Genomic DNA, 115,343 nt, shown 5'->3' with positions numbered 1-115,343 from the left:
AGACGAAGAAACTGCTCTTGATTCTTTAAAAGCAAATATTCTAAATGCATTGACTGAAGTTAATTATTCACTAATACAAGCAGGAAAAACACCAGAAAATACAGTAATAATAGGGTTGCCTCATAGCGGAAAAGCACATTTTTAAATGCTCTTGAAAACAACATTGAGATTATCGAAAACGGTAAAGAATTTACATTTGATAAATTATTTGATTTTGAAACAACGCCGGAAATTAAGCATACATATAAATCGGCTGTATTACCCAAAAAAATTTGAAATTGCAGGAAAAGTATTTTGGGAATACTCTAACAGGGTACCTGATACAGTTCAAGAGTTAATCAATGTATTTTTCATTAAAAAGCTAGTTCAAATGACCGATAAATTAAAATTTATCATAGTAGCAAAAGAAGAGCCCATAAAATCCCCTAGTATCTTTAACAGGATTATAGAAGACTTTAAAAAGTTTTTCCCTTTAGAAGAATACAAAAAATTAAAAGGAAATGTTATATGCGTAATAACCCAACATAATGAAAATAATCATGAAAACATTATACCGATGTTACAAAATAGCATTGCTAGTAACAAGGATATATTAGAATCCTCTGATATAAAATTTTTCTGTAAACCTACTTCTCAAAATGAGGAAATAAAGCTCACTCTAGAGCTAAAAAACTTAGAAGAAAGAGCCGGTGTACAAAATCTAGGGATAAAGAAGCTAAGTTCATTGCTAAAAGAACAAGACAGTCTTATAGAAAATTTATATATACAGATGCATGTAGAATGTATAATTAATACTATCCAATCAATTTTCAGAGATTTTAATATATCTACATCTCTTAACTGTGTAAAATTTTCAGATAATAATAACTATGATGATTATGTTAAACCATATTTACCAAGTTCTTCAATACAATATCCGGCTCTAAAAAAAATTCCTTCTTGTTTTGAAGGATTAGCACAATTATCGGAATTGCAAGCTATCATATCAAATAAACAAGCTAATAACCTTATAGAGGCAATATTTCAAATTTTAGACTCTATTGAGAAATTTACAGATAATAAGCCGGTTATTCAAGCTTACCGATATGTATTAAATCTACAAATTAAAGAATTATCATTATTTGAAGAAATGTTACCTACAACATGGTCTCAATCCAATGATTGCTATAGTTCCTTAATTGAAATATGTGATTTATTCATAAAAAATAACTATCTATCTTCTATAAAAAATATAGAACCTAAAAACGATCAACCGGTGCAATATTATAAAGAAGCCATAGAGTGGTTAAATAAGTACCCTGACAAGGCGGAAGTAATTAAAACTATAGCTAGCTGCTACTCCAAAATAGGCGATACGAAGAAGAAGATTATAAGGGAGCTTTAGCTAATTATAATGCAACTCTAACATGTAATGAAGAACTTAAAGAAATGTACAATAAAATCGGTGATATGCTATTTAACTTAGGACGTCTATCATATTTTATAGAAAGAATAATAAATTAGACTCTATATTAAAATGTTATGACAGCCTCATAAATAAGGCTGAAAAGCCTATAAAATATGATTTATATTAGACCAAGGAAACGAACTTCGCTTTCAAAAACAACAGGAAGCAGATGCTGCGGAATCCTATTTTAAAGCAGCTGGTGTTGTACGTGATCCTCAAAAACAACAAAATGTAATGCTTATGGCATATAATACTTTCTTAGGAAACCCAAATAATAACGCAATTTAACAAACAGATATTTCAGCACAACAAAGAAAGGAGTATTTTAAGGATATAATCGGCGATATTATTGATCTACATTCTTAATAGATCATTTATGCTTACTTTAGCTCTAGTAGTTTTATCGACTTGTTTTACGATAACTACGCAATAAAGTCCAGGCTTGCCGGCTTCCTTAGCAGGTAATACTCCTGGAACTACAACGGAATAAGCCGGAATTCTGCCGTAAATAATTTCACCTGTATCTCTATATACTATTTTTGTAGAGCTACCGATAAACACCCCCATACTAATTACTGCTCCTTCCTCTACTATTACACCTTCTGCTATTTCCGATCTTGCACCGATAAAACAATTATCTTCAATAATAACGGGCTTTGCTTGCAGCGGTTCAAGTACCCCGCCTATTCCCGTGCCGCCTGAAATATGGCAATTCTTACCGATTTGAGCACATGAGCCAATAGTAGCCCATGTATCAATCATTGTTCCCTCATCTATATAAGCACCTATATTAATGAAAGAAGGCATAATTACTACATTTTTAGCTATACAAGTACCGGTTCTAACAACAGCTCCGGGAACTTTGCGTATAGCAGCTTCTTTGAATGTATTTTTATCGATATCTGCAGAAAATTTAGGGGCAACCTTATCATACCAACTATTATAATTGTTATTATAAAGCTGCGATTCCGTAGTGATAAAATATAGCAATATAGCTTTCTTTACCCATTCATTAACTTGCCAATTATTTTCTTGCTTTTCACAAACACGAATTGTACCTTGATTTAAGACTTCTATAATATCATTAAGAGTTTTCTTTAATGTTATAAGCTTTGAAGAATCTTGAAGAAGTTTGTCCTTAATTTGCCAAGCTTCTTCAATTTCTTTAATAAGAGAGGACATATCTTTTAACTGTTTTATTGCCAAAAATAATAAATGAGATTATCATGAAGTCAAACATAATAATTATAATTAACTATGTATATTACTTGCCCAAATTGCCAAACAAGATTTATTGTTACAAGCAATCAAATAGGTATTAACGGACGACGAGTAAAATGTTCCAAATGTAGCCATTTGTGGTATCAAAAATTAGACTATAACACTAGTAAATTAAATGACTTTAAAGATAAAGTAAACACGGAAACTATTAAAACTCCTATTAAAAATCATTATAATGCTAATGTGCCGGTTATTTTACCGTATATTCCTCCTAAGAAAAAATATAATATATTTCCAATATTATGGACTAGCTTTATAATTTTTTGTTTAGTGATATTACTAATAGATAGTTTTAAATTCTTAGGTAAATATGATCAATTAAAGATAGAGGAAATTAATTTAGGAAAATCTCGTCATATAGGCGGTATGAAGATATTTTATAAATTATCTAATCAGTCTGATTATTTAATTTCTGATCCTATAATCAAAGTTAGAGTAATGGATACTAATAATCAAGCTTTAGATGAATATGTATCAATTACAAAACTACAAACAAAAATCCCTGCAAAACAAGCAATATATCTAGAAATGAATATTGAAGGGATCCCTGTTACGGCAAAATATATTGATATTGTTATAGGTAATAGATTAGGGCTTTTATTTAAGTGAAGACGGTTCGTGGATCGATTTATCCGTCATTGCGAGGAAATTACGTAAGTAATTGTACGTACGCAATCTCAGGAATGTGTTATTATTTCATGAGATTACCACGCAGCCTACGGTTGCTCGCAATGACGACTCGGTATCCACGCCGCCCCCGTCTTTTCTCATGAATGATATACAAAAAAATAAAAATACCCATAAGCCGAAACTTATGGGTATTACTAAAGATATAATAATTTTTATTATCGTGTATTAGGAAACACCACAACTTGAGCTATTAGTATCACTTGATACCATATTAACAATATCTGGAGCTTTAAATAATATAATGATTGCAGTAACTACCACTAAAGCTATTTCCCACTGCAATTTTCCTCTTAATGTTTGAATTCCCAGAACAATTATACCGACAACAGCTATACCTTTTGCAGTATTGCCTCTGAATACTTTAATTAACTTACATAATGCATCACCCACAGGATCGTCGACATTATTACCTAAACTATCAAAAGCTACCATAATAATAGCCACACTTAGAATAGTAAATAATATGCGTAATGATAGATTATAATCGATTAATTCTTCGTTTAATTTACGAATAGGAAAGTTCATATATTTTACCTCAATAAAATAATTAGCATTTAAAAAATAATGTATAATTTATTTATATATAAATCAACTCCTAAATATATGCAATTTTAATTAATATGCAAAAATATTTTAAAAACACTTATTTTAAGTAACATTATAATCACATATAGTATAATTCAACTTCCAAATATATAAACAAACGTAAATAAAAATAACCAAACCACGTCCACAAAATGCCAGTACCATGCAGCAAATTCAAACCCTAAATGTCCATTACCTTCTGTAGTAAAATCTCCTCTTTTTGCTCTAAAGTAGCAAACTATTAGAAATATAGTACCTATAATTACATGAGCTCCATGAAAACCCGTTGCTAAATAAAAATTAGAAGCATATATACCATCTGTAAATTTAAACGCCGCATGATAATATTCATATGCTTGCATAGTTGTAAAAAATATTCCAAGCAATATGGTAAGAGCAAGTGCAGTTACGCAATCTTTTTGATTTTTTTCTTCTAAGGCGTAGTGAGCCCAAGTAACGGTAGTGCCTGATAAGAGTAATATTAAAGTATTGATAAACGGAATATCAAACGGATCAAAAGTTTTAATTGTAGGTGGAGGCCAAATTCCCTGCTTTACAACCCATACACCGTCTAAAAGACCTACGGGGGATAGACTTGATTTAAAAAAAGAAGCAAAAAATACACCAAAAAATACTATTTCCGTTAAGATAAATAACGCCATACCTATTTGTAAACCTTTTCTAACAGGACTAGTATGCTGATGTTCGACTATTCCTTCTTTCACTACATCTTTCCACCAAGAATATAAACAGTAACCTACTGAAATAACTCCTGCAGATAAAATATATATATTAAATTTATAGCCATGCATGAACGAGACGCCGCCTATAACCAAAAGAAGTAAAGCAAAAGATGTTAGGACGGGCCAAGGGCTTGGATCTACTATATGGAATAAGTGCGATTTAGTAATAGGATGTGAATTTGAATTCATATTTTATTTTATCATTTTCTAATTATACTTCGAGTAGATATACGAAGATCAACTTGGAAAAGAGCAAGGAGTCTGTAAGCCAAGGAGCAGAACAGTAATATGTGAGCGTCCAAGGTCTTACAAAGACGAGATAGTCAATTTTTCAAGTTCTATCTTAGTATATAAATAAATATAAATTATTATTGATGTAAAAGCAAATTCTAGAAGCAGATTATATAGAAAATATACCTCGTAACTCAGAATTACATTATTTATTATTAATGACAACTAAAATCTCTTGACTCTTTATATTATTCAACTAATATATAGACCGCTAATAATGTTTAAGCTCCATTGTTGCAAGACCAATCTGTCAAAACTTAATATTAAGTTATGCCAGGGGTCTATTATTATAATCATACGCATCAAGTTAAGAAAAGCAAGTAGGTTATACTGGTATTACGGTAGTAAATTATGAATTAAAAAGAAGCTAATATATGGTATAAATTTTTGCAAGATTAACAACTAAATTGTGAGAATTTATCCTATGGGGAAAATAGTAAACTTAGCAAAACTATGCCAAGAGTTTTTTGGAGAGACAGCCAATAATTTATCCATTACAACAGGATTTATTAAGAGACAACGAAAAATAACTGGTTCAGCTTTTCTAAAAGCTATAGTGTTTGGTAATATGAGCGATAGTAATTGTAGTCTTGATGGAATGCGTAACTTTTTAAGTGAAGAAACTATAGATATTTCTGCCCAAGGCTTAGACTTTAGGTTTACTGAGGTAGCAGTAAAATTTATGCAGTCAATGTATGAACAATGCTTGAAATTATTTAGAAATACTATGCCGCTTGATTGCAACATTTTGCAGCATGCAACATTTTGCAGCAATTTAATAGCGTTAAATTATTGGATAGTAGCCATATTATTCTACCTGCCAATATGGCGGATAAGGTATAAGGGCTGATCAAGGATATAGAGAACATTTATCAAACATATCTACTAAGGACTTATTAATATCTGATTTAGGTTATTTTGTCCCAGCTTCATTTATTCAAATTATCGAACTTGGTGCATATTTTATTAGTCGTTATAAAGCAGATACTAATATATATGACCCTATCACTGAGGAAAAAATTGATTTATTAAACCTATTAGATAATAAATTCTTTTTATCAAAAGATGTACTTTTAGGTAAACAAGCAAAAGTTAAGCTACGGATTATATGTCATAAATTGACTGATGAACAGGCTATTGGTAGAAGAAGGAAGGCTAATTTATTAGCTAAGTCTCATAAATATAAATCTTCTTCAAGAAACCAGAGATTACTAGATTGGTCAATATTTATCACTAATATATCAGAGGATATGGTTAATGCTGAGCATATAATGATAATTTATCGAGCAAGATGGCAAATTGAATTATTATTTAAATTATATAAAAGTCATGCAAAAATTGAAAATCTTAAAGGGAGAAGTAAACCTGCAAGAGTTTTGTGTGAATTATATGGTAAATTATGTAGTGTGCTTATTTTTCATGGATTATCGAATTGTGTAGAATTAGCAAATGATAGAGAAATTAGTTTAACCAAAGCATTTATTGAACTACAGAAAAGGTCAAGAGAATTATTCCTGTCTATTACTGGACGTCTTAATGATTTAAAGCAGTTCCTTAAGAAATTAATTATAGATTGGGGGAGATTTTCTTTGAAAGATAAATATCGTAAAACCAGATTATCTTCCTTAAATACACTAAAATTATTAACAATTATGGCTTAACTTGATGCGTATGGTAGATTTTACCAACCCACACAACAATACCTGTTCACATTTAATAGTTTATTTAGTTACTATATTAACAAGTTCATATCTCATTATAAGCATTCCGACAATTACGCATATAATAATTTGTAAACCTTCAGATTTGATCTGACATATTAAGATTGAAATTAGACGAGTTTGTGGGTATGTAGATAACTAAGGAGTTATCTATCATATCCACGAACTAAATATAAAACTCAATTAATAGGAACAATATGTCAAATTATGATCAAAAAATAATCAAACCTAAATTAGGATTATTAGAACTTGCAAAACAACTAGGTAGTGTTAGTACTGCGTGTAAAGTAATGGGCTATTCAAGAGATAGCTTTTACCGTTTCAAGGAACTATATGAGATGGGCGGAGAAGCGGCTCTTGTGGATATGAGTCGTAAGAAACCTATAGTAAAGAATCGTGTATCAGAACATATAGAACAAGCAGTAATAAATCTTGCTATAGAGAATCCTGCTCTTGGTCAGCTTCGTGCGAGCCAAGCACTAATAAAGCAAGGTATTATAGTGTCATCCAGTGGTGTACGTTCTATCTGGCTACGCAACGATCTTGAAACTCTAAAGAAACGACTCAAAGCTTTAGAAGCTAAATCTGCACAGGACGGTATCTTACTGACAGAAGAGCAGATATCTGCTTTAAAAAAAGCAAAACAAATTAAAGAGGCTCATGGAGAAATTGATACTCAGCATCCCGGTTATCTTGGTGCACAAGACACCTATTATGTCGGTAATATGAAAGGAGTAGGTAGAATATACCAACAAACCTTTATTGACACTTATTCTAGAGTGGCTATTTGCAAACTCTATACTGATAAATCTGCAATAACATCCGCTGATATTTTAAATGATAAGGTAATACCTTTCTTTAATAATCATGATGTACCACTACTGAGAATCCTTACAGATAGAGGAACGGAATATTGTGGTAAGGTAGAACATCATGCTTTTGAGTTATATTTGGCTATAGAAAATATTGATCATACTAAAACTAAGGCACGTTCTCCTCAAACTAATGGAATATGCGAAAGATTACATAGAACTTTAAAAGATGAATTTTATGATATAGCTTTCCGTAAAAAGATTTATAGCTCATTAGAGGATTTACAGATTGACTTAGATCAATATTTAAACAAATATAACAATACTAGACCGCATTCTGGAAAGTTCTGTTATGGAAAAACTCCTATGCAAACTTTCAAGGATAGCATTAAAATTGCTCAAGATAAGTCTATTAATTCTTACTTATCTGACAGCACTTTTGCTGCTTAATCAATCTCTACCTGTCAGATCAAGTGTACGGGCTGTTGAAAAAATCAACAAGGTTGCAAATACTTTAATATTTTTTTATCTTTAATAGTAGTAGATAAAAAAACCAAAAAATAATTTTAAGTATCCGTTTAAAATTTTGTACTATCGCAATCATCAGTATTTGAATCTGTGTTTTCTGTACACTTCTAAATTTTGCTCCTCGTAAACCATGATTCTCCTTAGCTTCACCAAATAGACCTTCTATTTTCCACTTTCTCTCAATTAGTTTTTTCTTAAAATCAATTCTATTCTGTCTGACCTTTACCTCATCTATTTCATCCTGATAAGGATTACGATAAATAAATCGTCCTCTATTACTATAATTATCAGAAATACAACCTGATTTTAGAGAGCAATTTTTACAATGCCCTCCTGTAATACGATAACGTTTTATTTGTTTTTTATCTAATTTATCATACGGATAAAGATAATGTCCCTGTGGACACTTATATCTATCCTGTTCTCTATCATATTGAAATTCCCCCCTACTTATTTTTCCTTCACCAAGATTATCTACATGTAAAGGTATATAAGTTGTAATTCCAAGTAATTTAAAATATCCATAGGTTGGACCTCTACCATAACCTTTGTCTGCTATCCATTCTTTTACTCTAAAAGAAAAATTATTTAATATATTCCAAACTCTACTTGGAAGTACAATACACTCATGTTGTGATCCTGTACTTACATAACAATCTATTATAATACGTGAATCTGAATCAATTGAGTAGTGGGTCTTATAACATAGCTTTTTATAACCATTAGTTCTTGATACAAGACTACAATCAGGATCTGTCCTACTGACATGAGTTTGATTAGATATTTTCCTTACTTTTTTCCCTTCTCGGAAATCATGATAACGACGTTCATATTTTTTTAATTCTCTCTTTTGTGAATCACCTTGATCTTTTCTTAATATTAGGCTATTCATAGAGGCATTAGATTCAACTAAAGAGGCATCTGAAATAATTGTTTCTCCTTTTATAATATCTAGTTCATACCATTGCTTAATCAAGCTTATAAATATTTCTTGAAATAGTTCTACCCCAAATCTATCTCTTATCCTACTTAATGATGAATGATCCGGTACTTTATCCTCTAAACTTAAACCACAAAACCACCTATATGCTATATTTAACTGAATTTCTTTACATAATCGTCTATTTGACTTTATACCATATAAGTAACTTATTATTTGCATCCTAAAAAATAATACAGGATCAATTGATGGACGTCCGTAATTAGCACAATAACGATTCTTAGTTATTTCATAGATAAAAGAAAACTCTAATTCTTTAGCTTCATGAATCCTCACTAATAAATGATCATTAGGTATCATGTGCCTTAAGCTAAGGCTATTACATCTCACACTTTGATCAAGCTTATAACCCTGCATCTTTACACCTTCATTTAAGCATAAAAATACAGCTTATTCCTTAGATTAACTCTTTTCTACTTCTTTTTATAACTTTTTCAACAGCCCGTGTAGAGTTTTACACTTAAATGTTTATCTGCTATATATTGCTGTTGTACCGCTTCTTCAATTTCATCTTCCAAATCTATTAGCTGACCTTTAGTAATTTTATTTTTGCTTATAATATTTTTTATACTTTTAGCTATCTCTTGCAGTATAACGTTGTTGTATTCTAACTTTTGTATTTTAATAAGTATCTTCTCTATTATTCTCTCTTTATCTTCTAAGTTAATATTATCTGTATTATTTAATTTATCGATCATTTTTAATAGTAAGTCACAAGTACTTCTTGCTATAATTCTAAGACCATTTTTTGTAGCTATGCTTAATGCTGTTTCGCCGTCATTATTAACATGATTAATAGCTTCATCGGACATTCTAGGTATTAGCGTTTCACAAACTTTTTCTAAACCTTGTGAAACAGCTAAAGTTAATACTGTTTCGCCATTATTATTGATAATACTAATAGCCTAATTATTCGTTTTAGATATAAGTAATTCACAGACTTTTTCTAAACCTTTATAAGCGGCTAAAGTTAAAGCCGTATTGCCGTTAGCATCAATTTTGCTAAGCATATCACAATTTAGCTCTTTAACTAAACTTTCTGCTTCTTCTGCTTTATTATCTTTTATTGCTAAAATTAGTTGATTATATTTTAGCTCATCAAGTTTTAGGCTCTGCTGTTGTTCTTCCTCTGCCTGTTTCTTCGCTTCTTCTTCTGCTAATAGTTTTCTTTTTTCTTCTTCCGATCGTTTCTTTTCTTCTTCTATTCGTTGTTTTTCTAGTTCTTGCTGCTGTTGTTCTTCATATTTCTTTTCTGCTTTTGCTTTATTTTCTTCATATAAATTTTCTTTTTTTATAGCTATAGCCATCCTTTTCTTGACTGCATAAATTATTACCCTCTGCATTTAAGCTTTCTGCTTTTTTTCTCGGCTATAGTTTTATTTCTTTGCAGATATCCGTTAATTGTCTTTAATGTTGTATCGCCTATGTTGTTACTAGAAAGATTAAGTTCCGTTAAAGAGTTATTATCTTTTAAGCTTGCCGCTAAGTCCCTTGCTCCAGTCTCGCCTATTTTATTATCAGAAAGATCAAGCGATGTGAGAGTAGAATTATCTTTTAGCATTAAGGCTAATTCCTTTACTTCACTATCGCCTATTTGGTTACTCCCAAGATATTGTATCACCTTTTCTTAAACTATCTGCTTGCCGGCCCCCTCTTTTTTCTAGAAATTCTATTAGTTCTTTCATATTTATATCCTTGTTAAATCCTATAAATTTTAATATTTTGTTAAAAATGAGCTATAGACAGAATCATAATAAGGAGTTTTAAGAATACAATAGAAATTTAACTAAAAGTGTGAATAAATGAGTTGAAGTTGCTTTAATGAATATATATAAGTTAGTTTTTTATAATATTTAAACGGTATTTAAAAGAGTTTAATATAAAAAATTAGACATTTTGGAACATAAAAGGAGCATATGGATTTTTTAGAAAACGAAGGGAAGCCCCGAAACCCTGAAAGGGCTTGGCGAGAATGACGGGACTCGAACCCGCGACCTTCTGCGTGACAGGCAGACGCTCTAACCAACTGAGCTACATCCCCTTATACATAAGAGATAACAATATATATAACAATTCTTCTATTTCTGCAAGAGTAAAATATCTTATTTTATCAAATTATCAAAAAATATACAGAACCTAACGTTTAGATTTTATAGCTTATTCCTAATATTATAATCAATAGATATTTCTATTAATCTAAATTAGTCACTATTAGTTGAAGCCTTGAAAATTATTATACTTTTTAAGGACTTTGTTAAAAAAGAAAAACCTATTGGTTACATTATTAATAATTATTAGAGGTTTTATATGACTAAACCATATGTCATTAAATTAACTACTTCTTTTGAGCATATTAAACTTTATAATCCTATACCCGATATTGCTCTTAGAAGTGCTATTATTATGCAGGCAATAATAGATGCAACTAATACTTCTACCAAGAAAGAGGCAACAAAAGCAGAATATAATGCTAAAAAGTGGCTTTTTGAAAATAATGAAAATTTTAATGCTACCTGCTTAGAAATCGGTATTGAGCCTAATTATGTAAGAAAGACTGCTAAAAAACTAATTAAATCACAACAAAATAAAGATAAGCGTCCCAAACTCTACGGCTAAAGTTTAAATAAATTAATTTGTAATAAAACTTGAAATTACTCTAAATATAAATTAATTGTATAGGTGTTAATTAGTAACGCCTATATATTAATTATTTCAGATTATAAAGGTTATTTATGATTATTTCAGTTTCAGCTCAACATATTTCGATCGGTAATAGCTTACAAGAATATTCAAAAGAGAGGGCTACGCAAGTCGTTAAAAAATATTTTACCGATATAATAAATATAGATATACATTTTTCAAAAGAGGGAATTAACTTTAAATGTGATATTATAGTAAAATATGGTCCAGGTAAACATAATATAGTCAAAAGTAATGATAGTTGTAGCGATATATATGTAGCTTTTGATAAAGCTATGTCAAAACTAGAAAAACAGCTTAGAAAATATAAATCAAAATTCAAAAATCATCATGCGGGTAAAGTAAAAATATCAGAAATTGCTTACGAAGGTACCAAATATATTATTAATCCGCAATCTGATAGTGAAACCTCTAACTCCGAAGATAATGATAATCCGGCAATTATCGCTGAAAAGCCTGTAGAAATATTAAAATTATCAGTAAAAGAAGCGGTAATGAAAATGGATTTAGAAGATTTACCTGCGGTAGTATTTAAAAATATCAATAATGATCGTATCAATATAGTTTATTATCGTAAAGACGGTAATATTTCTTGGGTAGATTATAATTAATGCTTATTATCCCTTATAAAGGAGTTACGCCAAGAATCGATAAAAGTGCATATATTGCCGAAAGCAGCTCTTTAATAGGAGATGTTGAAATAGGTAGTAATTCAAGCATTTGGTTTAATACGGTTCTTAGAGGCGACGTTGAATCGATAAAAATAGGAAATAATACTAACGTGCAAGACGGTAGTGTAATTCATACTTCAAGATTTAACGGACCGGTAGAAATAGGCGATAATATAACTATCGGTCATCTCTCTCTTATTCATGCCTGCACAATACATAATAATGCTATGAGTACTACGATAATGGATTATGCAGTAATAGAAGAATATGCTTTTATTGCTGCAGGAAGTCTTATCCCGCCAAAGAAGATAATTAAATCTAAAGAATTATGGATGGGATCCCCTGCAAAATTTGTTAGATATTTAACCGATCAAGATTTAGAATATATGCAAGATAACGTAAGAAATTATGTAGAACTTGCGAGTATTTATAATAGGGAATTAGAATAATCTTAATGTTATTTTAGGGGCTTTGTTGCATGGATCGGTTTATCCGTCATTGCGAGGAAATTGCATAGCAATTGACGAAGCAATCTCAGGAGTTTGTTATTATTTCATGAGATTGCCACGCCCAGCCTACGGCTGCTCGCAATGACAACTCGGTATCCATGCAACAAGGCCTATTCTACACGGGAATGACATTATGTATTATAAGAATCCTTAAATGCCTTAACCGTATTTTTAAGTAAAAACGCAATAGTCATCGGTCCGATGCCGCCTGGGACGGGAGTAATATATTTTACTTTAGATTTAACATTTTCAAAATCAACATCACCGATAATTTTATTGCCGCTAATTCTATTAATGCCTACATCAATTACTATAGATTCAGGATTAAAATATTCTGCAGTTAATTTTAAAGGCAAACCTATTGCGGCAACGGCAATATCGGCTTTAGAAGTAATAGAGCTTAAGTTTCGTGATTTGGAATGGCAAATAGTAACACTGCAATTTTCTTTTAACAGTAAAGCACTTAAAGGTTTTCCTACTATATTTGAGCGTCCGATAATTACAGCATTTTTACCGGTTAAATTAGGTTCGTATTTTTTTATAACTGCAAGACAACCAAGGGCAGTGCAGGGGATAAAGCCTTGACTAATCCCGCTATGTAAGTAACCGACATTTAAAGGGTGGAAACCATCGATATCTTTAGAAGGTGATACTGCCGATAAAATTTTATTTTTATCTATGGAGCTTGGCAAAGGAAGCTGAACTATAATTCCCGAAATCTCGTTATCAAGGTTTAACTCGTTGATTTTCGATATTAAATCACCTGTATAAATAGTAGTAGATAGATTTACTAATAAAGTATCGATTCCTATTTTATGTGCATTTTTTATTTTATTTTTTACATAAATAATGCTTGCCGGATTATCGCCTACTAATACTATAGCAAGCTTCGGTGAAGCGTTGGTTTGGCTTTTAAGTTCTTGAATTTCTAGTTTTAAGTCTGCTAGTATCTCATTTGCTAACGCTTTACCGTCAATTATATTATTCACTATATACCCTTGATAAATGAAGTATTGATATACGAAGATCAACTTTAAAAAGAGCAAGGAGTTCACAAGGCGAGGAGCGGAGCGTAATAATACGTGAGCACCGCAGAACTTGTAGAACGACGTAGCCAATTTTTAAAGTTCATCGAGTATATTTTGTGGTAGAATACTCAAAATGTAGAGCCTTGCCGTCAAATACTCTACTATAAGCATGATGAAGGCTACTTGCTGCTTCGGCAAAACCGGTAAAAATCAGTTTAAGTTTACCGGCATAATGAGCAATATCACCAATAGCGTAAATACCTTCTATATTAGTTTGATAATAGGAATTATCTACTTCAATATGGTGAAGCTTAACATTTAAACCCCAATTTGCTAAGCTACCCAGATCTTGTTTTAAACCAAAAAAAGGTAGTAATATATTGGCATCCAATTTGCGAGTATTATTTTGTAGATCTTTAACTATAACCGATTGAAGTTCATTATTATTACCATCTAAAGCATTTAATTGATAACCGGTTACTAACTCGATTTTACCGGTTTCTGCAATATGCCTTAATTGCCTTACGCTTTCAGGGGCAGCCGTAAATTTATCCCGCCTATGTACTAAATATATTTTATTTGCAATCTCCGAAAGAGAAATAGCCCAGTCAACAGCCGAATCCCCGCCGCCTGCTATAACTATATTTTTACCCGCAAATTTGCTTTTATCATTGATGAAATAAAAAACCGACTTGCTTTCAAAATCTTCAATATTTGCAAGAGGCGGTTTATTCGGTCCGAATGAACCTGCTCCTGCTGCAATAATAATAACTTTGCTTTTAATAAGAGTGTTTTTTGAGGTTTTAATTTCAAAAAAATCATCTTGTTTATTTAGCTCTATAGCTTGCTGATTTAAGTGATATACAGGCTTAAAAGGAGCTGCTTGAAGCTCTAATTGTTTTATTAGCTCTTCTGCTGCAATTTTAGGATATGCCGGTATATCGTAAATAGGCTTTTCAGGATATAGGGTAATACACTGACCGCCAATAACTTCTTGTGCATCAATAACATGACATTTCATGCCAAGCATTCCTGCTTGAAAAACTGCAAATAATCCAACCGGACCGGCACCTATTATTACAACATCAGTATTATACATTACTTTTTATATTTAAATTTTAAAAAGAATTTTATTGGATATTGAGGAAATAATCAATTGTTATTGTGTTGAGGTTCTGTACACTTTTGATTAATGATTATAATTATGAGATATTTTTAAGCGAAAATTAATAAGATTTTTGCAGTAATAGTTGTTCCTATTTCAAAAAAATCTTATAATTTGCAGTTAAAAAGATTCATAATTATAATCATTAATCAAAAGTGTACAGAACCTAGATAGATATTGATTTAATATGTCCTAACTTAGCTCAGTTAAGAATTTTTTGATCTCTAGTAAGTAGGGTAGCTCCAAGACATTTTACTGTTGCTACAATAATTCTATCAGCTGGGGCACCATGAAAATCATCCATAAGAAAAATGCTTTCAGTAGCAATCTCCGGAGAAATATCTTTAATAGATAATCCGTTGATATTTGTTATAGAGTTTAGAAAGTCCTTTATAGGTTCGTAAATATTAATACGCTTTTTAAAGTTAAGTATAGCTATTTCCCATAATGAGATAGAACTTAGGAATAATTGCGAATTTTCTTGAGCTAAATTGATTTTGTGTTTTATTTGTTCTGATAATTCTTCAGGTTGTAATAGTGACCACAATAAAACATGGGTATCTAGTACTAAACCATTATTAATGTTCTGCATTCCATTTTTCTTCTATTGGTTCTAATATATCCGCTTTTATCTCGGCTTTGTTTTTTAGCATACCAAATATTGAGATCTTTTTAGTATTTATAGGTAATATTTGTGCTACTTCCCTATCTCTTTTGGTAATTATAATAGATTCCTTATCTGTTTGTAATTTTTCTATTATTTCAAGACAATGAGACTTAAATTAACTATATTATGTTGTAGAAGTTGATTGGATAGTAGTCGCCACACCACGTAAATTTGTTTCATCGTTTATTGTTGAATATAAGGATGAGGTTACACCGATAGGTCTTAATACGAATGATGGAGAATGCCTTTAACGTTATTCCCGCATAGATAAGGTCTTGTTGCATGGATCGGTTTTCTTTCTGTTACGCTGTGACTTGATCACGGGATGACAGAGATGGAATCGATCCTTAAACTTATGCCTACGCAGAAATATAACTTGGAACCACGCAACGATGCCTTACTTTCACAGGATTAAGACTGTTTGTGCCTTAAGAAAGCATAACATTTGTAAAAACTATTCTATAATAGTAATCAAGGGTGATTTGTGTCAAGTCAAAAATCTAAAAAAAAAATAAATATTTATATTGAATAAATTATTATTCTCGTGTCTACTTAGGTGAAGATTCTATACACTGAATATGGTGTCATTTTTTTAAAATAAGCATTATAAATAACGCCTACAACCCCATTAGTACCTATAATGAACACGCTTAAAAAAAACAAATTTCAAATAACTATAAACAACAACCATAACAATTTACTTACTCCTTTCGGTAAAGCTATTCTGCGAGATCGATATCTTATGAAAGGTGAGGATTTTCAAGATTTATTTGCAAGAGTTTCTAGTTATTATGCCGAAAATAAACAGCATGCTCAGAAGTTATATGAATATATGAGTAAAATGTGGTTTATGCCGGCAACACCAATCTTAAGTAACGGCGGAACGGATAGGGGGCTTCCTATTTCATGCTTTTTGAATGAGACCGATGATAGCTTAGACGATATAGTAAATTTATGGACGGAAAATGTTTGGCTTGCTGCACGTGGCGGCGGGATTGGAAGTTATTGGGGTAATGTTCGTTCTATTAATGAAGGGATTCGTGATAAAGGTCATTCATCCGGTATTATACCGTTTATTAAAGTAATGGATTCTATGACTCTTGCTATTTCGCAAGGTTCTATTAGACGAGGTTCATCGGCTGTATATTTGCCTATTAATCACCCTGAAATTGAAGAATTTATCGATATAAGACGTCCGACAGGTGGGGATGTTAACCGTAAAGCTCTTAATATTCATCACGGTATAGCTATAACCGATGAATTTATGAAAGCAGTTGAAAACAATACGGATTTTGACCTTATTAGTCCTGCTACCAAAAAAGTCGTAAATAAAGTTAGAGCAAGAGATTTATGGGTTAAATTATTAACTACTAGAATAGAAACAGGTGAGCCTTACTTGTTATTTATCGATAGTGTTAATAAATCCATACCTGAGCATCATAAAAAATTAGGGCTTCAAGTTAAAATGTCCAATCTTTGTAGCGAAATTACATTGCCGACGGGAATTGATCATTTAGGAAAGTCAAGAACTGCTGTTTGCTGCCTTTCCTCTTTAAATTTAGAGTATTATGAAGAGTGGAAAGATGATAAAGAATTTATCCATTCTATTATGTTATTCCTTGATAATGTTTTAGAAGACTTTATTAATAAAGCACCGGATACTATGGCAAGAGCTAAATATTCGGCTTTGCGTGAGCGAAGCGTTGGGCTTGGCATAATGGGCTTCCACTCATTTTTGCAAATGAAAAAAGTACCGATAGAATCGGTTATGGCCAAAGTTTGGAATAAAAAAATATTTGAATATATATCTGCTGAAGCCGATAAAGCCTCAATAGAAATCGGTAAAGAAAAAGGAGTATGTCCTGATGCTCTAGATGCAGGAAGTAATGAACGATTTAGCAATAAAACCGCAATAGCACCTACCGCCTCAATTTCGGTAATAGCAGGTAATGCCTCACCCGGGATAGAGCCGTTTGCCGCTAATAGCTTTGTACAAAAGACTTTAACCGGTTCTTTTAACGTGCGTAACAAACATTTAGAAAAATTATTAGAAGAGAAAGGATTTAATAATGATCAAGTCTGGTCTTCGATTGCAACACATGAAGGATCAGTGCAACATTTAACATTTTTATCCGAAGAAGAAAAACAGGTTTTCAAAACCGCTTACGAAATTGATCAGAATTGGCTAATTGAACTGGCAAGCGATCGTACTCCTTACATTACGCAAGCACAATCTTTAAACATCTTTTTACCGGGTAACATTAGTAAGAAATATTTAAATAATATTCATTTTAAAGCCTGGAAAAAAGGAGTAAAAAGTTTATATTACTGTAGATCCACGTCAATACAACGAGCCGATAAAGTGTCGCATGATGTACCAAAAGCAGATTTTAAAGACTTAGAGAAACAAAACGATAAGTTAGCAGAAGCCGGTAACTACGAAGAATGCTTAGCTTGTCAGTAAGTATAATATAACTATGCAAAGATATTTAGACCCAACAAATGATGTAGCATTTAAAAAATTATTTACGGATAAAACAAGGTTACTAAGCTTTCTCAATAATATTATGAGGTTACCTGAAGAGTTAAGGATTATCGACCTTGAATATATTTCAAACGAACAAGTACCGGATTTAGGGCAGAATAAAAGGAGTATAGTAGACGTAAAAGTTAGAGATAACTCCGGCAATATTTATATTGTTGAGATGTAAAACGGCTATGCCGATGCCTTTTTAGCAAGAGTACAATTTTACGGTTGTATAGCATTTTCTTCGCAATTAAAAAGAGGAAAAAAGAATATGCTGATCTAGCTCCTGTAGTAATGGCAGTAATTACTTCTGGATTTCAGGCATTACCCGAGGAAAAAGAATGTATTAGCTATCATCAAACTATTAATGTCGGCAACGGTAAGCATCAACTTAAATGCTTGTCTTACGTATTTGTTGAATTAGACAAATTTACCAAAGAAGCAGATGAGTTAGAAAGCTTAGAAGATGATTGGTTATATATGATGGCTAAATTCGATAGAGCCAAAGAACCCCCGAAACATACAAAAGATGAAATAGTATTATCAGCCTATAAAACTATTGAACAATTTAACTGGAGCGAAGCAGAATATGATAATTATATTAAAGCGATGCTTGCTGCTCAAACGGAAGAAGTTAAATCAAAAAAGTAAATATAATGAGGGGAAAGCTGATGGGAAAATTGAAATAGCAAAAAAATGCTAATTAGGAATGTTGCTAGAAGATATTATTGAGCTTACAGAATTATCTCCGGAAGAAATAGAAAAGTTAAAAGAATAGAATATGAAACAATACATAGATGTGACACCAAATCAAAAAAGTAAGTATACGAAGGTAGAGCTGAAAGCGAAATTGAAGCAGCAAAAAACGCATTACTTGAGGGAATTGATATAAATACTATATCAAGAATAACGGGGTTATCAGTTACGGAAATAGAAAAATTAAAAGAATAAAAATAAAAGAAAAATTATGTCATTACTTGATGCAAGTCCAATTTATAAACCGTTTTCATATCCATGGGCATATGAAGCTTGGCACACTCAACAAAAAATTCATTGGTTACCGGAAGAAGTACCGCTTGCCGACGATGTTAAAGATTGGAAATATAACTTAACTCCAGGGGAAAAACATCTATTAACGCAAATATTTCGTTTTTTTACACAGGCAGATATTGAAGTGAATAATTGCTATATGAAGCATTATTCACGAGTATTTAAACCGACTGAAATATTAATGATGTTATCGGCATTTTCTAATATGGAAACGGTACATATTGCAGCATATTCACATTTACTTGATACGGTAGGTATGCCAGAAGTAGAATATTCAGCATTTCTTAAATATAAGGAAATGAAAGACAAGTATGATTATATGCAGCAATTCGGAGTGGATACCAAAGAAGATATAGCAACTACACTCGCAGTATTTGGAGCTTTTACTGAAGGATTACAGCTATTTGCTTCTTTTGCGATCATGCTTAATTTCCCTCGTTTTAATAAAATGAAAGGTATGGGTCAGATTATTGCTTGGTCAGTGCGTGATGAAACGCTTCATACTAATTCAATTATTACTCTGTTTAAGACTTTTGTAAGAGAAAACCCTGAAGTTTGGACGGAAACGCTGCGTAAACGTATTTATGAAGCTTGTACGACTATTGTGCATTTTGAGGATGCCTTTATTGAACTTGCTTTTGAAGTTGGCGGTATTGAGGGGTTAACGGCATATGAAGTAAGACAATATATTCGTTATATTGCCGACCGTCGTTTAATGCAGCTAGGACTCAAAGATGTATATTTGGTAAATCATAACCCGCTTTCTTGGCTTGATGAAATGCTAAACGGAGTCGAACATACGAACTTTTTTGAAAATAGAGCAACTGAATATTCAAAAGCAGCGACTACCGGTTCATGGGAAGAAGTATTCACTGACATGGACGCCAAAAGCGGAGGCTAAATAATATACTCAGATAGAACTTGAAAAATTGGCAGCAATGTCTTTGTAAGTCCTCGGATGCTGAACGTGTTGTGTCGAAGTATACATATTAACAACAAGAATAAAAAAAATTAAAAATACCTAATCTTTATTTTTAAAAATTTTTTAAAATAGATTTAGAATATTTAAAAATTTCGAGTAATTTTATGGCTGTTATAAATAATAAAAACTATCAAAAAGTTGTAGAAAAAGTTTTATCTTCTTCTAAAGCTAATAAAGTACTAAAGAGTGCAATTAAGGACTTATCGTCTTCAAAAAGTATAAGCTTAAGAACGATGTTACTCGGAGCAAGATTTGTTTTAACTAATCCTGTAAATACTTATAATCTTGTTAAGCTTGCTAACTCTTCTAAGATATATCTTGATCTGGAATTTCAAAAATCACTTCTTGAAAAATCTCCAATATGGGAATTTTTAAAAAAACATTCAGATGATTTGCCTAAAATAGGTCAAATCTTAGCAAATGCGGGCTTTAGAGAATTTCAAGATAAGAGTGCTTTAGATCAAAAGGGACTCGAAATACTAAAAGAATGTTTTAAAAATGAAAAAGTGCTGAAAAAACTTCAAGAAATTGCAGTTGAAGTAAAGCAAGAGCTACCGGACTGGAATAAAGTGACTTCTAGAAGTTTGGATATGCTGGTTACCGATAAAAACTTCAAAAAATTCTTTAATGAGAAGAGCGAAGATATTACGAATTATATACGTACCGGAGCAACTGAAATACTTCCAAGCGATTATATAAAAACTTTTGATGATATATTACAAAAACCTGAAAAGAAAAATTTATATTCATTAGTTATAAAAATATTTAATGAACATCCTGATTTTAAGCAAGAACTAGCTGAAAATATAAATAATACTCATTCTCTAAAAAGATTTAACAAACTATCTCCTGAAAAACAAATAATTATTGAAAATTTCTTAGCAGAAGCAAAAGAACAAGCTAAACCTTTCTTAAAAGAACATTTTGAAAGCTACAAAATCGATCTTAAAATTTTAGATATTATTCCTACTTTATTAAATAAAATTCCTGAGACAAAAGAGATTTTTGATGCTCTTAATGCTCCAAATCAAGGTGTAATGATATCTCTTGAGAAATCCTTAGAAATGGTAGCGGGTGATGATAAATTAAAAAGTTTTTTTGCTAATAATAAAACAATCTTACCAAATATTGCTTTAGGTATTATTGAAAATACTCCTAGTGTACAAAGCATAACAAAAGAATATAATTTTGATAAACAAATGCTTAGTATAGTAGGCGAAGTTATGTCAAAGCCGGAAATTGCTCATGAGATTATTGCAGACTTAAATAAAGGCGATTATATGAGTTTAACCGGTAATATAATCTCTGCCCTTAATGATCCTTCATTTAAATTAAAAGATATATTAGTAGACCAAAGTAAAGAAGGTCTATTTGATAATTTAATTACAGGAGTTTTAGAACAAGATGAAAAAAATAGCCAAACTATAAAACAACAACTTATAAATTATGGTCTAGAAGCGAGTGATGTTACAAAGCTAACTAGCATAATGCCTATATTACTTGATAAACCTGAATCATTAAAAAAGGTTTTTCGAGATTTTATTAAAGGCGATTATACGGGAATGGCAAAAGAATTAATAGCTTTAACTAAAGACAATCCTGAAATTAAAAAATATTTAAATAATAATAGAGAAATATTTGCAAGTATTTTAGATAAAACTTTAGTGGACATACCAGGTATAAATAACCTTGATAAGAAAGAATTATATAATGTACTTCCATCAATGTTAAACCATCCTGATGAATTAGTTAAAGTTATAGAAGAGGTTGAAAAAAGTAATTATCGTGGGGCTGCTAGTGCTATATATAATCTAGCTCAAAAAACAAATTATTTTGAAGGGCAATTGCCGAATATTATAAAAGCAGGTTTTAGCTATGCTACTGAGAAAGTAAAAGACGTATTTAGTCCATCACAAGATTTTAAAGATAAAACTATAGATGAAATTACTCTTAGAAATAATTTAAATAAAATACAAAATGGAAAATTCAGCTTAAAGGGAGCTATATTAGTAGGTAATTTATCTAATATCGACTTCTCAGGCGTATCATTAAAAAATGCAGATTTAACTAAAGTAACTTCTTTAAAAGATTGTAATTTTAAAAATACTAATTTAACAGGTGCTAAATTACCTGATAATTTAATGCTACTTACTGATACTTACAATCTTGATAAGGCTATCCCTCCTTTAGTACCTAAACTAATTAAAGAACAACAAGCAAAATTAATTGATAAGGCAATTGATAAAGTATTTTTACAAATACAAGCTGAAGGAAAAAGAAATTTACTTAGTAAAAAAGAATTTGTTCAACAGGTAAAAATATTATATGAAGAAAATCAAACGATTAAAGACTATATTATAGAAAAACTAAATTCACTACCTATGAATATGGTTACTAACCTAGCTACTCCTAAAACAAATCAATATAAACATATTACAAATCATGTAAATTCTCCATTACAAATATTAAACTCTTTATATGAAAATATTGCAAATAAACAAGATATTAAGAGTAATTTATTAGCAAATATTTTAAGCGAGAAAATATCACAAAAACTTTTTGATAAAGGTGATAATAGAGGTGAAGATTTTTACATGATTAATCAGATGCTAAAACCTATCGTTTCTGAATATTCTAAAGAGAATCCCGATAATATAAATAATTTTTTAGAGCCGAAAAATCTAGAAAAGTTAGCAAGTAATATTGCCTCTACTTTAAATTCTAAATCTAAATATACTTGGGCAGGTACTATTACCGGTGGAATTTATTTACCAAAAGAAATCTTCAATGAACAGTTAAAAGATAACTTTAAAAATGAGTTTGAAAATATTAATAAATTAAATGTTTTAAAAGAAGCACAAAGTATCGTCTCAAATTTAAATAGTAAGATTAATATTGTAGGATCTAAGACAAATGCACTTTCCATTACTCCTATTTCTAATAATAAAAAGAAAGAAGAAATACATAGATATAGCTAGACCATAGTAAATAGGTACATACTATGCTAATATATATGTTATAAATGATAATAAATAAATTATGGCAAGCAGTTACAGTTACGATTTAAGAATGAAACTATTCAAAGCTCTAGATGATGGGCTCTCAATTGTTAAAGCATGTAAAATATTCAATATAGGTCGTAACACTATATATAGATGGAAAACTCTTAAATGGGAAACAGGAGATATAAAAGCAAAACCTTATGGTCCAGCAAAGGGTTATAATGCAAAAATAAATCTCAAAGAATTTGAAGAATTAATTATCAATAATCATGATAAAACAGCTAAAGAATTAAGTATTATACTAGGTAATAGATTACAAAGAACTAGAATAAATTACTATAGAAAACTACTAGGGTACACTTATAAAAAAAAGTCATCTTCATCCCAGAAGGGATATTGGTTTAAGGAATGAATTTATAGAAAAGATACAGCAAATTTCTAAAGAAACTCTAGTATTCATTGATGAGTCAGGAATAGAAGATAATGCTTGTAGAGAATATGGATGGAGTATAAAAGGTACTAGATGTTATGGAAACAAAGTGTATCAACATAAATCCAGGATCAGTATGATAGCGGGGCTTCGTAATAATCAAATTATAGCGCCAGTAATATTTGAAGGAAATTGTAATAAAGAAATATTTACAACCTATGTAGAGACTATATTAACTAAAGAATTACATCCTGGACAAACAGTAATTATGGATAATATCAACTTCCATAAGAATAATATAATAAGAGAATTAATCGAGTCGGTTGGGTGCAGAATTTTATTCTTACCTACATATAGCCCAGACTTAAATCCTATAGAACATTATTGGTTTAAGATTAAGAACGAAATAAGAAAAGTTACGGGGCAATTCAAAGATATCAGTATGGCTGTAGAACACGTACTAAAGTTTATTTAACTGTACCTATTTACTATGGTCTAGCTATATATTAGTAATAATCGTAGCTTCCGTATTATCTATATTAAATTTAATAGAAAACGGTAATTTTTCTTTGGTTGAAGATTTTATAAATTCTATTCTTTCCTCTAAAGTTATCGATATTATCCTGTAGATAATTCATTTCTTTAATAACAGGAAGTAGAGGTAAAGTTGTAAAACTTATATTATTACTTTTTAGACCGATAAAATGAGGAAATATATAATCTTCAATAGTAATCTTATAAGTTTGATGAGCTGCAAAATTGCTTTCTGGAGTAAAATTTATGTTATACCACCAGCCAAATCGCCATTCTCCCTTAATATCAGGCGAAATAGATATGTAATCATTCATTTTTTTCCCGTTAAGCCCTAGCTCTCTTTGCGGCTTTGTACACCATTCTTTAATTCTAGAATCACAAAGATCAATATTTAACGAATTTTGCCCTGCTAACAGATTTTCGTTAGTTAATTTAAAATATACAGGTATTTTTTCGTTAAAGCTTGCAGCAATTAGTTGTAAATTTATTAAACATAAGAAAATAGTAAATACAAATTTGCGGAAAATATTTTTTATATCTATAGCTTATTATTTATGATAACTTCAATTATATATAAATAATAAGTAAAGCAATGAATAAGGATATTTTTTTCAATATTTAACAAAATTTTTTTTGTTATTTGGACAAGAATATTGTTATGAGATTATTATAATGCTCGGATTTACTATATTTAGGAGGCAACTATTTGCACAAGCTATTTGTGTATTACTTTTCACTACAATTTTAAATATATTGTTAAAATATACATTTGAAATACCTTTAAATCCTGCTCTAAATATTAAAGGTTTTGCTTTCCCTAGAGGTCATATGAGCAGTGGCGTAGTATTTTACGGTTGGTTTTTTGCGAATATTAGATATTCCTTATTAAGAATAATAATAGTAGTGATTTTAACCGGTATGGGATTTTCGCTGATTTATAAGGGCTATCATTATCCGGTTGATATTATTGCATCTATAACAATTGGAATAATGGTTATTGCTGTTATATATAGTTTAACCAAAGAAGAGATTATTCAAAAATATCCTTATATGTTTGGAGTGTTTTTATGGCTATTAACCGTGCCTATGGTAGCTTATCTTAAAATTATTGACGTGAATTGTCTTGCTTGGGTATGGACGGTATTTTGGGGATTACTCGGTTTTACTATTTCTTGGGGGCTGTTTTATAAATATTTTGATCTTCCTCAATCAAAATTAAATCGTTTTATTAATTTAGCTATAATTGTCGCTTCAGTAGCTTTAATTGAATATATTAATTATTTATTCAAACAATATTTGGGATATAAATTTTATTTAACTTGGTTCTTAGTAGGTCTTAGTTTTCCACTATCGCTGAGGTTATGCCATATTCACATAAGATCAACGCATTAGTATATGAAGTGCATTAAGTTGCACTTCGTTTCCTTATTTATCGTATAAAATGAAATTTCCTATTGACTTTTATATAAAACAGTATAAGTTTCTTTACAATTTAATTTTTTATAAAGAATTTATGCTCGGTCATGTAAAAGAACAAAGAAATTTAACAAGATAACAAAAACAGGCCGTTGGATTACTTTCTATAGGAACATTTTTAGAATATTTTGATTCTTATGCTTTATGTGCATATGGCAGTACTCCTAAATGAGTTATTTTTTCCTAAATACGATTCTTTTGTTAATTCTCTTCTTACTGCTTTTGCATTTTGTTCTACTTTTGTTTTTAGACCTGTTGGAGCTATGGTATTTGGATGGTTGGGCGATAATATAGGTAGAAAAGCTACTATAATTACAACTACTTTTATGGCTCTAACCTGTGGTGTAATGGCAATACTTCCTACATATGCTCAAATTGGAATCATAGCATCCATTATTGTAACGTTATGTCGTATGATTCAAGGTATGGCTTCTATGGGTGAAATTATAGGGGCAGAACTTTATATAACAGAAATAACACAACCTCCTATTCAATATTCAAGTGTAGCATTAATTGGTTGTCTGTCTGCGGCTGGAGGGATTTAGCCGTTGCCTCTTTTGTTACTTCTAACGGGTTAAGTTGGAGATATGCTTTTCTAGCTGGAGCATTTATTGCGGTTATAGGAACTGTAGCAAGGAAAGCCTTAAGAGAAACCGCAGATTTTGCTAATGCTAAAAAACAATTAAAGAAATTGTTGGAGCAGGCTAATATAGATAGAAATAAATTAAAAAATAACCCGATATGGCAACAGAAAGTCAACTTAAAGACATTTTTTGCCTTGTTCTTAATTGACTGTACATGGCCAGTATGTTTTTATTTTTTGTATTTCTATTGTAGTTATTGTAGTAATATATTAAAAACTTCTTTTGGTTACAGTACTGAGGAAGTAATACATCACAATTTTTGGGTTTCTATAGTTCATTTTTCCAGTACAGTAATATTTGTGCTATAAAATTTATCCCTTAAAAATAGCTAAAGTTCGTTTAATAATATTTCTAGGGTTTGCTATTATTTGTCCTTATCTAATTTTAAAAGTAGGTTCTCCGATTGAATTATTTTGCATACAATCGTTTTTTATTTTTTTTAGACCTGATAGTTCTAATGGTTTGCCAATTTTCTTTAAGTATTTTCCTATATTTAAACGTTTTACCTCGGTTGCTTTATCCTTTGCTATTTCGCGTGCTTTCATGCACGTAGTTACATCTTTTGGATTTGTTTATATAGTAGAATATTTTAACAATTGGGGGTTATTAATTATTATGTTACCTACCGGTTTAGCTTTTCTATTCGGGATAACTCATTTTGAAACATTAGAAAAAACAAATGAAAATTATTAAAAAGATCATCTTCCTGAGCTAGAAATTGCTTAATAGATAAATGTTGAAAGCATAAATCAACTATTTTTTGTTTTATCGCTGGTATTTTTAAATATTCAGCTAGAATTACAAAATTTATTAAAGTTTCTTCAATAATCTTTTTTGCTTTCTCAGGTGATTTAGCACCTAAAGTTTGGATATTATGGATTCTATCAAATAATTTTATGAGAGCTGTATCATATCTTTTTTGCTGAATTAATAAATTGAGGCTTTCTTCTGCACTAATTTTCCCGTAAGGTTTGATTCTAGTTAAACCCTCTACGTGGTTTGCAACTTCTAGCCCAAAAATTGTAGTTATTACTTCTTCGGTAAGTTCTGTATCCTCAATGGTATCGTGAAGCAAAGCAGCATTTATCATGTTAGAAGTAAAAAGCTTAGGGGCTTCTTCAGCTACAAATACCGCAAGCATAATCGCCACCTCAATCGGGTGAGAATAATACGGATCGCCTGATTGACGCATTTGTGAGCCGTGATATTTACGAGCATAGAAAATGCCTTTTTTAACTTCCTCTATATCGACGGGGTTTTTTACTTTAGTGTTTAAATATTCAAGTTTATCAAGTAGTTTCTTAGTATAAACGCAAACTTCAAACTTTTCTTTCCAAGAGCTTATATCTTCCATAAAAAGTTATTTTTTATTAGACTTCTTGCATAACTTGTTTCTAAAGGTAATTTGTACGTCAATCCGATGCTCGAATCCTCACGTACTAAAGTGTACGCTGTGGTTCTGTGCTTCGTGTTTCTTTCAAATTCCTCTTTATTAACTACGTTATGCAAGAAGTCTATTGTTATTAATAATAGTTGATTATAATTAAAGCAAAAATTAAAAAATTGCAATAACAAATAATTTTTTAACTTTAAATATATTAGTAACTTGTTGGTTACTTTATATTTAAGCAACTTCATTCTGTTTTGTTATTTGCTTTTTTTCTATTAAGCTTTTTCTCTGCATTCCCCGCTTTTGCAGGGATGACATCGAGGGCTTTTTAAAAATTGTACGGTACTATACTATACATGGTGGTACCGCTACCCAATTAAAGGCATTTCATCATTGGAAGTGGAACCACCAACTGCAACTAAAAAAGTTACAGTTTATTAAATTATATTACTTTTTATTTAGATTGCATTTGAGAATATTTAATTTATGTGTTAACTTATATAAATATCTTATGATTTATTTTAAAAATAAATACTCATCTAGCTTAGCTTCCTAGTAAAGTATAAAGTCAAAATAAATTATTATTTTTGTTGTCAGATTATGATTTAATTATAATTGTAATGGCAATAACATTTATAGTTATGTTTGGCTTATTAGTGCTTAATATGGAGTCTTATTATGAAAGATCAATTTACGTTGCTAATTAGAACATATTTTCCATTCACTGCAAAATTAAAAATTTCCTACAATTCTCAAACCATATCTAACTTAATTACTTAAATATAATTAGAAGAGATTATCAGTATAATCTCATAAAAATAAAATATAAGTTGAAAAAATGTTAAAAATTTAGTAATTTATTAATGATTCTAAAATTGTTATACCTAAGATTAAGCTCTGTAATAGTAGAATTATCTTTTAGCATTAAGGCTAATTCCTTTGCTCCTTGCTCGCCTATTTTGTTCCATCTAAGATCAAGCGACGTTAAAGAGTTATTAGCTTTTAAGCTTGCCGCTAAGTCTCTCGCTCTAGCCTCGCCTATGTCGTTATAAGAAAGATTAAGCGTTGTATCACCCTTTCTTAAACTATTTGCTTGTCTAGTAAATCCTCTTTTTTCTAGAAATTCTATTAATTCTTTCATATCTCTACCCTTATTAAATTCTATAAATTTTAATATTTTGTTAAAAATGAGCTTATAGACAGAATCATAATAAGGAGCTTTAAGAAAGCAATAGAAATTTAACTAAAAGTATGAATAAATAAATTAGGATTAATTTAAGGGATTTATGAGTATATAGAGGATTAGAGGAAATAATAAGAGGTGTTAATAAATGATAATAATTATAATCTATAATGTTGCTGATGTGTCGCTAAACCTTGCAGCTTAACACCGCCTTTAGTACGCATCCATCTTAATAGCTCATCGACACAGTTGCTAAATATTCAACTCGGTTAAGCTTCTGCCACAAGGTTGATGCTTGGAATTTTCCCCCGCCACAGTTAAAGATAAATGAGATTAAGGAGGCTTGTTGGTTAATTAAATTATTAATATTTCTTTTTATAAGGTGATAAATTTACTATTTAGAAGAAAGAGAAAAGCTACTTAGTTTAGAGATTTGGTGAAAGACACTTAATATTTCAGTTAAACGGCAAAAAGCTTGATTTTATACTGTGTCCGCCGTTTGATACGTTTGTAGAAATACTGAAAAATGAAGAATGGCGCACCCGAGAGGAGTCGAACCCCTAACCTTATGATCCGTAGTCATATACTCTATCCAATTGAGCTACGGGTGCTAAGCTTGAAGTACTTATTTCTAAGCCTTATTTCTTGTTGCTAACATACGAAGGAGCATATATAAAAGCATAGCATTTGTCAAGAAACATAGAGTGTTCTTATATTTTTCTAAATAATAAAATATAAGAAATTACAATTAATAGTTGAATTATCGTATTATTGTATTATGACTGCACAAGCAGACAATATATCGGAAAGTGCTAAAAAAAATTAGAGGTAATTAACTCTTTAAATGTTGAGGAAAAGTGGCAAAAAGGTAATGTAATAAATTGTAAGTCGGGAGAAACTTTATTAGAAGAAACGGAAAAATATAACTCTCCTAAGTTAAAGCGTTTGACTCATTGTAGTTGTTTTGCGTATGCTGCTAGTGCAGCCTTGGGGCTTCCAAATAAGTCTCTACTTCCCCATCCTGAAAGCGATAAAGAATTTATACCTACTTTATCAAATAAGCAAGCTGAGTGGCTTGAAACAGACGGAATAAAGAACGGATGGAATTTTGTTAAAGCAGGAAATCGTGATGATAGTTTTATTCAAGCACAAAAATTTGCTAATCAAGGATATTTTGTTGTATCCGTATATAAAAATGCTAACCCAAAAAGAGCAGGGCATATTGCCGTTGGTAGTACCAAGTAGTAAGGATATAGAGAAAATAAAAAATGAAGGACCGGACACGGCTCAAGCCGGTATTAATTATTTCTTAAAAAATTAATAAATTTTTTACTACAGTACCTAACAACCATATTCTATCATTGACAGTCTATCTCATATGTGGTTATGTCTATACTATTCTAAAAAATATTATATGTAATGATGTTATTTAAAATAAATCCTGAATGGATATTAAATTTTAGAAGTGAAATGTTAACTAGCTGGTTTAAAATATTTCCTTTTTTGCTAGTGATTATTTTTACATTACAATTATTGCGATTGCCTACTGGTTAAATCCAAGAAATAGATTATTTTTGGATTTAGGCTGGCTTATATCATTTGCAACATTATTGAATGTTATTATTAAAAAGGCTTTCTATTCCTCGCCCGCCTAGTACATTACATATGTTACCTATTAATGATGGATCATTTGGTTTCCCTAGTGGGGATGTACAGGTGGCTACTGTTTTCTTTATGATAATATTTTTATCATTTAATTCAAAAACGTTAAAAATAATATCTATCGCAATGATTATTAATATTATGCTTTCACGCCTATATCTTGGAGTACATAGTATATATGATGTTATAGGCGGTATGATTTTTGGAGTGTTAATTGTTTTAGTTTATAGAAGTAATTTTATACAAGCACAAATAAGTAGATGGGAAAATAGGGCTAAATCTTATTATTGTATATTGGCTTTTGTGATAGGTATATGTTTCTTTTTATGGAAAGACAGTCCTTTTCCCTTACTGCTTTTATTACCAATAGGAACTTTAGTGGGTCATGGTATCGTATATATTTGCTTTAAATATAATTCTGATTTGATCTTAAATAATGCTCAAAAAACTATAGGTATAATTATTAGTTTCATTCTGTTATTCTTTTTTTATAAAACTTTTCCTATAATAAAAAATTCAACAATATTATTTAATTTTACACTTTTGCTTAAATTTGCTTTATTACCTGTTTTGATTTATATTTTACTTCCTATGATGCAAAGAGAACTAAAAAATAGATTAAATTAAATTTCTTTCACAAAATCCAATGTACAGATTTATAACTATCCGCAGGATAGTCTAATATATCAAGTATTGACAAAGTACTTACATTATTTATAATAAATATAACATTGAAAATGGTTGTATTATGAGTATCAAACTAGATCCTTACGAACAAGATATTGAAGATAATTTTGAAAAGCAGCAAAAAATTGATGATCCAGCTCTCATTGCATTATTTCAAAAGTCTGCAAAAGCACATCTTAATAAAAAGCGGTCTGTTACTATTAGAATTGCAGAACATGACATAGAAGCAATAAAAATTAAAGCTTCTAAGCATGGTTTGCCTTATCAAACCTATCTTAATATGCTAATTCATTCAGATGCTACTAAATTGTAAATACCAATGATCAAATTTAGATATAATCATGAAAAGAACGCTAAGTTATTGCATGAGCGTAATATAGGCTTTGAAGAAATAATACAGTCGATTGCTGACGGTAATTCATTATATATTAAATTACATCATAATCAAGAGAAATATAAAGGTCAAAAAATTTTATATGTTAGAATGATTGAGCAAGTATATGCAGTACTTTATATAAAAGGTGATAAAGATGCTATTTTCCTTAACACTTTATTTCCTAGCAGAAAAGCAAAAAAGGAATTTTAAAAAAAATAAGAAATAATATATGAGTTTTATAGAAGAATTTATAAACAAAGGATATTTCCATCAATGTACCGATTTGGATCGGTTAACTGCTATAACGAAAGAAACAAAAATAGCTGCGTATATAGGCTTTGACTGTACTGCTACATCACTCCACATCGGTAGTTTAATGCAGATAATGATTCTGCGATTGCTTCAGCAGTATGGACATAAGCCTATTGTAATTATCGGCGGCGGTACGAGTAAAATCGGTGATCCTTCAGGTAAAGATGAAGCACGTAAAGCTTTGACTAAAGATGATATAAAAAGAAATGCCGAAGGTATTAAAAAGTCACTGTCAAAGTTTATCAAATTCGGTGACGGTAAAAGTGATGCTATTATGCTGGATAATGCAGAGTGGTTAGATTCGCTCAATTATCTAGATTTCCTACGGGATTTCGGTAGCTATTTCTCGGTAAACCGCATGCTGACTATGGATTCAGTAAGGCTAAGGCTTGAGCGTGAGCAGCATTTAAGCTTCTTAGAATTTAACTATATGTTGCTGCAAGCCTATGATTTTTACTATTTAAGCAAGCATTATAATTGCAGTTTGCAGCTTGGCGGTAGCGATCAATGGGGCAATATCGTAATGGGAGCGGATTTAATTCGTAAAATAAGCGGTAAAGAAGTATTCGGTATGACGACGCCGCTACTTACGACTAGCTCAGGTGCTAAAATGGGTAAAACTGCAGTAGGGGCGGTATGGCTTAATGAAGATTTGTTAAGTCCGTATGATTATTACCAATATTGGCGTAACTGTGAAGATGCCGACGTAATTAGATTTGCTAAATTATATAGTGAGCTAACTTCTGAAGAGCTTAATAAATTTGAGAGTTTAGCGGCTGAAGATATTAATGCAGCTAAAAAACAGCTTGCTTATGAGCTAACTAAGCTTTGTCATTCGGAACAAGCGGCAAAATCAGCTCTAGAAACTGCAGTAAAGATATTTGAAGAAGGACAAATCGATGAGAATTTACCTACCGTTGTTTTAGAGCAGGAAGTATTACAAGCAGGTATTAGTGCATATGAATTATTTCATGAAGCAGGGCTTGCTACTTCTAAATCGGAAGCACGCAAGCTTATAAGAGGGAAGGGAGCTAAAATAAATGATGAATTAGTTGCAGATGAGAATATGATAATTAATACTAATTTCTTACTCGATAAAAATGTTATAAAGCTCTCTGCCGGTAAGAAAAGACATATATTGGTTAGGATTTGAATATTTTTCTAGATTACCATGCTCCCTTCAGTTGCAGCATTATTGTATGGCTCAAATATATTACGTCTAATTGAAACTGCAACTTTCAATTAGACAAATTGTATATTTTCTATCTCATGAACCCTTATAACATAAGTTAAATTCAAATTTAAAAAGTAATGACTAAAATAAGGCTTGATGAATATTTGCTGCAAAAAGGTTTTGTAACAGATATTACCATAGCACGAAGCTTGATTATCCAAGGTAAAGTACATAATAAGCATGAGCAGTTAATTAAGCCTGGGATACAGGTTAATATAAATGACACCGACATTAAGGTAAAGTTACCGAAGCATAATTATGTTTCAAGAGGGGCATTAAAATTAATTGCCGCTTTGGATTATTTTAAAATTGATCCTGAAAATTTAGTTTGTATTGATATAGGTAGTAGCACCGGCGGTTTTACAGAAGTATTACTTGAGCGTAAAGCAAAATTAATTTTTGCCGTAGATGTCGGTTATGGCGAACTTCATCCTAAATTACGCGACAATCCACAAATTAAAGTGCTTGAGAAGACTAACGCACGATATTTAACCGATAAGCAAATAACTACCCCTCCTGATTTAATTGTCTGTGATGCCAGCTTTATTAGTTTAACTACTATATTACCGACTGCACTAAATTTAGTTAAAGAAGATTGCATGCTTATTGCTTTAATAAAACCGCAGTTTGAGGTCGAAAAGCATGAAGTAGAGCAGGGAGGAATTATTAAAAATTCTCTCTTACATCAAAAAGTATGTGATAAAATCAAAGATTGGCTTGAGAAAGAGCATAATTTTAAAATATTTGGTATAATAGAAAGTCCTATACTAGGTGCTAAGGGGAATAAGGAGTTTTTAATATGCGGAAAAAGAAAAACGGTTATTTTTCTATAGCTTATCCTTAATTTGAATTGTTTTAGTAATCATTGCATCTTCTAATGTATAATTATTCAATGTTTTTATAAATGCTTCACTTGCTTCTTTAATAAAATGTTTAAATTGGCATGAATTTGTAATTCTGCAGCTATTAGTATTTTTATTGAAACATTCTACTATATCCATATTAGGTTCTAATTTTTCTATTATATCTCCCAACTTCATAGAAGAAGGGCTAAATGCTAGCTTAATTCCCCCTCCTTTTCCTTTACTACTATTAATATATCCTAATTGTGCTAATCTATGAATCACTTTTACCAAATGATTAAGGGAAATATTATAGTACTCTGATATCTCTTTTACACTACAAATTCTTTCCGGTTTTGAAGCAAGATATATAAGGCTACGTAATCCGTAGTCGGTAAAACTTGTTAACTGCATAAAAATTTTATTTATTTTTACCTTGAATATACAAAAAAACGTCTATATAAGTCTAGTTACTATAATATGTATTTTAAATGCATATTATAGTAAAAGTTATATTATTAAAAAAGGAGTAATCATGTCTAGAACAACTATAGTGAGAGAAATAAGAAAAGCTGCTGAGCTATTTAAGAATTTTGATATTACTAAATCTTTAAATTTTTATGGAAATTTAGCAACTAAATATGAAGCAGTGGTAAATGAATTTTTTAATAGTAATAGTTTTAATACTGAAAAACCTGAGAAAGGAATACAGCCAAATGCAATGAAAAATTTTTTAAATCTTACCGGCAAGTAGTATTCTAAAGGTTTTAAGTTCATATAGCGAAACAGATGAAGTAGATCTTTTAGAAGTGATCCAACCAGCATTAGAGAATGATCATAAATTTAAAAAGGCAGTATCAAAAATTGTTGGTATACATGTAGGGCGTAATATTCCTTCAGAGTTATATCAACCTGTTGCTGAAGAGCTTATATCAAATGTAGATGAGGGTAACACGCTGGTAACGGAAATATTAAATATAGTAGGAAAGCATTTTGTAAGTGCTGAAAAGAAGCAATATGATGAATTAAAAGAAAAGTATAATATAGAGAGTTTTGAAAGTCATAAAATAAAAATCGAATTTTGTAGACAAAATGAACAAAAAGTAATACCGCACAAACATGGGCAGGTCATTACTGTTAAAGTAGGAGAAAAATACAGTGAATTTACAGTTATAAAAACCGGTCATGATGAAGAAGGTTATTATTATGAATGCCTAATAAAGAAAAATCCTAATGGAACTATAACAAACTATCTATTTGATTCTGAAAATCAGCTAGTAAAAGTACACCCTTCGTATATTGAATCGGATATAGAAAACAATAAAGATCTCGTTCTTATCAGCGGCGGGTCAGGAGAAAGCCATTCTATTTCTAGAATTAATAGTATAACAAATGAAGAAAATGTTAAGCTTCCCGCCGTTATTCAAATTATTCACTCTACTAAAAATAAAAACAGTGACACATTTCAATTAGATGCAGCTGTAAAAAAATTAACTGATATTGCAGCAATATGCGATACTGAAATTCACTATGATAAATTTTATACTCAAGATAGTTATGATAATATTAATGAGAACGATAATATACATTATCATACCGGTAGAATAGCTGAAGAATTTTTATTAGGCATTTAAAAGGTGAAACCTATGAAATTTGCGGTCCTCATTCTTTTAACGATCATGTGCAGCATATATTAGAAGAGAAAATGGGGGTTATGTATACTCAGATTCATGTAGAAGAATTTTGTTCATCAGGAGGAGACTATGATCCATCTCTAAGCGGACAAGAGGGATTATCGAGTATTTGCCCATTTATGAATATGTAGTTTTACAAAAATATAAAGTTAAATATTGCTTATATATTCTAATTAGTGTATTTTCGTTACGGATAAGCATTATAAAAATTATAGATAGGTGGGTTTATCCCACCTTTTTTGTTATAAATATCAAATATGCAAACTATTGAACAACAAATAACAAACGTAATAGAGAATCCTTGACGGATATGGGGTTTGAGTTAGTTCTTGTTAAGTTTAAAGGTGTTAACCCTAAAGTAGTCGAGATATTGATTGATAGCTTAAACGGCGAAAAAATATCTGTGGAAGATTGTACTAAAGCAAGTAGGACTATCTCCGCTATTCTAGATGTTGAAGATTTAATAGAAGATGCATATTCTTTAGAGGTAGCATCAAGCGGTCTTGAACGTCCGTTAGTAAAGTTTGAAAATTATAATAGATTTTTAGGAAGAGAAGTTAAAATCAAACTTAAGGAATTATTGAACGGCAAAACTCGTTATCAGGGTAAAATAATTAAAGCCGAAAATAATAAAATATATTTAAAATGTGAAGAACAAGAAGTACTAATTGATTATGATTTAATTAAAAATGCTAATCTAGTTTTAACTGAAGAAGTATTTAAAAAATTACTAGGTTCTGTGAAAGTTTCTAATTGATTGGCTATTTTGAGGTATTTTTAAAAAATAACCAAAATTAAATCTTTTTAGAAATTGTACGCAAGAACCTAAAGCAATAAGAATAATGTATGTCTAATATAGGTAATGTAGAAATTTTACAAATTATAGATTCTGTAGCCCGTGAGAAAGGAATATCAAAAGAAATTTTGATTTCAACGGTTGAACAAGCGGTACAAGTAGCAGGACGAAAAAAATACGGTAATGAATATAATATTAAAGCTCAGATAAATAGGAAAACCGGCGAGATAAATCTTTTAAGGATCTTAAAAATAGTAGAAAATGTAGAAGATTACTTAACGCAAATCTCACTTGAAGAAGCTTTAATAAAGAATCCGGAAGCTAAAATCGGTGATGAAATATATGAATATTTACCGCCGATTGATCATGCTAGAGTATCGGCTCAAGCTGCAAAACAAGTTATAACTCAACGTGTTATAGAAGCTGAACGTGAAAAACAATATCATGACTTTAAAGATAGAAAAGGCGAAATTATAAACGGGATAGTTAAGAGAATAGAATACGGTGATATAATAGTTGACTTGAGTCGTGCTGAAGCAATAATAAAAAAAGATCAATTAATTAAGGGTGAGAATTTTAAACCTAATGATCGTATAAAAGCATATGTACAGGATGTAAGGCAAGAAACAAAAGGACCGCAGATTTTCTTGTCTAGAGTAGATAACCAGATGCTGGTTAAGCTATTTAAGTTAGAAGTACCTGAAATTCTTGAAGATATTATTCAAATAAAATCAGTAGCACGTGATCCCGGTTCAAAAGCAAAAATAGCGGTATTTGCTTCGGATAGTAGTATAGATCCTGTAGGCTCATGCGTAGGTATTAGAGGTAATAGAGTAAAAGCCGTAATAAATGAATTAAACGGAGAGAAAATTGATATAGTATTATGGAGTAATGATCTTGCACAGTTTATAGTTAATGCTCTTGCACCGCTTGCACCTGGGGAAATCACAAAAATTTTGATTGATGAGGATAGGCATAAGGTAGAAGTAGTAGTTTCGCAAGAAAATCAAAGTATTGCAATAGGTAGAAGAGGGCAGAATGTTCGTTTAGCTTCTAAGCTTACAGGTTGGAATATCGATATAATGACCGAAGAGCAAGAATCAAAAAGAAGAAATGAAGAATTCTTAACTTCTACGGAATTATTTATGGAAGCTTTAGATGTTGAAGAAGTTATAGGTCAGCTTTTATCGGTAACGGGATTTAATTCAGTAGAACAAATTGCTAGTAGTGAGATTAGTACTTTAACAAGAATCGAAGGCTTTGAGGAAGAACTTGCCGTAGAGATCAAAAATCGAGCTATTAATTACGTCGACCTTAAGAATGAAAAGATTATCAAAAAGCTAGAGGATCTAGGAGTTGAGCAAGAATTAATAGATATATTAGAATTACCGCTTGAATTAATATTAAAATTTGCCGAATATGGTATAAAGACCATAGAAGATTTAGGAGAGATGAGCGTAGATGAATTTAAAAATTTAGCTCCAAATTCTAATATAACGGACGAAAATATTAAATTGCTGATTAAAACTGCTAGACAGCACGGTGAATTAAAGGATAGTTAGTGGGTTGGGTGTATGTTATTCCTAGCTAAAAGCAATATTGTTGCATGGCTCGGGTTTATCCGTCATTGCGAGCTGGCATTGTTGCATGGATCAATTCCATCGCTGTCATCCCACGACTTGACCACACGGTATGACACCGAACGCATTTTTAGAGCCACGCAGCCTACGGCTGCTCGCAATGATGAAAAAAAAACTGATCCACGTAACAACATTTCTACGGGAATGACATAATGAAGTAGTAGACGGAAAAAACAGAAACACAAAGGTTTTAAATATGACGGATAACCAGGAAATCAAACCCAAAAAGTTGACACTTGGCAATTCAAAATTATCGCTTAATAAGTCTTTTGACTCTCTTACAGGAGCTCAAAGCTTTGTTAATGCTAAATCTAAAACGCTAGTAGAAGTTAGAAAAAGCTCTACCGGTAGTACTATCCTTTCATTAAATAAAGAAAGAAATAGCTTAGATCAAATTGTTATTGATGCTAATAAGGAAGAATTTAACAGACGTTTATCTATTCTTAAAAAAGCTGCTGAGCAATCTAAATTAAATGACCCTTCACAAATAAGCACTTTAAGTAAACTTGCAAGTATTAACCAGTCTGCTAACTCAAAAATAGAACCGCTAGAAACTGATAAAGAAGTTGAACAAAAACAGCAAAATACCGAAGAAAATAAAGTAGAAGTTAGTGCTAAAATCGTTCAAGATGATGAAGATACACCGTCACAAATACCTAAAAAGAAAGAAGAAACTTTTGTAAAGTCTCCTTTAGTAGGAATGCGAACACGTTACGGTATAGAATCAGAGAAAGAATTAGATAAAACAGCAGATAGTAAAGTAGTCGCACCAAAAATTAAGCTAGAAGAGCCAAAAAAATTCAAAAAAGCCGATCTTTTCAATATGCTTAGCGACGACGAAAGCGGCAGCGGTAGAACTAGAAGTCTTGCTTCTATAAAAAGAGCTAGAGAAAAAGAAAAGCGCAAATTAGTATCACAAGCACCTGAGAAAGTATATAGAGAAGTGACGATACCGGAAGTTATCGGAGTCGGCGATCTTGCAAATGCTATGTCTGAAAGAGTGGCTGATGTAATTAAAGAATTAATGAAACTCGGTATTCTTGCAAATGCTAGCCAAACAATAGATGCCGATACGGCAGAACTAGTTGCAACAAATTTAGGGCATACGGTAAAAAGAGTCCAAGAATCAGATGTTGAAAATGTTTTAATTAGTGATGATAAGGTTGAAGATTTAAGAACGCGTGCTCCGGTTGTGACGGTAATGGGGCATGTCGATCATGGTAAAACCTCATTGCTTGACGCTCTTAAATCTACGGATATTGCTGCAGGTGAGCTAGGCGGCATTACCCAACATATCGGGGCTTATAGAGTAACTCTTGCAGATGGTAGAGCGATTACTTTTATTGATACTCCGGGGCATGAAGCTTTTTCGGAAATGCGGTCAAGAGGTGCTAAAGTAACGGATATAGTTATTATAGTGGTCGCAGCAGATGATGGAATAAAAACGCAAACGGTTGAGGCAATTAATCATGCGAAAGCAGCGGGCGTTCCTATAATTGTAGCTATTAATAAGATTGATAAGCCTGATATTGATATTGAGCGTGTAAAGAACGAATTATATGTCCACGAAATTATCGGCGAAGAGGCAGGTGGCGACGTTATGGTTATTCCTATCTCGGCACTAAAGAAAATTAACTTAGATAAACTTGAAGAAGCAATTTTATTAATTGCAGAAATGCAGGATTTAAAGGCAAGCCCTTTCGGTTCAGCTGCCGGTGTTGTAATCGAGTCAAAAATTGAAAAAGGAAGAGGAACGCTAACTACTATATTAGTTCAGCGAGGTACTTTAAGAAACGGTGATATTATAATAGCCGGTTCTTCTTACGGCAAAGTTAAAAAGATGACCAATGATAAGGGACTAGAAATAGCGGAAGCAACTCCGTCTGTTCCTGTAGAAATTCAGGGTTTAAACGAAGTACCTTTTGCCGGCGATAAATTTAACGTAGTACAAAATGAGAAACAAGCAAAAGATATAGCTGAATATAGAATGCGTCTTGCTAAAGAAAAGAAAATATCTATTGCACCGCGTTCAAGTTTAGAAGATTTATTTTTAAAAGCTTCCGGTAATAGTAAAATTAAGGAATTACTTTTAATTATTAAAGGTGATGTTCAAGGGTCGGTTGAAGCTATTTCAGGTAGCTTATTAAAATTACCGAGTGATGAAATAAAGCTTCGTATACTTCATAGCGGCGTAGGTCCGATAACGGAATCCGATGTATCTCTTGCCCATGCTTCTTCGGCTATTATTGTCGGCTTTAACGTTAGAGCAGGGGCAAATGCTTTAACTGCTGCAGAAAAAGAAAAAGTCGATATTAGATATTATAGTATAATATATAATTTAATTGATGACGTAAAAGCCATTATGAGCGGTATGCTTGATCCGATCGTTAGAGAGCAGTATATCGGAAGCGTAGAAATTAGACAAATATTCAATATTACCAAAGTCGGTAAAATCGCCGGTAGCTATGTAACTAAAGGGATTATTAAGAAAGGGGCGGGCGTACGCTTATTACGTGATAATGTAGTCATTCATGAAGGAAAACTCAAAACTTTAAAACGCTTTAAAGATGAAGTTAAAGAGGTTAGAGAAGGATATAAGTGTGGTATAGCATTTGAAAATTACGAAGATATTAGAGAAGGAGACACAGTTGAAGTTTTTGAGCTAATTCAAGAACAAAGACAATTATAATATACTCGTTGAACTTCAAAAATTGGCTACATTATCATACAAGTACTCCGGCGTTGTTGCATGGATACTACTAAATCGTCATTGCGAGCAGCCGTAGGCTGCGTGGCAATCTCATGAAATAATAACAAACTCCTGAGATTACTTCGTAATTTCCTCGCAATGACGAAAAGTTAGAACCACGCAACAACGCCCTGCTTTCGCGGGAATGACATTTAGTATAATATCCCTCTTTGATAAATTAATCAATTTTAAGTACAATATAATAAAAAGTTAATAATTATTAGCCTTTGTCTTGATCTCCTCATAATTTCTATTATAATGCAACGCTGATTATTATAATAAGAAATGAGGAAGAATTATGGCAATAACATCAATTTTTAATAAGTTACAAAATTTAATCACATATAATATTTCTCCAAAGCCTGCCTCCTATCTTGCTAACGATGAATTTGAGTTTATAACTTATCCAAAGCAAACTACTAATCAAGAAGAAAATACTGATTTTTTAAATTCTAAAACAACCTCACAAGAAGTAGTAAAAGATCAGCCAGATACTCTAGGCATCTCTCAAATCGAATATACTGATATTATGAATGAAGCTGATAATATAATTAGTACACCTGCAAGCATAACTAACACACCTGAAAGTAAAGGTTTTTTCAGTACATTTAGTTCATCATTAAAAACAGTTTATGATTTTGGAGTAAAGAGTTTTAATATTATAAAAAATACATCTAGTATTCTTTCTTCTAAAGTTGCTGAAACTTTTAATTTTATGAGTAATAAAGTTTTTTCTTATTTAAATAATAACGCTGAAGAAACATTTAATCTCTTAGATCAACTTGAAACTCTTTCTGATAATGAGTTAGTAGAAGAAATTTTAAACACGCCTGAAAATGAATTAGATGAAGTTTTTGAAAAGATGACATATAAAAAATTGGCAAAATTAATTAATAATATTTCTGATGAGCAAGCACAAAAATTAGTTAATTATATTATGCCTTGGCATCTTGAAAAAGTAATAGATTTAATTACACGAGATAAGTTGGATAAATTATTTAATGAAAACCCTAATAATCTTTCTTTAGAAGAATTTACAGAGCAGGAACTAAAAAAATTATCAAATGAGAATATTTCTGATGAATGGCTTAAAAATATAATTATTTTAGCAGGAGAAGAAAAACTTGCAGAAAATTTTGATATTATTCCAAATAAAAATTTAGTAAGAATCGTTAGTAGTATTCCAAATAATAAATTAGCAAAGATAATTAATAACGCCTCAGATGAAAGTCTAGTAAGAATCATTGATATTATTGACTCGGATAATTATGATTTATCGAAATCATTAGTTGGGCAAATAATAACCTTAATACATGACAAGAAGTGTGCAAAGCAAGAATCAGGTGAAGTATCTGATAGTGATTCCGGATTCTCTGATTGTGAAGATGAAATAGAAGTATCAGACAATCAAGTAGAACACTCTAATAGTGATTTTACTATGAAGTTATCAGGTGAATTATCTTATAATTATTTTGGAGTCTTTATGAAGGATGATGTAGTATACGTATAATAAAGCTCTTATGTCATTTCGTTGATCACAGGAATCCAGTAAATGGATTCCTACTTTTAACTAGGAATGACATAATTGATTGCTATTTTAGCATCAGGAGGGCGTATGTATAGCGGTTCGATAGAGCTGTTTAACTTTATATCGCTCGACAATTTATTAACAATATATCTACAAATAACCCAGGCTTTAACTCGTGCAAAACGTGGCAAGGTTATTATACTCGGTAAATGCATAATTTGGTTATATATAAATTCAAGCCCGCTACCGCAACAAACTATATTCCCTTTCTCATTTGTAAGCAGTTTTATAGCATACTCGAAATCTATCAATAACGGCTCTTCTATTTTCCCTGATTTATGAAAAACTTGCATATAAAGCTGTGAGCGATAAGCGTTTAAAAAGACATATATTTTATCATAATCTTTAACTTGAGTTATGGCTCTAAAGTAGGCATATTCAAAATTGCTAACCGCTAATGCTTTAATATTTTCCTTGGCAAATAATATACCTTTAGCACTAGCAAGTCCTATTCTAATGCCGGTAAAGCTACCGGGTCCGTTAGTTACCGCTAAATAATCTAAATCATCATATGAACATTTAGCTGCTTTCATCACGTCTTCTATCATCGGCATTAGATTTTCTGCTTGCATAGAAGGGCGTAATTCTTCTATATATGCAAGGATATTCTCATTTTCGGATATTGCTACCGATGCAGTATTATTGGCTGTGTCAAATGCTAGTATTTTCATAGATTATTATTTGAATAAGTCACTATGTGTACCGGTACGTTCTAATCTTAAAACTTCATCATCCAAATAATAAAGTAACAGCCAATCAGGCTCTATATGACAATCCCAAATATTTTCCATATTAATAATTTTTATGTAGCAATATTTGGTAGGGAGTAATAAATGATGTGCGATACCGGCTTTAATATTTTCTACTAATAAATCTGTAACTTTAATTAGCTTTTTAATGTCTTTACCACGTTTATACATAAGTAGTAATTCTTTCTCAAAACGTTTAGTAGAAGTTTGCAGAATTATATTAAATTAAGTTTTTTATACATTTCTTTATATGAAGAATATTTATTAATATTTAAACCTTTTGCTGATTCTTCTAATATTTTTATTGATTCTGTATTTAATTCTTTTTCCTGTTCTATTTTACGGTATATCGCTTCTCTTACAAAATTCATAATAGTATCATTTTTATGTGCAGTATGAACTTTAAGAAAATGATGTAATTCGTTTGGTATATCTATGCTTAGTCTAGTCATATTACATACTTATTTAAGTAATTACTTAAATAAGTATATCATTAAATAAGAAAAATAAAAGTAAAAATATAGAATCTCTAAGAATTATTTATAGTAAATTAAGTAGTATTAGGTGCAATTTATAGGAAATATTTTATTTTTTTAAAGATATAACGAATACCGCTAATGCTAACCCATTTACGGTATGAGATATGTTTTTAAAAAATTAAAAGATGCTGTAGAAATTGCACCTAATACTACTTAATTTACTATAAAATGTACTCCATAAAAGCTTGGCGTGCTTCAGCCTGTCTATTATTATGAAATAAATATCTATTAAAAAAATAGTTTGTTAGAGTTATAGCTTGTTTTTTTTCTTCTAATGTAATCTCGCTATTTTCTGATAGTAAAAATCTTGGTAAAATCAATAATTTATCTTTATAAGGTTTCCCTACTTTATATGATAATGCTCTACCTGATTTAGGTGATACATAGGTTAAATCAGTTGTAACATGACTCACGCCGCACTTGGTAAGATCAAGCTTATAACCCGTCTCGGCAAGTAAAGCTAGCTCAAAATTAATATAATCACGAAAACAAAAATTCTTTGATAAATTATCTAAATAGTTAATTAGAAATGAAAAAAAATTAGAATGTTCTTCTCTTTCATGAAATAACTCTTTGATTAAAGATATAACGGAATTAAAGGCATATAATTTAGCTTTATTTATTATAAAATAACCGGTGTAAGATTTGATGAGTTCACATTTAGCCATGCCGATATGTTCGTGTAGTCTTGCCTGCCAAAGAAAATCTACAATATTCCCTTCCTGATATATAAATTTGCTTTTTTTAGAAGATTCTTTTACAACCCCCGAATATAAACCATGATTTTTAGTAAAAACCGTAATAATAAATGTATTTTCTTTTACAGGTTTTTTAGCAATTATTACCCCTATATCTTTGATATTCATGGTTTTTATTATTAAATTTTCGTCATTGCGAGGAAAATTACGGAGTAATTGACGAAGCAATCCAGTTAAAAATGCTAATTTTTAGCATTTTTTTAATTATTTTCTGGATTGCTGCGCTCCTTTCAGTCGCTCGCAATGACGACTCGGTATCCGTGCAACAAAGCCGGAAATTTACAATAGTAATTGTACGTACGCAATCTCGGGAAAATTCCTGAGATTGCCACGCTCACTAGTGTTCGCTCGCAATGATGGTTTGATATCCGCACAACAACCCCCTAGCTTCCTCAGAATCCCCTGTATATGCTATATTCTTATACCCTAGTTTGATTGCAGTAAATAAAGCGGCGTGATCCTCTCCTACATTTACGGTAAGATCTAAAACTTTTTCCGGAAATTCTTTACTTAAAGTTTTAAACATGTAATCAATTGCTAGCATACCGTAATATTTTACGCTAGAGGCATGATTTGTTAATATCAGCTGCTCTTCTACACTAGATAAAAAATTACGTGCTTCTTCCAAATTTCTTATTTCATAAACTATACTCATTTAATTATCTCTTTTAGGTCCTTTAAATGTGAGACGGAAGATATAAAGTCATACGTTAAATTTTCAAGTTTAGAGCAGATAATCTTATTAAATCCAAGTTTTACGGCTTCTTTTATTCTTGTTTCTGCTTTTGCGGTTTTTCTTATTTCACCCGATAAGCTTATTTCGCCGAAAAAGACGCTATGTTCGGGTACAGGTTTGCCGGTTGCAGCAGATATTAAGCTCGCTACTACTGCTAAATCAGAAGCAGGATCGGCAATTTTAAGTCCCCCCGCAATACTTAAATATACCTCATAATTAGCAAGGTTAAGTCCTATCCTACTACTAATAAGCACGGCAAGTATCATTGATAACCTATTAGCATCCCAGCCTACCGCAGAGCGTCTGGGAGTTACCATATTTGAGGGTACTATAAGGGCTTGTACTTCCATAAGTAACGGTCTTGAACCTTCGATTCCTGCAAAAATAGACGTACCTATAACGTTCTGCTCTCGCTTCATTAAAAATAGTTCAGACGGATTTGTTACTTCAATAAGCCCGCTGCCGCTCATCTCAAATACTCCTATTTCGCCTACACCGCCAAAGCGATTTTTATATGAGCGTAAAATACGGAAATGATTATTATGATCTCCCTCAAAATATAGCACGGTATCAACTAAATGTTCAAGTATCTTAGGACCTGCTAGTTGTCCGTCTTTAGTTACATGACAGCTTAATAAAATAATTATATTATTTTGTTTGGCATAATTAACGAGTTCATTTGCACATGTACGAATTTGCGAAACAGTACCTGGAGGTGAGGATAATTCTTTTGTGGTAATTGTTTGAATAGAATCAATCACTACTAAATCAATATTATTCTTATTTGCTTCTATACTTGCAATAATATCTTCCAAATTAGTAGCTGCTAAAATATCGGTATTATAGTTAGTTAGGTTTAGCCTTATGGCTCTTAATTTTATTTGGTCTAACGATTCTTCGCCCGTTATATATAAGCAATTCATCTTTGATGCAAAGTTACTTGCTGCTAGTTGTAGTAACAAAGTAGATTTGCCTATGCCAGGGTCTCCTCCTATTAATATAGCAGAACCAAGCACTAAACCGCCGCCTAGTACTCTATTTAATTCACCTATAGGGGTAGGGATGCGTAACTGCTCGGCTACGTGACCTGAAAGCTTATCGAAATCTTGTTTGCTACCTGTTTTAACAATTGCTTTATTTGAACTTACTATCTCTTCAACAATACTACCCCATACACCGCAATCAAAGCACTGCCCCGACCATTTAGGACTAGTATTTCCACAGTTAGAACATGTATAATGCTTTTTGTCTTTGGTCATGTTTTTATTCGATGATGAGTATATATGAACGTCATTGCAAGCGACTACAAGGAGCGTGGCAATCTCATAAAGTAGGATTCCTGAGATTGCTTCGTCGAAACTTACAGTTTCTCCTCGCAAGGCATTGTTGCGTGGACCGGTAAAACCCACTGTGTCAAGCCACGGGGTGACAGAGGTGAAATTGATCCACGCAACAATGCCTCCTTGCAATGACGTTTCTTTAAAACCAATAGCTTACTCTTACCATATAGTTTTTCACGTAAAATTTCAATATTTTCATCTAAAACATAGTCATCTAGTTTAGCCATCTCAATAACTATGATAGTACCGTCTTTAAACCAGTTATTGTTTATAAGCGACTTCATTACTTTAGGCACTATATCTTTATAATAAGGGGGGTCGATAAATACAAGATCAAAAGCTTTATTGGCTTTCGGTAGATTTAAAGCATTAATATTAACGAAATTAACATTATTTTTAATGTTTAGAGATTTAGCAAATCCTTCTGCTATTTTTAATGAGGATGTATCAATATCAATTAAGGTAGCAAAACCTGCTCCTCTTGATAGGCTCTCAAAAGCAAGGCTACCACTACCGGCAAATAAATCAAGTATGTGGGTATTTTCGTTAAATAATTTATTACCGGTAAACTCACCGGAGGTTAATATACTAAATATTGCCTCTTTGAGCTTACCGGTGGAAGGTCGATATTTGATATTTTTAGCGGTAGGTATAATTTGGTTTCTATATTTACCGGATATTATTTTTAACACTTATTTAGTTATATGCTCTTTTGTTGCCCTTGATTTTTTGTTCGACTTTTATTTTTTCAGCAAATCCTTTGCCTTTAGTGTTAGGTTTAAATTTTGCTGCGAATGTATTAGATTTTGTTTGTTGTTTTTCTACAGTTTTATCTTTCTTTTCTTTTATTTCTACTTTTGGCGTTTCTTGGTTTAAATTATTTTGTGCTTGTTTTAAAATATCTTGTTCTTTAGCTTTATCAATATTATTATTTACATTATTTAAATTTTCTTCCCTTTCTTTAGATTTTTCTGTCTCAGCTTTTTGTCTTGCTTGTTGTTTTTCTGTTACTAATTCATCAATATTTTCAGGAGGTGGTGAGATATATTTATCTATACTGCTAGTCAAATTTTCAAATGATTTCTGAAGATTGCGTAAAAGTTTTTGAGTAAGTTTATAAGTTCCGGTAGCGACTAGCCCTCCAGCTAAAATACCTGCTCCTAGAATGATAGTTTTAGTAGCAAGGGCTGTGCCGGTGACTAATAACACAGGCATTGCTATGAAAGGTGCAGCTGCTACTGCAAGCCCCGCTACTACGGCAAGCCCTACTAAAAATTTTTTACTTGCTAAGAAATTTGTTACGCTGCTAATTCCTGACGTAGTACTTTTAGCAATTTTTGTACAAAATTGTCCTACTCCGGTTTTCAGAAACCAACCGCTTTTCTCTCTTGCATGAATTTTATCTTGTAATTTAGCATGTTCGTTAACATTGACAGATGTTTTTTTACCGTCTTTATCTTGATGATCTAAATTCCCTTTAGCCTCACCTTTAGTATCATGCATCTTTGTAGCATCGTCGATTTTTGCTTTATCAAAATCTGCTCCTTCTTTATTAATTCCAGCTAGATTTGCTGCTTTTAGATTCGCTTGTTTTAGATTTGCTTCTTTAAATATAGCCTCGGCTGCTTCCATTGCTTGCATATCAGCATTTTCCAATACTGCTTTAGTGAAATCGGCTTTAGTAAGATCGGCACGCTGCATAATTGCATTTTTAAAGTTAGCTTCCTTAGCATTAATATTTTTAGCAATAGCATCTGAAATATTTAATCCTTCGGCTTCTGCTTTTTCTAAAGTAGCATTACTTAACTTAGCAAATTGTGCAGTTGCATTAGTAAGCGTAGCGTTTGTAAGATCGGCATATTCAAGCTTTGCTTTATCAAGCTTTGCTTTTGTTAAATCAGCGTTCTTAAGTTTAACACGCTGCATTATAGCTTCTCTTAAGTCAGCTTCTTTTAAAGATAATATATTCTCAAATTCAGCATCGCTAAAATAGGCATTCCTTGCAGTTATGCCTTGCATGTTACATTGCTCTTTAAATTTTGCTTCTAATGCATGTGTTTTATTCATAAAAGCATTTTCAAGATCAGTAGAAACGATATTTGCTTGATCTAGAAGTGCATTATTTAAAACTACTCCCTGCATTTGAACTCTTTGCATATCTGCATAAGCAAGCGATATACCGGTAAGATTAGAATTTTTCCATTCTGAATCTTTAATAATTAACTTTTCGGCATCGGCATTAACCATCATAACTGCATTAAATTTGCTATTTGTTACCTCTGCTTCAGATAAATCTACTTTAGGCATGTAAGCTCTCGACATATCACTATTTTCAATTTTGCTATTTTTAAGATCAGCAAAAAGAAATCCTGTGTTACGAGCTGTAACATTTTGAAAAACGGCATTTTGTAAATTAGCTCCTTCAAAATTAGTAAAATCTAAATTACAATTTGAGATTTTAATATTTTCTAAATTAGCTGAAGCAAATAATGTATTCTTCAGGTTAAGATTAGTAAGGGTTTTACCTGATAAATCGATTTCTGAAAGATCAGGGATTATATGTGTATCTTTTGAAAGATTTTTTTGTTTTCTAACAAAATCGGTAAGAGATAATTTTGTGTTAGATTGTTTCGCTGCTTCAGCTAAATATAGATCAAATTCTTGAGAAGTTAATTTTATATATTCTTTCGGTATATCTCGTTCTTTGGCAGTCGAACCTATAACATATGAAGAATCTAGTTTTATTTGTATTTTTTCGTCTTTTAACTGCTCAAAAATATCTGCAAGACCGTTACCGCAGAACATTCTAAGATTATCTAAAGCATATACTTCAGTTTCTAATTTATTTACTTCATGCTGTAACTTATTGATTTTTTCTAGTTCGTTTTGTCGGTTTTGAGCAATAGTTTCTGCGCTATTCCAAAAAGCATTTAAAAGATTAGTAGCAATCCCAGGATTATCTAAGTTTTGCTTTAGAGTTTCTAACTCTTCTTGCTTAGTTTTTAACTCTCTTGATTTAACTGTATGTAAAGTTTCTTCGTCTTCCGTAGCTAGAATATATTTCTTTTTCTTCGTAACTTCATCTACAACTATTTCTTTAATACGTTCTTTTTCTAAATCTTTATCTATATATTTATTTAATCTTTCAAGATTTGAAAAAGATAGTTTTATATCGCGTATTTTATCTTTTAGATTAGGAATTTTGCCCTCATCATTATCTTCATAATTAAAATCTGTATAATGAAGATTTGCTCCCCTAAAGTCGGTACCGATAAATATACAATCATTAAATTTTACATTTGTTAAATCTGAATCACATAATATGGTATTTGTTAAGTCACAATTATTAAATACGGCATCTGTTAGTATTGTACCTTGGAAATTAGCATTTGCTAAATCTGCGTTAATTTCCATATTTTCTAAACTGGTAATGATAATTTTATCATTATCTTCAGCGAAATAATATTTATTTTTGATAAAATCATTTAGTGAGACATTAGGGTTATCTTTTATATAACCAAGATAATCGTTTAAGTCTTTTTCTTCACATTTATATACATTAAGATTTGTCATATGTTTTCTTATATGATTAGTTAAAATGCGTTAATAATAACACATTACTAATTATTTTTCCAGTATTTTATTATTTATTTCTTTATAATCTCCGGGTTTTAGATTACCTATTGTAAAACTACCATATTGAATCCTAATTAACTTGTTAACTTTTAGTCCAAAATACTCGAATATTCTTCTAATTTCACGACTTTTCCCTTCAAATAAAACTACTTCAAACCAAGAATTACTCTTATTTTGCTTAAGTAATTTTATTGAATGAGGATTATAAAATATCCCGTCAATTTCTAAATTTTTATAATTGCTTTTTAGTAGAATATCAGACTTCCCATATGCCCTAACATGATATACTCGCTTTAACCTACTTGAGGGTAGCTCAAACTGACGAGCTAAATCGCCGCTATTAGTTAGTAATAACAAACCTTCGCTATTTAAATCCAGCCTACCTATTGAAATAACACGAGGTAAACCGGTTAGCTGTTCAAACACCGTTTTACGAGATAAGGGATCTTTGTGAGTGGTAATTAAACCGACAGGCTTGTAATAAATCCAAAGTCTTGGTGTTTGCGATTGATTGATTAATATGCCTGATACTTCAATTTGATTACTAATATTAACATTTGTAGCCGGTGATAAAATTGTAATGCCGTCTACTTTTACCTGCCCTTCAGCTATCAGCTTTTCAGCATCACGCCTAGAACAGATTCCTGCATTACTAATTATTTTGGCTAATCTATGCATTTTTAAATATAGTAAATTTCAATAAGAATATATAAAAATACCCTTAAAAAGCAATATTAATAATTTGACATAAATTATTAATATAATTATACTAATATCGTTACATATATTTTAACAAAATTATACGAATGTTAATTTTACTTATCAAAACTTTTTATTCTTTAAAATTCTTATCTTCTTTTTTTAGCTGATTTTCTTTTTAGCAAAAATTGAGTCCTTTTCTTTAATCTAAAATTCATTATTATGTAAAAACTTATTGGTTCAATCCTGTTAATTTCAGGTACTTGTATAGGTAGCGGTATGATAGCACTACCCATGGTATTAGCAAAATTAGGTATAATACCTAGTTATTGATGTTTATAATTTGGTTTATAATGTATTATACTTCTTTAATTAACCTAGAGTTTAATCTTCAAGCGGGTAAAGGCTTAACACTTGGGGCATTGGGAAAATATTTTTCAGGACATACTGCTCAAATCATCGGTATGGTAAGCCTTAAGCTCCTTTCATATGCTTTACTTGCAGTATTTATATAGGAGCATGGTATGTTATTATTAGCATTCTAATATTATTATTACCTCTAAAGTTAGTAGATTATATAAATCGAGTGCTATTTATCGGATTGCTTATAATAATTGCAATTTTAGTTATTGGACTTGTTTCTATGATTCAGTGGGATAATTTACCTTTATTCTCACCAAATTATAAAGAAATATCTATATGGGGTGTAGTGACTCCGGTAGTTTTTACTTCATTTGGTTTCCAAGTAATCTTCCATACCTTAACTAATTATTGTAACAAAAATGCTAAAGACGGCGTTTTTATTTGGAAGCTTAATTCCTGCAATAGTATATATAATTTGGACTTGTAGTTTCTTATTGTAGTACATCATAATAATCCAACATTTTATCAACAAATGATTACAAGTAATGTAGAAGTCGGAGATTTAATTAAGTAATATAGCAAAATGGCAGTCCGTACAATTATTAGTTTGGATAATTTCAACTCTTGCTATCGCTACATCGATACTCGGAGTAGGGCTATGTGATTCCCTTAAAACTATGTTTATGAATTCGATACCGAATGTAGTAATTCGTAATATGACCGCTTCTATTGTTACTATATTACCGGCTTATATTGTAGCAGTAGTAGTACCTAATGCTTTTATTACAATTTTAGGATTTGCCGGTATGATTCTTGTAATTATTGCAATTTTATTACCGGTTTATCTGTTATATAAAGCAAAGATAAATAAGTTTTATTATCCTGAATTGCAAAAACAATATCTAATTATTTGTAAAACTCTACACGGGCTGTTGAAAAAGTTATAAAAAGAAGTAGAAAAGAGTTAATCTAAGGAATAAGCTGTATTTTTATGCTTAAATGAAGGTGTAAAGATGCAGGGTTATAAGCTTGATCAAAGTGTGAGATGTAATAGCCTTAGCTTAAGGCACATGATACCTAATGATCATTTATTAGTGAGGATTCATGAAGCTAAAGAATTAGAGTTTTCTTTTATCTATGAAATAACTAAGAATCGTTATTGTGCTAATTACGGACGTCCATCAATTGATCCTGTATTATTTTTTAGGATGCAAATAATAAGTTACTTATATGGTATAAAGTCAAATAGACGATTATGTAAAGAAATTCAGTTAAATATAGCATATAGGTGGTTTTGTGGTTTAAGTTTAGAGGATAAAGTACCGGATCATTCATCATTAAGTAGGATAAGAGATAGATTTGGGGTAGAACTATTTCAAGAAATATTTATAAGCTTGATTAAGCAATGGTATGAACTAGATATTATAAAAGGAGAAACAATTATTTCAGATGCCTCTTTAGTTGAATCTAATGCCTCTATGAATAGCCTAATATTAAGAAAAGATCAAGGTGATTCACAAAAGAGAGAATTAAAAAAATATGAACGTCGTTATCATGATTTCCGAGAAGGGAAAAAAGTAAGGAAAATATCTAATCAAACTCATGTCAGTAGGACAGATCCTGATTGTAGTCTTGTATCAAGAACTAATGGTTATAAAAAGCTATGTTATAAGACCCACTACTCAATTGATTCAGATTCACGTATTATAATAGATTGTTATGTAAGTACAGGATCACAACATGAGTGTATTGTACTTCCAAGTAGAGTTTGGAATATATTAAATAATTTTTCTTTTAGAGTAAAAGAATGGATAGCAGACAAAGGTTATGGTAGAGGTCCAACCTATGGATATTTTAAATTACTTGGAATTACAACTTATATACCTTTACATGTAGATAATCTTGGTGAAGGAAAAATAAGTAGGGGGGAATTTCAATATGATAGAGAACAGGATAGATATAAGTGTCCACAGGGACATTATCTTTATCCGTATGATAAATTAGATAAAAAACAAATAAAACGTTATCGTATTACAGGAGGGCATTGTAAAAATTGCTCTCTAAAATCAGGTTGTATTTCTGATAATTATAGTAATAGAGGACGATTTATTTATCGTAATCCTTATCAGGATGAAATAGATGAGGTAAAGGTCAGACAGAATAGAATTGATTTTAAGAAAAAACTAATTGAGAGAAAGTGGAAAATAGAAGGTCTATTTGGTGAAGCTAAGGAGAATCATGGTTTACGAGGAGCAAAATTTAGAAGTGTACAGAAAACACAGATTCAAATACTGATGATTGCGATAGTACAAAATTTTAAACGGATACTTAAAATTATTTTTTGGTTTTTTTATCTACTACTATTAAAGATAAAAAAATATTAAAGTATTTGCAACCTTGTTGATTTTTTCAACAGCCCGTACACTTGATCTGACAGGTAGAGATTGATTAAGCAGCAAAAGTGCTGTCAGATAAGTAAGAATTAATAGACTTATCTTGAGCAATTTTAATGCTATCCTTGAAAGTTTGCATAGGAGTTTTTCCATAACAGAACTTTCCAGAATGCGGTCTAGTATTGTTATATTTGTTTAAATATTGATCTAAGTCAATCTGTAAATCCTCTAATGAGCTATAAATCTTTTTACGGAAAGCTATATCATAAAATTCATCTTTTAAAGTTCTATGTAATCTTTCGCATATTCCATTAGTTTGAGGAGAACGTGCCTTAGTTTTAGTATGATCAATATTTTCTATAGCCAAATATAACTCAAAAGCATGATGTTCTACCTTACCACAATATTCCGTTCCTCTATCTGTAAGGATTCTCAGTAGTGGTACATCATGATTATTAAAGAAAGGTATTACCTTATCATTTAAAATATCAGCGGATGTTATTGCAGATTTATCAGTATAGAGTTTGCAAATAGCCACTCTAGAATAAGTGTCAATAAAGGTTTGTTGGTATATTCTACCTACTCCTTTCATATTACCGACATAATAGGTGTCTTGTGCACCAAGATAACCGGGATGCTGAGTATCAATTTCTCCATGAGCCTCTTTAATTTGTTTTGCTTTTTTTAAAGCAGATATCTGCTCTTCTGTCAGTAAGATACCGTCCTGTGCAGATTTAGCTTCTAAAGCTTTGAGTCGTTTCTTTAGAGTTTCAAGATCGTTGCGTAGCCAGATAGAACGTACACCACTGGATGACACTATAATACCTTGCTTTATTAGTGCTTGGCTCGCACGAAGCTGACCAAGAGCAGGATTCTCTATAGCAAGATTTATTACTGCTTGTTCTATATGTTCTGATACACGATTCTTTACTATAGGTTTCTTACGACTCATATCCACAAGAGCCGCTTCTCCGCCCATCTCATATAGTTCCTTGAAACGGTAAAAGCTATCTCTTGAATAGCCCATTACTTTACACGCAGTACTAACACTACCTAGTTGTTTTGCAAGTTCTAATAATCCTAATTTAGGTTTGATTATTTTTTGATCATAATTTGACATATTGTTCCTATTAATTGAGTTTTATATTTAGTTCGTGGATATGATAGATAACTCCTTAGTTATCTACATACCCACAAACTCGTCTAATTTCAATCTTAATATGTCAGATCAAATCTGAAGGTTTACAAATTATTATATGCGTAATTGTCGGAATGCTTATAATGAGATATGAACTTGTTAATATAGTAACTAAATAAACTATTAAATGTGAACAGGTATTGTTGTGTGGGTTGGTAAAATCTACCATACGCATCAAGTTAAGCCATAATTGTTAATAATTTTAGTGTATTTAAGGAAGATAATCTGGTTTTACGATATTTATCTTTCAAAGAAAATCTCCCCCAATCTATAATTAATTTCTTAAGGAACTGCTTTAAATCATTAAGACGTCCAGTAATAGACAGGAATAATTCTCTTGACCTTTTCTGTAGTTCAATAAATGCTTTGGTTAAACTAATTTCTCTATCATTTGCTAATTCTACACAATTCGATAATCCATGAAAAATAAGCACACTACATAATTTACCATATAATTCACACAAAACTCTTGCAGGTTTACTTCTCCCTTTAAGATTTTCAATTTTTGCATGACTTTTATATAATTTAAATAATAATTCAATTTGCCATCTTGCTCGATAAATTATCATTATATGCTCAGCATTAACCATATCCTCTGATATATTAGTGATAAATATTGACCAATCTAGTAATCTCTGGTTTCTTGAAGAAGATTTATATTTATGAGACTTAGCTAATAAATTAGCCTTCCTTCTTCTACCAATAGCCTGTTCATCAGTCAATTTATGACATATAATCCGTAGCTTAACTTTTGCTTGTTTACCTAAAAGTACATCTTTTGATAAAAAGAATTTATTATCTAATAGGTTTAATAAATCAATTTTTTCCTCAGTGATAGGGTCATATATATTAGTATCTGCTTTATAACGACTAATAAAATATGCACCAAGTTCGATAATTTGAATAAATGAAGCTGGGACAAAATAACCTAAATCAGATATTAATAAGTCCTTAGTAGATATGTTTGATAAATGTTCTCTATATCCTTGATCAGCCCTTATACCTTATCCGCCATATTGGCAGGTAGAATAATATGGCTACTATCCAATAATTTAACGCTATTAAATTGCTGCAAAATGTTGCATGCTGCAAAATGTTGCAATCAAGCGGCATAGTATTTCTAAATAATTTCAAGCATTGTTCATACATTGACTGCATAAATTTTACTGCTACCTCAGTAAACCTAAAGTCTAAGCCTTGGGCAGAAATATCTATAGTTTCTTCACTTAAAAAGTTACGCATTCCATCAAGACTACAATTACTATCGCTCATATTACCAAACACTATAGCTTTTAGAAAAGCTGAACCAGTTATTTTTCGTTGTCTCTTAATAAATCCTGTTGTAATGGATAAATTATTGGCTGTCTCTCCAAAAAACTCTTGGCATAGTTTTGCTAAGTTTACTATTTTCCCCATAGGATAAATTCTCACAATTTAGTTGTTAATCTTGCAAAAATTTATACCATATATTAGCTTCTTTTTAATTCATAATTTACTACCGTAATACCAGTATAACCTACTTGCTTTTCTTAACTTGATGCGTATGATAACGCCGACTGACCACGGTGATATTTTTAACTACTTTTTATTAAAAAATAGCACCAAATTATTATAGATAAAAGGATTATAGCAAAAAGCTGATGTATAGAGGCAATTATTATAGGTACAGAGTATAAAAGAGTAATTATTCCGGTAGATATCTGCATCAATAATGCAATCATTAGAAAATACACTATCTTATTTAATTTTGGATGTTCTATTTTTAACAAGCAAATTACCAAAACCACAACAACCAAAAATACGTTATAGCCGCCTAAACGATGTATGAATTGTATAAAAACCGGATCATACCAATTTTTAAGATCAAAAAAATTATCTTTTACCTCCATCGAAACAAAACTATCACCCATTAGCGGAAAACTATTATATATCAGCCCTGCATCAAGCCCTGCAACTAAAGCACCTAAAAAAATTTGCACATATATTACAGTAATAGCAATACCGGAAAATATTAATGGTAATTTTAAATCTGTTTGTGACGGTATTAACAAAATATCACAACGATTTTTTATTAATTGATAAAAAAGTATGTGATAAATAATTACGGCGATAATTAAATGAAAAGCAAGTCGAAAATGACTAACAGACGGGCTATTCAACAAGCCGCTTTTAACCATATACCATCCCATAAAGCCTTGTACGCAAAACAACAACAAAGCAATTATATAAGGTAGCATGTCACGATTTTTTATAACATCTTTAAAATAAAAATATATTAAAGGTACAATATATATTAAAGCTGTAATTCTACCGAGTAATCGATGTATAAACTCTAACAGATAAATAAACTTAAACTGCGATAAAGTCATTCCGTAATTAAAAGAGTTATATTCAGGAAAAGCTTTATATTTAGCAAATTCCGCTTGCCAGCTTTCAAAACTAAAAGGCGGCAAAATACCGGTTACCGGACGCCACTCAACTATAGATAAACCAGAACCAGTAAGCCTTGTTATCCCCCCTATAACAATCATCGCTATGACCATTATACAACTTATACACAACCATTTTGTAATAGACATCTTCCCAAATTCTACTTCTAGAGGTAACTTGTACGTCAATCCGGTACTCGCATCCTCACGTACTTTTTCGTACGCTGCGGTGCTGCGTTCCGTGTTTCCTTCAAATTCCTCTCTATAAGCGAATTTGGGAAGATGTCTAATTAAACTTTTCTGCACTTTTATTTTAAGTTTATGTTTTTTTGCTTTGTCATTGCGAAAAGAATTACAACGTAATTCGACGAAGTAATCTTATGAGTTTCTTATTATTTCATGAGATTGCCACGCAGCTTATGGCTGCTCGCAATGACGATTGAGGAGTCATACAACAATAACCTACCCACCCCTCAAATCAAGACTCTACATTCTTTTCCGTATCTTCGGCGGTATTAACAGGACATTTCTTATTTGATTTTTTATTACGATACCTACGTTTTGTCTTTTTTGGAGCAGCTTGTGCTTCTTCTAAGCCGGCATTACTTTCTACAACTTTCACCTCTTCCACAACGCTTACGGTTTGCTCTACCGGTTCTTTTGCCTCTAAACTCTTATCTTTTACTTCATTAGCAATATTATTACTATTATTAGCTGTTTTCCATTTATGTTTATTTTTGCGTAACTGTTCTTTTTTCGGCTCTTCTTCAGTATAATCGGCATTATGATTCTGAATTACCGGCTTAACAGGATTAACATTATTGTTATTTTTCTTCAACAGCTTCACTTTTTCAATCGAATAACTATCTGATGTAGCATTAGGATCGGAATAAAAATTAAGCTTTATATTATATTTTTCTTCAATAAATTTTATTTCAGCACGTTTATTATTAAGTAGATAAATAACTGAAACGATATTGGTAAAAACATTTATTACATCAATTCTTTCTTCAAAAATTTCATTCTCTATAGTACGTAAAATTAACATAGCATTAGCGTCACTCGCTCTAATGACTCCTTTACCGTTACAATGAGAACAAATTGCCGAATTAGTTTCTAAGAAAGAAGAACGTAATCTCTGCCTTGAGAATTCAAGTAGTCCAAACTGACTAATATTACCGGTTTGTATACGAGCACGATCACAACTTAAAAACTCTTTAAAGGATCGTTCAATAACTTTACGATTCTTAGCTTCGCTCATGTCTATAAAATCAACAACTATCAAACCTGATAGATCTCTAAGCTTTACTTGCTTTGCTACTTCTTTGGCTGCTTCTAAATTAGTTTTTAGTGCCGTTTCTTCGATATTTTTTTCAGAAGTTGATTTACCGGAATTTACATCAATTGAAATAAGAGCTTCCGTAGGATTAATAACGATATATCCCCCTGAAGGTAGTGTCACGACAGGCTGATATAATTTAACTAATTGCTCTTCTACTTGAAACTTAGTAAATATAGGAGTTTTATTTTTATGTTCTTTAAGTTTTGAAAGCTCTGAAGGTAATAAATCCTGCATAAATTTTGAAGCATCTTCATAGGCTTCCTGTCCTTGAATCACTACTTCTTTAACATTGTGATCACACATATCACGTATGGTTTTACGTATTATACTATCTTCCTCATGAATAAAACACGGAGCTGGAAATTTAATAGTACTTTTACGAATTTTATTCCATAACCTTGCTAAATAATTATAGTCTTTCTTTAAATCTAAGGTGCTACTTCCTCTACCTGCGGTTCTAACAATGATGCTATAAGCATCTTTGTCACCACTTACTATTTTATTTAAAATATCTTTCAGTCTTTTTCTTTCTTCCCCGTTTGATATTTTACGCGATATGCCGTTTTGTGAACCTTTATTAGGCATTAAAACACAATATTTACCAGCCAAGGATATATAAGTAGTAAAAGCGGCACACTTATTTCCTCGTTCTTCCTTAGTAACCTGCACCAATAATATTTGGTTTTTTCTTATTACTTCTTGAACTTTATATTGTTTATATTGCGGAATATTTGACTCAGAGGTGTCGCTTTGAATAATTTCAATATCATCAGCTGCTTCTAAATTAAGTTCTGAATGGAATTTACTCTCTACTAAATCTTCTATGGTTTTTAGGTCAATTTCTTCACTATCAACCAAAGAATCATATATAGCTGCCGGTTTCTCTTTATCATCCTCAACCGTAATATTTGAAAGAGCTATTTCAGGAAAAGCATTAACCGGGAAATTTCTCTCCGAGGCAGGCAAATTGTAGTAGTTAGGATGGATTTCACTAAACGGTAAAAATCCACTTTTATCCATTCCATACTCTATAAAAACAGCTTGTAGCGACGGCTCTATTCTTGTGACTTTTGCTAAATAAATATTACCTTTATTTTGTTGTCTTACGGTTGTTTGAAATTCAATATCTTCTATATTGTTGCTTTGTCCTAATAAAACTACTCTTGTTTCGCTTGGAAAATTAGCATCAATTATAATCTTTTTATTCATTTATCTTGCTCACTAACTTGAAGAACAAATAATTAATATAATGCTTGTATCTTAAGAAAAATCGTTGCTTATCTTGTATTAATTTATTTAAATAGATAATTTATCTATGATTAAAGAGCAAAAATGAAATTCTAGATAAACTTCAAATAACACCTCCTTAAAATACTAAAAAATATATTATTATTTTTCTTACATTAAAATATTTTCATATTATTTAATTCATTAATTTTTTTAAAATTAAACAATAATTATATACAAATTATAAATAAGACTACCATATTTGATTAAAAGCTGATAATCTAATAACTATCCATATATACTTAAATAATGGAATTACGAATCTCTTTAATTTTTAAGATAATAATCTTAATCATTATAATTAATGAGTTATATACCATGTATTTATTGTTTAGCAAACACTTAATTTATGACTTTAAAAAACGATTACAAAACTATTTTTTTCTCACTTTTGGGAATATTTATTTTTTCCTGTATCAATGCCATAAATTTTTATAATTTTAAAATCTTTTTACTGATAAATAAAAATCTATGCGGAGAACAAATAAATCATATAAATCAAACTAAATTTATAGGTTCGATAATCGCAGGCTTTGCATTAACACAGTTAATTAATAAGTTAAGTAATAAAAAAATTATTTTAATTAGCTTATCTTTATTAATTATTTGTACAATAAACCTAATTTTATTAAATAATTATACTTTAATTAAAATTAATTTTATTTTAATTAATTTTGGAACATTTTCATATTTCACTTCTATAACATTAGACATTATTGAGAGTAGCAAAGAAAAGAAATATTTTTTTTTAGCTTGTATAATGTTGTTATGGGCGGGTGGAAACTTAATGGTAGATTTATTAAATCCATTTATAAAACCGACAAATAATACTATAGTAATTTGTGCATTGTTATACTGTATCAATATACTAACCGAATTTCTGCATTATAATCCTACATCTCATAAATTAAATTTAAATTCAAAATTTTCATCCTTAATAAAAAATGTCGAATTACAATTATTGACAGGCTTAGTAGTTGCTTATATCACCTTGGATATATTATGGTATTATGAAGCTTTTGCATTAAAGAAAGAATTAGCATTAATTAATTTAAGACTTATACTAAAATATATTTTCCTAGCAATATGTTTTTCTATAATTCCTATATGCTATATATTAAGCAAAGTAAATAAATATTTGGCTAATTTATCACTAACTATAATTCTACTAGTCTGCTTTATTTTACTACCGCTTCATGGAACTAATAAAAACCTTAATATATTATATATAATACTAATCGGTAGTTGTTTAGGATCCATTTATATTTGCAATATTTTAATACTAATTGATAAATTTAGGGATTACGAACTTAGAACAGCTTTATTTTCGTATTTTTCAATGTGCAGCATCGGTATATATGCCGGAGCTTTATCATCTCATGTACCACCTTACGGCACTATTAACGGCAGTGATTTCTTATTTTCCGTTTTTGCCGTAGTCGGTAGTTTTGTAGCTTATCATTTTTGGTATTTTATTAAGTATAAATTATATAGATTTTAATGTCATACCGTGGACAAGCCACGGTATGACACCGAGCGGGCTTCTCGAGCCATGCAACAATGCTTTCAGTCGCTCGCAATGACGATTATGTAATATTTTGTAACATAATATAACTTGTATAATTCGGCATTAAATATTAATATTTAAATATATTTTTACAATGCCTAAAATGCAGCAAAGTACATTATTAAAACCGGTTAGTTGTTACGGGATCGGGGTTCACTCAGGAAAACGCACCCAGTTAACTATAGAACCCGCTAAAGAAAATACCGGAATTATATTCATTAGAACCGATATATCTTCTGAAAATAATTATATTGAAGCTAGCTATTTCAATGTTTCCGATACCTTGTTATCTACCACTATAAGTAATGATCATAAAGTTCAAATTTCAACAATTGAACATTTAATGGCAGCACTTTGGGGGTGCGGCATTGATAATGCAATTATTAAAATTGACGGTCCTGAAGTACCAATTATGGACGGCAGTAGTAAACCTTTTGTGTTTATGATTGAATGTGCAGGTAAAAAATTACAAAATGCTCCTAAAAAATATCTAAAAATTTTAAAAGATATAAAAGTAGTTCATAAAGATTGTGAATTATATTGCACTCCTTCCGATCACATGACTGTAGATTTAACCATTGATTTTAGCAGTAAAGCTATAGGCAGACAAAATCTAAGTTTTAGGGATCAAGAATCTTTTACTAAAAATATTGCGGATGCTAGAACTTTTGGCTTTATAAGAGATGTTGATTATTTGAAAAGCAAAGGGCTTGCCCAAGGTGCCTCATTTGAGAATGCTATAGGAATAGATGAGCAGGATAAAATCTTAAACCCAAACGGCTTACGTTATGAAGATGAATTCGTTCGCCATAAACTATTAGATTTATTCGGTGATTTATATACCAGCGGCACTAACGTTGTAAGTGCAATTAAAGGCTACAAAACCAGCCATGCTCTTAATAATGAATTATTGCATAAAATATTTAGCGATACTACCTCTTACAAATTTGTAACTAGCAGTGAGTTATAATAATCATTTCATATTGTTAAATTTCGCTTTCTTTTTTGCATCCTTTTTAAATTTTCACTTTTCGTCCTTTTTATTTCAGCATTATTAACTTTATCTTTATCCATAGCTTTAGTTAAAGGACTATATCCTTCGGCTTTACTAGGATTTTCATAAAATGGATTCATTACATTTTTAATATCTTTAACATAACTCTCTTTTCTATTATCCATTGTTATTTTATTTTCTCTAAAAAATTCTTCTAAACCGTTTCTTTTTATTTCAAAATTAAAACTGCCTCTTATTTCTCGAAATTTTTGTATTTTTTGGTCTTTATTCATACTCCAATAATTCTTATCCTTTATTAATTTTTTTAAAGCTAATGTTTGCAATACTTGATTCTTAGTATAATCCTCTAATTGTTCTAAATTTTCATATATAGGAGTGTATTGTTTTTTATATTCTTCATTTATATTTAATTTAAATATTGCTTTTATTTCTATTTTTTCCTTTTCAGTAAGACCGTCGATAATTAATGATGCGGTCGTAACTACACCGTAACCCGTAGCTTTTAATATATCAAGCACATTACCGCTAGCACCTTTAATAATAGAGGAAGCCAAATTTGCGGCTCCACCTAGATTATTTCCAAATATTCGTCCTGTACTTTTCAATTTATTTACATTTAACTCATACTTATCTTGAGTAGCATCCTTACCTGCCGTTTGCGGCGTATATAATTCATTTTTTAAAATATCTTTTAAGCTCGGTTCTAATGATAATATATAATCTTGCTGACTTTTAGCATTTCTGTTATGTACTAATAAATTATTCTCTTTATGAAGTTTACACAAACTATGCACTTTTAAAGTCTCATTTATAGCCTGAATTCCTACGCTAACTCCTGAAACAACAGCTACAGCTATAATTATCGGTGATATAGGAGTAAAAAGTCCGAAAACCGCAATTACTATAGAAGCTACGGAAACTGCATAACTTAAACTATTGCTAAATAATATTTTACCGATTTTACTTTGTCTAAAACTAGTCCAATAAGATTTTAACTTATTAAATATTTTTCTAACCCTTGATTTTTTTGAATCAGACATTTATTTTTCTCTCCAAAGAACAATATTTTTATAAATTTTTCTTTTATTTATTTAATTAACTTCTCTTACAACTTAAATTATAGTATAAATTCTAATAAAAAAACAAAATAAATGTCTGGAAAAGAATTAAATAAAATTGTTGCAGCCATCTTATTTGCTAGTTTAATTGCTATGATGGTTGGATTTGTTGCAAATATATTATACAAACCAAACTTACAAGTTTTACATCGCGGTTATAGCATTGCAGTTCAGGAATCCACAGAAAATCAAGATACTACGGCAATAGAGCAAGCACCGGTAAATATACCGGAATTGATGAAAACCGCTAATGCCGATAATGGTCCACAGATAGCCAAGAAATGTTTAATGTGTCATTCCCTTGATAAAGACGGTCCAAATAAACTAGGACCTCATTTGTGGGATGTAGCAGGCAGACCAAAAGCAAGCATAACAGACTATAAATATTCCCCTGCTCTATCAAAACTTGGCGGCGTATGGGATGATGATAGTTTATTTGCTTTCTTACATAAACCAAGTAGCTATGCACCAGGAACTAAAATGTCCTTTGCCGGTATCTCAAAACCACAAGACATAGCTGACGTAATATTATTTTTAAAAACTTATGTTCATGATAAATAATTATCTCACCGAAATATGGTTAATAATCGGTATAATTTGCGTAGTTGTTGAATTCTTTGCAGTTCCAAGTATTGGATTCTTATTCTTTGGGCTTGGAGCATTATCAAATACTCTTGTGGTATATAACTACCCCCTAGTTAGCTTAACAAATCAAATAACATTTTTTAGTATATTATCGCTTATTTGGTTTTGTATATTATATTATCCTCTTAAAAAATATGTTTATAATAAAACTGATAAAACAGAAAATTACTCGGATATGATAGGCAAAACGGTAGAGGTTTATAGTTCTACCGTCTCTTCTGATACTGTAGGACAAGTAAGATGGTCCGGTGCTATTATGAATTCTTATCTTGCACCAAACGAAATCGATGCAAAAACAGGCGACCGACTTTTTATTATCGAAGTTAAAGGGAATGTACTAATTTGTTCTAAGCATAGACCTAAAACATAGAATCAAACCCTATATAATTTATGCCAAGATTAATAACGCATCATGGATTAACTAAATCTACTTTTGATGCTTCGCGACTCAAAAAAGAGTTAGAAAACAAGCATACTACTTCTTTGCCGTTAGATGAACAGCTTGCCTTACTTGATCAATTACGTGAATTTGAGTTAGGTCGTTTTTTGTTGGCAAATAAAGGACTTAATGGTTATTGGACATCTTATATAATAATTCATGGTCTTAAAAAAGAAAAGCTCTACCCTTTAGAAAGATGGATTTTGTATCATGCTCCTTCTGTTAAAGCTACCCAAGAACGCTTTAAAATATTTCAAAAAATTTTACAGGATAAGTTAGAAGACGGAATGAAATTTATTTCTGTTCCTTGCGGTATTATGGACGATTTGCTTACATTAGATTACAGCAAAATAAAAGAAATTCATCTGACGGGGATTGATTTAGATGCTATTTCTTTAGAACTAGCACAAGAAAACGCTAAAAAGCATCATCTTACGCATGTTAACTTTTTGCAACAAGATTGCTTGGAACCTTGATATTCACGAGGAATATGATATCCTTACGAGTAATGGTCTTAATATTTATGAATTTGATGATTATAAAGTTACTGATCTATATAAACAATTTAGTAAAGTGCTTAAACCTAGCGGCATACTAATTGCAAGCTTTTTAACGCCTCCTCCAACATTATCAAAGGAATCTACATGGAAAAATGTTAATATTGAGGATGCTTTAAAACAAAAGTCTATTTTTAGTGATATTATTAACGCTGCATGGCAAGTTTTCGTACAGAAGCCGAAACACGTAAACAGCTAGAAAAAGCAGGATTTCAAATCCTCGAAATTATATATGATTCTCAAGGTATTTTTCCGACAGTAGTAGCAAGAAAAAAATAATAATCAAATTCAAACATTTTCCTTAAACCAATCAAAAGCTTTTTTAAAGAAGCTGCTATTTTCATCAAGTCTAATATGAGCGAATTCTTTTTGCTGTTTTAGAGCATGAATTTTTAGCATTCCTATAGTTGCTGAATACATAGCCGGATTATAGTCTTCTGTAAAACCGGCAATAATCTCCGGTTTACCGATTCTACTCTGTTTTTCAAAAATTTTATTTGAAAGTTCTTTAAGTCCTCTAAGCTGAGACCCACCGCCGGTAATTACAACTCTAAAAACTTCAACCTGCCCTTTTGTTGCTTTATCATATTCGGCTTTTACCATTGATAATATTTCTTCGGCTCTTGCTCTTATTACCTCAGCCAATTTATAAATTGTTACGGAAGTATTTAAATTATGATGAGTATCAACCTGAAAATCATCCATATTTATAATACTATCTTTCTCAAATAAAGGTATAATTGCATTACCGTATAAAATTTTTAATTTCTCTGCCGTAACAAGATCAATACCAAAGACTTTAGCAATATCCGAGCTAATATGAAAACTACCTATATTTACATGCCTCGTATATATTAATTTACCGGCAAAAAAAATGCCGAAAGAGGTAGTTTTATCCCCCATATCTATAATAAGCGAGCCTAGATTTTTTTCATCATTCGTAAGACAGCTAATAGCAGAAGCATAAATTGCTAGAGTAATATTTGTGACTTCAACATGACATTTAGCGAAACATTGTACAATATTTGATAGCATATTTGAACTAGCTGCAATAATATGTAATTCACAACTAAGCTCTCTACCGTACATACCGATAGGATTCTCGACTGAATTATTATCAAGGGTAAATTCAAGAGGAAAATAATGAATAATTTCTTGGTTTTTAACTTTAAATTCAAGTAATGCTTTTTGTAGTAACTTTTTAATATCTTGCTGCGTTACAGTTTGCCCGTTAACTTTAATTGTATAATTTATGTAATAAGATTTAGTGTCGGCACCCGATAATGATAATATAACTTTTTTTATATTTTTACCGCAATCTTTTTCAAGTGCGTAAATTGCCGAAACAATGCTAGTTTCAGCATTTTTTAAATCTGATATAACTCCTGATTTAATACCTTTAGAATGGTGCAAATTTTGGCTAGCTACTTTAATTTCACCTTTTTTACTAACATAGGCAGCAATTACGGCAATCTTACTACTGCCGAAATCAAGTGTTACAAAATTTGATATTTTCTCTTTCATTTTTTTATGCTTGTTATTCCAAAAACGTCATTGCGAGAAGAATTACAAAGTAATTCGACGAAGCAATCTCAGGATGCTTGACAAGATTGCCACGTCGAAACTACGTTTCTCCTCGCAATGACGATTCTCAGTACTTCTCTATATAGTACTTATTCTTATCCCTTAAATCCAAAGCCTTATAATTTTGGTTAAATAGCTTGTTAGCTTTATTTAGCGCATCGACATATTTTAATGCTTCTTCAAACTCTTTTTCAGGTAACTTAATACTTATATTACCTTTAAGATTTAAATCCCACCTTCTATCTCCGAGTCTTACGGCAGCTGAAGTTTTATTCATTAATGCCGGATATTTCTGTAGCTCTAGTACTAATTTACCTGCATAGATATTTGCCCCTTCCCCTACAACATGTAATAAATGAGGAAAAGACTGAATATTTTTACTAATTTCGTAACCTTCTTCATCGACTAAGAAAAGCTGATTATTAATTTGCCAAATAGCAATAGCTTCTCTTTCAAATAATTTTATATATACCGTATTTGGTAATCTTCTACTGACATATACTTCCTTGATCCATTTATTTTTCTTTAAATTATTTCTAATTTCGTCTAATTTAAGAGCAAAAATAGGACTACCCTTACTTGCATTTAAAACCTTTAATATTGTAGGCTCATCGACATTTTGCTGTCCTTCAATGATAACATTCTCAAGTTTAAACCCAAGCTTTGTTGTTGTTTGGTATATATTTGTTGTTAAGTAGGTTTTTATGCCGGCAAAATGTTTTGTAAAAACAAATAGACATACAAAGATAATTAAAGCAATCTTAAGCCCTAATATTGCTTTTTTGTAAATTAATCCTAATTTTCGGCGTAATGAGATATTATTAGTTCTTTTTGTTTGTTTTTTTTTATTGGAGCTTGTTTTTTTTCTCATGATTCAAAGCTTGCCGTCTTTATAATTTCTTCAATTAAGTTAGTAAAATTTATCCCTGCATAAGCTGCAATTTCCGGCACTATTGATAAAGGCGTCATACCTGGGTGAGTATTCATCTCCAAAGCATATAATTTGTTTGTCTGCTCTTCTAAAATAAACTCTGCTCTAGCAGGACCTTTACAATTCATTGTTTTATAAATTTTTTCTGATTCTATAAGTAATTTTTCATATAAATTAGCAGGTAGCGGAGCAGGACAAAGATGCTCAGCAAATCCTTCAGTACATTTAGTCTCATAATCATAAAAACGATTTTTCAGTAATTTAATCTCTAAAGCTCCAAGAGCTTTACCGTTTAATACCGCTACTTGCAATTCTCGCCCTTTTATATATTGCTCTATTATTACCTGATCACCGTAAGGAAAATCATAATCGGCAAAGTTAAAATTATCTTCCTCAAATATCACCTCAACACCAATACTTGAGCCTTGCTTAAGAGGTTTAATAACGTATGGTCGTTTCATAGGATCGTTTCTTACATCATTGCTTTTATTTACAACAATACTTTCTACCATATTAATATTATTCGTTAAAAACCAGCTCCTAGAATGTATTTTATCGAATGCTAAAGCTGAAGATAACACGCCGCTATGAGTATAAGGAATCCGCATTATATTAAGTAATCCTGGTAAACAACCGTCTTCACCGTATGTACCGTGCAGGCAATTAAAAACAATATCAGGTTTTATTTCCTGTAATCTAACTGCAATATCTGCTCCCATATCAATAAAGGTAACTCTATATCCTAATTCAACTAAGGCTTTACGAACCCCTTCACTTGACACTAACGATACTTCACACTCGGCAGACATACCGCCTGCTACTAACGCTATATGTTTTTTACTGGTAGTACTTAATATTTTGACTTCAGAATGTTCCACCCAACGTGTTTGATATTTATGCATATACTCCTTATATTAATTTCATACCATGATTGCTACGTTCCGTGTCATCCCGTGGCTTGTCCACGGGATCCAGTAAAAAAATTATAAAATAATTTTTTCATATAAATCATGCCATTCTGGATTTTGAGACTCAATTAAATTTAATTTCCACTGTCTTTTATATTCTTTTAATAATTTTTCACGATTAATTGCAGCTATAATATTGTCATATTGCTCAAAATAAACTAATTTATTTATGTTATACTTAGAAGAAAATCCTTTGATTATTTTATGCTTATGCTCATAAATACGTTTTATAATATTTGAAGTTACTCCAATATATATATGTACCATTACGCCCGCTAGCTAATATATATACATAATATTGTTCATTATATTATTAAATTTCTGGATACCGGGGACAAGCCCCGATGACATCCGATTCTCTTAATCTCCCACTCTAACTTAACACCGCTATTTTCAAATACTTTTTGCTGGACAAAATCACCTAAATCTTCTAAATCCTTAGCGGTAGCATCACCGTTATTTATCATAAAATTACAATGAAGCTCCGACATTGAAGCACCGCCTATTCTATAACCTCTAAGCCCCGCTTTGTCAATAAGTTCCCAAGATTTAAGCCCTTCAGGATTTGCAAAAGTACTACCGCCCGTACGCTCTTTAATAGGCTGCGTAGATGATCTTGCGTTATTTATTTCATTCATCCGTAATAATATATTTTCACTATCGCCTTTATTTATTTTAAAAACAGCTTTGAGAATAATTAAATCCTTCGGTAAATTATTACTGCGATATTTAAAACCGATTTCTTCATTTGTGAATGCTCGAAAATTTCCTGCAAAGTCAATCGCTTCAATCTTCACTATAATATCTTTAAATTCAGAGTCGTAAGCACCGGCATTCATAGCAACACCGCCGCCGATAGTCCCTGGAATACCTACTAAAAACTCAAAACCGGAAATAGCATTTACTTGACAGAATTTTGCTAAATTATAATTAAGGCAGCTGCTGCCTACTACTAAATGATTATCATCTATAAACTCAATATTGCTAAAATTCTGACCAAGTTTTATAACGACCCCTTCTATGCTGCCGTCTCTTATAATAATATTTGAGCCTGCTCCAAAAGTAGTTATAGGTAATTTTTGCTTATTTTGTATTAAGAAACTTGCTAAATCTTCGCTATCTAAAGGTTTAAAGAAAATTTCGGCATTACCGCCTACTTTAAACCATGTTAAGTGTTTTAAATTATAATCTTTTTTATACTCGCCTTTTACTATCGGTAAAATTAACATATTTAGTCCTGCTATTCGCTTTACTGTTATCTTCACTCTTTTGTCACCCCGTGGCTTGACCCTATGTTGTACGAACGGATGTCATTCCTAGCTAAAAGTGCATGAGTGTCAACTTAAGACTCGATGTCATTACCGCGAAAGCGGGAATCCAGTACTTTAAAGCTTTTTAAAAGCTTTATTTAGAAAGTAAAATCTTGATCTAAAAGATTTTTTTAAAGCTCGATTTATCTCGCTTTACCCTGGATTCCCGCTTTCTCGGGAATGACATAAGTGTCATGCAACAAGACCGGTCAAGCCACGGTATGACAGCTTAAGGCACCCGGGATGACAATCTCCCATCTAATTCATTAGCAAAACTTGAAATATTACCTGCTCCCATCATAATTATCATATCACCAGAAGCTGCATTATCTATAATAACCCCAACCGCATCATCTAGCTGTGCTAGAAAATTTGCTTTATCGTGATACTTATTCTTAGTAATCTTATCAACTAAACTTTGTCCTGTAATTCCTTCTATAGGGTTTTCACCTACAGCATATATATCGGTAATATAGAGTATATCGGCATCAACAAAGCAAAGCATAAAATCATCAAATAAATGCTGCATTCTTGAATATCTGTGAGGCTGAAAAATAGCAATAACTTTACCGTTTTGTTTATTTGCTATATTTTTAGCCGTCGCAAGTGTTGCTTTGATTTCCTCAGGATGATGAGCGTAATCATCGATAATTGAAGCCTTATTATATTCAGCTACTTTAGTAAATCTCCTCTTTACTCCTTTAAAATTATTAAAGCCATTTTTAATAGCTTTAATACCAAAATCTAATTCTATGCCAACGGCAATTGCAGCAAGACTATTTAAAATATTATGTCTTCCGGGCGTTGGAATAGTAATTTTTTCAATAATCGTTGTACCTAGTACATTTGGTAGACTAATTTTTACGTCAAAAGTAGAGGAGGCAATATCAGTGTTAATATTAAACGCTATAATATGAGCATCTTCCGAATCGATTCCATAAGTAACAATCTTTCTTTCAGTAATATCGTCTACTAACTTACGAACTATTTTATGATCGATACAACAAACGGCAAAACCGTAAAACGGCAAATTAGTAATAAAGCTTCTAAAAGCACCAATTAATGTTTCAAAATCTTTATAATAATCTAAATGTTCGGGATCAATGTTAGTTATTATCGCAATAGTTGATGGAATATGAATAAACGTCGCATCCGATTCATCGGCCTCCGCAATTAAATAATTACTTGAACCAAGATATGCATTAGTCGATTTATTATTTATGATCCCACCGTTAATAACCGTAGGACATAAACCGGCTGCCTCAAATAAACAAGCAACTAAAGAAGTAGTAGTGGTTTTACCGTGCGATCCCGAAACTGCTACTGAACATTTTAATCTCATAAGTTCAGCAAGCATTTCCGCACGTCTAATAATTGGGATTTTACGCTCTAATGCCTCTTTTATTTCAGGATTATTTGGATTAATTGCCGACGAAATAACAACATACGAAACATTGGTAATGTTCTGCTCGGCGTGTCCTAAAAATATTTTAATGCCGTATGACTCAAGCCTTTTAGTATTATAATTTTCTACTAAATCGGAACCTTGTACTTTATAACCTAGATTATGTAATATCTCGGCAATACCGCTCATTCCAACGCCGCCGATACCTATAAAATGTATAGTTTCTAAGATTTGATTAGTTTTTTTTAATTCAAGTAACAGCATCTAAGTTTAATCATTTAAAGTTGAGTTTTATGTAGGTTGTCAAGCACTATAATTTATGTCATTGCGAACGGGCATTGGCCTTGTTGCATGGCTCGGTTTATGTCATTCCCGCGAAAGCGGGAATCCAGTAAAACATATAAAAAACAAGTTTTTTATATGTTTATTTTATCAAATGATGTAACCTCTGTATCAATATTGAAGTTATTTTTCTGGATTCCCGCTTTCGCGGGAATGACATCGAGCAGATTTCTCGAACCATGCAACAAGACCCTTCACTCCTCACAATGACGATTTTGGTATCCATGCAATAAAGTCAGCGAGGTCGCAGTATGACAATAATTAAACCTCATCCACCCTATCAAACTTTGCTTCGGAATAAAAGTTCCCTTGTAGCCCACCAACTTTTAGATCAATTAAAAATTTAGCTATTTCTCCGTTTTCTACGAATTCAGCTACCGTTTCAATACCTAAATCTTCTGAAATTTTAATTAATCTTTCTACGAAATACCTACTTTGTACGTCACTTGTAATACTACGCACATATTTACCGTCAATTTTAATAATATCAATTGGTAAGCTTTGAAGTTGTTTAAAAGAAGTAAAACCCGAACCAAAATCGTCTAATGCAAATTTACATCCGTACTTACGTAGTTTATTAATAAATAAAGTTATTTTATCGTAATTCTCATTGAAAGAAGTTTCCGTAATTTCAATAATTAAATGATCCCGAACATTATGAGCTTTTAATAAGTTTTCTGCTATTTCCCATAAAGCTTCATCGCTTGTTCCTATATTTGAAATGTTAACGGCTAACATTAAGTTTGGGTTGCGGGCAAGTTCGTTAACAGTCATTTCCAAAACAATTTGATCAATTATAAAAATTAATCCTTTATTTTCAGCAATAGGGATTATAGGACCTACGGAAATATAAACGCCGTTCTCGTCAGGTATACGAAGCAGACATTCATAATAATGAATCTTCATAGTATTGCGATCTATTATAGGCTGATAAGCAAATCGCATAGTCTTTTTTGCTAAGGCTTGTCGTAGTAAGTTAAGCTGAAGATTAGATTTTCTTATATTTTCCAAATCATGTTCTGTACTGCTATATTCACGGTAATAATAATTATTATTTTGTGAAAGTAACATATTTAATGTTTTTTCAATTTCTTTAGCATTATTACTTACTTTTGGAAATTTAATACTAGCAATATAACAATTCATATAAATTGCCGGCTTCTGTTCATTAATATAAAGCTGCGAAAATAAATATAATTTTCTAGCAAAATTTTTAATTAAGTCAGAATCAGTAGTATTTAGGATAAATAATATTCTATCTTTCTTTATTTTCTTAAACTTTGAAAAAATATTAAGTTCTTTGCTTACATCTTCAATGATTTGATCTAAATCTTCAATTATAAAATGCTTATCCTGCTCTATAAATTCTATTTCATCATAATTAACTAATCTACAAGCAAAACATACGCCTTTTTCCAATTTATCTATCTCATCTTGTAAATCTTTATAATCCGTTATTAATTCCGACATTGCCATTTTTATCATAAAATTATATACTTAAGAATATTAGGACATTTTTACTGTAAATGAAATAAAAATATGAGCCGCATGGAAAGGATACAAGAAAAATTAAGTGTGTTAAAACCACATTTTCAAGAAATAATAGATGAAAGCTATAAACATGCTAGTCATTATGACGGAATTCACAGCCATATAAAAATAAGAATTGCTGCAGAAACATTACAGGGAAAAAGCCTAATTACCAATCATCGCACTATTAATAACTTACTTGCCGATGAATTTAATAGCGGTCTGCATGCTTTATCTATAGAGGTACTATGAAAACAAATAATATTTTAAAAGTTGCGGTAGGAGCTAGCAGCGTAGCACAAAAAGCCTTAAACAGTATAGCGGATAAAAGCTGTGGTATAATTGAGGATAAAATACTTAAAGGTAATTACGTCACTCGCGAAGAATTTGAAAAATTACAAACTTTAGTAATAAAACTAAAAAAAGAATTAGCAGAGTTAAGGGGTAAATAATTAATCAACTAGTTTCAGGAATTCTCTATTTCTGCTTTTAGCTTTTCTATTTCTTCTGTAGATAATTCAGTAATCTCGTGAATTTCTGCTATAGGTCTTTGTTTGATTAGCATTTTTTTTGCTATTTTTATACTTTTTACTACTTCTCTCTCAACTTTCCCTTTTTCAAAATTTTCAGACAAAGCTATTTCTTCAGCATCTTCCATTAATTTTGCTCTTATATAGGCGTCATATTCTTCGGGAGTTAGGTTATGCATTTCTATTACATTATACGCATCTAATACTTTCTCGCTCTTTATATTTGCAGGCGGACTAGTTTCGTTTTCTGCACACTTAAATAAATGTAGCCACTCATCTATAGTATTATCAAACTTATCTTTATCAAACTTCTTAAGCTCTATAAATACATAGGAAAAATCAAATAAATGTTACTTATTTGTTTTAGTTTCAAGCATTTTATGAAGACTTATACAAGGTACTTCATCATCAAACATTTTAGTCTTAATAAGTGAAATAACTATTACCGGTAATAAATCTTTATGCTTTATTCCTTGTGTAAGTTGCTGTACGTAAGAATGAGCAGAATAATATTGCACTCTTTTTAAGTAATCGCTTTCATTTCTTTTTTGCATCTCGATTATATACCAGCTACCGGCTTCATCTTTAACCTTTAAATCAAATATGCTTTTTTTCCCTTTATCGATAATAGGTGTTTGCTCTACAGGTATAAATTCTATTTCTTTGATTCTAAGCCCCTCAGGTAGTTCAAGAACCGCATTAATAAATTCCTTTAACCTTCCTAAATCACGAAAGATTTTTTTAAATAAACTATCATTAGTGGGATCTAAATATCTTTGCATATTAATTATTACTTTTGGTATTACTCATATTATATAGCTTTTTAAGTAATAAGTAAATAATACTAGAATATGTACTTTTAATAGAATAATTATTGCTATTTTTTAATAAAAATTACGTACTTTGATCTGTTCTAATGGATACGATTGCTGACATGCCAGGGACTAGATTAGCATTTGGGGATTCAAAATCTATTAAAACAGGTACACGTTGTACGATTTTAGTAAAATTACCGGTAGCATTATCGGACGGGATTAAACTAAATTTAGAGCCGGTAGCAGGAGCGATATTACGAATCTTCCCGTAAATTACCTTTTTAGGCAAAGCATCAAATTCAATTTTGACTTTCATGCCGGACTTAAATTTCTTAATTTGTGTTTCTTTAAAATTAGCCTGAATATACATAGTATTATCTTGAACTATAGAAAACAATGCCCTACCCGGTACTATGTAATTTCCGACTTCTAAACTACTATTACCGAATATACCGGGTACCATAGCAATAAGTTTAGTATTTTGTAAGCTCCTTAAGGTTACTTTTTTATTTTCTGTTAGCTCTTTAAGTTTTTCCTGTTCTGCTGCTTTTTCAAGCTCAAGAAGCTGTAAATTTTGCTTAGATATATCTAAATCTAACTGTGCTTGTTTATAATCCGTTTTGGCTTTTTGATATGCGTTTTTAGAATCATCTAGCGTTTTAGAGCTAGCAAATTTTGCCTTATTTAATTCCTGCACTCTACTAAAATCTGTTGAAACAATATCAAAGCTTATTTTAGTAAGCTTTAATTTTTCAGCTGCTTGCTCTAGGCTAATCTGCCCTATTGAGATTTTTTGCTCTATAATTTCTATATTTTTTATGCAAGCTTCAATAGATGCTTCAAGTGCTGCAAGCTTTGCCTTATAATCTCTATCGTCAATTTCACCTATCAGATCGCCTTTATTAACTTTAGTATTATCGGTAACAAATAACTTTGTTAAAACACCGCTAACTTCAGCACTAACATTTGAAATATCTGCATCTATGTAAGCATTATCCGTGGATTGTGTATTTGCCCAAACATAAATTCTATATCCCAAATAAATAAATATTATTAAGGCTATAATAATTACATATTTAGTAAATGGATGATGTTTATATTTATCGATAGCTTGTTGTAATACACTCGGCATAATTAACTTTACCAATATCCTCTATGTTTAAAAAAATAACAAATTGGTATAGAAAGAATATATATAACTGCAATTAACGGCAGTGAATACCATGGATATATGATAAGATTTATAATAACAATAGCAACTAAAATCATTGCAAGCGATAAATATTCAGGTTTAATACTTAAATTTTTTGTTGAGATTGTAGGAAGCCTACTAGCAAGTAGAAAAGCTATAATAGCTAAATATATATTAATTGTTATAGTGTGAGTACGTGTATTGATATTTAATAACGTACCGATTTCAAAATCTATCATTACAGGCGTTAAAGCAAGTAAAGCACCACATGGAGCAGGTACACCGGTAAAAAAATATTCAGTTTTTTTATCTTGTTTCGGTTGATAAATACCAACATTAAAGCGAGCTAAACGTAGTGCCATACACACTATAAATAATAGCATTACTGCTGATGAAAATACCTTATATTCATATTGTTGAAAAGACCATAAATATATTAAATAAGCAGGAGCTATACCAAAATTAGCAAAATCGCATAATGAATCAAGCTCTGCCCCAAATGGGCTAGCTGCATTTAGCATCCTTGCTATTCTACCGTCGATACCGTCAATAATTGCCGCTACTATAATGCAATATACCGCAAGTTCCCATCTGCTATCCAAAGCAAATTTTATAGAACTCATACCAGTTACTAAACCAAGCAACGTAATAAAGTTGGGAATTAATTTTATTAGAGGTACAGGCTTAGTTATTATAGATTTACGAATTTTTAACAATTTTTATACTCAAAATGTATTTATAACGTCATTGCAAGGAAAAACTGTAAGTTTTGACGAAGCAACCTCAGGAGTTTGTTATTATTTCATGAGATTGCCACGCAGCCTAACGGCTGCTCGCAATGATGGGGTTTTAAAGTTATGAGACTACTTCCTCTCAAACTTAAATTCTGCTGTCTTTTTACGTCCAAAATCAGCAATGATAGTTTCACCGCCTATAGCAGTCTGCCCTTTACTCACTAATAAAGCTGTTTTCAACGGTAGATAAACATCTACTCTGCTACCGAAACGAATTATACCGTATCGCTCGCCCGTTTTAACTTCATTACCCTCTTCTAAATCACAAACTATACGCCTTGCTATAAGTCCGGCTATTTGAACAAAAACAATTTTCTGCCCTTGATCAGTTTCCATTAATACTGATTGACGCTCATTATAAATACTAGCTTTATCGAGTGAAGCATTAAAAAATTTTCCTGGATTATAATGAAGTGCTAAAATTTTTCCGTTTGCTGGGATTCTATTAACATGGACATTAAAAATATTTAGAAAAATACTAACTCTAATCATTTCCACATCACCAAGCCCTAATTCCGGAGGCGGCAATGCTTCCTTAATTTCTTGAATTATTCCATCTGCAGGACTTATTATCAGATCATCACTTATAGGTACAAAGCGATCAGGATTACGGAAAAAATAAATACACCAAGCAGTAGCAATAAATCCAATACAGCCAAGTTTTTCATTAAATGATGCTAATAAAAAACTTACTAATGCAAAGCTAGCAATAAATATATATCCTTCGCGGTGAATAATTTTAAATAAATCATTATATTGTTTCATTTTAATCTCTATGAATCTCCTTATTATTTTTAACTATGCCTGCTCTGCTTTATCCTCTTGGTTCTCACTCTCATCTTCATCTTCTTCTTGAGGGGTAGCTTGGGCTTCTTGAGCAGAACCAAGAGCATATACGCATAAATCCGGAAGTGGAACACCGTTTTTTTTGGCAAGATCATTTAGCTGTGATATTGCTTTCATAACCTCATCAGGAATAGTACCGCCTCTTTCGTCAGATAACCATTTTGCTTGAAATTGTAGCGGATGATGCCCTTCTTGAGGCGTACCTATATAAAACTTAAACTTGGCTCTTTGTCCACCAAAATCGCAGTCAAATTCAAACTCTTTATACATGTGTCATAACTTTATGAATTAATAATTATATTAATATTATTATATTCTAACAATAAAAATGCAAATCTAAAATAATTTCTTGTCTAATATTTAAGTTTCTTAGCAATATAACGATTTGAATATATAAATTTATCGCTAGAATCTATAATTATCCCGCCTGCTTCCTTAATAAGAAGCTCAAATGCATAATATAATGTAAAATTTAATAATGATAAACATATTAAATCCACTTTACCTGAAGCTACAAGCGTAGCCCCGTAGCAAGGAGAGCCAAAAGATCTAATATTATTTATACTCGATGAACTTGAAAAATTGGCTACGTCATCTTTGTAAGTCCTCGAATGCTCACGTACTTCTGTACGCTCCGCTCCTCGGCTTACAGATTCCTTGCTCTTTTCCAAGTTGATCTTCGTATACTCACTCTTCATTTCACAGGAGTATATTTCCTCCAAATCATTATGATTTACATCTTCAATAATTGCTAAACAGTTCTTTAAATCTGCATTATCGGAAACTCTAAGTCTTAATCCTTGATAATTAGAGTTTAAATTATTTTTTTCTATCCAAGCTCCTTTACCTTTTTCAGCATAATAAATTTCATTAAGAGCAGGGAAATATATTACTGTAGAAGTAGGAGTTAAAACTTCTTGATTCCTTTTTAAATAAGTTACGGATATCGCAAAAAAAGGTATGCTTCTAGCGAAATTATTTGGGCTATCTATAGGATTAATTAAAAAGACACTCTCATAATTATTATTTAAATCGAATTGATCCTCTGGAAAAAATAAATATTGTGTATGTTTTTGTAATTCTTCACATAATAAAGTTTTTAATCTTAAATAAGATCGCTTACAAAATTCTTCATTTCTTACAGAATTTTTTTGCAACATTTCGAGTTCTAAAAAATCTCTATGCAAAAACTTAACTGCTTTACGCAGGACATTAATTAATAAATTAGTTATAGGTTGCATAATGGAAATTTATTTAGCTCGCTCGACATATGTTATATCATCGGTTTTAACAACAATTTTTTCTCCTATTTCCAAATATTGCGGGACCTTAACTTTAATACCGTTTTCTAAAATTGCCGGTTTATAAGAAGCGGTAGCGGTTGCTCCTTTTATTACCGGATCAGTTTCACTAATTTCAAGTATAACAGTTGGAGGAAGCTCAATATTTAAAGGCTTTTCATTATAAAATTCGACTTTAACAATCATATTTTCAGTTAAGAAAGGTAATTTTTCTTCTAAAATTTCCTTTGGAACATTTATTTGATCAAAATGTTTGGTATCCATCAATACCAAATCATCACCTTCAAAATATAAAAATTGATAATCTTTTTGTTCAAGTTCGGCTTTTTCTAAATAATCGGAAGAACTGAATCTTTCGTTACACTTTGTCCCTGTTTTTAAATTTTTCATCTCAACTTGTACATAAGCTCCACCTTTCCCTGGTTGAGTATGTTCCGGTGTTTTGCTTACAACCCATAAATCATTATTATAAACTAATATGTTACCTGTTCTAATTGAATTTGCTGAAATTTTCATATATTATACATTTAAGACTTAAAAATTAAAGTATAAATATACAAATTATTTCCTTTAAAAACAAGAATTTAATCTTATGACCACAATATTAGTAGTAGATGATATAGAAACCAATATTAAGTTACTAACAGCCAAACTTTTAAAAGAGTATTATACGGTTCTTACTGCAAATAGCGGCAAAGAAGCATTAGCAATTCTTAAAAAGGAAAAAATTGATATTATACTACTTGATGTTATGATGCCGGAAATGGATGGATTTGAGGTATGTAAAACGATAAAAACCGATCCGGAAACTACTCATATACCGGTTGTAATGGTAACTGCACTTTCCGATATTGATGATCGAGTTAAAGGTCTTGAGGCAGGAGCTGATGAGTTTTTAACAAAGCCGATTAACGATACCGCTCTATTTGTAAGACTTAAATCGCTATCTAGAATGAAAAGCTTAATTGATGAGTTAAAGCTTCGTAATAGCACTAATGCATTATTAGGCGTAACAAATATCGAAATGCATGACATTTTTGCAGATAAAAAAATATTACTAATTAATGATGATGTGGTACAAGCTAAAAATATAAAACAAATGTTACTTAAGATTACCCAAAACGTAAAGGTAATAAGTAATTCCGATGAATTAGATATTATAAATGAATATACCCCCGATTTAGTAATTATCAGTAGTATGCTCGAAAATGACGATCCTTTGAGGATCAGTGTTATTTTAAGAGGTAAAGCAGAAATAAGCGGCGTGGTAATAATTTCACAAATTGATGAAGACGGTATGCCTTTGGTTGTGAAAGGTATTGAACTCGGTATTAATGATTATTTCGTTTATCCTATAGAGGAAAGCGAGTTGCTTGCTAGAATTAGAACACAATTAAGGCGTAAGCAATATCAAGATAATTTACGTAATGATCTTGAACAAAGTGTTAATTTAGCAGCTAAAGACGGTCTAACCGGCTTATTTAATCGTCGCTATTTCGATATACATCTCAAACAAATGATTGAGAAAGCTAATAAAGAAAGTATTAAATTATATTTACTTATGTGCGATATCGACAATTTTAAACATGTAAACGATACTTACGGTCATCAAGCAGGCGATAAGGTTTTAACAATTGTATCCCGTATTTTGAAGAATACTCTCAGAGTAACAGACTTAATAGCAAGATTCGGCGGTGAAGAATTTACTATACTCTTAACGGATATAGATATTTCTAAAGCAATTGAAACTGCGGAGAGGGTTAGAGTTAAAATAGAATATATGGATTTTCATATTGAAGATCAAATTGAACCTTTAAAAAAAACTATTTCAATCGGAGTTACGGAATATAAAAAAGAAGAATCAATAGAATCTTTCATTGAACGTGCTGACAAAGCTATGTATGAAGCTAAAACAACGGGTAAAAATAAAGTAGTAAAATTATAATTGATTTTTTAAAGTAAAAAAATAATGAGAAATTCTTCCAAAAAACATCTTGATTTACCATATAGACCAGGGGTCGGCATGATGATATTAAATGCTGATAACCATATATTCGTCGGTAAAAGAATAGATACAAAAATATCTACATGGCAAATGCCGCAAGGTGGGATAGTTCCCGGTGAAACACCAAGTATTGCAGCAATGCGTGAGATGTTAGAAGAAATAGGAAGCGATAAAGGATATATTATTGCCGAAAGCAAATGCTGGTATAGTTATGATGTACCAAGCTTTTTAATACCTAAATTGTGGAATGGTAATTTTCGTGGACAAAAACAACGCTGGTTTTTAATTAGGTTTACCGGAAATAACGAAGATATTAATATAAATACCTCTAATCCGGAATTTGACCAATGGCGTTGGGCATCACTTGACGAGCTATTATCTATTATAATTCCTTTCAAACGGAAACTTTATCAAGCCGTCGTAAAAGAATTTGAATCATTAATTCAGTAAAAATTTTATATATATAGTACTTGTAGCAGCACTATTTACCTCTCTATCACCTTCAATGAATTCATTTATAGCACTAAATAATGAAGTATCCGTATCATTTGCCTAAAGTAAATAGCACACTCATTTGTTCCTCTAGACAATAAACTAATATCTTTATCGCAACTAGATTCAATCATATAATATGTACTATCATTCTTTATTAAGTTATAATTATTATCACCGATTATATGTGCAGTAAATGCATTTGCTAGATTAGATATAGTTATATTAGCAATAAAATCTTTTACTTCTCTTATATGAAATAAATTTATAATAAAATTACTTAGGCAGTGATTTGTTGTTGTTTCAGTTTCCCAATTAACCGTATCAATTTGAGCTCCCGGCATTAAAAACCATGAATTTATATCTTCAAACGCAAATTTTAGCTCTCTAACCAATCCACGCAATATGTACAAAGGTATGATCAGGATGCTCATCTAAAAAATATGTAGAGGTATTAGAAAAAGGTTTTAAATGTACAGAATATACCTTATTTCTATCAAGGCTTTGGTCATAACTATTTTCACTAGAATCAGCTGGTATTAAATTTGGTAATAAAATAAGTCTACAAAAATAACCGATTAAATTAACTATATTTGGTAAAAATTTAATATGATAATTTGGCATAACGTTACTTTATGTTTATTATAAACATGTCTTATTTGTAAACCTTCAGATTTGATCTGACATATTAAGATTGAAATTAGACGAGTTTGTGGGTATGTAGATAACTAAGGAGTTATCTATCATATCCACGAACTAAATATAAAACTCAATTAATAGGAACAATATGTCAAATTATGATCAAAAAATAATCAAACCTAAATTAGGATTATTAGAACTTGCAAAACAACTAGGTAGTGTTAGTACTGCGTGTAAAGTAATGGGCTATTCAAGAGATAGCTTTTACCGTTTCAAGGAACTATATGAGATGGGCGGAGAAGCGGCTCTTGTGGATATGAGTCGTAAGAAACCTATAGTAAAGAATCGTGTATCAGAACATATAGAACAAGCAGTAATAAATCTTGCTATAGAGAATCCTGCTCTTGGTCAGCTTCGTGCGAGCCAAGCACTAATAAAGCAAGGTATTATAGTGTCATCCAGTGGTGTACGTTCTATCTGGCTACGCAACGATCTTGAAACTCTAAAGAAACGACTCAAAGCTTTAGAAGCTAAATCTGCACAGGACGGTATCTTACTGACAGAAGAGCAGATATCTGCTTTAAAAAAAGCAAAACAAATTAAAGAGGCTCATGGAGAAATTGATACTCAGCATCCCGGTTATCTTGGTGCACAAGACACCTATTATGTCGGTAATATGAAAGGAGTAGGTAGAATATACCAACAAACCTTTATTGACACTTATTCTAGAGTGGCTATTTGCAAACTCTATACTGATAAATCTGCAATAACATCCGCTGATATTTTAAATGATAAGGTAATACCTTTCTTTAATAATCATGATGTACCACTACTGAGAATCCTTACAGATAGAGGAACGGAATATTGTGGTAAGGTAGAACATCATGCTTTTGAGTTATATTTGGCTATAGAAAATATTGATCATACTAAAACTAAGGCACGTTCTCCTCAAACTAATGGAATATGCGAAAGATTACATAGAACTTTAAAAGATGAATTTTATGATATAGCTTTCCGTAAAAAGATTTATAGCTCATTAGAGGATTTACAGATTGACTTAGATCAATATTTAAACAAATATAACAATACTAGACCGCATTCTGGAAAGTTCTGTTATGGAAAAACTCCTATGCAAACTTTCAAGGATAGCATTAAAATTGCTCAAGATAAGTCTATTAATTCTTACTTATCTGACAGCACTTTTGCTGCTTAATCAATCTCTACCTGTCAGATCAAGTGTACCGGGCTGTTGAAAAAATCAACAAGGTTGCAAATACTTTAATATTTTTTTATCTTTAATAGCAGTAGATAAAAAAACCAAAAAATAATTTTAAGTATCCGTTTAAAATTTTGTACTATCGCAATCATCAGTATTTGAATCTGTGTTTTCTGTACACTTCTAAATTTTGCTCCTCGTAAACCATGATTCTCCTTAGCTTCACCAAATAGACCTTCTATTTTCCACTTTCTCTCAATTAGTTTTTTCTTAAAATCAATTCTATTCTGTCTGACCTTTACCTCATCTATTTCATCCTGATAAGGATTACGATAAATAAATCGTCCTCTATTACTATAATTATCAGAAATACAACCTGATTTTAGAGAGCAATTTTTACAATGCCCTCCTGTAATACGATAACGTTTTATTTGTTTTTTATCTAATTTATCATACGGATAAAGATAATGTCCCTGTGGACACTTATATCTATCCTGTTCTCTATCATATTGAAATTCCCCCCTACTTATTTTTCCTTCACCAAGATTATCTACATGTAAAGGTATATAAGTTGTAATTCCAAGTAATTTAAAATATCCATAGGTTGGACCTCTACCATAACCTTTGTCTGCTATCCATTCTTTTACTCTAAAAGAAAAATTATTTAATATATTCCAAACTCTACTTGGAAGTACAATACACTCATGTTGTGATCCTGTACTTACATAACAATCTATTATAATACGTGAATCTGAATCAATTGAGTAGTGGGTCTTATAACATAGCTTTTTATAACCATTAGTTCTTGATACAAGACTACAATCAGGATCTGTCCTACTGACATGAGTTTGATTAGATATTTTCCTTACTTTTTTCCCTTCTCGGAAATCATGATAACGACGTTCATATTTTTTTAATTCTCTCTTTTGTGAATCACCTTGATCTTTTCTTAATATTAGGCTATTCATAGAGGCATTAGATTCAACTAAAGAGGCATCTGAAATAATTGTTTCTCCTTTTATAATATCTAGTTCATACCATTGCTTAATCAAGCTTATAAATATTTCTTGAAATAGTTCTACCCCAAATCTATCTCTTATCCTACTTAATGATGAATGATCCGGTACTTTATCCTCTAAACTTAAACCACAAAACCACCTATATGCTATATTTAACTGAATTTCTTTACATAATCGTCTATTTGACTTTATACCATATAAGTAACTTATTATTTGCATCCTAAAAAATAATACAGGATCAATTGATGGACGTCCGTAATTAGCACAATAACGATTCTTAGTTATTTCATAGATAAAAGAAAACTCTAATTCTTTAGCTTCATGAATCCTCACTAATAAATGATCATTAGGTATCATGTGCCTTAAGCTAAGGCTATTACATCTCACACTTTGATCAAGCTTATAACCCTGCATCTTTACACCTTCATTTAAGCATAAAAATACAGCTTATTCCTTAGATTAACTCTTTTCTACTTCTTTTTATAACTTTTTCAACAGCCCGTGTACGGGCTGTTGAAAAAATCAACAAGGTTGCAAATACTTTAATATTTTTTTATCTTTAATAGCAGTAGATAAAAAAACCAAAAAATAATTTTAAGTATCCGTTTAAAATTTTGTACTATCGCAATCATCAGTATTTGAATCTGTGTTTTCTGTACACTTCTAAATTTTGCTCCTCGTAAACCATGATTCTCCTTAGCTTCACCAAATAGACCTTCTATTTTCCACTTTCTCTCAATTAGTTTTTTCTTAAAATCAATTCTATTCTGTCTGACCTTTACCTCATCTATTTCATCCTGATAAGGATTACGATAAATAAATCGTCCTCTATTACTATAATTATCAGAAATACAACCTGATTTTAGAGAGCAATTTTTACAATGCCCTCCTGTAATACGATAACGTTTTATTTGTTTTTTATCTAATTTATCATACGGATAAAGATAATGTCCCTGTGGACACTTATATCTATCCTGTTCTCTATCATATTGAAATTCCCCCCTACTTATTTTTCCTTCACCAAGATTATCTACATGTAAAGGTATATAAGTTGTAATTCCAAGTAATTTAAAATATCCATAGGTTGGACCTCTACCATAACCTTTGTCTGCTATCCATTCTTTTACTCTAAAAGAAAAATTATTTAATATATTCCAAACTCTACTTGGAAGTACAATACACTCATGTTGTGATCCTGTACTTACATAACAATCTATTATAATACGTGAATCTGAATCAATTGAGTAGTGGGTCTTATAACATAGCTTTTTATAACCATTAGTTCTTGATACAAGACTACAATCAGGATCTGTCCTACTGACATGAGTTTGATTAGATATTTTCCTTACTTTTTTCCCTTCTCGGAAATCATGATAACGACGTTCATATTTTTTTAATTCTCTCTTTTGTGAATCACCTTGATCTTTTCTTAATATTAGGCTATTCATAGAGGCATTAGATTCAACTAAAGAGGCATCTGAAATAATTGTTTCTCCTTTTATAATATCTAGTTCATACCATTGCTTAATCAAGCTTATAAATATTTCTTGAAATAGTTCTACCCCAAATCTATCTCTTATCCTACTTAATGATGAATGATCCGGTACTTTATCCTCTAAACTTAAACCACAAAACCACCTATATGCTATATTTAACTGAATTTCTTTACATAATCGTCTATTTGACTTTATACCATATAAGTAACTTATTATTTGCATCCTAAAAAATAATACAGGATCAATTGATGGACGTCCGTAATTAGCACAATAACGATTCTTAGTTATTTCATAGATAAAAGAAAACTCTAATTCTTTAGCTTCATGAATCCTCACTAATAAATGATCATTAGGTATCATGTGCCTTAAGCTAAGGCTATTACATCTCACACTTTGATCAAGCTTATAACCCTGCATCTTTACACCTTCATTTAAGCATAAAAATACAGCTTATTCCTTAGATTAACTCTTTTCTACTTCTTTTTATAACTTTTTCAACAGCCCGTGTAGAGTTTTACATCTTATTATTAAATATTATTAAGATTATTGTTATAATTCAATTAATTTAATAAGAAACCATCGTTTAGCTGTTGATACTTGTGTGATTTTTGCTATTATTCTTTTCACTTAAGTAATTAATTATTACAACCTGAAAATAATTAGATTTTACTTTCTATCTTTGCAACCAATATAAAGTCGTTTTCCGTAAGACCATCGATTTTATGAGTCCATATTTCCACACTACATGCTCCCCAAGATATAGTTAAATCGGGATGATGTGCTTCTGCTCTGCAATTTCAGTTATCCTATTTGCAAATTCCATAGCTTTTATAAAATTAGAAAATTTATATTTTTTATAAAGATGCCCTAATTCATTCACTTGCCACTCATTTTGTAATTCAGTCAATAATTTATCAATTTCTTTTTTCTCAAGTGGCGGAACTCCACCATTACATGGTATGCATCTTTTCTCGCTTAATACTGTCATAGTTTTTTATTCTATATCAAAGTTAAAATATTGATCTTTATAAGGCTCATCTTCAAGTATATAATGCCACCAACTCAATTTGACATGCTTTAAAATTATGTTTTTGCATCTTAGAACGTAAATAATTACGTTTTACTAAATATTGCTTATCAATTAATTTACTATCATGATGTGAAGCTTCATCAAATAAGTCAAACGAAGTATACATATCTACCGTATTGTCATCTAAATAGGATATAACACGCTCGTCTTTCAATTTTCTCTTAATGACTTCAGGATTATTATTAACTTCCTTCTGAAGCTTTATTATTGATAAATCTACAGTACTACCCCTACTATGACTGGATCTTTCAGCTATATAACCTAGTGTAAAACATTTAGACTTATCTATTTTACCAACAAAATTTTCATCTGAATAATAACGCATATTTTGAATAATTGTAGGGTCGATATCTTTCAGATACACGAACCCTTTAGGTAAGGATTTAGCATATATTGGAAGAAAGCTCATAAATATAAGAATTAAACTTGTTAAAAGCAATTTCATAAAATGCTAGGCTTTGCAAAGGTTTCTAATTGATTAGTTATTTTGAGATATTTTTTAGTGCAAATCAAATCTTTTTAGAGATCTTCACAGAACCTAATATAGACTTCTTTATAACATAGGTTATGCAAGAAGTCTAATATTTATTATATATTTATCTTATACAAAATTTTATTAAAAACTATAGAACTGTTAACAAAATAATTTTAATTGATAATTAAAAAGAATTTTTAGCAAAAATTATAAGATTTTTGCAGGAATAGTTAATCCTATTTCAAAAAAATCTTATAATTTGCAGCAAAAAGTAATTTAATTAGCTTTTAAATTATTTTGTTAACAGTTCTATAGTAAACTCAACCCCATTTTGTGACAGGCATGAGGATAGAACCTATATATTAATAGGCAAGACGATAAACAACGAAGCACAAAGTTCAAATCAGTTTACTATAGAACTTTCAAAAAGACGAATGAATGGTAGCGAGGGAGGGATTTGAACCCCCGACACACGGATTATGATTCCGTCGCTCTAACCAGCTGAGCTACCCCGCCAGGGGAAGAGTGTTTATATAATTTGTTAAGAAGTGTCATTCTAGATAAAAATAGTGCATTGTTGCATGGATCAAAAATACACTTAGTGTCATACCGTGGCTTGACCACGGTATCCAAAAAAAATAACTTAAAATACTAATAATTTAAATATTTTAAGCTGGATCCTGCGATCAAGTCGCGGGATGACAATAAAAAAATTAATCCATACAACAATTGACTAGCAACTTCTCAAATTTTATCTTAACGCTTAGAGAATTGTGTTTTCTTACGTGCTTTACGTTGTCCGTATTTCTTACGCTCTACTACCCTAGAATCACGTGTTAAAAGACCGCCTTTACGCAAAATAGCATGAAAATCCGGAGCAGATTTATCTAAAGCTTTAGAAATTCCATGTAAAATAGCACCTTTTTGTCCTGAAATTCCTCCACCTCTAACAGTACAAATTACATCATACTGATCAATAGTTTTTGTTAAGACAAAAGGCCGTAAGATAGTTTTCACATAGGTTTCAGAAGGAAAATACTGGTCTATTGTTTTTTTATTAACAACTATTTTTCCTTTTCCTACTTTAAGCCATACTCGTGCTATAGCATTTTTTCTTTTACCTGTAGCATAAAACTTGCCTGAATTATCTATTTTCTCTTTAGGAGTTTTTAATACCGGTTTTAAAGGTTCTTTAGTTAACTGCTTTTCTACTTTTTCTGTTTTAATTTTTAACTCGGTCATATTCTATTACTTTTTATTTTTTGGATTTTGGCTTGCAAAATCATAAACAGTAGGTTGCTGTACCATATGAGGATGATCACCATTTGCATAAACATACAAATTACTCATTTGCTTAGCACCTAAAGCATTTCTTGTAATCATTCTTTTTACGGCCATTTTAATAACTCTCTCAGGGTGTTTACCGCTTAAGATTTTACCTGCCGTAGTATCTTTTATCCCACCTGGAAATCCTGTATGCCTGTAATATATTTTTCCGTCTTTGGGATTCGCTTTTTTACCTGTTAATTTTACATGCTCCGCATTTATTATGATTATATTATCACCACAATCTAAATGAGGCGTAAAGCTAGGTTTATGCTTACCACGTAGCATATTAGCAACTCTGCTAGCGAGTCGCCCTAGTACAATATTTTTTGCGTCTATGACCCACCATTTCTTTTCAATTTCCGATGGCTTTGCCGAGTAAGTTTTCACAATAGTATCTTTTTAATTAGAATTTAAAATTAAAGAATCAAGAAACATATTTAATAGCATTAATCCCTGCCATTTGTCAAGTTAAATATACGGGCTGTTGAAAAAATCAACAAGGTTGCAAATACTTTAATATTTTTTTATCTTTAATAGCAGTAGATAAAAAAACCAAAAAATAATTTTAAGTATCCGTTTAAAATTTTGTACTATCGCAATCATCAGTATTTGAATCTGTGTTTTCTGTACACTTCTAAATTTTGCTCCTCGTAAACCATGATTCTCCTTAGCTTCACCAAATAGACCTTCTATTTTCCACTTTCTCTCAATTAGTTTTTTCTTAAAATCAATTCTATTCTGTCTGACCTTTACCTCATCTATTTCATCCTGATAAGGATTACGATAAATAAATCGTCCTCTATTACTATAATTATCAGAAATACAACCTGATTTTAGAGAGCAATTTTTACAATGCCCTCCTGTAATACGATAACGTTTTATTTGTTTTTTATCTAATTTATCATACGGATAAAGATAATGTCCCTGTGGACACTTATATCTATCCTGTTCTCTATCATATTGAAATTCCCCCCTACTTATTTTTCCTTCACCAAGATTATCTACATGTAAAGGTATATAAGTTGTAATTCCAAGTAATTTAAAATATCCATAGGTTGGACCTCTACCATAACCTTTGTCTGCTATCCATTCTTTTACTCTAAAAGAAAAATTATTTAATATATTCCAAACTCTACTTGGAAGTACAATACACTCATGTTGTGATCCTGTACTTACATAACAATCTATTATAATACGTGAATCTGAATCAATTGAGTAGTGGGTCTTATAACATAGCTTTTTATAACCATTAGTTCTTGATACAAGACTACAATCAGGATCTGTCCTACTGACATGAGTTTGATTAGATATTTTCCTTACTTTTTTCCCTTCTCGGAAATCATGATAACGACGTTCATATTTTTTTAATTCTCTCTTTTGTGAATCACCTTGATCTTTTCTTAATATTAGGCTATTCATAGAGGCATTAGATTCAACTAAAGAGGCATCTGAAATAATTGTTTCTCCTTTTATAATATCTAGTTCATACCATTGCTTAATCAAGCTTATAAATATTTCTTGAAATAGTTCTACCCCAAATCTATCTCTTATCCTACTTAATGATGAATGATCCGGTACTTTATCCTCTAAACTTAAACCACAAAACCACCTATATGCTATATTTAACTGAATTTCTTTACATAATCGTCTATTTGACTTTATACCATATAAGTAACTTATTATTTGCATCCTAAAAAATAATACAGGATCAATTGATGGACGTCCGTAATTAGCACAATAACGATTCTTAGTTATTTCATAGATAAAAGAAAACTCTAATTCTTTAGCTTCATGAATCCTCACTAATAAATGATCATTAGGTATCATGTGCCTTAAGCTAAGGCTATTACATCTCACACTTTGATCAAGCTTATAACCCTGCATCTTTACACCTTCATTTAAGCATAAAAATACAGCTTATTCCTTAGATTAACTCTTTTCTACTTCTTTTTATAACTTTTTCAACAGCCCGTATAATCTATTTACTGGTATTGCTAATCAAAGATAAATTAGTTAATAAATTAACGTTATTGCGAGGATAAATTGAAAATTTTGATGAAGCAATCCAGTTTAAAAATGCTAGTTTATAGCATTTTTATTATCTTTTCTGGATTGCCGACCTCACTTTGACCGCTCGCAATGACGATATTATCACTAGTTAGCAATCCCTATTTACTTCCGAATATTATTCTTCTATCGGTAGAAAAATATAAATTATTATTTGCTCTTAGCCCATAATAACGAATATTCTTTATAATTTTGACAATATGAGGCATCATGTTTAATCCATTATTATCAACATCAAAACTATATAAAACACCGTTAACGGAAATAACATTTAAACTTCGCTTATTGTTATTATCAACTCCAACAAAAGGTACTAAAAAAGTAGCAGATTTTAGTTTCTTAGGATCTTTTCCATCATTTAAATCAGCTACAAACTTTACTTTCCCTGTTTCAGGATTAAATGCCGCTATTTGTCTAGCGTTATTTGTTACAAATAGGCTATTACCGATTAAAGACATTGATTGAATATCCTCGGCATTTACCTGCCAAATCACACTGCCAGTTGCTACATTAAGCTTAATAAGCTTGCCAAGACCGGTCGCTATATACAGATTCATATTATCATGAACGGGGGTACATAAAATACTTGATTCGTCAAAATTCGGTATAGCTGTACGATCATTAAGATTTGCGAACTCAAAATTCCATCTTACTTCACCGTTTTTTATATTTAATGCAAGTACTTGCCCGGAATTATAAGTTACTATTACATTGTCATGCTGTACTATAGGCGTCATAAAATAACTAGCCGATAAAACTTCTGCTAGGCTTTCATGTTCCCATACGGTTTTTAAAGTTTCTGCATTTAAAGCAATAGTTTGATTACTGATAGTTTGCACTAAGACAGTATTATCACTTAGCACAATAGGCTTAATTCTAATAATATCCGGAAGTTCTTTTCTAATTATTTCATAACCTGATTTTGCATCTAGCACTACTAACAACCTTGAACCGTATGTTACGTATAATTTTCCGTTATGGTGTAAAATTCCGCCACCTATATAATTATCTTTTTTATGTCTACTTAAATTATAAGACCAAATAATCTTATTTTTCTCTATAGAAAATGCAGAAATATTCGATCTAATATCTAATGCATAAATCATATCGCCTATAAAAATCGGCTCGGTAATTGTTTTGCTTCTAGCGGAACTATACTGTTTATTCTTAAGCATATTTGCATTAAACGCATATATATTTGCATTAGAATCTAAATATATAGGCTCATTAGTCTGAATTGCTAATTTAGGAGTCAACTCAACAATATTTTTTACCCTTTTTGGTCCAAGCCCGTTACATGAAATTAAAATAAACGGTAATAACAGAAGTGCTATTTTTTTTGTCATATTTTTCCTTAAGTACGAATTATTATTTATTTAAATTTACCAGCAATGCTTTAGCCTGATCTTTTATTAGATCAGATACATTATTTGAAATTAATAAATTTTTTAGATTTTTTTCTGCTTGCGGTTTCATATTATTCTTAATATCCCACATAGCCTTTATAATAGTTGCCGTAGCCCAAAAAGGTTTTTTCTCGTCATCAAAATAGTTTAAATATTTTGTCAATTTTTCTTTATCTTGAATATCTAGATTTTGATCATCAATAACAAGACCACACCATGAAATACGTGCATAAGAAGTAGAAATTTCGGAATATTCTTTATTTTCAATAATTTTATTAAGCAGATCTTTTGCTTCTGAATATTTTTTTTCCGAAATCTTTATGGCTACTTGTTCTAATGCAGCTATTTCTTTTATTTTAGTATTACTAGTAGTAACCAAATTCTCTAAAGTATTAAAAGCTAATTCTTCATTATCTTTTGTTGTTTCCAAACCAACAGTCTTAATAAGAATATCACCGTTTTTTTGGTTATTTTTAATTCTTTTATCTTTATTATTATTAATAACAACCATTATAGTAATAGCTATTATAGAAATGATTATTATTATAGGTAAAAGCTTTTTGAAAAAAATTAACCTTTTTTCTTCATTTTGATCACTCAGTATTTCATCCAAAATATCAGTCATATCTTATTATTTTTATTTATTTTTACAGCCAAATTTGATCTTAGCATCCTCTGCCATTTTCTTGGATGCAGCAGTTCTATTAGTTAAAAATTCCTTATCAAGCTTAGCAAGCATATTACATGCTTCCTGAGTTTTTTTTAGTTCGCCTAAGGAAAGTGCTAACTTCAATAATCCATCAGAAGATTTTACCCCTTTCGGTAACTCTTTATAGCCTTTTAAATAGTTAACCGCTGCTCCGTTATAGTCTTTTTGTTTAAAAAAGCATTCCCCATACCAGAAATAAGCATTACTAATCAGCGAACTGTTAGGATATTTTTGGATAAAATTTTTAAATTTATCTTTTGCTTCAGTAAGTTTATTATCTTTATAAGCAGCAAGAGCCAAATCGTAAGCTTGCTTATCGGGAGCTATATCCTTATTAACCGCAATAGGTTTTTTAGGAGCATTATCCGGCATGTCTTTAAGCAAAGCTATATCAAAAACATCTTGTTTTTTTGAATCACCGGCTTCTAAAACTTCAGTATTTTCTTCTTGATTTGGAATATTTGAGTTCTGCGTTAGCATATCAATTTTATGCTGTAAAACCTCAACTTTACCGATTAATCTTCTGATTTCTTGTTCCTGTTCATCTAATCTATTTTCAAAATCATTATTTGCTGCATATTTTAAAGGCTTTCCTTTAATAGTTTCGCTTTCTCCGAAAGAAACCATAGAAAATAAAAAAGTAAATAATAAGACAATCAGTTTCATATATTTTTTAAAGATTTATAATTTTTTTTATAATATACTCTGAATAAACGAAGAGTAAGTAGACGAAGTTTAATTTGGAAAAGAGCAAGGAGTTTATAAGGCGAGGTGTGCTGCGTATACTTAATACGTGAGAACCGCAGATCTTATAAAACGACGTAGCCAATTTTTCAAATTAAACAAGTATAACGAAAAATTTTTAATATTCCACACAATTTTTTATATTTCAATACTACCGTCATATGTAAAAGTTATTGTTATGGTGGTACCTTCATTTATCTTACTTTGCAAATCAAACTTACCGTTCATAAGCTCAACCAGCTTTTTAGTAAGCGGCAACCCAAGACCGGTACCCTCATATTTTCGACTAAGCTCACTATCAATTTGACCGAACGCCGATAAAGTTTTTGGGATATCTTTTTCCTCAATACCGATGCCGGTATCTATAACTTTTATATATACTAATTTTGCTAACTCATCTTTTTCAAGTGCAATAGTAACACTTCCTCCGGAATTTGTAAATTTCACGGCATTTGATAAAAGATTTAAGAATACTTGTTTTAGCCTTTTTGGATCAGCCTTTATAACCACATGCTCTTTCGGTAATCTACTAATTAAAGCCACTTCGCCTTGATCGGCACGAGGCTTAACAAGTATCAGCGAAGAACTAATTAATTTATTTAAATCAAGATCTATACTATCTACTTTTAATTTATCGGCAGAAGCTTTAGAAAGATCTAAAATATCATTAATCATACTAAGCAAATGTCTACCGGCATCATTTATATCTTTAATATAATTTTTACTTTTTTCTGCATCTCTTTCCGACATAAGAATTTCCGAAAAGCCTATTATAGCATTAAGTGGTGTACGCAATTCATGACTAATATTAGCAAAAAACTTTGTATTTGAAGAGCTGGTTTTTTCTACTTTTACTATTTGAGCTTTTAAATTTCTATTTGTTTCAAACTGCTCCTCAATAATTTGTCTAGCATAGTTAGTATTACTAATAATTATAGTGCAGAATATTATAAAAATAATGATAAAAGCTATAAAAACCTTTTGCTCAAGAGAGGTTATATTTTGCCACTGGCTGGTAATATTAGTGTTAATCTCAAATACTGCATCTACGGGAAAATCTAAATTATTATCTATAACAGGGATATAGCTAGTAACAAAAGAAGCTTCTCCCACTGTTAAATCACTTTCATTTTCTATTACTACCCTTGGTAATAATATATGACTTGTAATACCTTCAAAAGCATCTTGAAGCGGAGCTTTTGAAGTAAAAGACTTTAAAAAAAATTTATCGATTTTTGCGGTAACTATCTCAACCAAACTATCATCTTTATAATTGTCTACACTATACATACGTAACATATTACTAGTGATGAATTTATTACCTTTGAGATCGTAGAGAGAAATATTAATATTAAGATTGGTGAACCATTGAGCGGTAATCTTTGCAAAATTAATAAAATCTTGATCTTGTAGTAGTTTTAAATAATCGAATTTATGTAATTTACTGATTACGTTCTGATGAGTATTCCAAATATTATCAGTGTAAAGTTCTACAATTTTAGTATGTTCCAAAGCCACTTGTTTTACTATCATTTCTTTTATCATAAAATAACGATAAAACATCATATTTATGACAATATTAAGAAACAATATAATGAATGATAATCTTACTATATACTTATTATGGTTCATTACGAGACCTAGTAGTTATTTTTAGCTCAACTGATGTCATCCCTGCGGAAGGCTTGCTTGCATACCAAATCGTCATTGCAAGCGACTAAAAGGAGCGTGGCAATCTCATAAAGCAGGGCTCCTGAGATTGCGTACGTACAAAACTTACAGTTTTTCCGTAGCTTATGACGAAGAATCTATCCATGCAGCAAAACCGAGAATGACATTATCCTCTCTACTTATCTTCTTGTTTAACTTTCTCTTTTGTTTCCAGCTTCTTATTAATAATCAACCCTGTAATTACATCATAAGCACGAGCAAATTGATAATCTTTTTTGTATAATTCCGATAATTCATTCTCTTCTTGTTTATTATTTTTGGCTTTTGTTTCTTTTTTGCTATCTTTGTTTTTAGATGAATTATCTTTATTTTTTTCATTATCATTCTTCAAATAATTTTTTAAAGAACTCTCAGAAAAACGCTTATCTATTTTTTTCACTTCTGGATACTCAACTTTCGCCGGCTCAATTAAAATATCAGGCTCTATTCCTTCTGCTTGAATAGAACGACCGCTTGGGGTGTAATATTTAGATATAGTCAGTTTTAAGGCAGCCCTAGAATTGATTTGCATTAAAGCCTGAACTGATCCTTTACCGAAAGACTTAGTGCCAAGTATTATTGCTCTTTTATGATCTTGCAAAGCTCCGGCAACTATTTCCGAGGCAGAGGCAGAATTACCATTTATTAAAACTATCATAGGTACTTTGGGAGCTTTTAACGAAAACTCATTTGCTTTAGTTTCGCTATTACTTGATATAGTTCTACCTTTTGTTGTTACAATTACACCGGAATCAATAAAATAATCACTAACGGCAATAGCTTGATCGAGTATACCTCCGGCATTATTACGTAAATCTAGAATTATACCTTTAAGGTCATCTTTACTTTCAGTTTTTAACTTCTTTACTGCTGCCTTCAGCTCAGAAATTGTTGACTCATTAAAAGTAGTTATACGTATATATGCAATATTATTTTTTTCTAAATGTGCTTTTATCGGCTTGATTTTTACTATTTCGCGAGTAAGCTCTAGCTCTTGCGGTTTTGCCTCTTCTTCCCCAATTATCAACAATTTAACCTTAGTACCAGGCATACCACGCATCTCTTTTATAGCTTTATTAGGACCAAGCGTAGAGACTAACTCGTCATTCACGCCTACTATATAATCCCCGCCTTTAAGCCCTGCTTTGAAAGCCGGCAAATCGTCAATAGGCGATATTATCTTAATTGCTCCGCTATCATACATTATTTCAACACCGATTCCGCCGAATTCACCTTTTGTAAAAGTAAAAATATCTTCTAAATCCTCATCGGTATAATAGCTTGAATGAGGATCAAGCGAGTTTAACATACCGTTAATTGCTTCATCTATCATTTTTTGCCTATCGGGTACTTGTACGTAATCCTTTTCAATACGTTCAAATACGTCTTGAAATTGCTTATAAGCTTCCTGATTTGATATTTTATTTTCAGTTTCTTTTTCTCCTTCTGCAAATGCACAAATAGAATTTATAATAAAAAATAGTGTTATAATTAAACGTAATAACATAATACTCCAAATATGTGTGTTTTTAAGCAAAGCGTCATTGCGAGAAAAATTACGAAATAATTTGACGAAGCAATCTCAGGATATTTGACGAGATTGCCGCGTCGCCTACGGCTCCTCGCAATGACGATTAAATATCCAGTTCACTAATAATTTTATCCATTTTAACTAAAGCCTGTTCATAAATAAATTGAAATCTTTTTTCCGGCTTTTTACCCATTAAATCATCTACTATTTTATCGACATTTTGAAAATCTTCTAAAGTTACCTTTAAAAGCGATCTTTTTTCCGGATGCATAGTAGTTTCCTTTAATTGTGCAGGCATCATTTCACCGAGACCTTTAAACCTACCTACTTCAATTTTAGCTTTACTAGCTTTTGATAATTTATCCGTTAACTTAGCTTTTTCCTCTTCATCGCCTGCATAATAAGTTTTATTAGACTGCGTTAAACGATAAAGCGGAGGCTTAGCTAGATATAAATGCCCCTCTTCTACCAATTTCGGCATTCGTAAAAAAAAGAAAGTCATTAATAGCGAAGCTATATGAGCACCGTCAACATCTGCATCAGTCATAATAATTATTTTTTCGTAACGCAGATTTTCTTTTTTATAATTCTTTAAACTACCGCAGGCAAGAGCTATTTCTAAATCTTGTATCGCTTGATTATTAACAATTTTTTCAAGCGTAGAACTCGCAACATTTAGAACTTTACCCCATAGCGGTAATACTGCTTGCGTTTCTCTATTACGTGCTTGTTTTGCAGAGCCTCCTGCCGAATCACCTTCTACAATAAATAATTCCGTCCCTTCAGGTGAAGTTCGTGTGCAATCGGCAAGTTTACCAGGTAAACGTAATTTTTGAGTGGCATTTTTACGGGAAATATTTTTTTCGTTTTTCTTACTTATTCTAAATTCGGCAATGCTAATTACATGCTCAAGTAAATTAGTAGCTAAAGCTTTATCGCTACTAAGAAAATGGTCAAAATGATCTTTTATTATATTCTCGACCGGTTTACTTACACCGTTTGATACTAATTTTTCCTTAGTTTGTCCTTGAAAAGACGGCTCAGCTATAAAAATAGAAAGTACGACACTTGCGGTTTCTAAAATATCTTCAATAGTTAGATTAGCAGCTTTTTTATTCCCTATCATTTCACCGTATGCTTTAAGCCCACGTAAAATAGCTGACTTAAGTCCTTGCTCATGCGTTCCTCCTTGTGGAGTCGGAACGGTATTACAATATGATTGAATAAACGCCGAGCTATCGTTATTTTGCCAGCAGATTGCCCATTCAAGTTTTATCCCGTCCAGCGTAGACTCTATATTGCCTGAAAAAATTTCCGGAATAACTAAATTATCTAAAGTTATTTTTGAACTTAAATAATCTTTTAAACCGTTTGGGAAATTTATTAATGCCTTTTTAGGTATATCTGACGGTACTTCTACTTCGCATTCCCATTCTATAGTAACACCGCGATATAAATAAGCTTTTGACCTTGCAAGCTCATAAATCTTTTTAGGATTAAAATGTAATTTTCCACTAAAAATTTCCGGATCGGGAGTGAAATTTATTGATGTACCTCTTAGCCTTTTAGATGCTTCTTCACATATTAAATCAGTTAACTTTTCTCCTTTAGAATAACTTTGACTATATAATTTACCTTGTTTATAAACCTTTATTTCTAAATGTTTAGATAAAGCATTTACTACCGATATTCCAACACCATGCAATCCGCCTGCAGTATGATAAACATTATTTGAGAATTTACCTCCTGAATGAAGAGTAGTTAAAATTACTTCTAAAGCTGATTTATCAGGAAATTTAGGATGATTATCAATAGGGATACCGCGACCGTTATCAAATATAGTAATACTATGATCCTGATGCATTTTTATCGTGATGATACTTGCAAAGCCGGCGACTGCTTCGTCCATAGCATTATCCAGCACTTCAGATACTAAATGATGCATAGCATTTGAATCAGTGCCACCGATATACATCCCCGGTCTTTTACGAACAGGCTCAAGCCCCTCTAATACTTCAATATCTTTTGCACTGTAGTTATTATCGACTAGCTTATTTTTTTTTTCTTTGTTAAAGCTGAATAAATCATTCATATATGTAGGAGAGGAATTAATTGTTTTCTTTCCTAAATTAAACTATTTAACCTAGAAAAGCAATTAAGCTTTAAAGAAATTGTTTGAAAATTCTACGTCATTGCGAGGAAAAACTGTAAGTTTTGACGAAGTAATCTCAGGATTTTATACTATTTCATGAGATTGCCACGCTCCTTGCAGTCGCTCGCAATGACGATAAAAATAATCTTATTAGTACCCCTTAGCTTTGATTAACATGCAAGCTATGTTAGCGTTTCCTTGAGCTAATGCAATATCTAATGGATATTGGCACTCATCATTTAGAGTAGAAATTTTAATACCTCGTATGACCAAAAATTTTGCTAAATAGTAATTATCGTTATAAATAGCAGCAGTTAGTAATGTTTCACCTAATCTGCTCTTTTCTTGCAATATCGGATAAACATCAAGTAACGCACGCAGCCCAAAAAGATTGTTTCTATCAACTGCTCTAAAAGCATTATCTACTGCACTACAATAAGACAGATTGGCATAAATATCTTTCTTTTTATTTATATCATTATCATATTTAATAAAACTCTCTACAGCTTTTCTTCTTTCGGCACTTGCTATCCATTCTTCTTTCTTTTGGAACAGCTCTATATATGCATACATATCCATCTGCTCTAAAGTCGCTTGCTCTGTTAGTTTACCAAGAACTATATCATCATCAGGTAAAAGTAACATTTGCGTTTCATCTTTAACGAATTTTGTTGTCGATTCCGAGGTTTCATTATTCGCCTTATCATCCTGTTTTTGAATCGTGACATTTGGAGAGCTTATCGGCAGTGATTTCTCTTGATTATTTGTAGTTTGATTATTCTTAATTTGCTTCTCTAAAGGCTGAGATTGAGGTTGATTCGGCTTCACTACAACAACGGGGATAAGCGGAGTATTCCAATCTTGTTTTTTTGGGACATCTGAAACAGCAACAAATGTCTCCTGCGAGTTATTGATTTCCGCTGAAGAATCGGTTGTAGGAACTACTTTAGACGGAGTAGTAACGGGTGTATTTGGGCTAGCCGGTGTTATAGGCTGTGTAGATTGTTGATTTGTAGGCATTACCAGCGGTGCAGGCGCATTACTAGGTACTACCGGAGTTTCTGCAGGAGGTACTGTTGTCGGCATAGTACTTGGTGTAATATCTTGGGTTACCGGCGGGCTAACCACAGGCGGAGAAACAGCAGGCATATTAGGTATAGACGGCGGTGCTATCGGTGCTACGCTTTCTTCCTCTTTATTAGCATCAGGAGGTGGATTAAGCGGAATAGGCTTATGCACGGGCGGCAAATTGGTCGGTTTATATATTTGCACCGGTCGCTGCGGAGGCACTACATAACTTCCTGCTTGAGCCGGAGGCATAAATACTATCGGTCTCGGTACGTTAGGAGTTATAATATTAGAAGCTAAATTTGTATCTTTATGCTCATTAGAATCAACTTCTTCTTCATGCATTTCATTACTTGTAGCACTAGGTAACTTTGCACTACCAATATCTATAAAAGGTTCAGATATTTCCGATTCATTAGGTTCTTGTTGTGTAACTTGTTTATCCGGTGTGTTATCATGAGAAGCTAAATTTACACTACTTTCATGTTCATTACTTGCGGTGGCACTAGGCAATGCTGTATTACCAACATCTATAAACGGCTCAGCTTGTTCATTTTCATTAGACTCTTGGGAAGCTAGCTTTGGTTCTTCTTTATGGGCTGCTTTAGTTTGTTCATTTGCCTGTTTAGGGGGTATATTTTTCTTTTTTGATTTACTAAAAAATTGCTTAAATTTATCAAAAAAAGAAATATCGGAATTAGAGCTAACATCCTTATCTTTAGTATCTACTTCGGCAGCCGGTAATGATGGCGGTAAGGACGGAGGTGAAGCATAACTTTGCACTGCAACCAATAACAGATTAATAAAAAATAATATCTTACATAATTTATTTAACATATAATTCCTTATTAAATAATTATCCTAAAACGTCATTGCGAGCGACTGTAGGCATTGTTGCTATGTCATTCCCGCGAAAGCGGGAATCCAGAATAAACAAGACTAACCTAGCACAAAATTACAAGCTTTGATGAAATAAAAATACAAAAAACATATTTTTTGTATTTTTTTACTGGATTTCCGCTTTCGCAGGAATGACATAAAGAGCCGTACAATGACATTTACTCCTCTACCTCTTACTATTCTGCACCAATTTTTTTATTTCAATCTCTACTAACTCTTTAACAAGTAAAGGTAGATTTTTATCAAGCCAAGCTTTAAGTTCCGGTTTTAACATCTCAACAACTAATTCTTCCAGTGCATTTTTAGATGAGATATTATTATCCAGCTTTTTATCTTCAATAGTATCGGTAAAACTTTTAAAAATATCACCTACCTCTTCAGCAGATTTAGTTGATATTAACTTTTCTTCTTCATCTTGATTTACTATTTCCGTTAGCTCTAATATATCTTCATCTTCACTATCATTTTCGTGAATAGGATTTTTACGTTCGTTAATTACTCCTTTAATCGATTTTAATATGTCTTCTATCGACATATCTTGTTTTTTTTTATTTTCCTTACTCACGTTAGAAACCTATAAACATTTTCTTTTTAATAGTCTTAAACTCTTCTTCAGGACTAAAATATTTTACTTTAAGTTTTAAACTTTGAGCCGTTAGCTCGCCGGTTAACAATTTCATTTGATATGCTGCAAGTACTGAAGATTTATACGCATCCACACGAGTTATTTTTGCTTCATATAATTTTTCTTCGGCAGTTAAAACATCTAATATTGTTTTAGACCCTACTATTTCTTCTTGTACAGTACCGTCATATGATATTTGAGCAGCATCTACTCCTTGATTAGCTGCAACAATACGAGATTTTGCTGCTTCAAATCCCTCCCATACGCTTACAACCCCTACTTGGGTCTGCTTTATCGTACTATCAAGTTGAACTGCACTATTTCTTGTTTGATTTTTAGCCGATCTGATTCTTGAATATTGAGCTCCTCCCTCAGGATAAATAGGAATATTTACCGAAAGAGTAGTAGTATAGCTTCTATTATTTATAGCATTTACATTTCTAGCATTTATATCATCTTGTGGATTGTAGTGCGTTCTACCGGATTGCAGTTGCACGCTTACTTGCGGTAATAATTTCCCTTTTTCTGCCATTTCTAAGGCTTTAGCCGAAGTTACATTATGCCTTGCCGAATCAATATCAGGATTGAGCTTAGCAGCTCTTTTTGTTAACTCATCTAATGAAGCAGGTAACATTTTAGGTAACTCAGGCATAGTTATATTAGTCGGCTCTATTCCAAATACTCTAATAAAATTTGCTTTTTTTCCTTGAAAATCGGCATAGGCAGCTAGTTTATTCGTTTCTGCCGCTGCAAGTCCTGCTCTTGCGGTTGCTATATCTATTTCCGTTGCTTCTCCAAGTCTTAATTTCTCCTCAACGGTGTTAACTTGTTGTATGTTAGTGCGAACCCTACTTTCGGAAATATCATATTTCTCTTTGCTCTCAAAACAATCAAGATACGCAGTTATTAAATTTAATAATATTTTTTGTTCACCGGCATAATATGCACCCCGTGCGGCTCTAAATCCTGCTTGAGCAGCTTTAAGAGCCGCAACGCTAGAACCACCATTAAATAGAGACTGTTGAATTGTTAATGTACCTTGATCACTATCTGTTTCCCTTGGAGTAAGACCAAGCCTATCTGCATATTTTTTATTATATTTGGTTTTACTATTACTTCTTTCAATCTTCATTCCAGCACTAGGCATAAACCCCGAAAAAGCTCGTGGAAACTGCTCAATCGAGTCTAAAAACTTAATTCTAGCAGCTTTCAGCTCCTCATTATTCTTATACCCTTCAGTTAAAGCTTCCTGCAAATCAACAGCGGCAACCGAACTAGTTAGCAATAATGTAACAATAAATGTAGTTAATTTACGCATAAATTTTTTGAATAATTGATAATATGTTAGTTAGATTAGTTTAATCTTTCAAGAATATACCTAATAAAACAATATAATATCTATTGTAGCAATGTTAGCACGTAATATAACAAAAATTAATCTCAAGGGCAATGATAACTATTTTACATTTTATTTTACGGTTATAAAGCTTTAAGATTAATTAATATTTGATAACAAAATAATAAATTTTATGTCTATAATTGATTTTTCTAGTTTCAGCGGATTAAACAAAGAACAACAAGAAGAACTACAAAGACTTTTAATAAAATTAAAAGGTTTTACAAAATCTTTGAAAATGAATGTAAAAGATTTAGAAGATCATTTATTTTATATTATACAAAATTCTTTAAATGAATTATCTCACACTGAAAATATCGATTTAGAGAAAATAGAAAAACTTTTTAATAGGACAATCCAAGAATCTCTAACTACTTTATCTGAAGCACTTGAGAAAGCATATCAAGAACAGCTAAAAACAAAAGATATCTTTTTATTTGACGGGGTTATTGTAGAAAAATGTTTAAACGTTTTAGAACAAGTTTTAAAATTTCAGCAAGAATTAGATAAACTCTATCCTGGAACTTCTAAAAAAATTATAGAATCATTAGAAAATATATTAGTCGGGGTTATATCCACTCAAATACCGATGCTTGGAATATTTATACAAACAAGCGGAATACTTGAAAAAGTAAATAATTTTATTGACTCTGAAAAATTATTGCCCAAAATAACAAAATTGCATAACGATATAAAAGAAATAAGAGAAGAGACTAAATCTAATGAGAAGCTTGAAAACATCTATGAAAAAGCCAAAAAAGTTGCCGCAATTTCAGAAATATCAAAAGAACCGCCTCGAAAAATTATTGAAATAGCAAATAAAAACCCTAATAATCAAGCTTCACTAGAGAATGTTGCAAAAGCTGCTAAAGCTATACCAAAAAGCAAAGATGAAGTAGAAGAAAAAATAGCAGAACTAAAAAGTAATATTGAAAGTGCAATTCCACAAGATATAAATATTGACAAATTAAACTCTGTAAAGAATACTATTTCGGGTAATCTAAATGAAGCTAAAACAGAATTATTAAAAGTATTAAATCCGGAAGCTTCTTTTGGCGAAAAGATAGAATCCTTATGTAAAGCAACAGAAAAAGCTACGGAAATTGCAAGCGACATAAAAAAAATAGTAGGAGTAATACCAGGAAGTAAAGAACTCGGAAATGTTATAAGTCTAACAATAAAAACTAACTTATTACCGCCTCCGGTCTTAGCAGTTGCAAAGCTAGCTCCTGATATAGCTAACTTAGTTAATATAGGTAAAGCAGTGGTTACGATGCTTTCTAAAACACAAAACTTAACTCAACAACAAGGAAGAGCAAAATAGTGTCTAATTCTAATACTCATATTTTAATTGCCGTAGGTTGCTTAGCATTATTATTAATATTTTTAATGTATAAGAAAATAGCAGCACGTAAAAAAAATATATTACCTGCTGAAGGAGGTAATATTGACGATTCACCAAATGTTGCCCTTAATAGTCAAAAACCGGAAAATAAAAAGCTGACATTACAAGAAAGAATAGAATTATCTTGGAAATTCCTTTATGACATCACGGAAGTTATTTTAAATAAATTCTCTAAAGAAGATGTTATTCAAGTGAATAAATGCGGTCAAGTTTTATTTGAAAACGGCGTTAGATATGAACATGTAGTCGATCTTGCAATCCCTCAAGTCAAATCTCATACTCAAGCAGTTGAACAAGAACAATCTAAAGATAAAAAAGCCTTAGGGGTGTAACTCTTTTCTTTGAAAAGTAGTATTTTATACTTCTTTTTAAAGTAGGTTTAAAATCAATACTAATATTTTTAGGAATAAACTCCGATTAAGTTAGATTATAAAAGGCAGCATTCTTAACTAAATAGGTAAATTTTATTTAAACTATGTCTAGCTATATATCTTGTTACTATATCGTTTAATAAAAGTAAGCAATTCTTACTAAAGGATTATGGGAAGGCTTGGCATTTACTTTGTAGTTTTATCGGTTCTTTATATCAAAACGGTAATATATTAAATAATGGAGAATTTTTTAGTCCTACAAAAAATAAATTGGTTTTTTATGCAGTAATTCCTAATAAAGATGCTTTGCATGCTTCACATTTTAGCTATCATGCATTGAAAGATAAAGATGAATTAGAGCAATTGGGCGTAATAATTAGTTATAAAATAACAGCAGACTATGTTAGTGAAACCCCTATTGATATTGAAGAAAATATTGAAAATGCAAAATTTCTCTATTTATCCTATTTCCTGGTCAAAAGCTTATGAAGAGCAGCTTGTATTACGTACAGATGAAGGGAAATATCTACATATAATAAATGATAAAGACCGATATCTCGGAGGAACAATTACTTTTTGGAGAGAGGACTATGCTGCGCTCGCAGATTATGGCTTTCAAGCTATAAAAAATTAGAACCGTTAATGGAAAGACAATTAGCAGAATTAGACAGTGATATTTCTATAAAGGAAGCAAAATTAGTAAGCGAATACAAAAATGTTTAAAAAAGAAAGTTTTTTATCCTATAGCAGAACCGGTATCAGGAAACTCATATGCACGTTCTAATTATTCAAATTGTCCATCTTGTGAAAAAGATTGGCAATTAAAAACAACATTTCATGGAATATTTGATTATAAATGTAATAAATGCCTTTTATTAGGTTATGAACTTCATAGTTAGTTTTGTTTCCTAAAATTAGTATATAGCTAGACCATAGTAAATAGGTACAGTTAAATTGTAAAACTCTACACGGGCTGTTGAAAAAGTTATAAAAAGAAGTAGAAAAGAGTTAATCTAAGGAATAAGCTGTATTTTTATGCTTAAATGAAGGTGTAAAGATGCAGGGTTATAAGCTTGATCAAAGTGTGAGATGTAATAGCCTTAGCTTAAGGCACATGATACCTAATGATCATTTATTAGTGAGGATTCATGAAGCTAAAGAATTAGAGTTTTCTTTTATCTATGAAATAACTAAGAATCGTTATTGTGCTAATTACGGACGTCCATCAATTGATCCTGTATTATTTTTTAGGATGCAAATAATAAGTTACTTATATGGTATAAAGTCAAATAGACGATTATGTAAAGAAATTCAGTTAAATATAGCATATAGGTGGTTTTGTGGTTTAAGTTTAGAGGATAAAGTACCGGATCATTCATCATTAAGTAGGATAAGAGATAGATTTGGGGTAGAACTATTTCAAGAAATATTTATAAGCTTGATTAAGCAATGGTATGAACTAGATATTATAAAAGGAGAAACAATTATTTCAGATGCCTCTTTAGTTGAATCTAATGCCTCTATGAATAGCCTAATATTAAGAAAAGATCAAGGTGATTCACAAAAGAGAGAATTAAAAAAATATGAACGTCGTTATCATGATTTCCGAGAAGGGAAAAAAGTAAGGAAAATATCTAATCAAACTCATGTCAGTAGGACAGATCCTGATTGTAGTCTTGTATCAAGAACTAATGGTTATAAAAAGCTATGTTATAAGACCCACTACTCAATTGATTCAGATTCACGTATTATAATAGATTGTTATGTAAGTACAGGATCACAACATGAGTGTATTGTACTTCCAAGTAGAGTTTGGAATATATTAAATAATTTTTCTTTTAGAGTAAAAGAATGGATAGCAGACAAAGGTTATGGTAGAGGTCCAACCTATGGATATTTTAAATTACTTGGAATTACAACTTATATACCTTTACATGTAGATAATCTTGGTGAAGGAAAAATAAGTAGGGGGGAATTTCAATATGATAGAGAACAGGATAGATATAAGTGTCCACAGGGACATTATCTTTATCCGTATGATAAATTAGATAAAAAACAAATAAAACGTTATCGTATTACAGGAGGGCATTGTAAAAATTGCTCTCTAAAATCAGGTTGTATTTCTGATAATTATAGTAATAGAGGACGATTTATTTATCGTAATCCTTATCAGGATGAAATAGATGAGGTAAAGGTCAGACAGAATAGAATTGATTTTAAGAAAAAACTAATTGAGAGAAAGTGGAAAATAGAAGGTCTATTTGGTGAAGCTAAGGAGAATCATGGTTTACGAGGAGCAAAATTTAGAAGTGTACAGAAAACACAGATTCAAATACTGATGATTGCGATAGTACAAAATTTTAAACGGATACTTAAAATTATTTTTTGGTTTTTTTATCTACTACTATTAAAGATAAAAAAATATTAAAGTATTTGCAACCTTGTTGATTTTTTCAACAGCCCGTACACTTGATCTGACAGGTAGAGATTGATTAAGCAGCAAAAGTGCTGTCAGATAAGTAAGAATTAATAGACTTATCTTGAGCAATTTTAATGCTATCCTTGAAAGTTTGCATAGGAGTTTTTCCATAACAGAACTTTCCAGAATGCGGTCTAGTATTGTTATATTTGTTTAAATATTGATCTAAGTCAATCTGTAAATCCTCTAATGAGCTATAAATCTTTTTACGGAAAGCTATATCATAAAATTCATCTTTTAAAGTTCTATGTAATCTTTCGCATATTCCATTAGTTTGAGGAGAACGTGCCTTAGTTTTAGTATGATCAATATTTTCTATAGCCAAATATAACTCAAAAGCATGATGTTCTACCTTACCACAATATTCCGTTCCTCTATCTGTAAGGATTCTCAGTAGTGGTACATCATGATTATTAAAGAAAGGTATTACCTTATCATTTAAAATATCAGCGGATGTTATTGCAGATTTATCAGTATAGAGTTTGCAAATAGCCACTCTAGAATAAGTGTCAATAAAGGTTTGTTGGTATATTCTACCTACTCCTTTCATATTACCGACATAATAGGTGTCTTGTGCACCAAGATAACCGGGATGCTGAGTATCAATTTCTCCATGAGCCTCTTTAATTTGTTTTGCTTTTTCTAAAGCAGATATCTGCTCTTCTGTCAGTAAGATACCGTCCTGTGCAGATTTAGCTTCTAAAGCTTTGAGTCGTTTCTTTAGAGTTTCAAGATCGTTGCGTAGCCAGATAGAACGTACACCACTGGATGACACTATAATACCTTGCTTTATTAGTGCTTGGCTCGCACGAAGCTGACCAAGAGCAGGATTCTCTATAGCAAGATTTATTACTGCTTGTTCTATATGTTCTGATACACGATTCTTTACTATAGGTTTCTTACGACTCATATCCACAAGAGCCGCTTCTCCGCCCATCTCATATAGTTCCTTGAAACGGTAAAAGCTATCTCTTGAATAGCCCATTACTTTACACGCAGTACTAACACTACCTAGTTGTTTTGCAAGTTCTAATAATCCTAATTTAGGTTTGATTATTTTTTGATCATAATTTGACATATTGTTCCTATTAATTGAGTTTTATATTTAGTTCGTGGATATGATAGATAACTCCTTAGTTATCTACATACCCACAAACTCGTCTAATTTCAATCTTAATATGTCAGATCAAATCTGAAGGTTTACAATTTAAGTATAGATAAAGTATAGCTAGACCATAGTAAATAGGTACAGTTAAATAAACTTTAGTACGTGTTCTACAGCCATACTGATATCTTTGAATTGCCCCGTAACTTTTCTTATTTCGTTCTTAATCTTAAACCAATAATGTTCTATAGGATTTAAGTCTGGGCTATATGTAGGTAAGAATAAAATTCTGCACCCAACCGACTCGATTAATTCTCTTATTATATTATTCTTATGGAAGTTGATATTATCCATAATTACTGTTTGTCCAGGATGTAATTCTTTAGTTAATATAGTCTCTACATAGGTTGTAAATATTTCTTTATTACAATTTCCTTCAAATATTACTGGCGCTATAATTTGATTATTACGAAGCCCCGCTATCATACTGATCCTGGATTTATGTTGATACACTTTGTTTCCATAACATCTAGTACCTTTTATACTCCATCCATATTCTCTACAAGCATTATCTTCTATTCCTGACTCATCAATGAATACTAGAGTTTCTTTAGAAATTTGCTGTATCTTTTCTATAAATTCATTCCTTAAACCAATATCCCTTCTGGGATGAAGATGACTTTTTTTTATAAGTGTACCCTAGTAGTTTTCTATAGTAATTTATTCTAGTTCTTTGTAATCTATTACCTAGTATAATACTTAATTCTTTAGCTGTTTTATCATGATTATTGATAATTAATTCTTCAAATTCTTTGAGATTTATTTTTGCATTATAACCCTTTGCTGGACCATAAGGTTTTGCTTTTATATCTCCTGTTTCCCATTTAAGAGTTTTCCATCTATATATAGTGTTACGACCTATATTGAATATTTTACATGCTTTAACAATTGAGAGCCCATCATCTAGAGCTTTGAATAGTTTCATTCTTAAATCGTAACTGTAACTGCTTGCCATAATTTATTTATTATCATTTATAACATATATATTAGCATAGTATGTACCTATTTACTATGGTCTAGCTATACCTTGCATATACGCCGGTTTAAAATAAGGCTCAAACAAATCCGTTAACTTGATGCTCCCAAAGCTCCTTAAACTTACCCTTTTCCTTACGAACGAGTTCCGTAAAAGTGCCGTCTTCTATGATCTTGCCTTTATCCATAACAATAATTCTATCCATATGCTTGATAGTAGATAATCTGTGGGCTATAGCAATTATAGTTACATTCTCAATATCAAGCATGGTATTAATAGATTTTTGCACTTCTTGCTCGGTATGGCTATCAAGGCTTGAAGTTGCTTCATCTAAAACCAAAATCGGAGCGTTTTTAAGAATAGCACGAGCAATTGCTATACGTTGCCTCTGTCCGCCACTTAGCTTTACTCCTCTCTCACCGACAATGGTGTTATATTTTTCCGGTAAACTCTCGATAAATTCATGGATATTTGCAGCTTTGGCAGCATTTTTTATTTCCTTAGATGAAAAAGCATAATATCTTGAGGAATTAATGATATCTGCTCCCACAGGCTGTCAGAGGAAGTATCGTAAAGGCTTTGGTTATCGATTATAATATCGCCGGTTTTTCAGCTTTAAAATTTTTCAACAATAATGCAATCAAAGTAGATTTACCACTACCTGAATGCCCTACAATACCTACCTTCTCACCAGCCTTAATATGCAAATTAAGATTGCTAAATACACTACTACCCTCTTTGTATGCAAAAAATATATCCTTAAATATAATCTCGCCTTTAGAGATTTTTAATTCAGCAGCATTTTCTTTATCTATAGTATCTTGCGGGGTTTGCATGATTGTAAAGGCGGAGCGAAACGCTGCTACATCTTCTAAAAAGTCTTTAACTCTCATAGTAGCATGCCAAGAATTTTCAGCAAATAAAAAAGTTAGTGACATAATAAAAGCGATATCACCGATACCGATCTCACCAAGATTACGCAAGTAAATTACGTATAGCTAGACCATAGTAAATAGGTACATACTATGCTAATATATATGTTATAAATAATAATAAATAAATTATGGCAAGCAGTTACAGTTACGATTTAAGAATGAAACTATTCAAAGCTCTAGATGATGGGCTCTCAATTGTTAAAGCATGTAAAATATTCAATATAGGTCGTAACACTATATATAGATGGAAAACTCTTAAATGGGAAACAGGAGATATAAAAGCAAAACCTTATGGTCCAGCAAAGGGTTATAATGCAAAAATAAATCTCAAAGAATTTGAAGAATTAATTATCAATAATCATGATAAAACAGCTAAAGAATTAAGTATTATACTAGGTAATAGATTACAAAGAACTAGAATAAATTACTATAGAAAACTACTAGGGTACACTTATAAAAAAAAGTCATCTTCATCCCAGAAGGGATATTGGTTTAAGGAATGAATTTATAGAAAAGATACAGCAAATTTCTAAAGAAACTCTAGTATTCATTGATGAGTCAGGAATAGAAGATAATGCTTGTAGAGAATATGGATGGAGTATAAAAGGTACTAGATGTTATGGAAACAAAGTGTATCAACATAAATCCAGGATCAGTATGATAGCGGGGCTTCGTAATAATCAAATTATAGCGCCAGTAATATTTGAAGGAAATTGTAATAAAGAAATATTTACAACCTATGTAGAGACTATATTAACTAAAGAATTACATCCTGGACAAACAGTAATTATGGATAATATCAACTTCCATAAGAATAATATAATAAGAGAATTAATCGAGTCGGTTGGGTGCAGAATTTTATTCTTACCTACATATAGCCCAGACTTAAATCCTATAGAACATTATTGGTTTAAGATTAAGAACGAAATAAGAAAAGTTACGGGGCAATTCAAGATATCAGTATGGCTGTAGAACACGTACTAAAATTTATTTAACTGTACCTATTTACTATGGTCTAGCTATATACAAATACTCCTATCAAATATACCCAATATACTAAGTTCAATATTATAGAGATAATGAGATCATATTTATAATATCTAGTTGTTAAAATATTATGCACATTATGATAATAATCTTTTATTTTATTTAATTCTCTCTGTTTTGCCGCAAATGAAAAAATGGTAAAAATATTTGTAATACAATCAGCTACGATACCAAATAAATTATACCAAGAATCTTGCTTATCCTGCTCCATTTTTGCAAGTTTGATAAAAAACCGTAATGCAAGCGGTAAATAAACAGCAATAAAACCAACAATAAAATAAATATTTTAATATTAATATGGGCAAGAGTAACACCGGGAAATAATGTAATAAGTAGAGTTTGGCTTAATTTGTACTCAATTGCTTGGTGCATTTTATAATAATTATCACCTATGCCCCGTACTCTTCCGACTATAGAACCAGAAAAGTTATTTTGAAAATAAGTATACGGCAAATTAAAACAGTGATTACATATTTTATTCATCATATCTTGAAAGATATAAGGCATGGCTTTAAGCTGTGCAAAATTGTGAGCACGCCAAACTCTACATCAAGTATTGCTTGTGCCATTACAAACCATATTATTGGTTTATAACCTTGTAATCTTTTCGTTTTGGGTAAACAAATCAAGCAAAAGCTTTACGGCATAATTATATAGAATAGGATGAAAAACGCTCGCAAACGGTGCAATCATCATAACAAGATAGCAATTTATACGGCTTTATAACCGACCATAAAAAAGAAACAGGATGAGTTTTGATTTTCATAAGTTGAGAAATATTGGACAAATTTAGAGAACTTTTGTGGTATGCATTCCTACATAGGCAGAAATTTAGCTCTTTCCGGTGTCATACCGTGGTCAAGCCACAGTATGACAACACCGAACATGCCTTATGATTTATACAACAATGCCGCTTTAGTTAGAAATGACATCAAAAAAGCTATACGAGATATTATAGATACCTACTATTCTCTTCCTTAACTAGAGCTATTAACTGCTCAATCGATAATACTTCCTGCTCGGTAGTTCCGAGTCTTCTTATCGTTACTTGTTTATTTTCTTTTTCCTGCTTACCGATTACGGCAATCATCGGTATTTTTTGATTAGAAAACTCACGAATCTTATAGTTAATTTTATCAGGTGAGATATTAATATCCGTTCTTACGCCATTATCAATTAAAGCTTTTTGTACTTCTAAAGCATAATCGTTTAAATCACTGGTAATGGTCGCCACAGCGACCTGTATAGGAGCAATCCAAAGCGGGAAACGTCCCGCATATTCTTCGATCAATATACCGATAAAACGCTCAAGCGAACCAAGGATTGCTCTATGCAGCATTACAGGTCTTTTTTTCTCACCGCTTGCTGCGATATAGCTAGCATCGAGTCGCTCCGGCAATACAAAATCCATCTGAAGCGTACCGCATTGCCACTGCCGTCCTATCACATCGGTTAAAACAAACTCAAGCTTTGGACCGTAAAATGCACCCTCACCTGGGTTTAGCGTATAAGTAAACCCTGCTTTTTCTACTGCTTCTTTTAAAGCATTCTCAGCCTTATCCCAAACTTCATCACTTCCTGCTCTGATTTCAGGACGATCAGAAAATTTTACCTTTATATCGGTAAAGCCGAAATCTTTATAAACTTCCGTCAGTAGCTTACAGAAACTAACCGTTTCATCGGTAATTTGTTCCTCGGCACAAAATATATGTGCATCATCTTGCACTAAGCTACGCACTCTCATTAAACCGTGCAATGCACCGGACGCCTCATTACGGTGACACAAACCAAACTCCGACATACGAAGCGGTAAATCACGATAGCTCTTGATACCTTGTTTGAAAATCTGCACGTGGCAAGGGCAATTCATCGGCTTTAAAGCTAATGTCTTGTCATCTGTTTCTAACGCGAACATATCATCACGAAATTTTTCCCAGTGTCCTGAAGCCTCCCAAAGGCTTTTATCCACCAAAACAGGAGTCTTAACTTCAATATAACCGTTTTTACGAATCTTTTTCCTAATATATTGCTCGATAATATTATATATACTCCAGCCCTTATCATGCCAGAATACCATTCCTTGAGCTTCTTCTTGGAAGTGGAATAAATCAAGCTCTCGCCCAAGCTTTCTATGATCACGCTTTTCGGCTTCTTCAAGCATAAAAAGGTAATTATCTAGTTGCTCTTTCGTAGCCCACGCCGTACCGTATATACGCTGCAACATCTCATTACAACTATCACCTCGCCAATAAGCTCCTGCAACTTTCATCAACTTAAAATGCTTAACAAACCCTGTAGAGGGGGCATGCGGACCTAGACATAAATCAATAAAATCACCTTGCCTGTATAAAGTAATTGGTTCACCTGCCGGAATTGAAGCAATAATTTCGGCTTTATAATGCTCTCCTATCGATTTAAAAAACTCTACGGCTTTATCCCTATCCCATAGCTCTCTTGTTACTTTCTCGTTCTTTTTTGAAAGTTCTTGCATTTTAGCTTCTATAACAGCTAAATCATCAGTGGTAAAAGGTTTATCACGAGCAAAATCGTAATAATAACCGTTTTCAATTGCAGGACCTATTGTTACTTGAGTTTCAGGGAATAGTTCCTTTACGGCTTCAGCAGTTAAATGTGCAGCATCGTGCCTTATTATCTCAAGACATTCAGGATCTTTTACGGTTAAAATACGAAGTTTGCAATCATTTTCAATTACGGTACTTAAATCTTTAAGCTCACCGTTTATTTCAGCAACCATTGCTTGTTTTGCAAGTGACATTGAAATCGCATTTGCTACTTCATATGCGGTAATGTTTTTTTCAAATTGTTTTATACTCCCGTCGGGAAAGGAAATATTAATCATTATTTTATAACTTATTTCTTTATCTTAAAATTTATAATCTAATACTATCACCGAATTTATCCCATCCTCAGTTAAAGGCATAATATCGTCAGAAGCTACTCTAATATGATCATGGTGTTTTAAATAACCTTCTCTATCTTCCTCACTTAAAAACTCCATAACAAAAGCATAGCTAAAACCCTTATTTAAATTTTCAGGGCTACAATTTTTGCCAAAACTAAAAGATTTAATTTGTGGAATAGTAGTATTTTTTAAATTTCCTAACTTTGCTAAAGCCTGCTCTATTTGCCTTTCTGAAGCAGTTATTGCAAATTTAAATAATACTATATGTTTGAGCATATCAATATAATTCTTAAGATTATTTTTTATTTTCAACTTTTCTTTCTTGATCTATCATAGCCATGGCATTCATAAATTCTAATACTCTTGCATCACTAAAGATCTGATCAATAGCTTTATCGTTAAAGGTTAGTCCGGCATCTTTACCTTTCACGTCAACTACTAAAGATTCACCGTCTTTCAATTCAGAATTTTTACTAAAAGCTTCTATTGCCCTAAAGCCGTATTGCTTTATTACTGAAGATTGTTTTCCTAGATTTAAAGCAAATTCCTTAGAATCTTCTATTTTATTAAGCACCGGTATAATAGCATTATTAGTATAATTCACTAAATTATTTATAACCGCACTCGGATCCGATAATTTTATTACGCTTTCTAGATTCATAGGATTCTCTAAATTAGGCACATCAATATCAATAGCAAAATTAAAATCATCCATTACAAGATTAGTTTTACCGAATAATTTTTTTTCTTCGGGATCAAACTCACCTTTTAAATTAAATTCGGAATTATTTATTTTTGCAAAAACACCCATTACTTTTTCCCCGTCTTCTTGAGTAATAGGGCTAGTTAGTTTAAAAATTTTATCTAACTCAGCTCTTTTGTTTAAACCATTACTAAAGTAACGTCCTAAAGCTTCAACTGCCGTTTTTTGGTATGTTTCAGAAGGTTCTATAGTAGATTTAATATTTAAAGCAAAATC

Annotated in this window: 109 protein-coding genes, 3 tRNA genes and 16 pseudogenes (2 of these 128 only partly in view); 52 read left to right on the top strand and 76 right to left on the bottom strand. The window is 31.3% G+C overall.

Annotation, left to right across the window (positions count from 1 at the left end; all coding sequences use genetic code 11):
- The 3 genes and pseudogenes from REIP_RS04625 to REIP_RS12460 form a co-directional block, all read left to right on the top strand.
- Positions 1 to 145, top strand: the 3' portion of a protein-coding gene (locus REIP_RS04625) for a hypothetical protein (protein WP_045803949.1). It extends 44 nt beyond the left edge of the window; 145 of the gene's 189 nt are visible here — the last part of the coding sequence; its start codon lies off the left edge, out of view; it ends in the stop codon at positions 143 to 145.
- 225 nt (positions 146 to 370) lie between these two features.
- Positions 371 to 596 (top strand): annotated as a pseudogene (locus REIP_RS13425) (hypothetical protein).
- 128 nt (positions 597 to 724) lie between these two features.
- Positions 725 to 1,384 (top strand): hypothetical protein, encoded by a 660-nt coding sequence (locus REIP_RS12460; RefSeq protein ID WP_331385729.1) that lies wholly within the window; start codon positions 725 to 727, stop codon positions 1,382 to 1,384.
- A gap of 417 nt (positions 1,385 to 1,801) precedes the next feature.
- Here REIP_RS12460 and dapD read toward each other — a convergent pair whose 3' ends face one another.
- Positions 1,802 to 2,629, bottom strand: coding sequence for a 2,3,4,5-tetrahydropyridine-2,6-dicarboxylate N-succinyltransferase (gene dapD / locus REIP_RS04610; protein WP_045804319.1), 828 nt, complete (start codon positions 2,627 to 2,629; stop codon positions 1,802 to 1,804).
- 75 nt (positions 2,630 to 2,704) lie between these two features.
- Here dapD and REIP_RS04605 point away from each other — a divergent pair, with 75 nt between their 5' ends.
- The gene (locus tag REIP_RS04605; RefSeq protein WP_045803948.1) at positions 2,705 to 3,337 is read left to right on the top strand and encodes an MJ0042-type zinc finger domain-containing protein; all 633 of its coding nucleotides are present in this window, start codon (positions 2,705 to 2,707) and stop codon (positions 3,335 to 3,337) included.
- Positions 3,338 to 3,413: 76 nt separating this feature from the next.
- A complete protein-coding gene (locus tag REIP_RS10965) occupies positions 3,414 to 3,587 on the top strand; it encodes a hypothetical protein (RefSeq protein WP_156147423.1) in 174 nt (57 codons plus the stop codon).
- On the opposite strand, the gene REIP_RS04600 is transcribed toward REIP_RS10965, so the two are convergent.
- Both REIP_RS04600 and REIP_RS04595 read right to left on the bottom strand, forming a co-directional pair.
- Positions 3,584 to 3,943 carry a TrbC/VirB2 family protein gene (locus REIP_RS04600; RefSeq protein WP_008580702.1) on the bottom strand — a complete coding sequence of 120 codons (360 nt, stop codon included), beginning with the start codon at positions 3,941 to 3,943 and terminating at the stop codon, positions 3,584 to 3,586. The two genes, REIP_RS10965 and REIP_RS04600, sit on opposite strands and share 4 nt — an antisense overlap.
- Positions 3,944 to 4,098: 155 nt before the next feature.
- Positions 4,099 to 4,935, bottom strand: coding sequence for a cytochrome c oxidase subunit 3 (locus REIP_RS04595; protein ID WP_023507159.1), 837 nt, complete (start codon positions 4,933 to 4,935; stop codon positions 4,099 to 4,101).
- A gap of 526 nt (positions 4,936 to 5,461) precedes the next feature.
- On the opposite strand from REIP_RS04595, the pseudogene REIP_RS04590 reads away from it, so the two are divergent.
- Positions 5,462 to 6,698 (top strand): annotated as a pseudogene (locus tag REIP_RS04590) (IS4 family transposase).
- Between the two features lie 257 nt (positions 6,699 to 6,955).
- Positions 6,956 to 8,020 carry an IS481 family transposase gene (locus tag REIP_RS04585; protein WP_045803566.1) on the top strand — a complete coding sequence of 355 codons (1,065 nt, stop codon included), beginning with the start codon at positions 6,956 to 6,958 and terminating at the stop codon, positions 8,018 to 8,020.
- Between the two features lie 64 nt (positions 8,021 to 8,084).
- Here the strand turns inward: REIP_RS04585 and REIP_RS04580 are convergent, their stop codons facing one another.
- The 5 genes from REIP_RS04580 to REIP_RS04560 all read right to left on the bottom strand — a co-directional run bounded on the left by REIP_RS04580 (position 8,085) and on the right by REIP_RS04560 (position 11,139).
- Positions 8,085 to 9,398: a transposase gene (locus REIP_RS04580; RefSeq protein ID WP_172686766.1), complete on the bottom strand. Its 1,314-nt coding sequence runs from the start codon at positions 9,396 to 9,398 to the stop codon at positions 8,085 to 8,087.
- A 134-nt stretch (positions 9,399 to 9,532) separates the two neighbouring features.
- Positions 9,533 to 9,991: an ankyrin repeat domain-containing protein gene (locus REIP_RS11695; protein ID WP_231569333.1), complete on the bottom strand. Its 459-nt coding sequence runs from the start codon at positions 9,989 to 9,991 to the stop codon at positions 9,533 to 9,535.
- 12 nt (positions 9,992 to 10,003) lie between these two features.
- Complete coding sequence (locus tag REIP_RS12450; RefSeq protein WP_023508150.1) at positions 10,004 to 10,405, bottom strand: ankyrin repeat domain-containing protein; 402 nt, start codon at positions 10,403 to 10,405, stop codon at positions 10,004 to 10,006.
- Between the two features lie 23 nt (positions 10,406 to 10,428).
- Positions 10,429 to 10,719, bottom strand: coding sequence for a hypothetical protein (locus REIP_RS04565; RefSeq protein ID WP_231569225.1), 291 nt, complete (start codon positions 10,717 to 10,719; stop codon positions 10,429 to 10,431).
- Positions 10,720 to 11,062: 343 nt separating this feature from the next.
- Positions 11,063 to 11,139: transfer RNA gene (locus REIP_RS04560), tRNA-Asp, on the bottom strand.
- A gap of 266 nt (positions 11,140 to 11,405) precedes the next feature.
- Between REIP_RS04560 and REIP_RS04555 the strand changes: the two genes are divergently transcribed.
- From REIP_RS04555 to REIP_RS04545, 3 genes are all read left to right on the top strand, one after another.
- Entirely contained in the window at positions 11,406 to 11,714 is a 309-nt protein-coding gene (locus REIP_RS04555) for a hypothetical protein (RefSeq protein WP_045803946.1), read from the top strand.
- A 116-nt stretch (positions 11,715 to 11,830) separates the two neighbouring features.
- Positions 11,831 to 12,409 (top strand): ribosome hibernation-promoting factor, HPF/YfiA family, encoded by a 579-nt coding sequence (gene hpf / locus REIP_RS04550; protein ID WP_045803945.1) that lies wholly within the window; start codon positions 11,831 to 11,833, stop codon positions 12,407 to 12,409.
- Positions 12,409 to 12,918: a gamma carbonic anhydrase family protein gene (locus REIP_RS04545; RefSeq protein ID WP_045803944.1), complete on the top strand. Its 510-nt coding sequence runs from the start codon at positions 12,409 to 12,411 to the stop codon at positions 12,916 to 12,918. The genes hpf and REIP_RS04545 overlap by 1 nt, the downstream gene beginning before the upstream one ends.
- A 191-nt stretch (positions 12,919 to 13,109) precedes the next feature.
- On the opposite strand, the gene folD is transcribed toward REIP_RS04545, so the two are convergent.
- The 4 genes from folD to REIP_RS12445 form a co-directional block, all read right to left on the bottom strand.
- A complete protein-coding gene (gene folD / locus REIP_RS04540) occupies positions 13,110 to 13,967 on the bottom strand; it encodes a bifunctional methylenetetrahydrofolate dehydrogenase/methenyltetrahydrofolate cyclohydrolase FolD (RefSeq protein WP_023508157.1) in 858 nt (285 codons plus the stop codon).
- A gap of 139 nt (positions 13,968 to 14,106) precedes the next feature.
- The gene (locus REIP_RS04535; protein ID WP_045803943.1) at positions 14,107 to 15,105 is read right to left on the bottom strand and encodes an NAD(P)/FAD-dependent oxidoreductase; all 999 of its coding nucleotides are present in this window, start codon (positions 15,103 to 15,105) and stop codon (positions 14,107 to 14,109) included.
- A gap of 268 nt (positions 15,106 to 15,373) precedes the next feature.
- Positions 15,374 to 15,763 carry a type II toxin-antitoxin system VapC family toxin gene (locus tag REIP_RS04530; RefSeq protein ID WP_045803942.1) on the bottom strand — a complete coding sequence of 130 codons (390 nt, stop codon included), beginning with the start codon at positions 15,761 to 15,763 and terminating at the stop codon, positions 15,374 to 15,376.
- Positions 15,750 to 15,932 carry an antitoxin gene (locus REIP_RS12445; RefSeq protein ID WP_082068300.1) on the bottom strand — a complete coding sequence of 61 codons (183 nt, stop codon included), beginning with the start codon at positions 15,930 to 15,932 and terminating at the stop codon, positions 15,750 to 15,752. The genes REIP_RS04530 and REIP_RS12445 overlap by 14 nt, the downstream gene beginning before the upstream one ends.
- Before the next feature lie 546 nt (positions 15,933 to 16,478).
- Here REIP_RS12445 and REIP_RS04525 point away from each other — a divergent pair.
- From REIP_RS04525 to REIP_RS09525, 6 genes are all read left to right on the top strand, one after another.
- Positions 16,479 to 18,302 (top strand): ribonucleoside-diphosphate reductase subunit alpha, encoded by a 1,824-nt coding sequence (locus REIP_RS04525; protein ID WP_045803941.1) that lies wholly within the window; start codon positions 16,479 to 16,481, stop codon positions 18,300 to 18,302.
- 13 nt (positions 18,303 to 18,315) lie between these two features.
- On the top strand, positions 18,316 to 18,549 hold the full coding sequence (locus REIP_RS13200) for a PD-(D/E)XK nuclease family transposase (RefSeq protein ID WP_023508162.1): 234 nt from the start codon (positions 18,316 to 18,318) through the stop codon (positions 18,547 to 18,549).
- Between the two features lie 110 nt (positions 18,550 to 18,659).
- Positions 18,660 to 19,016 (top strand): PD-(D/E)XK nuclease family transposase, encoded by a 357-nt coding sequence (locus REIP_RS13195; RefSeq protein WP_197069202.1) that lies wholly within the window; start codon positions 18,660 to 18,662, stop codon positions 19,014 to 19,016.
- A 316-nt stretch (positions 19,017 to 19,332) separates the two neighbouring features.
- On the top strand, positions 19,333 to 20,316 hold the full coding sequence (locus tag REIP_RS04505) for a ribonucleotide-diphosphate reductase subunit beta (protein WP_045803939.1): 984 nt from the start codon (positions 19,333 to 19,335) through the stop codon (positions 20,314 to 20,316).
- Positions 20,317 to 20,501: 185 nt separating this feature from the next.
- On the top strand, positions 20,502 to 23,375 hold the full coding sequence (locus REIP_RS04500) for a pentapeptide repeat-containing protein (protein ID WP_045803938.1): 2,874 nt from the start codon (positions 20,502 to 20,504) through the stop codon (positions 23,373 to 23,375).
- A 61-nt stretch (positions 23,376 to 23,436) separates the two neighbouring features.
- Positions 23,437 to 24,304 (top strand): IS630 family transposase gene (locus REIP_RS09525; RefSeq protein ID WP_156147374.1). Its coding sequence is split into 2 segments (ribosomal slippage): positions 23,437 to 23,763 and positions 23,765 to 24,304, totalling 867 coding nucleotides; the frame shifts between segments, so codons are not numbered across the junction.
- 27 nt (positions 24,305 to 24,331) lie between these two features.
- Here the strand turns inward: REIP_RS09525 and REIP_RS09520 are convergent.
- Positions 24,332 to 24,899: pseudogene (locus REIP_RS09520) on the bottom strand (alpha-2-macroglobulin family protein); the annotation flags it as partial.
- A 136-nt stretch (positions 24,900 to 25,035) separates the two neighbouring features.
- Between REIP_RS09520 and REIP_RS04480 the strand changes: the two are divergent.
- Together REIP_RS04480 and REIP_RS04475 are read left to right on the top strand one after the other, a co-directional pair.
- Positions 25,036 to 25,755, top strand: a complete 720-nt coding sequence (locus REIP_RS04480; RefSeq protein ID WP_231569224.1) for a phosphatase PAP2 family protein — start codon at positions 25,036 to 25,038, stop codon at positions 25,753 to 25,755.
- A 121-nt stretch (positions 25,756 to 25,876) separates the two neighbouring features.
- Positions 25,877 to 27,176, top strand: a pseudogene (locus REIP_RS04475) (MFS transporter).
- Here the strand turns inward: REIP_RS04475 and REIP_RS04470 are convergent.
- From REIP_RS04470 to REIP_RS04460, 5 genes and pseudogenes are all read right to left on the bottom strand, one after another.
- Positions 27,106 to 27,837 (bottom strand): HD domain-containing protein, encoded by a 732-nt coding sequence (locus REIP_RS04470; protein ID WP_045803936.1) that lies wholly within the window; start codon positions 27,835 to 27,837, stop codon positions 27,106 to 27,108. The pseudogene REIP_RS04475 and the gene REIP_RS04470 sit on opposite strands and share 71 nt — an antisense overlap.
- A 14-nt stretch (positions 27,838 to 27,851) precedes the next feature.
- Positions 27,852 to 28,121 (bottom strand): annotated as a pseudogene (locus REIP_RS13665) (palindromic element RPE1 domain-containing protein); the annotation flags it as partial.
- 593 nt (positions 28,122 to 28,714) lie between these two features.
- Positions 28,715 to 29,014, bottom strand: a complete 300-nt coding sequence (locus tag REIP_RS04465; protein ID WP_082068242.1) for a hypothetical protein — start codon at positions 29,012 to 29,014, stop codon at positions 28,715 to 28,717.
- 271 nt (positions 29,015 to 29,285) lie between these two features.
- A complete protein-coding gene (locus tag REIP_RS13660; RefSeq protein WP_371256148.1) occupies positions 29,286 to 29,381 on the bottom strand; it encodes a hypothetical protein in 96 nt (31 codons plus the stop codon).
- A 209-nt stretch (positions 29,382 to 29,590) separates the two neighbouring features.
- Positions 29,591 to 29,667: transfer RNA gene (locus REIP_RS04460), tRNA-Arg, on the bottom strand.
- 334 nt (positions 29,668 to 30,001) lie between these two features.
- Between REIP_RS04460 and REIP_RS04455 the strand changes: the two genes are divergently transcribed.
- From REIP_RS04455 to REIP_RS04425, 6 genes are all read left to right on the top strand, one after another.
- Positions 30,002 to 30,301 carry a hypothetical protein gene (locus REIP_RS04455; protein WP_231569223.1) on the top strand — a complete coding sequence of 100 codons (300 nt, stop codon included), beginning with the start codon at positions 30,002 to 30,004 and terminating at the stop codon, positions 30,299 to 30,301.
- A 420-nt stretch (positions 30,302 to 30,721) separates the two neighbouring features.
- Entirely contained in the window at positions 30,722 to 31,345 is a 624-nt protein-coding gene (locus tag REIP_RS09505; RefSeq protein ID WP_231569222.1) for a phosphatase PAP2 family protein, read from the top strand.
- Positions 31,346 to 31,466: 121 nt separating this feature from the next.
- Positions 31,467 to 31,718, top strand: a complete 252-nt coding sequence (locus tag REIP_RS04440; RefSeq protein ID WP_032138766.1) for a CopG family antitoxin — start codon at positions 31,467 to 31,469, stop codon at positions 31,716 to 31,718.
- Between the two features lie 6 nt (positions 31,719 to 31,724).
- Positions 31,725 to 31,991, top strand: coding sequence for a hypothetical protein (locus REIP_RS04435; protein WP_045803935.1), 267 nt, complete (start codon positions 31,725 to 31,727; stop codon positions 31,989 to 31,991).
- A gap of 19 nt (positions 31,992 to 32,010) precedes the next feature.
- A complete protein-coding gene (gene tyrS / locus REIP_RS04430; RefSeq protein WP_045803934.1) occupies positions 32,011 to 33,246 on the top strand; it encodes a tyrosine--tRNA ligase in 1,236 nt (411 codons plus the stop codon).
- Between the two features lie 158 nt (positions 33,247 to 33,404).
- A complete protein-coding gene (locus REIP_RS04425) occupies positions 33,405 to 34,160 on the top strand; it encodes a TlyA family RNA methyltransferase (protein ID WP_023508098.1) in 756 nt (251 codons plus the stop codon).
- Here REIP_RS04425 and REIP_RS04420 read toward each other — a convergent pair.
- Positions 34,155 to 34,583, bottom strand: a complete 429-nt coding sequence (locus tag REIP_RS04420; RefSeq protein ID WP_008579452.1) for an Rrf2 family transcriptional regulator — start codon at positions 34,581 to 34,583, stop codon at positions 34,155 to 34,157. The genes REIP_RS04425 and REIP_RS04420 overlap by 6 nt on opposite strands.
- Positions 34,584 to 34,704: 121 nt before the next feature.
- Here REIP_RS04420 and REIP_RS04415 point away from each other — a divergent pair, with 121 nt between their 5' ends.
- The 6 genes and pseudogenes from REIP_RS04415 to infB all read left to right on the top strand — a co-directional run bounded on the left by REIP_RS04415 (position 34,705) and on the right by infB (position 40,988).
- A complete protein-coding gene (locus tag REIP_RS04415; RefSeq protein WP_231569221.1) occupies positions 34,705 to 34,923 on the top strand; it encodes a hypothetical protein in 219 nt (72 codons plus the stop codon).
- Positions 34,924 to 34,978: 55 nt separating this feature from the next.
- On the top strand, positions 34,979 to 35,803 hold the full coding sequence (locus REIP_RS12430; RefSeq protein WP_231569220.1) for an FAD-dependent oxidoreductase: 825 nt from the start codon (positions 34,979 to 34,981) through the stop codon (positions 35,801 to 35,803).
- A gap of 317 nt (positions 35,804 to 36,120) precedes the next feature.
- Positions 36,121 to 36,620, top strand: a pseudogene (gene rimP / locus REIP_RS04405) (ribosome maturation factor RimP).
- An 89-nt stretch (positions 36,621 to 36,709) separates the two neighbouring features.
- On the top strand, positions 36,710 to 38,221 hold the full coding sequence (gene nusA / locus REIP_RS04400) for a transcription termination factor NusA (protein WP_045803933.1): 1,512 nt from the start codon (positions 36,710 to 36,712) through the stop codon (positions 38,219 to 38,221).
- Between the two features lie 12 nt (positions 38,222 to 38,233).
- The gene (locus tag REIP_RS10940) at positions 38,234 to 38,452 is read left to right on the top strand and encodes a hypothetical protein (RefSeq protein WP_156147420.1); all 219 of its coding nucleotides are present in this window, start codon (positions 38,234 to 38,236) and stop codon (positions 38,450 to 38,452) included.
- A gap of 43 nt (positions 38,453 to 38,495) precedes the next feature.
- Complete coding sequence (infB, locus tag REIP_RS04395) at positions 38,496 to 40,988, top strand: translation initiation factor IF-2 (RefSeq protein ID WP_045803932.1); 2,493 nt, start codon at positions 38,496 to 38,498, stop codon at positions 40,986 to 40,988.
- 26 nt (positions 40,989 to 41,014) lie between these two features.
- Here infB and REIP_RS10935 read toward each other — a convergent pair whose 3' ends face one another.
- The gene (locus REIP_RS10935) at positions 41,015 to 41,116 is read right to left on the bottom strand and encodes a multidrug transporter (protein WP_156147419.1); all 102 of its coding nucleotides are present in this window, start codon (positions 41,114 to 41,116) and stop codon (positions 41,015 to 41,017) included.
- A 230-nt stretch (positions 41,117 to 41,346) separates the two neighbouring features.
- Here REIP_RS10935 and REIP_RS04390 point away from each other — a divergent pair, with 230 nt between their 5' ends.
- Positions 41,347 to 42,558 (top strand): hypothetical protein, encoded by a 1,212-nt coding sequence (locus REIP_RS04390; RefSeq protein ID WP_045803931.1) that lies wholly within the window; start codon positions 41,347 to 41,349, stop codon positions 42,556 to 42,558.
- Positions 42,559 to 42,614: 56 nt separating this feature from the next.
- Here REIP_RS04390 and tsaB read toward each other — a convergent pair whose 3' ends face one another.
- The 9 genes from tsaB to REIP_RS04345 form a co-directional block, all read right to left on the bottom strand.
- Entirely contained in the window at positions 42,615 to 43,307 is a 693-nt protein-coding gene (gene tsaB / locus REIP_RS04385) for a tRNA (adenosine(37)-N6)-threonylcarbamoyltransferase complex dimerization subunit type 1 TsaB (protein WP_045803930.1), read from the bottom strand.
- A 6-nt stretch (positions 43,308 to 43,313) separates the two neighbouring features.
- A complete protein-coding gene (locus REIP_RS04380; protein WP_269429026.1) occupies positions 43,314 to 43,598 on the bottom strand; it encodes a type II toxin-antitoxin system YafQ family toxin in 285 nt (94 codons plus the stop codon).
- Positions 43,599 to 43,600: 2 nt separating this feature from the next.
- Positions 43,601 to 43,837, bottom strand: a complete 237-nt coding sequence (locus REIP_RS04375; protein ID WP_032138756.1) for a hypothetical protein — start codon at positions 43,835 to 43,837, stop codon at positions 43,601 to 43,603.
- A 248-nt stretch (positions 43,838 to 44,085) separates the two neighbouring features.
- Positions 44,086 to 44,790 carry a DNA repair protein RecO gene (recO, locus tag REIP_RS04370; RefSeq protein ID WP_045803928.1) on the bottom strand — a complete coding sequence of 235 codons (705 nt, stop codon included), beginning with the start codon at positions 44,788 to 44,790 and terminating at the stop codon, positions 44,086 to 44,088.
- Positions 44,791 to 45,019: 229 nt separating this feature from the next.
- On the bottom strand, positions 45,020 to 45,337 hold the full coding sequence (locus REIP_RS04365; RefSeq protein WP_045803927.1) for a hypothetical protein: 318 nt from the start codon (positions 45,335 to 45,337) through the stop codon (positions 45,020 to 45,022).
- The gene (gene radA, locus REIP_RS04360) at positions 45,334 to 46,677 is read right to left on the bottom strand and encodes a DNA repair protein RadA (RefSeq protein ID WP_045803926.1); all 1,344 of its coding nucleotides are present in this window, start codon (positions 46,675 to 46,677) and stop codon (positions 45,334 to 45,336) included. Before radA ends, REIP_RS04365 begins: the two co-directional genes overlap by 4 nt.
- A gap of 101 nt (positions 46,678 to 46,778) precedes the next feature.
- Entirely contained in the window at positions 46,779 to 47,450 is a 672-nt protein-coding gene (gene rsmD, locus REIP_RS04355) for a 16S rRNA (guanine(966)-N(2))-methyltransferase RsmD (protein ID WP_045803925.1), read from the bottom strand.
- A gap of 4 nt (positions 47,451 to 47,454) precedes the next feature.
- Positions 47,455 to 50,331 (bottom strand): pentapeptide repeat-containing protein, encoded by a 2,877-nt coding sequence (locus tag REIP_RS04350; protein ID WP_045803924.1) that lies wholly within the window; start codon positions 50,329 to 50,331, stop codon positions 47,455 to 47,457.
- Positions 50,332 to 50,382: 51 nt separating this feature from the next.
- Entirely contained in the window at positions 50,383 to 51,072 is a 690-nt protein-coding gene (locus REIP_RS04345) for a pseudouridine synthase (protein ID WP_045803923.1), read from the bottom strand.
- A gap of 300 nt (positions 51,073 to 51,372) precedes the next feature.
- On the opposite strand from REIP_RS04345, the pseudogene REIP_RS13190 reads away from it, so the two are divergent.
- The 4 genes and pseudogenes from REIP_RS13190 to REIP_RS04325 all read left to right on the top strand — a co-directional run bounded on the left by REIP_RS13190 (position 51,373) and on the right by REIP_RS04325 (position 53,840).
- A pseudogene (locus tag REIP_RS13190) lies at positions 51,373 to 51,608 on the top strand (aromatic amino acid transport family protein).
- Positions 51,581 to 51,943, top strand: coding sequence for an aromatic amino acid transport family protein (locus tag REIP_RS13185; RefSeq protein WP_331385744.1), 363 nt, complete (start codon positions 51,581 to 51,583; stop codon positions 51,941 to 51,943). Before REIP_RS13190 ends, REIP_RS13185 begins: the two are co-directional and overlap by 28 nt.
- Before the next feature lie 142 nt (positions 51,944 to 52,085).
- Positions 52,086 to 52,325: pseudogene (locus REIP_RS09490) on the top strand (aromatic amino acid transport family protein); the annotation flags it as partial.
- A gap of 201 nt (positions 52,326 to 52,526) precedes the next feature.
- The gene (locus tag REIP_RS04325; RefSeq protein WP_172686766.1) at positions 52,527 to 53,840 is read left to right on the top strand and encodes a transposase; all 1,314 of its coding nucleotides are present in this window, start codon (positions 52,527 to 52,529) and stop codon (positions 53,838 to 53,840) included.
- Between the two features lie 64 nt (positions 53,841 to 53,904).
- Here the strand turns inward: REIP_RS04325 and REIP_RS04320 are convergent, their stop codons facing one another.
- The 4 genes and pseudogenes from REIP_RS04320 to REIP_RS04305 all read right to left on the bottom strand — a co-directional run bounded on the left by REIP_RS04320 (position 53,905) and on the right by REIP_RS04305 (position 60,027).
- Entirely contained in the window at positions 53,905 to 54,969 is a 1,065-nt protein-coding gene (locus REIP_RS04320; protein ID WP_045803566.1) for an IS481 family transposase, read from the bottom strand.
- A 257-nt stretch (positions 54,970 to 55,226) separates the two neighbouring features.
- Positions 55,227 to 56,463, bottom strand: a pseudogene (locus REIP_RS04315) (IS4 family transposase).
- A gap of 158 nt (positions 56,464 to 56,621) precedes the next feature.
- A complete protein-coding gene (locus REIP_RS04310; protein ID WP_045804314.1) occupies positions 56,622 to 57,626 on the bottom strand; it encodes a COX15/CtaA family protein in 1,005 nt (334 codons plus the stop codon).
- 328 nt (positions 57,627 to 57,954) lie between these two features.
- On the bottom strand, positions 57,955 to 60,027 hold the full coding sequence (locus REIP_RS04305; RefSeq protein WP_045803922.1) for an Rne/Rng family ribonuclease: 2,073 nt from the start codon (positions 60,025 to 60,027) through the stop codon (positions 57,955 to 57,957).
- Positions 60,028 to 60,454: 427 nt separating this feature from the next.
- Here REIP_RS04305 and REIP_RS04300 point away from each other — a divergent pair, with 427 nt between their 5' ends.
- Positions 60,455 to 61,606: a hypothetical protein gene (locus REIP_RS04300; RefSeq protein ID WP_045803921.1), complete on the top strand. Its 1,152-nt coding sequence runs from the start codon at positions 60,455 to 60,457 to the stop codon at positions 61,604 to 61,606.
- Between the two features lie 169 nt (positions 61,607 to 61,775).
- A complete protein-coding gene (lpxC, locus tag REIP_RS04295; RefSeq protein ID WP_045804313.1) occupies positions 61,776 to 62,642 on the top strand; it encodes a UDP-3-O-acyl-N-acetylglucosamine deacetylase in 867 nt (288 codons plus the stop codon).
- Positions 62,643 to 62,650: 8 nt separating this feature from the next.
- Here lpxC and REIP_RS04290 read toward each other — a convergent pair whose 3' ends face one another.
- On the bottom strand, positions 62,651 to 63,727 hold the full coding sequence (locus REIP_RS04290; protein ID WP_045803920.1) for a hypothetical protein: 1,077 nt from the start codon (positions 63,725 to 63,727) through the stop codon (positions 62,651 to 62,653).
- A 111-nt stretch (positions 63,728 to 63,838) separates the two neighbouring features.
- On the opposite strand from REIP_RS04290, the gene REIP_RS04285 reads away from it, so the two are divergent.
- Genes REIP_RS04285 through REIP_RS12425 form a run of 4 tightly spaced genes read left to right on the top strand, consistent with a single transcriptional unit; the run spans position 63,839 to position 65,645 of the window.
- Positions 63,839 to 64,366, top strand: a complete 528-nt coding sequence (locus tag REIP_RS04285) for a c-type cytochrome (protein WP_045803919.1) — start codon at positions 63,839 to 63,841, stop codon at positions 64,364 to 64,366.
- Positions 64,350 to 64,820, top strand: coding sequence for an NfeD family protein (locus tag REIP_RS04280; RefSeq protein WP_045803918.1), 471 nt, complete (start codon positions 64,350 to 64,352; stop codon positions 64,818 to 64,820). Before REIP_RS04285 ends, REIP_RS04280 begins: the two co-directional genes overlap by 17 nt.
- A 20-nt stretch (positions 64,821 to 64,840) precedes the next feature.
- Positions 64,841 to 65,365, top strand: coding sequence for a methyltransferase domain-containing protein (locus REIP_RS08510; protein ID WP_231569219.1), 525 nt, complete (start codon positions 64,841 to 64,843; stop codon positions 65,363 to 65,365).
- Positions 65,328 to 65,645 (top strand): hypothetical protein, encoded by a 318-nt coding sequence (locus REIP_RS12425; protein ID WP_231569218.1) that lies wholly within the window; start codon positions 65,328 to 65,330, stop codon positions 65,643 to 65,645. The genes REIP_RS08510 and REIP_RS12425 overlap by 38 nt, the downstream gene beginning before the upstream one ends.
- A gap of 89 nt (positions 65,646 to 65,734) precedes the next feature.
- On the opposite strand, the gene ftsA is transcribed toward REIP_RS12425, so the two are convergent.
- The 7 genes and pseudogenes from ftsA to REIP_RS04240 all read right to left on the bottom strand — a co-directional run bounded on the left by ftsA (position 65,735) and on the right by REIP_RS04240 (position 73,471).
- Positions 65,735 to 66,970, bottom strand: coding sequence for a cell division protein FtsA (ftsA, locus tag REIP_RS04270; RefSeq protein WP_045803917.1), 1,236 nt, complete (start codon positions 66,968 to 66,970; stop codon positions 65,735 to 65,737).
- Between the two features lie 127 nt (positions 66,971 to 67,097).
- The gene (locus REIP_RS04265) at positions 67,098 to 67,901 is read right to left on the bottom strand and encodes a cell division protein FtsQ/DivIB (RefSeq protein ID WP_045803916.1); all 804 of its coding nucleotides are present in this window, start codon (positions 67,899 to 67,901) and stop codon (positions 67,098 to 67,100) included.
- Positions 67,898 to 68,863, bottom strand: coding sequence for a D-alanine--D-alanine ligase (locus REIP_RS04260; protein WP_045803915.1), 966 nt, complete (start codon positions 68,861 to 68,863; stop codon positions 67,898 to 67,900). The genes REIP_RS04265 and REIP_RS04260 overlap by 4 nt, the downstream gene beginning before the upstream one ends.
- An 81-nt stretch (positions 68,864 to 68,944) precedes the next feature.
- Positions 68,945 to 69,215, bottom strand: a pseudogene (locus tag REIP_RS04255) (GIY-YIG nuclease family protein).
- Positions 69,216 to 69,234: 19 nt separating this feature from the next.
- A complete protein-coding gene (murB, locus tag REIP_RS04250; RefSeq protein WP_045803914.1) occupies positions 69,235 to 70,158 on the bottom strand; it encodes a UDP-N-acetylmuramate dehydrogenase in 924 nt (307 codons plus the stop codon).
- 310 nt (positions 70,159 to 70,468) lie between these two features.
- On the bottom strand, positions 70,469 to 71,908 hold the full coding sequence (gene murC, locus REIP_RS04245; RefSeq protein WP_045803913.1) for a UDP-N-acetylmuramate--L-alanine ligase: 1,440 nt from the start codon (positions 71,906 to 71,908) through the stop codon (positions 70,469 to 70,471).
- Positions 71,909 to 72,247: 339 nt separating this feature from the next.
- Positions 72,248 to 73,471, bottom strand: coding sequence for an EAL domain-containing protein (locus tag REIP_RS04240; protein WP_045803912.1), 1,224 nt, complete (start codon positions 73,469 to 73,471; stop codon positions 72,248 to 72,250).
- A gap of 54 nt (positions 73,472 to 73,525) precedes the next feature.
- On the opposite strand from REIP_RS04240, the gene REIP_RS04235 reads away from it, so the two are divergent.
- A complete protein-coding gene (locus REIP_RS04235; protein WP_045803911.1) occupies positions 73,526 to 73,768 on the top strand; it encodes a BolA family protein in 243 nt (80 codons plus the stop codon).
- Entirely contained in the window at positions 73,765 to 73,968 is a 204-nt protein-coding gene (locus tag REIP_RS04230) for a hypothetical protein (RefSeq protein ID WP_045803910.1), read from the top strand. Before REIP_RS04235 ends, REIP_RS04230 begins: the two co-directional genes overlap by 4 nt.
- A 14-nt stretch (positions 73,969 to 73,982) precedes the next feature.
- Here the strand turns inward: REIP_RS04230 and REIP_RS11665 are convergent.
- From REIP_RS11665 to efp, 7 genes and pseudogenes are all read right to left on the bottom strand, one after another.
- Positions 73,983 to 74,828 (bottom strand): annotated as a pseudogene (locus REIP_RS11665) (Rpn family recombination-promoting nuclease/putative transposase).
- Positions 74,829 to 74,940: 112 nt separating this feature from the next.
- Positions 74,941 to 75,993, bottom strand: coding sequence for an HlyD family secretion protein (locus REIP_RS04215; RefSeq protein WP_045803908.1), 1,053 nt, complete (start codon positions 75,991 to 75,993; stop codon positions 74,941 to 74,943).
- Between the two features lie 8 nt (positions 75,994 to 76,001).
- On the bottom strand, positions 76,002 to 76,769 hold the full coding sequence (locus REIP_RS04210) for a CDP-alcohol phosphatidyltransferase family protein (RefSeq protein WP_008580317.1): 768 nt from the start codon (positions 76,767 to 76,769) through the stop codon (positions 76,002 to 76,004).
- Positions 76,770 to 76,916: 147 nt separating this feature from the next.
- Positions 76,917 to 77,612, bottom strand: a complete 696-nt coding sequence (locus REIP_RS04205; RefSeq protein WP_045803907.1) for a phosphatidylserine decarboxylase — start codon at positions 77,610 to 77,612, stop codon at positions 76,917 to 76,919.
- Between the two features lie 33 nt (positions 77,613 to 77,645).
- Positions 77,646 to 77,963 (bottom strand): DUF2610 domain-containing protein, encoded by a 318-nt coding sequence (locus REIP_RS04200; RefSeq protein WP_045803906.1) that lies wholly within the window; start codon positions 77,961 to 77,963, stop codon positions 77,646 to 77,648.
- An 83-nt stretch (positions 77,964 to 78,046) separates the two neighbouring features.
- Positions 78,047 to 78,934: an inositol monophosphatase family protein gene (locus REIP_RS04195; protein WP_045803905.1), complete on the bottom strand. Its 888-nt coding sequence runs from the start codon at positions 78,932 to 78,934 to the stop codon at positions 78,047 to 78,049.
- Between the two features lie 9 nt (positions 78,935 to 78,943).
- Positions 78,944 to 79,510, bottom strand: a complete 567-nt coding sequence (efp, locus tag REIP_RS04190; protein ID WP_045803904.1) for an elongation factor P — start codon at positions 79,508 to 79,510, stop codon at positions 78,944 to 78,946.
- A gap of 76 nt (positions 79,511 to 79,586) precedes the next feature.
- Here efp and REIP_RS04185 point away from each other — a divergent pair, with 76 nt between their 5' ends.
- Positions 79,587 to 80,939, top strand: a complete 1,353-nt coding sequence (locus REIP_RS04185; protein WP_023507646.1) for a PleD family two-component system response regulator — start codon at positions 79,587 to 79,589, stop codon at positions 80,937 to 80,939.
- Positions 80,940 to 80,963: 24 nt separating this feature from the next.
- Entirely contained in the window at positions 80,964 to 81,449 is a 486-nt protein-coding gene (locus tag REIP_RS04180; protein ID WP_045803903.1) for an RNA pyrophosphohydrolase, read from the top strand.
- A 65-nt stretch (positions 81,450 to 81,514) separates the two neighbouring features.
- Here REIP_RS04180 and REIP_RS13655 read toward each other — a convergent pair whose 3' ends face one another.
- Both REIP_RS13655 and REIP_RS04170 read right to left on the bottom strand, forming a co-directional pair.
- Positions 81,515 to 81,835, bottom strand: a complete 321-nt coding sequence (locus REIP_RS13655; protein ID WP_156147485.1) for a hypothetical protein — start codon at positions 81,833 to 81,835, stop codon at positions 81,515 to 81,517.
- A gap of 9 nt (positions 81,836 to 81,844) precedes the next feature.
- A pseudogene (locus REIP_RS04170) lies at positions 81,845 to 82,115 on the bottom strand (hypothetical protein); the annotation flags it as partial.
- Positions 82,116 to 82,278: 163 nt separating this feature from the next.
- Between REIP_RS04170 and REIP_RS04165 the strand changes: the two are divergent.
- The gene (locus REIP_RS04165; protein WP_045803566.1) at positions 82,279 to 83,343 is read left to right on the top strand and encodes an IS481 family transposase; all 1,065 of its coding nucleotides are present in this window, start codon (positions 82,279 to 82,281) and stop codon (positions 83,341 to 83,343) included.
- Between the two features lie 65 nt (positions 83,344 to 83,408).
- Here the strand turns inward: REIP_RS04165 and REIP_RS04160 are convergent, their stop codons facing one another.
- The 18 genes and pseudogenes from REIP_RS04160 to REIP_RS04080 form a co-directional block, all read right to left on the bottom strand.
- Positions 83,409 to 84,722, bottom strand: a complete 1,314-nt coding sequence (locus REIP_RS04160) for a transposase (RefSeq protein ID WP_172686766.1) — start codon at positions 84,720 to 84,722, stop codon at positions 83,409 to 83,411.
- A gap of 185 nt (positions 84,723 to 84,907) precedes the next feature.
- The gene (locus REIP_RS04155) at positions 84,908 to 86,221 is read right to left on the bottom strand and encodes a transposase (protein WP_172686766.1); all 1,314 of its coding nucleotides are present in this window, start codon (positions 86,219 to 86,221) and stop codon (positions 84,908 to 84,910) included.
- Positions 86,222 to 86,520: 299 nt separating this feature from the next.
- A pseudogene (locus REIP_RS04150) lies at positions 86,521 to 86,849 on the bottom strand (4a-hydroxytetrahydrobiopterin dehydratase).
- Positions 86,850 to 86,909: 60 nt separating this feature from the next.
- Positions 86,910 to 87,057: pseudogene (locus REIP_RS13415) on the bottom strand (M15 family metallopeptidase); the annotation flags it as partial.
- Positions 87,058 to 87,240: 183 nt separating this feature from the next.
- Positions 87,241 to 87,396 (bottom strand): annotated as a pseudogene (locus tag REIP_RS13410) (D-alanyl-D-alanine dipeptidase); the annotation flags it as partial.
- A gap of 469 nt (positions 87,397 to 87,865) precedes the next feature.
- Positions 87,866 to 87,942 (bottom strand) — tRNA-Met (locus REIP_RS04140).
- Positions 87,943 to 88,182: 240 nt separating this feature from the next.
- Positions 88,183 to 88,668 carry a 30S ribosomal protein S9 gene (gene rpsI / locus REIP_RS04135; protein WP_008580327.1) on the bottom strand — a complete coding sequence of 162 codons (486 nt, stop codon included), beginning with the start codon at positions 88,666 to 88,668 and terminating at the stop codon, positions 88,183 to 88,185.
- Between the two features lie 6 nt (positions 88,669 to 88,674).
- Positions 88,675 to 89,142 (bottom strand): 50S ribosomal protein L13, encoded by a 468-nt coding sequence (gene rplM, locus REIP_RS04130; protein WP_008580328.1) that lies wholly within the window; start codon positions 89,140 to 89,142, stop codon positions 88,675 to 88,677.
- A gap of 126 nt (positions 89,143 to 89,268) precedes the next feature.
- Positions 89,269 to 90,582, bottom strand: coding sequence for a transposase (locus tag REIP_RS04125; RefSeq protein ID WP_172686766.1), 1,314 nt, complete (start codon positions 90,580 to 90,582; stop codon positions 89,269 to 89,271).
- A gap of 341 nt (positions 90,583 to 90,923) precedes the next feature.
- Positions 90,924 to 92,168: an outer membrane protein assembly factor BamB gene (locus tag REIP_RS04120; RefSeq protein ID WP_045803901.1), complete on the bottom strand. Its 1,245-nt coding sequence runs from the start codon at positions 92,166 to 92,168 to the stop codon at positions 90,924 to 90,926.
- A 22-nt stretch (positions 92,169 to 92,190) separates the two neighbouring features.
- Entirely contained in the window at positions 92,191 to 92,853 is a 663-nt protein-coding gene (locus tag REIP_RS04115; RefSeq protein WP_023507636.1) for a DUF2659 family protein, read from the bottom strand.
- 12 nt (positions 92,854 to 92,865) lie between these two features.
- Entirely contained in the window at positions 92,866 to 93,603 is a 738-nt protein-coding gene (gene ybgF / locus REIP_RS04110) for a tol-pal system protein YbgF (RefSeq protein WP_045803900.1), read from the bottom strand.
- Positions 93,604 to 93,819: 216 nt separating this feature from the next.
- A complete protein-coding gene (locus tag REIP_RS04105) occupies positions 93,820 to 95,313 on the bottom strand; it encodes a sensor histidine kinase (protein ID WP_045803899.1) in 1,494 nt (497 codons plus the stop codon).
- A 214-nt stretch (positions 95,314 to 95,527) separates the two neighbouring features.
- Positions 95,528 to 96,898 carry a S41 family peptidase gene (locus REIP_RS04100; protein ID WP_045803898.1) on the bottom strand — a complete coding sequence of 457 codons (1,371 nt, stop codon included), beginning with the start codon at positions 96,896 to 96,898 and terminating at the stop codon, positions 95,528 to 95,530.
- A 127-nt stretch (positions 96,899 to 97,025) separates the two neighbouring features.
- Complete coding sequence (parE, locus tag REIP_RS04095) at positions 97,026 to 99,014, bottom strand: DNA topoisomerase IV subunit B (RefSeq protein WP_045803897.1); 1,989 nt, start codon at positions 99,012 to 99,014, stop codon at positions 97,026 to 97,028.
- Between the two features lie 210 nt (positions 99,015 to 99,224).
- Complete coding sequence (locus REIP_RS04090; protein ID WP_045803896.1) at positions 99,225 to 100,979, bottom strand: ankyrin repeat domain-containing protein; 1,755 nt, start codon at positions 100,977 to 100,979, stop codon at positions 99,225 to 99,227.
- A gap of 229 nt (positions 100,980 to 101,208) precedes the next feature.
- On the bottom strand, positions 101,209 to 101,607 hold the full coding sequence (locus REIP_RS04085; RefSeq protein ID WP_008580336.1) for a DUF2497 domain-containing protein: 399 nt from the start codon (positions 101,605 to 101,607) through the stop codon (positions 101,209 to 101,211).
- A 1-nt stretch (position 101,608) separates the two neighbouring features.
- A complete protein-coding gene (locus tag REIP_RS04080) occupies positions 101,609 to 102,985 on the bottom strand; it encodes a TolC family protein (RefSeq protein WP_045803895.1) in 1,377 nt (458 codons plus the stop codon).
- 211 nt (positions 102,986 to 103,196) lie between these two features.
- On the opposite strand from REIP_RS04080, the gene REIP_RS11655 reads away from it, so the two are divergent.
- The 5 genes from REIP_RS11655 (at position 103,197) to REIP_RS04060 (ending at position 107,267) form a co-directional block, all read left to right on the top strand.
- Positions 103,197 to 104,387 (top strand): hypothetical protein, encoded by a 1,191-nt coding sequence (locus REIP_RS11655; protein ID WP_045803894.1) that lies wholly within the window; start codon positions 103,197 to 103,199, stop codon positions 104,385 to 104,387.
- Positions 104,387 to 104,800: a DUF2660 domain-containing protein gene (locus tag REIP_RS04070; protein WP_023507626.1), complete on the top strand. Its 414-nt coding sequence runs from the start codon at positions 104,387 to 104,389 to the stop codon at positions 104,798 to 104,800. Before REIP_RS11655 ends, REIP_RS04070 begins: the two co-directional genes overlap by 1 nt.
- A gap of 309 nt (positions 104,801 to 105,109) precedes the next feature.
- Entirely contained in the window at positions 105,110 to 105,328 is a 219-nt protein-coding gene (locus REIP_RS12415) for a hypothetical protein (RefSeq protein WP_082068236.1), read from the top strand.
- Between the two features lie 206 nt (positions 105,329 to 105,534).
- Positions 105,535 to 105,738, top strand: coding sequence for a DUF2310 family Zn-ribbon-containing protein (locus tag REIP_RS12410; protein WP_331385743.1), 204 nt, complete (start codon positions 105,535 to 105,537; stop codon positions 105,736 to 105,738).
- A gap of 215 nt (positions 105,739 to 105,953) precedes the next feature.
- Positions 105,954 to 107,267 (top strand): transposase, encoded by a 1,314-nt coding sequence (locus tag REIP_RS04060; RefSeq protein ID WP_172686766.1) that lies wholly within the window; start codon positions 105,954 to 105,956, stop codon positions 107,265 to 107,267.
- Positions 107,268 to 107,331: 64 nt separating this feature from the next.
- On the opposite strand, the gene REIP_RS04055 is transcribed toward REIP_RS04060, so the two are convergent.
- From REIP_RS04055 to REIP_RS13175, 4 genes are all read right to left on the bottom strand, one after another.
- Complete coding sequence (locus tag REIP_RS04055; protein ID WP_045803893.1) at positions 107,332 to 108,396, bottom strand: IS481 family transposase; 1,065 nt, start codon at positions 108,394 to 108,396, stop codon at positions 107,332 to 107,334.
- 174 nt (positions 108,397 to 108,570) lie between these two features.
- A protein-coding gene (locus REIP_RS09445; protein WP_156147374.1) for an IS630 family transposase occupies positions 108,571 to 109,438 on the bottom strand; the annotation gives its coding sequence in 2 pieces (ribosomal slippage) (positions 108,571 to 109,110 and positions 109,112 to 109,438; 867 coding nt in all).
- A gap of 100 nt (positions 109,439 to 109,538) precedes the next feature.
- Positions 109,539 to 110,009: an ATP-binding cassette domain-containing protein gene (locus REIP_RS13180; RefSeq protein ID WP_008580341.1), complete on the bottom strand. Its 471-nt coding sequence runs from the start codon at positions 110,007 to 110,009 to the stop codon at positions 109,539 to 109,541.
- A 40-nt stretch (positions 110,010 to 110,049) separates the two neighbouring features.
- The gene (locus REIP_RS13175; RefSeq protein WP_045803892.1) at positions 110,050 to 110,442 is read right to left on the bottom strand and encodes an ATP-binding cassette domain-containing protein; all 393 of its coding nucleotides are present in this window, start codon (positions 110,440 to 110,442) and stop codon (positions 110,050 to 110,052) included.
- A gap of 80 nt (positions 110,443 to 110,522) precedes the next feature.
- On the opposite strand from REIP_RS13175, the pseudogene REIP_RS09440 reads away from it, so the two are divergent.
- Positions 110,523 to 111,389, top strand: a pseudogene (locus tag REIP_RS09440) (IS630 family transposase).
- A 20-nt stretch (positions 111,390 to 111,409) separates the two neighbouring features.
- Here REIP_RS09440 and REIP_RS12400 read toward each other — a convergent pair.
- The 4 genes from REIP_RS12400 to REIP_RS04005 all read right to left on the bottom strand — a co-directional run.
- Entirely contained in the window at positions 111,410 to 111,667 is a 258-nt protein-coding gene (locus tag REIP_RS12400; protein WP_231569331.1) for a hypothetical protein, read from the bottom strand.
- Positions 111,668 to 112,393: 726 nt separating this feature from the next.
- Positions 112,394 to 114,301 (bottom strand): threonine--tRNA ligase, encoded by a 1,908-nt coding sequence (gene thrS, locus REIP_RS04015; protein WP_045803889.1) that lies wholly within the window; start codon positions 114,299 to 114,301, stop codon positions 112,394 to 112,396.
- A 24-nt stretch (positions 114,302 to 114,325) separates the two neighbouring features.
- A complete protein-coding gene (locus REIP_RS04010; protein WP_045804309.1) occupies positions 114,326 to 114,640 on the bottom strand; it encodes a Dabb family protein in 315 nt (104 codons plus the stop codon).
- A gap of 19 nt (positions 114,641 to 114,659) precedes the next feature.
- Positions 114,660 to 115,343, bottom strand: partial view of a hypothetical protein gene (locus REIP_RS04005; protein ID WP_045803888.1) — the 3' portion only. The gene runs 918 nt beyond the window's last position; only the last 684 of its 1,602 coding nucleotides appear in the window; the start codon falls outside the window, past its right edge — the gene reads right to left on this strand; it ends in the stop codon at positions 114,660 to 114,662.

This window comes from Rickettsia endosymbiont of Ixodes pacificus (assembly GCF_000965155.1).
GTDB classification, from domain to species: domain Bacteria; phylum Pseudomonadota; class Alphaproteobacteria; order Rickettsiales; family Rickettsiaceae; genus Rickettsia; species Rickettsia tamurae.
Note: the sequence above shows the minus strand (reverse complement) of the source record. Positions and strands in the feature narration are given on the sequence as shown.

Coding starts and splice junctions, on each gene's coding strand:
- recO (WP_045803928.1), bottom strand. CDS start 44,790: ATGAATATCAAAGATATAGGGGTAATAATTGCTAAAAAACCTGTAAAA.
- radA (WP_045803926.1), bottom strand. CDS start 46,677: ATGACCAAAGACAAAAAGCATTATACATGTTCTAACTGTGGAAATACT.
- REIP_RS04310 (WP_045804314.1), bottom strand. CDS start 57,626: ATGTCTATTACAAAATGGTTGTGTATAAGTTGTATAATGGTCATAGCG.
- REIP_RS04080 (WP_045803895.1), bottom strand. CDS start 102,985: ATGCGTAAATTAACTACATTTATTGTTACATTATTGCTAACTAGTTCG.
- REIP_RS04125 (WP_172686766.1), bottom strand. CDS start 90,582: ATGATACCTAATGATCATTTATTAGTGAGGATTCATGAAGCTAAAGAA.
- REIP_RS04120 (WP_045803901.1), bottom strand. CDS start 92,168: ATGACAAAAAAAATAGCACTTCTGTTATTACCGTTTATTTTAATTTCA.
- REIP_RS04100 (WP_045803898.1), bottom strand. CDS start 96,898: ATGTTATTACGTTTAATTATAACACTATTTTTTATTATAAATTCTATT.
- REIP_RS04285 (WP_045803919.1), top strand. CDS start 63,839: ATGTCTGGAAAAGAATTAAATAAAATTGTTGCAGCCATCTTATTTGCT.
- murB (WP_045803914.1), bottom strand. CDS start 70,158: ATGTTAATTTTACCGATAGTAAAAGGCGAGTATAAAAAAGATTATAAT.
- REIP_RS04265 (WP_045803916.1), bottom strand. CDS start 67,901: ATGAGAAAAAAAACAAGCTCCAATAAAAAAAAACAAACAAAAAGAACT.
- REIP_RS04325 (WP_172686766.1), top strand. CDS start 52,527: ATGATACCTAATGATCATTTATTAGTGAGGATTCATGAAGCTAAAGAA.
- ybgF (WP_045803900.1), bottom strand. CDS start 93,603: ATGAAACTGATTGTCTTATTATTTACTTTTTTATTTTCTATGGTTTCT.
- REIP_RS04500 (WP_045803938.1), top strand. CDS start 20,502: ATGGCTGTTATAAATAATAAAAACTATCAAAAAGTTGTAGAAAAAGTT.
- dapD (WP_045804319.1), bottom strand. CDS start 2,629: ATGTCCTCTCTTATTAAAGAAATTGAAGAAGCTTGGCAAATTAAGGAC.
- REIP_RS09505 (WP_231569222.1), top strand. CDS start 30,722: ATGTTACCTATTAATGATGGATCATTTGGTTTCCCTAGTGGGGATGTA.
- lpxC (WP_045804313.1), top strand. CDS start 61,776: ATGCAGCAAAGTACATTATTAAAACCGGTTAGTTGTTACGGGATCGGG.
- REIP_RS04055 (WP_045803893.1), bottom strand. CDS start 108,396: ATGTCAAATTATGATCAAAAAATAATCAAACCTAAATTAGGATTATTA.
- REIP_RS04180 (WP_045803903.1), top strand. CDS start 80,964: ATGAGAAATTCTTCCAAAAAACATCTTGATTTACCATATAGACCAGGG.
- REIP_RS04435 (WP_045803935.1), top strand. CDS start 31,725: ATGATCAAATTTAGATATAATCATGAAAAGAACGCTAAGTTATTGCAT.
- REIP_RS04060 (WP_172686766.1), top strand. CDS start 105,954: ATGATACCTAATGATCATTTATTAGTGAGGATTCATGAAGCTAAAGAA.
- ftsA (WP_045803917.1), bottom strand. CDS start 66,970: ATGAAAGAGAAAATATCAAATTTTGTAACACTTGATTTCGGCAGTAGT.
- REIP_RS04415 (WP_231569221.1), top strand. CDS start 34,705: ATGTCTAGAACAACTATAGTGAGAGAAATAAGAAAAGCTGCTGAGCTA.
- thrS (WP_045803889.1), bottom strand. CDS start 114,301: ATGATTAATATTTCCTTTCCCGACGGGAGTATAAAACAATTTGAAAAA.
- tsaB (WP_045803930.1), bottom strand. CDS start 43,307: ATGAAAATACTAGCATTTGACACAGCCAATAATACTGCATCGGTAGCA.
- REIP_RS04545 (WP_045803944.1), top strand. CDS start 12,409: ATGCTTATTATCCCTTATAAAGGAGTTACGCCAAGAATCGATAAAAGT.
- REIP_RS04605 (WP_045803948.1), top strand. CDS start 2,705: ATGTATATTACTTGCCCAAATTGCCAAACAAGATTTATTGTTACAAGC.
- REIP_RS04195 (WP_045803905.1), bottom strand. CDS start 78,934: ATGCAACCTATAACTAATTTATTAATTAATGTCCTGCGTAAAGCAGTT.
- REIP_RS11655 (WP_045803894.1), top strand. CDS start 103,197: ATGTCTATAATTGATTTTTCTAGTTTCAGCGGATTAAACAAAGAACAA.
- REIP_RS04260 (WP_045803915.1), bottom strand. CDS start 68,863: ATGCATAAATATCAAACACGTTGGGTGGAACATTCTGAAGTCAAAATA.
- REIP_RS04480 (WP_231569224.1), top strand. CDS start 25,036: ATGCTCGGATTTACTATATTTAGGAGGCAACTATTTGCACAAGCTATT.
- REIP_RS04300 (WP_045803921.1), top strand. CDS start 60,455: ATGACTTTAAAAAACGATTACAAAACTATTTTTTTCTCACTTTTGGGA.
- REIP_RS04200 (WP_045803906.1), bottom strand. CDS start 77,963: ATGTATAAAGAGTTTGAATTTGACTGCGATTTTGGTGGACAAAGAGCC.
- REIP_RS13200 (WP_023508162.1), top strand. CDS start 18,316: ATGCAAAGATATTTAGACCCAACAAATGATGTAGCATTTAAAAAATTA.
- murC (WP_045803913.1), bottom strand. CDS start 71,908: ATGCTGTTACTTGAATTAAAAAAAACTAATCAAATCTTAGAAACTATA.
- REIP_RS04010 (WP_045804309.1), bottom strand. CDS start 114,640: ATGCTCAAACATATAGTATTATTTAAATTTGCAATAACTGCTTCAGAA.
- tyrS (WP_045803934.1), top strand. CDS start 32,011: ATGAGTTTTATAGAAGAATTTATAAACAAAGGATATTTCCATCAATGT.
- REIP_RS04205 (WP_045803907.1), bottom strand. CDS start 77,612: ATGAAACAATATAATGATTTATTTAAAATTATTCACCGCGAAGGATAT.
- hpf (WP_045803945.1), top strand. CDS start 11,831: ATGATTATTTCAGTTTCAGCTCAACATATTTCGATCGGTAATAGCTTA.
- REIP_RS04525 (WP_045803941.1), top strand. CDS start 16,479: ATGAACACGCTTAAAAAAAACAAATTTCAAATAACTATAAACAACAAC.
- REIP_RS04320 (WP_045803566.1), bottom strand. CDS start 54,969: ATGTCAAATTATGATCAAAAAATAATCAAACCTAAATTAGGATTATTA.
- REIP_RS04465 (WP_082068242.1), bottom strand. CDS start 29,014: ATGAAAGAATTAATAGAATTTCTAGAAAAAAGAGGATTTACTAGACAA.
- rpsI (WP_008580327.1), bottom strand. CDS start 88,668: ATGACCGAGTTAAAAATTAAAACAGAAAAAGTAGAAAAGCAGTTAACT.
- REIP_RS04160 (WP_172686766.1), bottom strand. CDS start 84,722: ATGATACCTAATGATCATTTATTAGTGAGGATTCATGAAGCTAAAGAA.
- REIP_RS08510 (WP_231569219.1), top strand. CDS start 64,841: ATGCCAAGATTAATAACGCATCATGGATTAACTAAATCTACTTTTGAT.
- REIP_RS04390 (WP_045803931.1), top strand. CDS start 41,347: ATGGCAATAACATCAATTTTTAATAAGTTACAAAATTTAATCACATAT.
- REIP_RS04305 (WP_045803922.1), bottom strand. CDS start 60,027: ATGAATAAAAAGATTATAATTGATGCTAATTTTCCAAGCGAAACAAGA.
- REIP_RS04585 (WP_045803566.1), top strand. CDS start 6,956: ATGTCAAATTATGATCAAAAAATAATCAAACCTAAATTAGGATTATTA.
- REIP_RS04420 (WP_008579452.1), bottom strand. CDS start 34,583: ATGCAGTTAACAAGTTTTACCGACTACGGATTACGTAGCCTTATATAT.
- REIP_RS04425 (WP_023508098.1), top strand. CDS start 33,405: ATGACTAAAATAAGGCTTGATGAATATTTGCTGCAAAAAGGTTTTGTA.
- REIP_RS04505 (WP_045803939.1), top strand. CDS start 19,333: ATGTCATTACTTGATGCAAGTCCAATTTATAAACCGTTTTCATATCCA.
- infB (WP_045803932.1), top strand. CDS start 38,496: ATGACGGATAACCAGGAAATCAAACCCAAAAAGTTGACACTTGGCAAT.
- REIP_RS04115 (WP_023507636.1), bottom strand. CDS start 92,853: ATGACTGATATTTTGGATGAAATACTGAGTGATCAAAATGAAGAAAAA.
- REIP_RS04165 (WP_045803566.1), top strand. CDS start 82,279: ATGTCAAATTATGATCAAAAAATAATCAAACCTAAATTAGGATTATTA.
- REIP_RS04230 (WP_045803910.1), top strand. CDS start 73,765: ATGAAAACAAATAATATTTTAAAAGTTGCGGTAGGAGCTAGCAGCGTA.
- REIP_RS04090 (WP_045803896.1), bottom strand. CDS start 100,979: ATGTTAAATAAATTATGTAAGATATTATTTTTTATTAATCTGTTATTG.
- REIP_RS04350 (WP_045803924.1), bottom strand. CDS start 50,331: ATGACAAATCTTAATGTATATAAATGTGAAGAAAAAGACTTAAACGAT.
- REIP_RS04155 (WP_172686766.1), bottom strand. CDS start 86,221: ATGATACCTAATGATCATTTATTAGTGAGGATTCATGAAGCTAAAGAA.
- REIP_RS04580 (WP_172686766.1), bottom strand. CDS start 9,398: ATGATACCTAATGATCATTTATTAGTGAGGATTCATGAAGCTAAAGAA.
- REIP_RS04235 (WP_045803911.1), top strand. CDS start 73,526: ATGAGCCGCATGGAAAGGATACAAGAAAAATTAAGTGTGTTAAAACCA.
- REIP_RS04280 (WP_045803918.1), top strand. CDS start 64,350: ATGTTCATGATAAATAATTATCTCACCGAAATATGGTTAATAATCGGT.
- REIP_RS04185 (WP_023507646.1), top strand. CDS start 79,587: ATGACCACAATATTAGTAGTAGATGATATAGAAACCAATATTAAGTTA.
- REIP_RS04375 (WP_032138756.1), bottom strand. CDS start 43,837: ATGACTAGACTAAGCATAGATATACCAAACGAATTACATCATTTTCTT.
- REIP_RS04440 (WP_032138766.1), top strand. CDS start 31,467: ATGAGTATCAAACTAGATCCTTACGAACAAGATATTGAAGATAATTTT.
- REIP_RS04215 (WP_045803908.1), bottom strand. CDS start 75,993: ATGCCGAGTGTATTACAACAAGCTATCGATAAATATAAACATCATCCA.
- REIP_RS13655 (WP_156147485.1), bottom strand. CDS start 81,835: ATGCCGGGAGCTCAAATTGATACGGTTAATTGGGAAACTGAAACAACA.
- nusA (WP_045803933.1), top strand. CDS start 36,710: ATGTCTAATATAGGTAATGTAGAAATTTTACAAATTATAGATTCTGTA.
- REIP_RS04530 (WP_045803942.1), bottom strand. CDS start 15,763: ATGCAGAACATTAATAATGGTTTAGTACTAGATACCCATGTTTTATTG.
- REIP_RS10940 (WP_156147420.1), top strand. CDS start 38,234: ATGTTATTCCTAGCTAAAAGCAATATTGTTGCATGGCTCGGGTTTATC.
- REIP_RS04555 (WP_045803946.1), top strand. CDS start 11,406: ATGACTAAACCATATGTCATTAAATTAACTACTTCTTTTGAGCATATT.
- REIP_RS04535 (WP_045803943.1), bottom strand. CDS start 15,105: ATGTATAATACTGATGTTGTAATAATAGGTGCCGGTCCGGTTGGATTA.
- parE (WP_045803897.1), bottom strand. CDS start 99,014: ATGAATGATTTATTCAGCTTTAACAAAGAAAAAAAAAATAAGCTAGTC.
- REIP_RS12450 (WP_023508150.1), bottom strand. CDS start 10,405: ATGGCTATAGCTATAAAAAAAGAAAATTTATATGAAGAAAATAAAGCA.
- REIP_RS04345 (WP_045803923.1), bottom strand. CDS start 51,072: ATGCATAGATTAGCCAAAATAATTAGTAATGCAGGAATCTGTTCTAGG.
- REIP_RS12425 (WP_231569218.1), top strand. CDS start 65,328: ATGTTAACTTTTTGCAACAAGATTGCTTGGAACCTTGATATTCACGAG.
- REIP_RS04595 (WP_023507159.1), bottom strand. CDS start 4,935: ATGAATTCAAATTCACATCCTATTACTAAATCGCACTTATTCCATATA.
- REIP_RS04240 (WP_045803912.1), bottom strand. CDS start 73,471: ATGATAAAAATGGCAATGTCGGAATTAATAACGGATTATAAAGATTTA.
- efp (WP_045803904.1), bottom strand. CDS start 79,510: ATGAAAATTTCAGCAAATTCAATTAGAACAGGTAACATATTAGTTTAT.
- REIP_RS13195 (WP_197069202.1), top strand. CDS start 18,660: ATGGCAGTAATTACTTCTGGATTTCAGGCATTACCCGAGGAAAAAGAA.
- REIP_RS04470 (WP_045803936.1), bottom strand. CDS start 27,837: ATGGAAGATATAAGCTCTTGGAAAGAAAAGTTTGAAGTTTGCGTTTAT.
- REIP_RS04105 (WP_045803899.1), bottom strand. CDS start 95,313: ATGAACCATAATAAGTATATAGTAAGATTATCATTCATTATATTGTTT.
- REIP_RS04290 (WP_045803920.1), bottom strand. CDS start 63,727: ATGTCTGATTCAAAAAAATCAAGGGTTAGAAAAATATTTAATAAGTTA.
- REIP_RS04365 (WP_045803927.1), bottom strand. CDS start 45,337: ATGAGTATAGTTTATGAAATAAGAAATTTGGAAGAAGCACGTAATTTT.
- REIP_RS04600 (WP_008580702.1), bottom strand. CDS start 3,943: ATGAACTTTCCTATTCGTAAATTAAACGAAGAATTAATCGATTATAAT.